Origin of the sequence: Corynebacterium sp. TAE3-ERU12, from assembly GCF_019209905.1 — a bacterium.
GTDB lineage: Bacteria > Actinomycetota > Actinomycetes > Mycobacteriales > Mycobacteriaceae > Corynebacterium.
The window spans coordinates 112,449-227,791 of sequence record NZ_JAHUTM010000002.1; the positions used below are offsets into that span (position 1 = coordinate 112,449).

Below are 115,343 nucleotides of genomic sequence, written 5' to 3' on the forward strand. Positions count from 1 at the left end.
GGGAGCTATCCGAATTGAGCCAACCGGGAAGCGCGACGCGGCCGGTACCGAGGTGGAGTCGCGGGCAAGGCTCGTTCTGAAGGTACGCTTCAATTTGTCGATGTTCATCTTCGTAGTTTTCCATTACGGGCGTCTCCGGTGCACGCTGTTCCATCTATTTTTATGCTTTCTATAGTAGAGCTACCCCGCCCGGTGTTAGATCAAATCACGGGATGGCGCATTACTAAAAAGTGGTGTTTTCGTGGTCTTGACTCGTTTATAGTGATGCTTTGTTCTTTTGGGCGACTACCTCGGCGTTCGCTTCTTAAATGCCGCTGAACCTTCATCCATTTCATCATAGACTCAGACAAAGTTGCCTCAACATAAACGTAGACAACGTTGTCTCGGTTTTAGGCGGAGTGACTATGGCAAAGAATAACACTAACCCAGCAAGGCGAACCTTTCGAGAGTCCGCCCTGTGAGAATACGTGGAAGCGCGTCAACAGGCGGAATTAAACCCGCCATCCGCGACATGCCGAATTCTGAGGGCGCTTAGCAGACCGATCTGCGCTTTATCGAGTGGTTCTTAGGGCTGACTCGGTCGTGGTTAGCACTCCTCAATAACCCTTGGCAAGCAGTGTCGGGATTTCATCCTTCTCGGTAGTTGACCCACAGCATTGAGATGGACTTGATGCAGGTCATCCGAACTCAGCTCATCCGCTGTGTGGCGGATAGTCTTGAGAAGCGCCGGATGGCCGGAGGCCTGGTCGGCTTTTTCGGTGTCGAGTGTTTTGATGATTTCTCTCGCTGGCTGAGCTCCGCCGAGAGAAGCGATCACTGTTTCGAAAACCGGGAGCAATTATGCGGGTAGATGCGCCGTGCGAAAGCCGTTCCGGTCCTCTAAGCCCCGGCGCGGCCAGCAGACTCCGTAGCGCTGTCGTACAGGTCAGACCGAGCAACCTATACCCCTATTACTCATACCGGGGACACCCTTGAGCTTCAAGGGTGCGACCTCAGCCCTCGTATATGCTCTAGCCGCGCGCTTCACGGAAGGTCGCAAAGTTAGGCTTAACCGGGTTTCACATTACAACCTCATTTACATCAGGACTTTCTCGCGGAACACATTGACCGTCCCTATTTCAACAGGCCGAACTCTAAAACGAAAATAAATACGAGCAGGTTGTCCGAAACTGCAGTTCACCGCGAAAGCGGTCTAGGGACGGCGCCGACGTCATTGGCAGTGGCGGTATCTAGGCCGCAACCGGCAACCAACCCTCGTCGAAAGATCTCATCCGAGACAAGCGACAAGCAATTAAGCGCCGCACCGAAGAACGCGAAGTTACCCGTGAACTGGGTCGGAAGATTAAGGGCATGAAGGCCTAGGTGGCCCTTGCCGTCGGCAAGCACCCGGTGTCACGCTGTTTCTCCTATCGGGTTGCGAGCACAATTCCCGCCCGATGGGATACGGGGCCGATTTTTGGTTTCGACTTCGTTCATTACGCCAGGGGAAGCGTGCCGGTGCAGGCTACTGACCACCGTAAGCGTCGTAGCAAACCTATAAGCGCCGAGAATACTCAGCGCGACTACGCCCTCGCTGCCTAAGCGAGCCGCGTGTCTGTCAGACCGGAATGGCCCCCGTTCCGGACCCTGGCATCGACTAGGGGGCTTGCTGGCCTGGTGAGCCGTAACACCAGGTCGGGACTTTCCTTTACGGCTGGGCCCGTCATTCCGGACATGTTCGCCTGATCCGGAGGGTCGAGCAGAGACTCCGCGCGAACTGCGCACGGAGAAGCCCTGGCAAGGTGGCGAAGGACCCGGGTTCAATTCCCGGCGGCTCCACCACACGGCAAACCCCTACCTGTTATTGCAGGTAGGGGTTTTGCTGTGCAGGTCCAGTCCAAGCCGTAGCGCCCGTTCGGCTGGCGCTAGTGATTAGGGTGCAACGAGTGCTGCGCCTCAGACGGGAGCCGCAAGCTAGGGCGCCTTGAGATTGAGACGCCCTACTCTAAGTCTTTACCTTCGTGAATATAAAAGGATTCCTGTTGCGAAGCATTGACACATTCGTTAGTTTTAGAATGCGCTCAACAGCGTAAACCTCATGTACCTTCTACGCACTGCGGTCTTGCTGGATATCGGCGTAGTGGCGTTCATCGTGGGGGACCTGGTGTTCGACACAGTTCCGAAATGTCAGAGGAATACTTTCGCAAGGCTGTGGCGTACGTACCTCAGGATATCCAACTGAATAACCGGCAGCTTGCGGAAAACATTGACTTCACCGGTGCTGCCCCTGATCCGGAGCTGGTGTGGACCGCCGCTCAGATCTCCGGCGCGATCGAGTCCATGCCGCTGGGGTATCACACGGAGATTCAGGAGATGGGCGCGAATCTCTCCGGTGGTCAGCGCCAGCGCATTGCATTCTCCCGAGCGATCGCGAGGGGACCAAAAGATAATTGTCCTCGATGAAGCAACCTCCGCTTTGGACAACGTGACAGAAAGGGACGTGGCACTATGCCTCGCGGAGCTGAACTCGGCGCAGATAGTGATCGCACACTGGACGTCCACGATCTGCTCAGCGGACAGAATCCTAGTCCTCAGGGATGGCCACCTTGTTCAGGAGGGCACATTCAGCGAATTGATGAGCAAGCACGGAGGAGCTCAATGCGACTCGTCAAGAGGTGCAGGGATGACAGAGAGAAAGCGTTGCGCGAGCCGCCGAACCCCCACAAACCAACAATTACAGTAAATAACACACAAGATTTAGAGAAAACGACCGAAAATGATTGAAGTAAACAACGTAGAAAAAACCCTCGGTAGGGAGAAGATTCTGCAGGGAGTTTCCTTTAGTGCTCCTGCAGGAAAGATCACCGGCTTCCTGGGACCCAACGGATCAGGCAAGACCACCACATTCAAGGTCATGCTCAACCTCATGAGGCCGGATAACGCTGACGCAGCAGTCACATATGCCGGTGAAAAGCTCAGCCACTTCCCCCTTCCCCTTACCCATGTGGGGGCATCAATGGACATCAACGCCATGGATAAGTACCGCAAGGGAATCGATCACCTTCGTTCTCTCGCGCCGCTTGCCCAATGCTCTGAGGCTCGGGTCCATAAACTCATGGAAGAGGTTGGCCTAGCGGACGCGAAGAATAAACGTGCCGGGTCATACTCTATGGGGATGAAGCAGCGCCTTGCACTAGCCGCTGCGCTGCTGGGTGACCCAGATTTCCTCGTTCTCGACGAGCCCGCCAATGGGTTAGATCCCGAGGGCATCGCGTGGATTCGTAATTACCTGCGCACCCTTGCTGACCAAGGCAAGACCGTCGTGATCTCCTCGCACCTGCTCAACGAGGCACAGAAGTTCATCGACTATGTGGTGATCATTAAACAGGGGCGAATCGATTACGAAGGAGACATCGCGCAGTTGCATGCACTCTGCGAACAGCGCACCGGAAGAAAAGTGACTGACTTGGAAGAAGCTTACCGGGTCGTCACGACTCAGGAGGAGAACTAAATATGTTGGGACCGCAACTTATATCCGAGTGGAAGAAGGCCACGACCAGCATCGCATGGTGGGCCGTAGGTGCTCTCATTGTCGCGGCCAACGTCTTAATCACGGGCTTCTTTACCTTTGTGGGGCTTCACATAAAGCGCTCACCCATCGATGTGGGCGCCCCAGATTCCGTGAGTATGCTCCTCACGGTTGGCGTAGCGTTTTCCTTAATGTTGCCGCTCATTTTGGGCATGCTAATCGTCAATCTCGAGTTTTCTAACAACACCGTCATATATTCCTTCCTGGGGAATCCACGCCGCAGTGGTCTTTACCTCACCAAGCTCGTGACCTGCGCGGTGTCGACCATGTTGTTCTCAGTCGTGTTTGCCCTGTTGTCTTTGGCGGTTGTTGCAGGGTTGCTGTCCACCTCTGCGGATTCTGCAGCCGTCTTCACAGGGCAAACGTGGGGGACTCTGCTGAGCATCGTGGTGGTCAGCGCCCTTATAGGCGTCATTGGAGGTGCCTTGGGTGCCTTGGTGACCAAACCATTGCTGGCTATTGTTCTCATTATTTTGTTGAGCCAGGTTATTGAGCCAATTATTCGGGTTGCCGCCCCAGCCGAGGTGCAGGCGTATCTTCCTACTTCCTTAGTCGACGCTAGCCTGGGTGGCGGTTTCCTGGGGCAGATGTTCAACAGTGAGCAGCTGTCTCAGCCACTGGCGTTAGGCATTATTGCCGCGGTGGCTGTGATTCTCAGTGTTCTCGGTGGTGTGAAGTACACACGTCAAGAGGTGTAGGCCCGGTGCGGAAGAATAAGGTGCTGCTCGACACCACCATTGCGTTTCTGCCGGAGCTGTAGAACGAGACGAAGAAACAGGCCGTCAGGGAGCTTATTGAGAAGTTTGCGAGATCGATTCACACTGCAACGATCCCTAATTCGGGACTAAGCGCGACTTCACCGCAAATGGCCTCGATAAGCCGTGGCTGACCGTACCCCAGATCTACCTATGTGCGACCTAGGGCGCCCGCACAGCCCGAATTGTTGGTTACTCGGTGAGTGACCGGCTGCATTGTCGACGCTCTGTAGCAGCACGAAATGATCGGGGCCATAGGCCAAGCCGGTGGTGCCGAGAATAACTCAGGATCGATATCCTCACCTCGATCTAACGGGTCTACCAACTACGCCACCGACAGGCCCGCCTGGCATGGGGGACTCCCATTGAGTGTGAGGCAAGCAGGAAACCGGCCGAGAGTCTCGCATCCTGACACCCCAACCGTCACCTAAGCGCGCAGCACTCCCCAATGATGTTCTCTGTAAGGCAGCATCGAAAATGATTTACAAACAACACTTGAGGTTGACGACTAGCCTCAATATCCTTGGCTAGGGGTATAGGGGCCGATCTGATCACTTCTCACTTAAATTGACACTTTATTGAAAGCGGTTTTAGGATAGCTAAGTTTGCGTCGATCGTCTTTTATTTTATAATTTCTAATCTGCTTTCGTTGCTCTGCTTCTTTATTTCTACTCAGTCCTCTAAAGGTGGGTTTAAGTGTTTAAAGTGGCATCAAATGCCGGGTATTATGACGCCGAACACCCTTGTCGACCGTGAGTCGTGGATTGTCGCTCACAAGGCAACTGCTACAGGCTTTATGCTTCTCGCGGTGTTCTTTACCCTGGTAGGCGTAGCTGCTATAGCTGCTCTATTCTATCTGTCGGAATATTCCAGGGTAGTGTTCGGTGGTGGATTTTTAGTGGCGATGCTGTTGTTTGGCGTTCTTATTATTATTGGAGATCGTGCGGCAGCAAATTTCCAAAAGCGACGCTAATGTTATCTCGCTTAATTTGTTGTGTTAATAACGAGCCTTATTTGGCAATTTAGCTCACAGTTTGGCCGTCCTTAGCGTCTTTTGGGCTAAGGCTGTATCTGCGTGTATTTAGCAGGTAGTGGAAACGTTTCGTCGTTCAGAGCTTGATGGGTGATCGACTATTTTCACTTTTCGGGACACTTCCTACTACAGCAGCTCTCAAGTGTCCTCTTCCTAGTCAACCGTCGTCGAAACGGTCCTTAGGCTTGGCAATCAACGGGAAAAACTTTGAACTGTACCTGCTCTTTTAAGTGGGTGCTTGCCCCGAGCAGTATGAACACGGGCGGCGCGCCGGTGTTCTGCAGCACGATACCTACCACGCCGACGCCGATGAGGGCCGTCAGAAGATTATTGACGGTGGCGCTCTGCCGGGCAAACACCACCAGCCTGGCACGCAACCAAGACCGGAAGAAGAACAAGACGGAGATAGGCGCGTGCACTGGGAAGCTCCTGTCAACGCCAACTATGACGTAGACGAATGGGCGAAAAGGCAGATCCCTGCCACCGCGAGCGCTCCCCAGAGGAATGCGAGGTCGGGGACGTAATTTTAGCTAAGGATGTGACTCACAGATGTCGACTTCCGTGCCTATTCTTCGCCCTTGTTAATCTTAGGAGTCAGCACGTAGCCCACGAACGCTGCCGAAAGAGCAACTATCACAGTCACCACTACACCCTGCTGCGAATCAAATCCCTCGAACATCAGCCCGGCGATTACCAGAACAATCATGAAAGTGAGCCAAGCTGCGTAGTAACGAGTCACGGTATTCCTTTCGAAGATCAGGAAAATGTTCGAAGTCGAAGGTACAGCGGGATTGAGTGTTTAAACACTCCTCGCCAGCAAATAGGCTTAGGCCGAGTGAGACTGCGCAAAGGCGACCACGTCCGGAAAGAAAAAGTGGTCCACTTTTCACTAACCGATTCAAAGCCCCAAGATCCCTCCGAGTCTTGGAGTCCCAGCACTGCCACCATCTGACGTAACGCGATCGCACCTGTCAGACCTGGTACCCATCACTCAATCTGCTGATGCCGGCGACACCATCAGTTTTAAAACCGCAGAGTCGATTCTCGTACACGCTCTAGTTGTGCGCTTCCGACAGTTCCGGCTGGGTCGGGTTGGTGGTCTCGCCAGAATCGACGCAACCCACGTTGCAGCCATTCCGGAAACGAAACTGCGGGTTTGTTGCTAAACCACATCGGTTTCCTCGTCGTTCCGCTACCGCACCGGTACACCCGGGCCGAGGTCAATACCGGCGAGGTACCAGACCACGAAGAACGCGAACCAACCCACAATCATCGCCAGCGAGTACGGAATAGTCAGCGAGATCAGGGTGCCCACACCAGAATTCTTGCGGTAGCGCTGCAAGAACGTCAGTGCCAGCGCGAAGTACGGCGACATTGGCGTGATGATATTGGTCGGGGAGTCACCGATACGGAACAGCATCTGGGTGACCTCAGGGGCAATATCGACGTACATCAGCATCGGCACCACCACCGGGGCCATCAGCGCCCACTGGGCCGAACCCGACGTGATGAACAGGTTCAACAGCGCGACCAGCAACACCAGTGCCGCGAAGAGCAGCAGCGGCGGCAGGTCAGCGCGAGTGAGCAGCTCCGCGCCGCGAATGGCGGTCCACCGGCCCAGGTTCGACCAGTCGAAGTAGGCGGTGAACTGGGAGACCGCGAAGAACAGCACCATCATGGTGGTCAACGTGCCCATGCCCTTTTCCATGAAGGCCGGGATATCGCCGGAGTTCTCAATCGTGCCGACGCGGATGCCGTAGGCAATACCGGTGGCAGCGAAAAGCAGAGCAATCGGGACCACAATGTCGGTCAGCAGCGGGGAGTTGAGAATGCCGTCGCCCTCGCCACGAAGCGGGGAGCCCGGGATGAACAGCAGCGCCGCCCAAATAGCAGTAACCACCAAAGCCGCGATGGAACCGGCGATGAGGCCGGAGCGTTCCTTGTCGGTGATCTCCAGCTTCGGTGTCGAATCCTCGTCCTCTTCGGCTTCTTCATCGTCGTTATTGCCACCAGAGGTAAACGAGGCTGCCTCATAGTCAATCTCGTCATCATTCATGGTGCGGGCAGCGTAGCTCTCGACGAAGAACTCAGTAACCGCAGTAATAATCAGTGCCAGCACAATTGCCGAAGCCATCGAGAAGAAGTAGTTCGACAACGGGCTGACCACATACTCCGGGTCGACGAACTGGGCCGCCGAGGTCGAAATGCCGGCGAGCAGCACGTCAGTGATATTCAGCACCAGCGAGGAGTTAAAGCCTGCCGACGAAGCCGCAAACGCCACCATCGCACCCACAATGGGGTTACGCCCAACAGCGCGGAAAGCCGCCGCACCAATCGGAATCAAGATGACGTACACAGCGTCGGAAGCAATAGAACCAGTGACACCGGTCAAGGCAATAACGAAGGTCAGCAACCAACCATGGGAGACCTTGCCGATAGCCGCGCGCATCGCAGTGCCGATAAAACCGGAGTACTCGGCGACCGCCACACCCAGCATGCAGACAATAATCAAGCCCACCGGTGCGAAGGACATGAAATTCGACACCGCATCGGTGACCATGCGGGTGAGGAACTCCGCCGTCAGCAGGCTTTGGACCTGGACTTCCTCACCGGTGCCGGGGTCCGTGGCACTCATCCCCGCCATGGAACCCAGCCAGGACGAGAGGATGACTACGCCAGCGAGGATGACAAATAGCCAGAATGGGTTGGGCAGTTTATTACCGATCCGCTCCAGAGCCGAGAGAAAGCCATTTGGGCGTTCGGTGGTAGTGGTTTCAGTCATGCTGGGCCCCTTTGGGCTGGTTAGGCGGAATGATCCGCGGCTCGGGCGGCGGCCTTCAGGCCTGCCTCGGGAGTGTTGACCAGGGCGAGGCGCACTTCGCCGCGTGCGCGGCCACCGTTATCGTCGGTGAACTCGATCTCGGTGCGCAGCTTGAGGATGCCGCGCTCCAGGCGGGTGGCGTCGAGCTCGACGACGCGGAATTCGGCCTGGAAACCGCGGGCGTTGATCGGGCGGGAGTAGCGCGAGTCGGCCTGCTGGATGAGCACGGCGGGCAGCTGGCGCTCCCAGTACTCGTCGATGGTCCAACCCTCGAAAATCGGGTTGTCACCAGCATCAACAGTTGCCGCCAGGGAGAGGTACATCAGCTGGTTGTAGCAGATGATGAATTCGACGGCGTTGAAGTGGCCGGTGTCGTCGATATAGCAGGATTCGGGGATTTCGAAGGTGCCGCGGCTGATAATGCCGGCCGGGCCCGCTTCGTCCGAAACGCCCTTAACCTCAGTGTCGGCGCTGGTCTGGACTTCTGCAGAACGCAGGTAGATACAGTCCTTGGCCCGGTAGGGGTCCATGCACTTGTGGAACAGGGCATCAGAATCGGTTAGCACAAAACCACCTCTTTACGTAGTGCTCGACAGTGGATGACATGTGACGCACAGTGACGTGCGTGCGTGGTTAACCTAGTTTATGGGCTAAGCCAGGAGAAGGTGCCCACTCGCGAAATATTGCAAAAGCCCGCCCCGAAACACTCCGGGAGCGGGCTTTTTACAGCGATGCTGGCTTATTTCAACACCGACGCGACCATGTGGCCAATGGCGACAGAACCATTAATCGTCGGATGCAGCTTCATATTGTGCTTCGACGTGGTGTCAAACCAACCCGAGACATAGCGCTCACTAGGCTTCGCGCATGTCGAATGCGGCCCGGTGGCGTCGTAGAGGTTAATGAACCACGCATCAGCCTCGCGTGAGGCGGCGATCAGGGTGTTATTCAGCGAGGCCTCAAGCGCGTCCAAACCCGGGGCAATGATCTCATGATTATTTTCCGGGTCCGTATTAATCAGGCACACCTTGTCCTGGTGGGCCACCCGGGGATAGCCAACGATATACACGTGTGCGCCCGGGGCAACAGCACGCACCCGGTCCGCGACGCGCTTGACAGTGGCGCGGAACGCCGAGGCCGGATTCCCCCCATTAGTAGCCGCATCAGCCCACGCGAAAGCATCCAAACCGCCGTACATCAACAGCACCTTGTCGGTCTTCGGGCCGACATCGCCACGCGAAATCGCGGTCTCGACGAAAGTCAGCAGCTGCGCCGCCGGAATACGGCCGGTGCCGTTACAGGAATAATCGGCCAAATTAGCCTCGCCCACACCCGAAACACGGGCGGCGACATGCGGCCAACTATTCGGGTCCTGGCCACAGCCGGACATCTGGCCCGCCACCCTAGAGCGCGAGGCAGCCTCCGGGTCATAACCACGGGCATAAGAGATAGGGGAGACCGTCGGATTAGCGGCGTACGAATCACCAAACACCACCATCTCCTTGCCCTCACCGCCAGCAGGAATACCGGGAAGTGCAGGTTGGGCGCCAGCAACAGGAGCTGCAGCAACCAACGCCAAGGCAGCAGTGGCGGCAGCAATAGCCCGGCGGGCTACCGAACGTGCCGGCAAAGAAGAAGGCATGAAGAGTCTCCGATCAGGATTTCGACAGTGAAATAGTAGTTCTTGCCAGCAATATCGTCTGCCGCACGCCCCCAAGGTGGGGGAATCAGTCCAGCTCGCCGTCAAAAGTAGCGCGCAGCGCAGCAATCACACCGTCGGCCACACCAGCCCCGTCATGCAGCGTGATGTCATCCTCAGCGAAAAGACCGCCCTCGGCGAGCTCAGCGTCGGCAGGCCGCGGCTGGATCAGCGTCAGCTCCGGGCCCTCGTCAATAACTGCGGAAATCAAGCGGGCGCGGCGGGCCACACCGTCGGCAACGCTGGCCTGAACCTCCTCCAGCGTCATATTCGACACAGTGTCATCATCCTCGGGATCGACGATGAGAACCTCCTGCACCAACACCGCGCCGACGACACCACGCGGCCACGAAGTGCGGGCAATAAAATCCGCCAACTCGGGGCTACCGCCCTCAACTCCCTCCGGTAGCGGCTCCTGCGTCACCAACGCCAGCGGCGAATCATCAAGCGCAGCATCCAGCGCCTGCGCCACCAAATCCGCAGGCACCAAGGCGATGAGCTGCGGCGGGTTGCCCCAACCGTCGGCATGCGCAAGCTCCACAGCCTCCAGTGCGGCGCGGTTAAGCGCCTGCGGGAGCCGCCACGTTTCCGAATCCATGAGGACCTCTCTCTGCCGGTTGCTGGGGCAAGTTCCGCAGCCACAGTGCAACTTCTTTACAGTGGAATTCAACCCAACACCCATCACGCGGGTGTGTGCCGAACAATAGCCGAGGAGAACGCTTCGTTGTCCACCCCCTTCACACAAAGCCCGGGGTCTAAGCGCTCACGTGCGCTGTCGATCACCGCAGCCGTAGTGGCCTTCCTTTTCTTCTTCGTCCCCTTCCTGGTGTCGCTCTATGTCGACTTCCAGTGGTTCGGTGAAGTTGGCCAACGCGGCGTCTTCACCACCGTCTGGCTGACCCGCATCGCGCTCTTCCTTATCGTCGGGCTGATTTTCGGTGGCATCGTTGCCGCAGCACTCAGAATGGCCTGGCGCGCCCGGCCACCAGAAGACCCCAGTGTGGACCCGGCCAGCCCCGTCGCCGCCTACCGACGGCTCGCTGAGAATATGTCCCGCAGCGCACTTATCGGGCTGCCCATTATTTTCGGCATCTTCGCTGGCGCAGTAGCCCAGGCCTCCTGGCGTGAAGTCCAGATGTTCCTCAACGCCAAGGACTTCGGCGCCACCGACCCCCAGTTCGGCAAAGACTACGGCTTCTACGCCTTTGAGCTGCCCTTCTGGTCCTTCGTGGTTGGGACTTTGCTGCTCGCAGTCATGCTGGCATTCATGCTGTGCCTATTCAGCCACTACTTGCTCGGCGGCATCCGCGCAGGCAATCCCGTCACCGGCGAGAAAATGCGCATCACCTCGGCCGCCCGCGCCCAGCTGGCGACCTGGGCCGGCATGTTCATGGTGCTCAAGGCCATCAGCTACTGGCTGGACCGCTACGAACTGCTGAACAACCGGCAGGCAACCTTCACCGGTGCGTCCTACACCGATATCAACGCCCTCCTGCCCGCGAAAATTGTGCTGCTGGTGATCTCCATCCTGGTCGCCGCCGCCTTCTTCGCCGCCATCTTCCTGCGCAACCTCGCCATCCCCGCGATGGCCACGGTGCTGATGTTGGTGTCCGCAGGTGTTATCGGCGTGGCCTGGCCGCTGGCGGTCGAGCAGTTCTCCGTCGACCCGAACCGTGCGGCCAAGGAACGCGACTACATCGAGCGAAATATCCAAGCCACCCGCTACTTCTACGGGCTTACCGACGAAAACGTCACCATTGACCGCAATTGGGGCGGCAAGGCCGAGAAGGCCGATGACCCGGAGGCGGCGGCTGAGGGGGCCGAGTCCATCGCTGAAGACTCCGGCACCCTGTCCAATATCCGCATCCTCGACCCTGAGGTGCTGCCGCCGACGTTCACCCAGCAAAAGCAGCTGAAGAACTTCTACGGCTTCCCCGACATCCTTGCCATGGACCGCTATGAGGTCGACGGCGAAATGCAGGACTTCGTCGTCGCCGCCCGCGAGCTCAACCCGCAGACCCTGCAGGGCAACCAGAACAACTGGATTAACCGGCACACCGTGTACACCCACGGCAACGGTTTCGTCGCCGCGCCGGCCAATAAGGTCGACGAGGTCGCCGCTGAGGCCGGTTCCTCGCGTGGTGGCTACCCCATCTACACCGTGGCGGACCTCTTCGAATCCGAAGACCCCAACGGCATGAACCTGGACCTGAAGCAGCCGCGCATCTACTACGGGCCGCTGATTGCTGATTCCGACGCTGACTACGCCATCGTCGGCGGCAATGGTTCCGGCAACGATGTTGAGTACGACGCCGACGGCCGGAACTTCACCTATGACGGTGTCGGCGGCGTCGGCATCGGCAATGTCTTCAACCGCGCCGTCTACGCCACCAACTACCAGGAACTCAACATCCTGCTCACCGACCGCATCGGCGACGACTCGAAGATCATTTTCGAGCGCGACCCCCGCGACCGCGTGCAGAAAGTAGCCCCGTGGCTGACCACCGACACCCGCACCTACCCGGCCGTGATTGATGGCCGCATTAAGTGGATTGTCGACGGCTACACCACCCTGGCTGATATGCCGTACTCGCAGCGCATGAGCCTGCAGGAAACCACTGCGGACTCGCTGAACCCCGACGGCACCCCGCGCCCGCTGCCGAATAATGACGTCAGTTATATCCGCAACTCGGTCAAGGCCGTGGTGGATGCCTACGACGGCACCGTGGACCTCTACGAATTCGACCAGAACGACCCGGTGCTGCAGGCCTGGATGGGGATCTTCCCCGGCGTGGTGCACCCCAACGAGCAGATCACTGACGAGCTGCGCCAGCACCTGCGCTACCCCGAGGACCTGTTCAAGGTGCAGCGCGAACTGATGGCGAAGTACCACGTCTCTAACCCGGCGACGTTCTTCACCTCGGACTCGTTCTGGTCGGTGCCCAATGACCCCACCGCCCCAGAGGAGCAGGGCCTGTCCCAGCCGCCGTACTACGTCGTGGCTGCTGATCCGGAAACCGGCCAGCCCAGCTTCCAGCTGATTTCGGCCTACCGTGGCCTGGACCGTGAGTTCCTTGCCGCGCATATGACGGTGTCTTCTGACCCCGACGATTACGGCAAGATCACTATCCGAGCATTGCCGACGGACACCCAGACCTTGGGCCCGAAGCAGGCGCAGGACACCATGATGTCTGCCGACGAAGTCGCCCAGGACCGCACGCTGCTGGAAGGCGCCAATGTGGTGACCAACGGCAACCTGCTCACCCTGCCTGTCGGCGATGGCGAGATCCTCTACGTCGAGCCGATTTATACCCAGCGCAAGGGGCAGGAAACCGCCTTCCCGAAGCTGCTGCGCGTGCTGGTGTCCTACCGCGGTGAGGTCGGCTATGGCGCCACCGTGGCCGAAGCCCTCGACCAGGTCGGTATCGACCCGGCGGCGGCCACCCGAGTTGCCGGCGACCCCGTCGATGAAGGCGATAAGCCCGACGACGAGAGCGATGAAGACACGAGCAAGCCTGCGGATGCTGATGACGCAGATAAGCCCTCCGGCAAGGTTGACGCTGCTGCACGCGATGCCGCGGTAGAGCGCATCAATGCCGCGTTGGACAAGCTCTCCAAGGCCCAGCGTGATGGCGATTTCGGTGCCCAGGGCCAGGCGTTGGCGGAACTGGACCAGGCTGTGCGTGATTACCAGAAGGCAAACGGACAATAAGGCGGCTGACCTGGCGATTGGTGTTTATGGCGGGGTGACTGTTAAGGTTGCACACGTTGGTCGAGAGGCCAACACCCGCTGTGAATATCACAGTCGACGCGGGGTGGAGCAGCTCGGTAGCTCGCTGGGCTCATAACCCAGAGGTCACAGGTTCGAATCCTGTCCCCGCTACCACGTTCGATTGAACCCCCTGGACTTCGGTCCGGGGGGTTTCGTCATGTCTGGGGGAGGGGCTGTGACCTCGTCGGTGGCAGATCCGTACCGATTGCGCAGATCCGTGCGAAATTCCGTACGGATCTGCGCAATTGGTACGGATCTGTGGTGGTGGGGGGGCGGAAGCGGCGCGGCGGGCTACGCCAAGCCGAAATCAGCGCAGTATTGCTGTGCCGCGTCGACGAGCACGGTGACCGCAGCGTCGATATAGTCGGCCAGCTGCTCATCGGTGATGCCAGCACCGGTCGGCACGCTGAGATCAAAGGCCATGAACACATCGCCGTCATCGACGCGGTCGGGGTGGGCAACTCCGAGCACAACATCCCGGTTGTACTCGTTGGCCCACTCGAGCAGGTCGTCATAACGCTCAGCTGGCAGGCAATTCGCCAACGGCAGGACTGAGGCTTCGAAGAAGTCTGGGTCGCCGTCGCTGATATCGACATCAATATTGTCCACGTACACCGTCCAGCTGTCCTCGCGCACTCGCTCGGGCTTACCTAGGTCGGCGGCGATAATCGCATCGTGGACGCGGTCGGTGTGTGCGTCGAGTTCTGGTGTCGGCAGGGCGATGTCTTCGGAGGCTTCGATGGGCTTATTTAGCTTTGTCGGTAAGTGCTGGCGGGTGATGCCGCCGTCGGCACGCGGGGTGAATGCGGGGAACTGGTCGATGATGTCCAGGGCAATGTCGTGTAGTTCGGGCAGTCCGACGCCGAAGAATTGCAGCAGTTGAGCGTCGGTGGCGCCGGCCTGGGTGGGCAAGGCCATGGTCAGGTGGCAGCGGCCGTCCTCGTGGACAGCAAGTTTTGCCCAGTCATTGGTGGTGTGGACTTCTTCAGCGAAGCGGGCGAGGGCGGCGTGGTCGTCGGCAAGCGCGGTGCCGTGCAGCTCGCCGACGGCGTAGGTGTGTGGGCCTTCGGTGACGATGAGGAAGGCCAGTTCGCGGAATCCCAGCCACAGGGCGTCGCCAGGGGTGTCGTACCAGGTGTAGCCCAGGTCATCGAGGGCGTCGGCGATGCGTTCTAGGGTCACCGGGGTGGGGGTCATGTCAGTCTCCTCGTGAGTGGGCGGCCAGGGAACCAGCGTATCGCGTCTGGTTGGATTGCCTACGCGACATCGGAAATGGGGAAATCCCAGGAAATGAGGTGAATTTCGTTTATAACGAAATCGTTACCGAATAATATTGAGAAACGTGGACGTCATTATTCGGGGCGTTTGTGGGGGCTTGAAATTCGGCGAAAGGCCAGCGTAGGGCGATGTTTGCCGCGTTTTAAGCTTCTTAAGCATTTATTAGAAAGGTGTCGGCAATGGGGAGTTTGGTGAATGGTTTTCAATTCGTTGCCGTTCCTTAACGGTAAACGGCGCAAACCTGGGCTACTGTGGCAAACAAGCCATTAGGTGAACGAGATTGCCCCGGCAAACAGTCGAGCAACTCACACCACCTATGGATGTAGTACCACCCAACAAATAGGAGTTAACACATGGGTAAGAAGAACATTCGGGACCTTTTCAACGCCACCGCCTACGACAAGGACGGCGACAAGCTGGGCGACGTCAAGGAGGTCTTCGTTGACGAGCAGACCGGTCAGCCGACCTTCGTCGAGGTCAGCCACGGCCTGTTCGGCATGAGCAGCTCCCTGGTCCCGATGCGCGGCCACCACTTCGAAGGTGAAGAGCTCAAGCTCGCCTTCGGCAAGGACCGCATCAAGGACGCTCCCGAGATGGATGCCGATAAGGCACTGTCCCCGGACGAAGAGCGCACCGTTTACGCCCACTACGGCGTTGACTCCCTCGACAATGTCGAGAATTACGACGCCGGCCGCACCGAGGCCCGCGAAGAGCACGCACCGGCCGCCGGCCACGTTGACGGCGCCAATAGCAATGACGACACCCTGATCCGCTCCGAGGAGCGCCTCAATGTCTCTACCGACCGCGTTGCTTCGGAGACCGCCCGTCTGCGCAAGTACGTCGTCACCGAGACCGAGCAGGTCGAGGTTCCGGTGTCCCACGAAGAGGTCCGCCTCGAGCGCGAGCCCATCTCCGCTGAGGAAGCCGCCAAGATCAAGGATTCCCACATCGGTGAGGAAGAGGTCGAGCTGACCCTCCACGAAGAGCGCGTCAACGTCGACAAGGAGACCGTCCCGGTGGAGAAGGTCAAGATGTCCAAGGAGCAGGTCGATGGCACCCGCACCGTCGAGGGCGAGGTCCGCAAGGAACGCTTCGAGACCAATGCTGACGAGACTCGTCGCTAAGTCCCGCTGAGACCCTCAGATAGTTAAACCCCCAAGGCTTCGGCCTCGGGGGTTTTTCCGTGTCCGCGGCAGAAAAACCGTTAGTATTTCCCGGTGGCTAACCACCAAACCGACCGTTGGGTACCGGAGCTCACCTCCGTCCGCGCCTTCGCAGCATGGGCTATCTGTATTACCCACGCTGCCTTCTGGACTGGCGGCTATACCGACGATCTGGCAGGCCGTATCGCTGCTCGTTTCGAAATCGGGGTCACCGTTTTCTTCGTGCTCTCGGGGTTTTTGCTGTTTAGGCCGTGGGTTGCTGCGCTTTCCGACGGGCCGCGCCCGAACCTGCGTCGCTACGCCCGGCATCGGATAACCCGCATCCTGCCGGGGTACTGGATTACCGTGCTGGTGGTCTACGCCCTGGACATCTGGCCGCGCGGGGGAGCGGAGCATATTGCCGCTGAGAAAGCCTCCGCCGATGTGCCCGGCACCGGCCTGGAGGGCCTGCTGCGCACCATGACGTTCTGGCAGTCGGCCGAGTTCGGCTGGTTCCACCCGGGCCTGAGCCAGATGTGGTCGCTGGTGGTGGAGGTCGGTTTCTACCTGGTGTTGCCGCTGGTGGGGATGGCCGTGTGGTGGTTGTGCCGGGGGCAGTGGCGGCCGGTGCGGGCGGCCCTTATTGTGGTCGCCTTCGGGCTGGTCTCGCCGCTGTGGCTGTGGGCGGTGCACGCTTGCGACAGTCTGGAAATGATTGCTCTGCTGTGGCCGCCTGGGTATTTCGACTGGTTCGCCGCGGGCATGCTGATGGCTATTGGTAGCCGCTGCGGTTGGCAGGTGCCTGCCTGGGTTGGTTGGCCTATTGCCGCGGTGTTCGCTGCTTTGGCGGTGACCCCCATTGCGGGGCCGGCAACGCTGGTGCCCGCCGATCTTTCCACGGTGCTCGCCAAGAATGTGGTGTACCTGCTGCTGGGCGTGGCGATTATGGCGCCGGTAATGCTCGGAGGCATCAGTTGGCTGCGGCACCCGGTGCTGGTGTGGTTGGGCGAGAACTCCTATGAGTTCTTCCTGGTCCACCTCATCGTCATGGAATACGTCATGCCGCTGCTGGGCTATCCGCTATTTACCGGTTCGATGTGGCTGGTGTTGGTGGTCACCACAGCGGTAGCGGTCCCCGTGGCGTGGGGTTTGCGGGTGCTTACCGACGCTATAACCGGCCGGAACTAAGCACGCATCCGGGCGCGTTGTGCGATCTGGCGCAGCGCTTCCCGGTCAATTTCGCCGGACTGGACGGCCCGCTGCAATTTGTGCACCACAACTGGGCAATTCGAGCAGCGGACACGTTTCTGGCAGCACCGCGATTTCGGGGTGATGGTGGCCATTTTCAGGCCGGCCAGCGGGGATTTCGGCTCGGCGTCAAGCAGATCCAGCGCAGAGCCGTATCGCTCTAGTCGTCTGGTGCGTTTCTGCTTAGCCATACCGAGCAGCATAGCGCACCCATACTTAATCTTCTGAGGATATGGTCAATTTTGCTAGGGCGCGCTCATGAAGCAGCCCGTTGGTGGCGATAGCGTCCCCGCCATGCGGGCCCGCCGCGCCGGATAGGGAAGTGAACTGGCCGCCAGCCTCAGTCACCAGAATCGACAGTGGCGCCAGGTCCCACAGGCTGACCTCCGGTTCTGCGGCAATATCGACGGCGCCCTCGGCCACCAGGCAGTAGGAGAAAAAATCACCGAAGCCGCGCAGCCGCCATGCCTGGTCGGTCAGTTCAATTAACTGTTCGCGCAGGCCACGGTCATGCCAGCCGGATAGCGAAGAAATAGAGATCGAGCAGTCACTGATCTCGGAGACCTTCGATACCCGCAGTCGGCGCGTTTCGCCCGCGAAGCAACGCCAAGCGCCGGCGCCCGCAGCAGCCCACCAGCGCCGCGCCAGGGCAGGGGCGCTGACTACGCCGACGACTGGTTCGCCGTCGACAAGCAGTGCGATAAGAGTGGCCCACACCGGCACCCCGCGCACGAAATTCTTGGTGCCGTCGATGGGATCGATCACCCACTGGCGCCCAGAAAGCGTGGTATCGCCGCCGAATTCCTCGCCGAGGACCTCATCGTCGGGACGCTGTTGGGCCAGGGCAGCGCGCAATAGACGTTCAGTATCTAGGTCCGCGTCGGAGACTGGGGTGAGGTCCGGTTTGCTGGAGACGTCGAGGTCCGCGGCCTCAAACCGGGACATGGTGAGCCCATCGGCGTACTCGGCTAATTGCTGGGCAAGGGCGAGGTCATCGGCGTAGTCGCTCATGGACGGTAGTCTAACCGGCATGTTCCACGCCCTGGCTTATGCGCTGATCGACTCCATCAACGTGTTGTTGATCGGGGTCCTGGTTGCGCTTGGCATCACCGTGCCGGCAGGGCGCTACCGTCGCGTCGCGCCGCTGCTGGTTATTGGCGACTGGTTGGGTGTGCTCGTCCCGGCACTATTGGTGCTGCTCGTTTTCGACGGCAATGAGGAAACGGTGCGCCACGTGGTGGAATCGCCCATTTTCGGCTGGTTGCTGCTGATAACTGGTGTCGCCACCGCGATTCTTACCGTCCGTGGTGGGGATTCCAGCGGCATTGTGCAGAAAATTCTCGGCCCCCTGCAGCACCCCTCGCCGCTGACTGTGGTGATCGGGTTCGGGCTGGGGGCCATCCAGTCGCTGACTTCAGTGCCGTTTTTCGCCGGTCTTGCGGTGTTGTCGGCGGAGGGTCTGCCCGCATTCCAGCGCTATGCCGGGCTGCCGCTGTATGCCATGGTGGCGCTGTCCATCCCGACGCTGTGCGGGCTGGGGATCGCGGTTGTGCGGCACCGGCCGGCGTCATTGCCAGGGCGTATTTTCGCCGCTGCCCGCCGTAACCAGGTGGTCGTTGGTAGGGCAGCGGGTTACCTGGTTGCGGTGCTGCTGGTTGTTATCGGCGCGTTCCGGATTTGGGGTTAGCCCAGTATCTCGGCGATTTCGTCGACCACATTGGCGGGCCCGGCCACCCGCCACGCACCTGCGAGTGTGCCGGAACCGCCAACTCCGGCGACCAGCGCGGCCCCGGGTAACCAATCCCACGGGGCGACGCTGCGTTGGAACCAGGCGCCTACGCGGCCTTCGGCGACTCCGGCGAGATCCATGGAGGCGGAGCCGAGGACGCGCCAGGTGGCGAATTTGCCCACCGCGGTCAGCCACGGCCCGACTGCGCGGTCGCCTTCGCGGGCGAAATGGGTGCCGTGTAGGTAGGTGCCCACACTGAGTTCGGCTGGGTCTGCCGGTGCGAGTTCGGGCAGGGCGGTGCCAGCTTTGGTCGTCGGCAAGCCGGGCCCGCCGACGTAGGTGGTGTCGGAGGCGACATGGTGTACCGCGCCGAGAATGAGCCGGTCTGGGTCGCGGGGGTCGCCTTCTACCAGGGCAATTGCCGAGCACCAGTAGTCGGAGCCGGAGGTGAAGTTATAGGTGCCGTCAACGGGGTCGATAACCCAGGTGCGGCCGCTGGTGCCGTCGGCAGCTGAGCCTTCTTCGCCGAGGATGCCGTCGTCGGGACGCAATTTCGCCAGCGTATCGACGGTGAGTTTTTCGGCGGCGCGGTCCGCGGCGGTGACCACATCGGAGATTGAGGTCTTGAATTCAGTTTCGAGGCCATCGGCGCGCATCCGTGCGGCTAGCTGTGCGGCCTGGGTGACCGTGTGGGCGGCAAGCTGGGCGTCTGTGAGGCTCATAGCCCCCATTGTGCCCACCACTGCCGTCGTCTGCTTGGTGGCGCCACTAGAGTGGGCCGCGTGAATCCTGATGCTGCCGCAGAACTCAAGGAACTCGACGTCACGCTGACCACTATCGAGAAGGTGGTGGACCCAGCGGAGCTTGGCGATCGCATCCGTGAGCTTGAAGCGCAGGCTTCGGACCCTAGTTTGTGGGATGACCCGGATCATGCCCAGCAGGTCACCAGTGAGCTTTCCGCGAAGCAGGCGAAGCTGAAGAAGGTCCAGGCGCTGCGCCAACGCTTGGAGGATCTGCCGGTGATGTATGAGCTTGCCGACGATGAATCCGACGCTGATGCGCATCAGCTTGCCGACGCTGAACTGGCCGAGCTGCGCCACGCCATCCAGGCGCTGGAAGTAACCACGATGCTGTCCGGCGAGTATGACCAGCGTGAGGCGGTTATCAATATCCGCTCCGGTGCCGGTGGCGTGGACGCGGCTGATTTCGCCGAGATGTTGATGCGGATGTACCTGCGGTGGGCGGAAAAGTCCGGCTATAAGGTCGATGTGTATGACACTTCCTATGCCGAGGAGGCGGGGCTGAAGTCGGCGACTTTTGTGGTGCACGGTGAGTACACCTACGGCACGTTGAGTGTGGAGCAGGGCACGCATCGACTGGTGCGGTTGTCGCCTTTTGATAATCAGGGCCGGCGGCAGACTTCTTTTGCCGAGGTTGAGGTGCTGCCGGTGGTGGAGCAGACCGACTCCATTGATGTGCCTGATGCGGATCTGAAGGTGGATGTGTATCGCTCCTCCGGTCCTGGTGGGCAGTCGGTGAATACCACGGACTCGGCGGTGCGGTTGACGCATATTCCCACTGGCATCGTGGTGACCTGCCAGAACGAGAAGTCGCAGCATCAGAACAAGGCGTCGGCACTGAGAGTCTTGCAGGCGAAGTTGCTGGAGTTGAAGCGCCAAGAAGAGCGCGCGGAGATGGACGCGCTGGGTGCTGGTGGTAATGCCTCGTGGGGTAATCAGATGCGTTCTTATGTGTTGCACCCGTATCAGATGGTGAAGGACCTGCGGACGAATTACGAGGTCAATAATCCCGATGCGGTGCTGGGCGGGGATATTGATGGCTTTTTGGAGGCCGGTATTCGCTGGCGTATGGACGAGCAGCAGCAGGCATAGCGCAGCCGTCTGTGAATTTTGGGGCGCGTGTGACTATTGTTGCGTCTTGTGATCACTTTTGACCGCGTGACCAAGACCTACGGAACCTCCACTCGCCCCGCCCTCGACGACTTGAGCGTCGATATCGGCAAGGGCGAATTCGTCTTTGTCATCGGCCCATCCGGCTCTGGCAAATCCACCTTCCTGCGCATGATGGTGCGTGAGGAACGCGCCGACTCCGGCACCGTGACCGTCGCCGGCGAAAACCTCACCACCATGAAATCGCGCAACGTCCCCAAACTGCGCCGCCGGATCGGCTACGTCTTCCAGGACTTCCGCCTGCTGCCGAAGAAAAACGTCTACGACAACGTCGCCTTCGCGCTGCAGGTCATCGGCAAAAGCAAGTCGGAGATCAACAAACTTGTGCCGGAAACCCTGGAAATGGTGGGCCTGGACGCCAAGGCCACCCGCATGCCACATGAGCTATCCGGCGGTGAGCAGCAGCGCGTCGCCATCGCCCGCGCCTTTGTAAACCGCCCGCTGGTACTGCTTGCCGACGAGCCCACCGGCAACCTGGACCCGGATATTTCCGGCGACATCATGCTGCTGTTGGACCGGATTAACCGCACCGGCACCACCGTCATCATGTCCACCCACGACAATGAAGCCGTCGACTCCATGCGCCGCCGCGTTCTCGAGCTGTCCCTGGGCAAGCTCGTGCGCGACGACTCCACTGGTGTCTACGGCATCGGCCGCTAGGAGACCACCATGAAGACCCGCTTCGTTCTCGGCGAGGCCTTCGCGGGCCTACGCGCGAATGTCACCATGACTGTGGCGATGATCATCACCACGGCCATCTCCCTGGCACTGCTGTGCTCTGGTGTGCTGGTCACCGATATGACCGCACGCACCAAACAGATGTACTTCGACCGCGTTGAGGTCATGATTGAGCTCGACGAGAAGACCTCCACCGAGGACGACAACTGCTCCTCGAAGAAGTGCGAGGAAGTGCTCTCCACCCTGGAAGGCACCGACGGGGTGAACTCGGTGACCTTCCGCAACCGCGCGCAGAACTACCAGCATTTTGTGGACCTTTTCGAGGTCACTGACCCGGCACTGGTGGACAACACCACCCCGGAATCGCTGCCTGCCGTGATCCTGGTGCGTCTGGAAGACCCCACTGATCTCAGCCCCATTGCGCCGGTACGCGACCTCAAGCAGGTCACGCACGTCACCGACCAGGCCGATGATGTCAACGCCGCCGCCGAAAACCTCGACTCCATCCGCAATGCCACCTTCGTCATCGCCGGTATTCAGGCCGTCGCGGCGGTGCTGCTGATTGCCAATATGGTGCAGATCGCGGCGTATTCGCGGCGCAAGGAAGTCGGCATCATGCTCATGGTGGGTGCCTCCCGGCTATTCACCCAGGCCCCGTTCGTCCTCGAGGCGGTGTTGGCGACCTTCATTGGCGGCCTGCTGGCCCTGGGCGGGCTTTTCCTCGGCAAGCAGACAGTTCTGGACCCGGCCCTGGATGAGATTTACCGCTCCCAGCTCATCGCCCCGATTGAGGCGGCAGATATTTGGTTGGTGGCCCCGATTGTGATCGGTATCGGCATGGTGTTCTCCGCGTTGACCGCGCACATCACATTGCGCCTCTACACGCGCCGGTAAATGCTGTTCGGTTCGTCTGTAGAATCGGGGACTATGAGCACAGACGAGCCGATCCGGCCGCCCAAGCTGGATAAGAAGGCATACGAAAAAGAACTCAAGCGTCTCCAGGCTGAGCTCGTAGAAATGCAGCAGTGGGTCGTCGAGACCGGCGCCCGAATTGTGATCATCATGGAGGGTCGCGACGCTGCCGGCAAGGGTTCTGCGATTAAGCGGATCACCCAGTACCTCAACCCGCGCACCTGCCGGATTGAGGCGCTGCCTGCCCCGAACTCCCGAGAACAGGGCCAGTGGTACTTCCAGCGCTATGTTGAGCGCCTGCCCACCGCCGGCGAGATCGTCATCTTCGACCGGTCCTGGTACAACCGCGCCGGTGTGGAACGCGTCATGGGCTTCTGTACTTCGCAGGAGTACCGCCGTTTCTTGCACCAGGCCCCGATTTTTGAGCGGCTGCTGGTCGAAGACGGCATTATGCTGCGCAAGTACTGGTTCAGTGTCTCCGACGAGGAGCAGGTGCGTCGCTTTGAGTCTCGCCGCGAGGACCCGCTGCGCCGTTGGAAGCTCTCCCCGATGGATCTGGAGTCCATTACCCGCTGGGAGGATTACTCGCGGGCTAAGGATGAGATGTTCATCCATACCGATATCCCGTCGGCGCCGTGGTTCACGGTGGAATCTGAGGACAAGAAGCGCTCCCGCATCAACGTCATCAACCACCTGCTGTCCACCATCCCTTATGAGCACATTGAGCGCGAGCTGCCGGAGATCCCGGAGCGGCCTGAGTCCGAGCAGCAGTATGAGCGCCCGCCGCGCACCGAATTCCGGTACGTCCCGGATGTTGCGGAGTCCTTGGAGAAAAAGAAGGACAAGGGTAAGGACAAGCCCAAAAAGAAGTCCAAGAAAAAGAAGTAGTTCTCTTCCGGCCACCCGGGTCTTATGTCAGACTCGGGGGCATGAGTGACACGCTAATTTCCCATGTCAATGGGCTGTCTGGGCGCCTGCGGTTGAATCGTCCGCAGGCGCTGAACTCGTTGCACACTGAGATGGTGCACGCCATCGCCGACGCCGTGGAAACCTGGCGTTGCGATGACAACGTCTCCCAGGTCATTATCGACTCCGGCCACCCAAAGGCTTTCTGTGCTGGCGGGGACGTGCGTGCCATCCGTGAGCTTCAGCTTGCCGACGATTACGCCGCCGCGGATCGCTTTTTCGCCGATGAGTACCGGATGAACGCGGCCATCGCGGAGTTCCCCAAGCCCTATATCGCCATTATTGACGGCATTGCCATGGGTGGTGGCCTGGGCATCAGCCTGCATGGTTCGCACCGGGTCGTCACCGAGCGCGCCAGCGCCGCCATGCCTGAGATGGCGATCGGTTTCATCCCCGATGTGGGCATCACCTACACCACCCAGCGCTTGGTGACCGCCGAGGCAGCCCCCGCCCCGGAGATCGCCCGCTTCGTCGGCCTGACCGGCTACCGGCTCAGCGCCGCCGATATGCTGTGGGCCGGCTGGGCCACCCATTTTGTGCCGTCGGCGAAGCTCGCTGATTTCGGTGAGCGTGCCGACGTGGATGGCATCGACGCAGCTATAGAAGCCTTTGCCGCCGACCCGGCGGAGGCGGGCGAGTCCGAACTGGCCCGGCTGTGGCCGCATATCCGGGACGTGTTCAACCGCGATACGTGGGCGGAGATCGACGCCACTCTCGATGATCGGCACACCCACCCCAGCATTGTGCGCCAGTGCAATGAACTGCTGCGCTCTGCGGCGCCGACCTCGCTGGTCGCCGCGGCGGAACTGTACCGGGCCAATGCTGAAGATATTGACCTGCGCGAAGCCCTCGCCAATGAGGAACGCCTAGGCCACCTGGTACGTCGGCACCCGAATTTTGCTGAGGGGGTGCGTGCGGTGCTGGTGGATAAGACCCGGAATCCGCATTTCGACCCGCACACCACCGATTCGGTAGATCCGCAGCCCTATCGTGAGGTGCTGTCGGGGTAGCAGTGTCGCCCGGAGCTGGCCGCGAAATCATCGGCGATGATGGCGGCCAGCTCCCGGTACGCCATAGCGGTGGCTGGTTTCATGGCGGTGAGGTCGACTTCTGCGCCGCGGGCGATATGCGGGTCGAAGGGAATGACCTGCACTGCGCGGCAGCGGCGGCCGAAGAGTTCGATGAGTTCAGCGTCGGCAGCCCCCGAACCGGTGAGCCGGTTGACCACCACAACTGTTGAGCTGACCAAATGGGAGTAGCCGTGCGCGGAGAGCCAGTCCAAAGTGGCCCATGCGGAGCGGGCGCCGTCTAGGGCCGGGGTAGTCACCAGAACCAGGCAATTCGCGTGCGCTAGGACTGCGGACATGGCTGAATGCACCAGCCCGGTGCCGCAGTCGGTGAGCAGCAGGTTGTAGTGGTGCTGCAGGATATCCAGCGCCCGGGTGTAGTCCGCGGCCGAAAACGCCTCGCTGATCGACGGGTCGCGCTCGCTGCCAAGCACCTCCAGGCGGGAGGGCATCTGGGCAGTAAAAGCACGCACCTCCGGGTACCGCTGTGTCGACGGGCAGCGCAGCAGGTCGCGTACTGTTGCCGGGTTTGGTTCGGGCACCCGGTCGGCCAGTGTGCCGAGATCCGGGTTCGCGTCAATGGCGATAACCCGGTCGCCGCGCAGGGAAGCGAATGTCGCCCCTAACCCCAAGGTGGTGCTGGTTTTTCCCACACCGCCCTTCAAGCTCAGCAGTGCGATCCGGTAGTCGCCGTGCAGCGGCGCGCGGACCCGTTCGATGAGTTCGCGGCGGTGCCGCTGGGCGGCGGATTCGCCCATATTGACCGTGCCCCCGGTTGCCCGGTGCAGTGCCGCGCGCCAGCCGGTGTGTGGCCGGCGGCGGGGCTGCATCCGCAGCGCAATATCGTCGACGGTCAGTGGCGCGGTCGGCGCGCCAACAGTATCCCCCACGAGAAGCCCCCCTCAGATGGTGTTGAGGGCCAGGGTAGCGCCGCTAGACCAATACCACCATCGCAACAATCCACACCAGCACGGTGAAGACCATCTCGAGCTTGCCGACAACCTTCGGCTGCCATGGGCGATCCCGCTTCGTATTCTCATGCGGCATCCACCAGGCCTTCGCCAGAACAGCGGCGGCCACTACCGGCACACCCCAATTCATCAGGCCCATACCGGCGGCCACCACAGCGGCCAGCACCGCTGCGGCGTGGAAGGCAATGGAGAACAGCAACCAGTTCTTATTGCCGCGCTCGCGGATCAGGGTTTTCACGTACGGCACGGTGCTGAGGAAGTACACGCCAATAATGGCGGTGACGGTCCATACCTCGGTGTTTAGGGGGTAATCGGCGGCCCATAGGGTGACCGGGAACATTAGGACCGCGGCGATGACCGTCGACCAGCCAGAGGCAAGCGACCGTGGACGACGTCGGTATGTTTCATAGACCGCGATAGCCACCAATGGGGCATAGGGAAGCGCCCAGATGAGCAGCTGCCACTTCATAAGCAGTGTGGCAATACCGAAAAAGGCCGTCGCGGTGCCGTAGACCAGGACCGGTGTGCGGTTGATCTCCCGGAAGCGAGAACGCATCCAGATGCTGGCGGCGAAGAACGCGAAATAACCGAACCACCAGGTCAAAAGCAGCGGCACCTGTACCCACGCCTGGGCGAAGAACAGTGCCGTGATGGGCGGCAGGGTGACCATAGCCCAAGCGCCGTGTTGGTCCGGCACCCAACCTTTTGAGCGCCGCTTTTTACGTGTGGCCTGCTTATTGTGGCTGGGCATAGTCTGAGCCTAAACCGGTTGCGCGGGATGAACAAGGCCATCTGGCGCACGGTGTTAGCCTGAGCAGGCCACTATCGCCCCCTGCAAACCGGAAAGCACCCGTGGACAGCCTCACTGCACTGCTCGACGCACAACTCCTTATTTTCGGCGCCCCCATTTTGTGGCGCGAGATCATCGGTAATCTTTTCGGGCTTGCCTGCGCCTATGGCGGGATGAAGCGGGTGGTGTGGGCCTGGCCGGTCGGCATTATCGGCAATGTGTTGCTGTTTACCGTATTCCTCGGTGGTGTCTTCCACACTCCGCAGAATTTGGATCTGTACGGCCAGGCTGCGCGCCAGGTGATGTTCATTATCGTCAGTGTGTACGGCTGGTGGCGGTGGGCCCGCACTCGCCGAATCGGGCTGCGCGAATCCCACCACACCGACCCGGCGCGCTCTGTGGTGGCCGCGGTCCAGCCGCACTGGGCCACCACCGGCGAGCGGGTGCTGATGCTGGTGTTGGCTGTCGTGGGCACTGTGGTGTGTGCCTGGATTTTCACTGCCCTCGGGTCGTGGGGCCCATGGGCGGATGCGTGGATCTTCACCGGGTCCATGCTGGCAACCTGGGGTATGGCCCGCGGCTGGACCGAATTCTGGTTGATCTGGATTGCCGTGGATATCGTCGGGGTGCCGCTGCTGCTCATGGCCGGGTACTACCCGTCGGCGGTGCTGTATATGTTCTACGCGGCGTTTGTGCTGTGGGGTTTTGTTACCTGGGTGCGTTCGACCGCCCCGGAGCAGCCGACTACACCCACTCCCGCAGCACCCTAAGCACCCCGGCCTCGGTATTGGCCGGGGCTTGGTAATTCGCGGCGGCGATAATATCGGGGTGCGCATTGGCCATTGCGTAGGAGTATTGGCCACATCCCATCATCGGCAGGTCATTGAGGTAATCGCCGAATACAGCAGTGCGCTGCGGGGAGACGCCGAGGCTACGTTGAATCGCGCGGACACCGGTGCCTTTATCGCGCCCCGGCATCATCAAGTCCACCCAGTGCTTGCCCGATAGTGCGACGCTGAGGTGCTTACCGACGTCCTGAAGCAGGGGATAGGCACCCGTTTCGGCGTCATCGGGATCAAAAATTGCGAGCTTGACGACGTCGCCTGCCACGGCAGTGACATCATCGACTACCTCATGGGCGCGGTAATACTTGCTGATTTCCGCCATGACCTCGTCGGTAGTGGGCTCAAGATAGGCGCAATCGGCGTGGCACCGTACTGCCACATAGCCGGCCTTGGTGGCGGCTTTGAGTACCGCTGTTACCGCCGTGGGGTCGAGTGCTGCACTGTCGATGAGCTCGCCGTGATGGCGCACCACACTGCCGTTTTCGGCGATGAAGGTGCGCACCTGGGGAAACGGGGCGAACATGTGCTGCAATGTGGTGCACTGTCGGCCGCTGGCTGGGATCAGCAGCATCCCGGCGGTGTCCATATCTGCGAGGAGTTCCGCGAACCCGGCCGGCAAGCTACCCGCGTCGTCAAGCAAGGTGCCATCCATATCGACGACGGCAATATCGACCTTGGGCACGGGTTAGTCCTCCGGCAGCGGCGGCTGCTTGCGCAGGTCACGGGCCTCTGCGCGGCGGACCTCATTGTTGGATGATTTCGAGCTGCGATCCAGCAGGTCCGGCAGGCGCTCCAGGGCGTCACGGCCCATATCCACCGCGCGGTTCATCGCCGAAGAAGCAAGGCGTTCCATGAGCCGGCTCGGCGGGCGCTCGGTGGGGGCATTATTCTGCCGTCGCTGCTCCTTAGCTAACTCGGCGGCGCTGTGGGCCTCGGCGTCGGAAAGCCGCGCTGATGCCGCAGCCGCCATATCCCACTGTTCTTCTAGATGCTCAGCCAGATGCAGCAGCGCATCAATGCGGCGCTCAACATCGCGCATCCGCTCGCGGTAGCCGGCCTGAATGGAGAACCGGCGCAGCAGCCTGCGGGCACGCACTGACTCTTCCCGCCAGCCCGCGATGGGACCAGAGGAAATCGACGAATCGAGAATGAAGCGCATACGCCACGGGTCCACATGCTCAGAGGCAAGGTTGGCCCGCACCCGTTCCTCCCGGTCCAGAATCTCCTGGACCAAGGTCCGGGCGCGATGCTCTGCTTGGGCGGCGCGATTTGTCCGGGAATTATCGGGTTGGAAGATCACAGCGCCTATTCTACGGGCCGCTGTCGCTTTGGTTTAGTCCCCGCCGTTGCTCCACGGTTTTGCGTTTGGTTACGTCCACCGCATCGCTGAGGGCGGCGACGAGTGCAGAGACGGTCAGCGGCTGGAAGGTGCCGGCGATCCGGAGCATCGCTTCGCGATCTAAGTCGCCGCTGCGGTACCGGGGCCAGATGTGGCTGCGGAAGATGTCGGTGAGCCCTTCGGCGATCTGGGTGACGTGGCTGTCGATAAGTTTTCGGGCCGCTAGTGCTGCAGCTGGTGGTAGACCGGCATCGATAAGGGCCATGCCGCCCTCGAGGTTGCTGGTGTGTACCCGCCAACCACCGTCGGCGGCGGGTTCAATGATGCGGAGTCGCTCAAGGAGTGCCCGGTCGGTGGAATCCAGGCTGCGGCCAGCGCGTTCGTCAAGGGTTGCCGCGTCGAGGGTTTCGGCTGAGTCGACTGTCCAGGGCGCTAGCAGTGCCCCGTGGAGTGCGATGGCTTCTTCTGAGGCGTCACCGGGTAGCAGCTGCATATAGTCGCCGATTGCTTGCAGGCTCAGTCCGGTGGACTGCAGGGTGCGGATGAGTTCTAGGCGGGCGAGATGCCCGGGGCCGTAGACGGCGACTCGGCCCAGGCGGCGGGGAGCGGGAAGTAATCCGCGGGTGGTGTAGAAGCGGATGGTGCGTGCGGTGCAGCCGGAGCGTGCCTCCAGTTCCGCTAATCCCATGCTCTCGTCTGTGTCGTCCCTCATACCAGGATCATTGCATAGCCCCGAGGTGGGTGGGGGAGGGGATGAGTTCCTTGGGGGTAATAGGAAAATCCCCACAATAAGCTGACAGTGACAGTGCTACTGTCGCTATTATTAGTTTAGTGCTTCACACAAAATCACTACAGCTGTAGAGCACACACCCGTACTACAACCGGAAAGGGACTGGTATGAGTACACCCGATGCCCCACTTCAAGGGGTTCGCATCATCACCCTGGCGCCGAATCTTCCTGGGCCCGTAGCAGCCGCACGACTGGCCGCACTCGGCGCCGAGGTCACCAAAATAGAACCACCCGCCGGAGACCTCCTGGCCCTAGCCGCGCCCGACTACTACGCCGAACTCAGCAAAAACCAGCAAGTCCGCAGCCTCGACTTAAAAAACGAAGCCGACCGAGACACACTGCACGAGTTGCTTGCCGACGCTGACCTGCTGCTGACGTCCTCCCGACCCGGGGCCCTGCAAAAAATGGGCCTGGACTTCGACAGCCTCAGCACACAGCACCCGCGCCTGGCCCAGGTAGCCATCGTCGGTGAACTCGCCAACCCCGAACATCCCGGCCATGACCTGACCTACCAAGCAGCTGCCGGCACCCTGCAACCGCCTGCGATGCCGCCGGTGCCCTGGGCGGATATGGCCGGGGCGGAACGCGCAGTAGCCGAGGCGCTCTTAGCCCTGCATATCGTTTCTCAGACCAACCAGGGCGTATTGCGGACAGTGGGGCTTGGCGACGTCGTCGCTGACCTGGCAGCCCCGCTGCGGTACGGGCTCACCGGCCCCGGCACACCACTGGGCGGGGCGCTGCCACAGTACGCAATCCATCCCGCCGCCGAAGGGCACGTCGCCGTTGCGGCCCTGGAACCGCACTTCTTCAGTCGCCTCATCGCAGAACTAGGCCTTAGCACCACCGATGCCGGGGCCCTGGCGGCCGGTAATGGCGAGGCGCTGACCAAGGCACTTAGCCAGCGCACCGCCGCCGAGTGGCACACCTGGGCCCAAGCACGCGACCTGCCCATCACCGAGATCAAGACGCCCACCTAGAGCGTCAACGAACACCCACCACACAATTTTCAAGGAGTACCCCATGTTTCAACGCACCGAATACACCTCACCCTGGCGCACCGAAGACGTCCAACAGCTAGGCGACCTAGCCAGAGACATCTTCCTCAAAGAAGCCGTCCCCAACCACGAAAAATGGGATAAGCAGAAGCACGTTGACCGCGAATTCTGGAATACCTGCGGCTCCGTCGGCATGCTGCTGCCCTCCATTCCGGAAGAATACGGTGGCGGCGGCGGTACCTTCGCCCACGAAGCCGTAGTCCAGGAAGAACAAGCCAAGGTCGATAATGACTCCTTCGGCTTTTCGGTGCACTCCGGAATCGTGGCGCACTACATCCTCGCCTACGGCAACGAAGAGCAGAAAAAGCGGTGGCTACCCAAAATGGCCACCGGTGAACTCGTCGGCGCTATTGCCATGACCGAACCGGGCACCGGCTCAGACCTGCAGGCAATCCGCACCTCCGCGCGACTCGACGGCGATGAATACGTGGTCAACGGGGCAAAAACCTTCATCACCAACGGTGGCCAGTGTGACCTCATTGTCATCGTGTGCCGTACCAATGACCAACCCGGCGGCGCCGGCCTGAGCCTGCTTGTCGCCGAAGTCACCGACCTGCCCGGGTTCAACCGCGGCCGGGTCCTCGACAAGATCGGCATGCCCGGCCAGGACACCGCAGAACTGTTCTTCGAGGATATGCGGGTGCCCAAGGAAAACCTGCTCGGCGACACCGAAGGCATGGCCTTCATGCAGCTCATGGCACAGCTGCCGCAGGAACGGTTGATTATCGCCGTTGCCGCCGTGGCCGGGATGGAACGCGCCGTAGAACTGACCGTGAAATACACCAAGGAACGCACCGCTTTTGGCCGGGAATTGCTGAAATTCCAGAACACCCGGTTCGAATTGGCTGAGTGCACCACCGAGACCTACGCACTTCGCACCTTCGTCGACCACTGCGTCGCCCTACATATTGAGGGCCGACTCGACCCGGCCACCGCCTCCATGGCGAAATACCTGGCCACCGACAAACTATGCGAAGTCGTCGACCGCTGTCTGCAGCTCTTCGGCGGCTACGGGTACATGAAGGAGTACCCCATCGCCCGGTCCTACGCCACCGCACGAGTCCAGCGCATCTACGGCGGCACCAACGAAATCATGAAGGAGCTCATCGCCCGCTCCCTCTAGAGTCAGCTACCGGTAGTGCGAGTCGAGCAATTCCCGGAAATTATTCAGGATCACTCGCCTGCGTAACTTCAACGTCGGTGTGACCTCACCGCGCTCTACCGACAGCTCCCGGCCCAGAATCGTGAAGCGGTGCACCTGCTCCCAGTGCGCCAATGTGGAATTCAACTGCTCCACATAGCCCGAAATGAGTGAGCGCACCTCTTCGCGACGGGCAAGCTCGGGCAGGTCTAGCCCACCGAGCCCGTGCGTGGTGGCCCAGCTGCGAATCGCTTCCTCATCCAGTGCGACGAGGGCAGAAACAAATTTGCGGCCCGGGCCGTCAACCACCAACTGGGTGCTGTACGGGCACAACGCCCCAAAAGCGGCTTCAATCTTGGCGGGCGCCACATACTTACCCACCGACGTTTTAAATAATTCCTTCTTGCGGTCAGTGATCCGTAAGAACCCCCGCTCATCAAAAGCACCAATATCGCCGGTGCGCAACCAGCCATCCTCGGTAAAAGCCGCAGCGGTGGCCTCGGGCAGTCCGTGATACCCATCCATCACCCCGCCGCCGCGGACAAGCACCTCCCCATCGGCAGCGCACCGCATCTCGGTACCAGGCATCGGCCACCCCACCGTCCCCGAACGCCACGCACCAATGCGATTAGCAGTCACCGCGCCACCACATTCGCTCAGGCCATAGCCCTCGTACACAGGCAGCCCCACAATTGCGAACCACTCCGCCACCTCCGCCGATAGTGGCGCAGCACCGCACATGATGGTGCGCAGGCGACCCCCGAAACGCTGCCGGATTTTAGCGAAGACCAGCCGATCGGCCGCCGCCATCCGCAACCGGAGCAGCGGTGAAACTTTCTCGCCGTTGACCACGCGCCGCCAATACTGGCCACCAGTGGCTATCGCGCGGCGGTACAACAAAGCCTTCACCCCACCAGCCTCAGCCATTGCCGAGTCGACCCCCACCCGGATTTTCTCCAATAGGCGCGGCACCGCAGCGATAAAGTGCGGCCGGGCCACCGGCAGGTTCTCGAGAAGATGCGTCGGGTCCCCATCAATAGTGGTGTCAGTACCGTTATGCAGACAGGCGCCGATGAGCGCCTTGCCGAAAGCATGAGACATCGGCAGCCACAAATATTTCGCATCACCGGGATTAACGAAGCCCATAGTGTCGGTCACAGCGCCCTGGTAGGCGGCAGCCCGATGAGATAATCGCACCCCCTTAGGCAACCCCGTTGTGCCCGACGTGTACAGCAAAGTGCAGAGGTGCTCGGGGCGTATCTGATCCCCACGAGACGTCACCGCAGCGGGGTTATCAGCAAAAAGCTGCTCGCCGTGCGCAATCACCTCAGCGAAGCTGCGCACCCGAGCGGGACTCAGTGCCGCCGCCTCGGTGTCCGGGGCCTCAAACACGATGATTTCGCGCAGGTGGGGCAGCTCCGCGGCATGTTCCGCCAAAGTAGCGAGATGCTCATTGGTCTCGGCAAAAACAACGTCGGCACCCGAATCGGTGAGGATATGCACTAATTCCGAGTCGATCACAGTGGGGTAGAGCGGCGTTGTTGCTGCCCCGGCGAGCATGATGCCAGCGTCGGCAAGCATCCACGGATAGCCAGTGCCGGAAAGGATCGCCACCCGATCGCCGAGGCCCACCCCGGCTTCGAGCAGGGCGGCAGCTACGGCATGGGCCTCCGCGCCGAACTCACCCCAAGTGCGCGTCGCCCACTGGGCCTGCTCCCCGGGACTCTCGGCCCGAAAACGAATGCCAATCCGATCCGGCGTCTCGGCTATCCGGTGCCGAATCTGTGTGACCACCGTGAGCGTGGGATCAGAGATTGGGGCTAGGTTGACTGGCTCGTCCTCGGGCCGCTGGATCCGGTTAGGTTCGGGTCGAGTGCACAGCATCTCGTTGCTTCTTTCCGCAGGTTAGGGAGTTAGACCTTAACTACGGTAGCGTAGGTTAGCTGTTGTTTGGGAAGAAAAAGCTGCCAACTTACTGATAATGCGCATCAAGCAAGTGGCCGAAATTCTCCAAAACAGTCCGCCGACGCAACTTCAACGTCGGGGTCAGCTCACCAGCTTCGATCGAAAACTCCCGGTCGATAATGGTGAACCGGCCCACCCGCTCCCACGGAGACAGCGTCTCATTGACTTCGTTCACATAACCGCCAATGAGCTCGCGCACCTCATCAGAGGCAGCGAAATGAGCCATCGTGTCGCCAGAAACACCATTTTTCGCAGCCCACTCACGAATGGCCGCCTCGTCGAGCGTGATGAGCGCAGACACAAATTTCTCACCATTGCCTCCAACAATGGTCTGGGCAATATAAGGGCAGGTTGCGCCCAGGGAGGCCTCAATTCTGCCCGGAGCCACATATTTACCCGTAGACGTCTTAAACAACTGCTTCTTCCGGTCCGTGACCCGAACAAAACCGCGCTCGTCGATCTCGCCAATATCGCCGGTATGCAGCCACCCATCGCTATCAATGGTCTCCGCAGTAGCCTCGGGAAGCCCGTGATACCCATCCATCACATGCGGGCCGCGCAACAAAATCTCGCCATCCCCAGCAATCGACACCTCAGTACCCGGGAAAGGCCACCCGACAGAACCCGCCCGCCAGGCACCCTTCCGATTCACCGTCGCCGCAGCGCCGCACTCCGTCATCCCCCAGCCCTCCAAAACCAGGACCCCAATTGCGGCAAACCAGAGCGAAATCTTTTCCCCCAAAGGCGCCGCACCGCTCAACACGACGCGGAGCTGACCACCAAGACGGTCTCGGATCTTGGTGAACACCAACCGGTCAGCCACAGCGTGGGCGATCCGCAACCGCACAGGCGGCGTAGTGCCAGCAATCCTGTGCTCCAGGCGCTGATAACCCACACCGATTGCCCAGCGGTACAACTTCGCCTTCACCCCGCCGGCGGACTCCATCGCCGAACTCACCCCGGCATAAACCTTCTCCAAGGCCCGCGGCACGCTCGCCAGCAACTCTGGTTTGAACTTAGCCAGATTCTCGACCAAGTGGTCAGGGTTGCCATCAATGATTGTCTCGCTGCCGAATTCAATAGAGGACGCGAGCAATACCTGCCCGAAAGCGTGACTCAGCGGCAACCACAAATAGTGCACCGCGCCCTCGTCGATAAGCCCCAAAGCCTTCGTGGATGAGCCCTCAAAGGCCATTGCCCGATGGGAAAGACGCACCCCCTTCGGCGGGCCGGTGGTGCCAGAGGTGTACATCAGGCTGCGCAGATCTTTCTCAGTAATATCCGCTGTCCGACGCTGCACCACATCCGGCTGCGACTTGAGAACCTTCTTGCCGAGTTCGATGAGCTCATCGAGAGTACGCACCCGCCAATGCGTGTTCTGGTGCTGTTCGCCAATAACGCTATCGAGCACAATGACGTCGGAAATAGCAGGCAACTCAGCGGCAATAGCGCTGATTCGAGCCAACTGCTGGGCATCCTCAACGAAAATCACCCGAGAACCAGCATTATTGACGATATGCCGAATCTCTTCGGGGATAGAAGTGGGGTAGAGCGGGGATGTCGCCGCGGCCGCGTGAATGATCCCCGCGTCGGCAAGCACCCATTCATAGCGGGTGCCTGAAAGCAACGACACCCGATCCCCGCGCTGTATCCCGAGGTCAATCAACGCCGCAGCAACCGGGCTGAGCTCATCGGCGAAATCAGCCCACGTGCGGCTACTCCACCCACCGCCGCCATCGGGGAAGCGGAAGGCAACCCAGTCCGGGGTCATCGCCACCCGCTTGGCGACTTGCCCAGTCACAGTGCGCGGAGCGCTTTCCAGAGCGGCCAAATCCAGCGGCTCGTCGTCGGGAGTCCGGTACTTATTCGGGACGGGATAAACGGCGGTCATGGGTCATCAGCTCCTTGGCGGACGGCCACAACGCAAACGCCGTGGCGGCCCTGGTTAAGTCGTGATGCACATCATAACCGAGTTACTTTCCATGAGGAATCAGTTTTAGCGACAAATAAAGACTGTGGTTGAGGAACCCCAGCTCAGTCAGCCACAAGAGTCTCCAGCGTGAACTCCGGGTGCTCCTTCTCAATGAAGGACAACTTCCACTTATCGCCGAATAAAGCAATCAACGCGCCATCGGTACGAGTAAAAATCTCCACCCCACGCTGCCGGGCCAAACCCTGCGCAGACTCTTCATCCGTACGACGCGCCACCGAATACGGAATCGGCTCAGTGACCGTCTCCACGTTGTACTCATTAGCCATCCGAGCCTGCATAACCTCAAACTGCATAGGGCCCACCGCAGCCATCACCGGGGCAGCATCACCACGAAGATCATTGCGCAAAATCTGCACCACACCCTCAGCGGCAAGCTGATCAATCGCCTTACGGAACTGCTTGTACTTGCCCAGGCTCTTCGCCCGCAAAATACGGAAATGCTCCGGGGCGAACTGCGGCATCGGCTTGAACTGCACCTTGCGACCAGCATAAATCGTATCGCCAGGAGCCAGGGAACCAGCATTGACCAAACCGACGATATCGCCGGGGAAAGCGGTCTCCACCGTATTACGGGTACGACCAAACACCGTCAGCGCATACTTAGTGGAAAAACTACGCCCCGACTGGGCATGAGTGACCTGCATACCGCGGTCAAACTCGCCAGACACAACCCGCATAAACGCCAACTTGTCGCGGTGATGCGCATCCATACCGGCCTGGACTTTGAAAACCACGCCAGCAAAAGCGTCGGTAGGCTCCCGCACCTCATCAATAGCGCTGGACGAAGCGGCAATAGCCTTCGGGTCAGACTCCCGGCCAGCCGGCGGGGGAGCCAACTCACACAACGTATCCAGAATCTGATGCACACCCCAGTTCAACATCGCGGAGGCGAAAATCACCGGAGAAGTATCACCAGCCAGGTACATCTCCTGGTCATGATCGGCCGAATCAGCCGAAAGTAACTCCGACTCCTCCGCAGCGGTCGCCCAGGTCTCGCCCTGCTCGGCCTCAGCTTCCTCAGGGGATAGGTGAGTTTCCGCAGCAATCGTGGAGCCACCGGCAGTGCGCTCAAAACGAATGAACTCCTCCGCAACCCCGTCCTCGCCACGGCGCAAAAGACCACGGAAATCACCAGCCTCGCCGACCGGCCAGTACAACGGGGTGGGCTGCAAACCAATCTCGGACACAATCTCGTCCATCAGCTCCAACGGAGCCTTACCAGGGCGATCCCACTTATTAATCACCGTGATAATCGGGATGCCATTGGTTTTACAGACCCGGAAAAGCTTCAATGTCTGCGGCTCCAGGCCCTTCGCGCCATCAACCAGCATCACAGCCGCATCAACAGCGGTGAGCACACGATAGGTGTCCTCAGAAAAATCAGCGTGGCCAGGCGTATCCACAAGATTGATCACAAAAGGCTCGCCCTGGTGCCCCTGCGGCTGATAATCAAACTGCAAGGCCGACGAGGCGATCGAAATGCCGCGATCCTTTTCCATCTCCATCCAGTCAGAGACAGTCGCCTTGCGCCCGGCCTTGCCATGCACCGCACCTGCCTCGGAGATCACATGCGCATGCAAAGCCAACGCCTCCGTCAGCGTGGACTTACCAGCATCAGGATGGGCAATAACAGCAAAAGTACGGCGGCGCGAAGCCTCGGCGGCGAGCGTGGTCATGGCAGACAACCTTACCGGTAGCCCGATTACCGAACCTAGGCGCCGTGCACCTGGTTCTGGGCAGCCGCCAAACCATGACTGACCAATAATTCGGCGGCATCAGCTGCATCACCGATAGTGAACTCAAGGTCCTTGCGCTCGGCGGCAGAAAAATCACGCAACACAAAATCAGCGGGATTCATCCGCCCCGGCGGGCGGCCAATACCTACCCGGACACGCAGATAATCCTTCGTGCCCAGCGACGATGAAGTCGACCGCAGGCCATTATGGCCACCCTCGCCGCCGCCCTGCTTGAGCCGAATCACGCCAGGATCTAAATCGAGCTCATCGTGGATGACAATGACGTCGGCAGGCGCAATTTTGAAGAACTTCGCCAACGCCGCAATCGGCCCACCAGAAAGATTCATGAAGGTGCGCGGCTTAGCCAAAATGAGCTGACGCTCCGAGCCATCAGGCATCCGGTGCCGCGTCTGCACAATCTCGGCATTAGAACGCTTATGCACGCTAAAAGTCGACGGCATCGGCATGGTGCGCCCAGCGAGCTCATCAAGAACTAGGTGGCCAATATTGTGCCTATTCAATGCGTACGCCGGCCCCGGGTTACCGAGGCCGGCGATCAGCACTGGAGTATTCGATGCGGTCATTACTTCATGATCGCATATTCGAACAGCAAGGGGGACTTACTCCTCGTCAGCACCCTCGGTGTCGGCGGACTCTTCCTCAGTCTCCTCATCCGGCAGCTCATCTTCGCCCATACCCTCGATATCGGCGTCAACATCACCGGCCGGGTCCTCCTCCGGCTCAACGATATTGAAGACCAGCAGGTCATCATCGTCGGCAAGCTCAATGCCTTCCGGCATGGTGATATCGCCGGACATGACCTGGGTACCGACCTCGAGGCCCTCGATATTGACCTCGATCTCTTCCGGAATGGACAGCACCGGAGCCAGCACCAGCAGCGAATCGGCATCCTGCATGACCAGGGAACCAACCTCGGCCTCGCCGACGGACACGATCGGGACCTCAACCTCGACCTTCTCGCCGCGCTTAATGGCCAGCATGTCGACGTGGTCGAACTCGAAGGTCAGCGGGTTCTGGTCCACAGCCTTAATCATGGACAGCTGCTTCTCACCATCAATGGTGAACTCCACAATGGCGTTAATGCCGTAATTACGGATGATGGAGTTGAACTCCAGCTGGTCCATCGCGATGTGCAGCGGGGACTCCAGCTCGCCGCCGTAAATGACGGCCGGAATCTTGCTTGCACGACGCAGCCGGCGGGCAGCGCCCTTACCGAACTCAGTGCGCGATTCTGCATCCAGCTTGGTGATATTGGGCTTCTTAGCCATGGTGACTCCTGTGTGTTGATCGGAAAACCCGGGAGTCGATCACTTCAGCGCACGCAACAAAGAAAGCTGGTGCGCGTCGCGTCGATAACGGGGCCGAAAAAACCGGCCTCCCTCGCCGAGACATAACGAATGGGAGTCTAACCCACCAATGCCTCGGGACGGAAACCGGTTTATCAGTGTCTAGGCCTGGCCCTCGAACAGGGTAGTCACCGAGCCGTTTTCGAAAATCTCCTTGATGGTCTTCGCCAACAACGGAGCGATCGGCAGCACCGTCAAGTTATCCCAACCCTCCGTGGTCTGCGGCAACGTATCGGTGGTGATGACCTCACGGGCACCACAACCCGACAAGCGCTCAGCAGCCGGATCGGAGAACACACCGTGAGTAGTGGCGATGATGACATCATTCGCACCAGCCTCACGCAACACCCGCACCGCGCCAGCAATAGTGCCGCCGGTGTCGATCATGTCGTCGATAAGCACACACGTGCGGCCCTCGACATCACCGACCACACGATTGGCAACGATCTCATTGGCCGTATCGACAGAACGAGTCTTGTGGATGAAAGCCATCTCAGCGTCGTCAAGCGCATTAGCCCACTTCTCAGCGGACTTCACGCGACCAGCGTCGGGGGAGACCACAACCAGGTTCTCCAGGCAGTAGTTCTTGCGCACATAGTCGGTGAGGATCGGCATGGCGTGCATATGATCCACCGGGCCATCGAAAAAGCCCTGAATCTGGTCGGTGTGCAGGTCGACGGAGACAATCCGGTCCGCGCCGGCGGTCTTGAGCAGATCCGCGACTAGGCGGGCCGAAATCGGCTCGCGGCCACGGTGCTTCTTATCCTGACGGGCGTAGGGGAAAAACGGCAGGATAGCGGTGATGCGCTTAGCCGAACCACGCTTGAGCGCATCAATCATGATCAGCTGCTCCATCAACCACTTATTCAGCGGCATCGGGTGCGACTGCAACACAAACGCATCGCAACCACGCACCGACTCCTCGAAGCGAACGAAAATCTCGCCATTCGCGAAGTCACGGGACACAGTCGGAGTCGGCTGGATGCCGAGCTCCTCGGCCACAGCATTACCCAACTCCGGGTGCGCCCGCCCGGAGAAAAGCATGAGATTTTTCTGATTGGGAATCCACTCGCCGGTCATGAGCTTGGATTAGCCTTCCTGGTCGGTGTCGGGCTGCCCCTCCGCTAACGCGGAATCAGCGGCGTCTGCCGCTGGGGTTCCCGGCCGCTTCTGCTGCACCCACCCCTCGATATTGCGCTGCTTGCCGCCACTAACGGCCAACGCTCCCGGGGGTACGTCTTCGCGAATAACTGTACCCGCCCCCGAATACGCGCCATCACCGACCGTCACCGGAGCGATAAACATCGTGTCCGAACCGGTGCGCACATGATTACCAATCGTGGTGTGATGCTTATTGACGCCGTCATAATTAACGAAAACGCTGCTCGCCCCGATATTGGACTGCTCGCCGACGGTGGCATCACCGATATACGTCAGATGCGGCACCTTCGAGCCAGCACCAATCTGCGCATTCTTCGCCTCCACGAAACCACCAAGCTTCGCGCCCTCAGCCAAAACAGTCTTCGGGCGGATATACGTGAACGGCCCCACATCCGCGTTCTTGCCGATCTCACAATCAATGGCATGGGTGCGCACCACCGAAGCGCCCTCGCCGACGGTCACACCATCCAACGTGGTGTCCGGGCCGATGGTGGCACCGTCGGCAATGCGAGTAGCGCCATAAAGCTGAGTACCCGGCAGGATCGTGACATCCTGACCAATCTCGACATCCATGCCCAGCCACGTCGTCGCCGGATCAACAATGGTTGCCCCACCACGCATGGCCGCCTCGCACAGACGGTGGTTGAGCTCGGCACCAATGCGGGCCAGCTGTACTCGATCGTTGGCGCCAGCAATAAGCCACTCATCGTCCAGACGATGGCCGCGCACACTGCGTTCCAGACTGCGGGCGATGCCAATAACGTCGGTTAAGTACAGCTCGCCCTGGGCATTATCGGTATCGAGCATGGTCAACGCCTTGCGCAGCGTATCGGCATCGAAAGCGTAGACACCCGAATTGATTTCGGTGATGGTGCGCTGGGAATCAGTAGCGTCCTTCTCCTCCACAATGCCGGTGACCTCACCGTCGGCAGTGCGCAAAATACGGCCATAACCATGCGGATCATCAACCGAGGCAGTCAACACAGTCACCGCGGCCTTCGGGGAACGCTCATGCTCAGTGAGCAGATCGCGGAGAACCTGCTCATTGAGCATCGGCACATCAGAGGTAGTGACAATTACCGTGCCGTGGAACTGCCCCGGCTCATCAAGACGCTCAAAAGCGCACTGCACAGCATGACCGGTGCCGTTCTGCTCCTGCTGATGCGCAATACCAACGCCACGCTCGCGCGGATTGGCATCCAACCAACGCGCAACCCCGTCGACGACGAGCTCCTTCTGGTGACCAACCACGGCAATAATATCGTCAGCGCCAGCGCCGTGAGCTGCGAAAAGGGCATGATCTAGCATGCTGCGCCCAGCAACCTTGTGCAGCACCTTGGGGGTCTGTGAGCGCATCCGGGTGCCCTGGCCCGCAGCCAGAATGACAACCGCAGTAGCGGACTCGGTACTCATAAATATCTCCTTGTGGTGGCTAATTGCTTAGTCACGGGGTTTCTGCATAAGACGTTACCCATAAGTACCCAGCACGCCCCATTAGAACGCACACAACCCCGATAACGAGCTACAACAGCACGGGATCGGGGTGGGGAGTGCATCGGCTAGGAGTCGAACTTGCCACATGCTCGTGCCTTTTCTTATTTTCTTCGGACAGGGGGCTTTGAGAGAGCGCGTCGACTACAGGGCGGGGGAGTAAGAGGGCGGAAGCTTTCTTTTCCGGCGCCCGGGGTCGACGCCCTAATTTTCCGCAGGAAAGATAAACCCGCCATAGGGTTATCGCTGAAACGCTTTTGGCTCGGGTGAATGAAAGCTGCGGGGCTACTTCCATCAAAAACACAGGGACCCAACGCTGAAGCGTCGAGTCCCTGGAGTTGCTGCCCGGGGTATTCTTGCGGACGCTCAACCCTGGCGCACACCCGGGATAGTACCGGCTGCTGCAGAAGCATAAAAGCACATGCGTACGTTGTCGTGTCTACCTGGCCTGATGCATCGTGTACCGGTCAGCTTGGGGTGACTAAAACTGATGACGTAGTCGATGTTGCGGGAGGTGACGTGGACCAGTGGCGCTAGATTTGCCTCAGGCGACCCAGATTGCTCAGGACTTGCTTCCTCCAGGCCATGCGCTTAAAGACCTAGTGCTACACGGTGAAGGCCGATTCGTTTTTTATGATGCCGACTTCGATAGCGCCGAGGACGAGTGGGGCATACCTCTAAATATTGGGGGCTCGTCTGTGTTCGTTATTTGGGAACATGATGGGTCAACCATGTGTGGGAGCGCCGCACCGACGTTCATTCCGCGCACGTACGTGGAGTTGGACTTGTGTGGGCGCGTCGTACGCGCGGAAGGGGAACATCTTTAGAGGGGTAGAAGATGCTGGTCCTCATCTGTGAGTCTTCGATTCTTGTGCCTCATGTTTGGCTCGGAACCGCGCAGAAACCGGCGCAAATAGGCGTAAAGCTCGGCGCCCCGAAAACATGAAATACCCCTCACCACCAGATAAACGTGCTGCTGGTGAGGGGTTTTCAAAAAAGCTCTCCCGCCAGGACTCGAACCTGGAATACCTGAACCAAAATCAGGAGTGTTGCCATTACACCACGGGAGAAAGTGTTGGCGTGACAGCCACGTAGTGATGTTAGCCGATAAGGTATCGGTCATGAGCATCACCAGGCGCCGCATGAGCACACCCGAGCGTCGCCAGCAGTTATTAGCCGTTGGACGCGCAACTTTCGCCCAATTGGGCTTCGACGGGGCATCGATGGAAGAACTCGCTGCCCGCGCCGGAGTTTCTAAACCCGTTGTCTATGAGCACTTCGGGTCCAAAGAGGTTTTCTATAACGCCGTCGTAGCCGAAGAAATGCAGCGACTTGAAGGCGTTATCGCCGAGGTCATCTCCCTCGGCCGGGCCCGCGTCCGCATTGAACGCGCAGTGCTGGCCCTACTGACCTACGTCGAAGAAAATCCCGACGGTTTCTCTATTGTCGTACGCGACCCGGCCTCCACCGAAGGTTTCAAAACCCTGCTTGGTAACGCCACCGGCCGCGTGGCACACATTCTTGGCCAGGCCTTTACCCGCGCCAACCTGGACGAATCCACCGCTGTGCTTTACGCCCAGGCGATGGTTGGCATGGTGTCGCAGACCGCGCAGTGGTGGCTTGATGAACGCGGCACCGAGGACGCCCCGGATAAGGAAACTGTCGCCGCGCACGTGGTTAACCTGTGCTGGAATGGGCTGGCCGGGATGGAAGTCAACCCCCAGCTGCAAAGCCATGCCCTCGAAATAGAGCCGGAGGAAGGGGTTCGCCTGGGTGCAGGTCCCGACGCCGATCCTGCGGGACGTACACTGCCCTCGTGACAGACACCGCCGCAGCCCCAGCCCCGCTCGCAGGCGTCGCCCGCCTGGCCGCCACTGATACCCAGCTCCGTGGGGTGATCAAGCACCTCGGCGACCCGGAACTTCACCTCACCGGGCCCGATGAGGTCCGCCCCTTCCTCGTCGCAGCGCTATCCCAGCACACCCCTGTGCTGGCTATTACTGCTACCGGGCGGGAAGCCGAAGACCTCACCGCCACTCTCACCGGCATGATCGGTGACCGTGTGGCAATGTTCCCCTCATGGGAAACGTTGCCGCATGAGCGTCTCTCACCAGCCGTTGACACGGTGGCTACCCGGCGCAAAGTTCTGCACCGGGTCCGGGCCGGCAAGGTCACCGTTGTTGTTGCCGCGGTGCGGTCTCTGGTGCAGCCGATTCTCAACGATCACGCCGATCCGTTGCACTTGGCGGAGGGGGAGGACATCCCGAAGCTTGCCGAGAAATTGGAAGCAGCGGGGTACACGCATGCAGATATGGTTGGCCGGCGCGGCCAGTTCGCGGTGCGCGGCGGCATTATCGATGTTTTCCCGGCCACCGAGGACAATCCGGTGCGCGTGGAACTTTGGGGCGATGAGGTCACCGAGATCCGGCCTTTCAGTATCGGTGACCAGCGCACTATCGACGATCTTGTGGTCAGTGCCGTTGATGTTTATCCGGTGCGTGCTTTGCTTATCGACGCTGGCGTGCGCGAGCGTGCGGAGAAACTCGCTGCGCAGCGCAGTGGTGATATTCAGGAAATGCTCACCCGTATTGGTGAAGGCCAGTGGGTGGAAGGCATGGAAGCGCTGATCCCGCTGCTGACCGATAAGAATCTGCACAGCCTGCCTGAGCTTATGCCCGAGGGCACGCATACTTTGCTGTTCGGCCCGGAGCGGATTCGGTCTCGCGCCGCTGACCTCATTGCTACTGGTGAAGAGTTCATGGCTGCGGCGTGGGAGACTGCCGCATTGGGTGGTTCCGCGCCGGTTCATGGTGAAGGCCTGGAGGCTACTGCTTATCGCGGTATTGATGAGGTGCGCTGTGAACCCTGGTGGTCTATCGCCCCACCAGGCATGATCGGTGAAGGCGCGGTTGATGACACTCTGCCGTTGAATTTCGAACCGGGCCCGCGGCCGCGCGGTGATCTCGACGCCATTGGCCAGATGATGGCGCAATTGCGCACTCAGCTTGCCGACGGTGACCGCGTTGCCTATATCGCCGCCACTCCAGCCGGGGTGAAACGCCAGGCCGAACGTTTTCGCGAAGCGGGCCTGGCCTGCCGGATCGCTCAGGGGCCAGAACGCCCCGAGCCTGGTCGGATCACCGTCTACCAGGGTGTCAATCATGGTGGTTTGGTTTTCCCGCGCACCGAAAAAGCGCCGCTAACCGTCATTGTGGAGACCGATATCACCGGCAACCGGGTGTCCGATATCGGCAAGGGCCGCCGCGCCCCCAATAAACGGCGCAACCGGGTGGACCCGCTGGCCCTTACCGCCGGTGATTACGTCGTGCACGATACCCACGGCATTGGCCGGTTTGTGAAACTTACCGAGCGCACCGTCGGCACTGGCGAAGAAAAAGCCCGCCGCGAATACGTGGTGCTCGAATACGCCGCCAGCCGACGCGGTGGCCCACCGGACCAGCTTTTTGTGCCCATGGACAGCCTCGATCTGTTGTCCCGCTATGTCGGCGGCGAAACTCCGTCGTTGTCGAAAATGGGTGGTTCGGACTGGCGCTCCACTAAACGCAAGGCCCGCGGTGCGGTGCGTGAGATCGCCCATGAGTTGGTGCAGCTCTACGCAAAGCGCCAGGCCGCCCAGGGACATGCGTTTGCCCCGGATTCTCCCTGGCAGCGCGAGATGGAGGAGAATTTCCCCTTCGCTGAGACCGAGGACCAGCTGACCGCTATTGATGAGGTCAAGCACGACATGGAGCAGGCCACGCCCATGGACCGGGTGCTTATCGGCGATGTCGGCTACGGCAAGACAGAGGTGGCGTTACGTGCTGCCTTTAAGGCCGTGCAGGATGGCCGGCAGGTTGCGGTGCTGGTGCCCACTACGTTGCTCGCCCAGCAGCATATGGCCACTTTCGCCGAGCGGATGGATGGGTTCCCGGTCACTATTCGGTGCCTGTCGCGCTTCACTAGCGCTAAGGAGGCCAAGGAAATCCTGCACGGTATGCGGGAAGGCACGGTCGATATTGTCGTCGGCACGCACCGGCTGTTGCAGACCGGTGTGAGCTGGAAAAACCTTGGCCTGGTGATTGTGGACGAGGAACAGCGCTTCGGTGTGGAACATAAGGAACACATCACCGCGATGCGTAATCAGGTCGATGTGCTGACGATGTCCGCAACCCCGATTCCGCGCACCCTCGAAATGTCTATGGCCGGCATTCGCGAGATGAGCCAGATCCTCACCCCGCCGGAGGACCGGCACCCGGTGCTTACCTACGTCGGCGCCTATTCGGATAAAACTGTGGCAGCGGCGATTCGGCGTGAGCTGCTGCGCGATGGTCAGGTGTTCTACCTGCATAACCGGGTGCGCACTATCGATAAGGCCGCGGACAAGATCCGTCAACTGGTGCCTGAGGCGCGTGTTGTGGTCGCCCACGGTCAGATGGGGGAGGACCAGCTCGAGCGCACGGTGGAGGGCTTCTGGAACCGCGAATACGACGTGCTGGTGTGTACCACCATCGTCGAAACCGGCCTGGATATCGCTAATGCGAACACCCTCATCGTGGAGGATTCGCACACTATGGGGCTGTCCCAGCTGCACCAGTTGCGTGGTCGTGTTGGTCGCTCGCGGGAACGCGCCTACGCCTACTTCCTGTACCCGGCTGACCACACCTTGTCTGAGGCGTCCTATGGCCGTTTGTCGACTATCGCGGCGAATAATGAGCTTGGTGCCGGTATGGCGGTGGCGATGAAGGACCTGGAGATGCGTGGTGCGGGCAATGTGCTTGGTGCTGAGCAGTCTGGTCATATCGCCGGTGTGGGCTTTGATATGTATGTCCGTCTCGTCGGTGAGGCAGTGCAGGCGCTGAAATCTGCCGCGGATGGCAAACCTGTCGATGGCAGTGCGGAGGAAAGCACTGAGGTGCGTGTTGACCTGCCGGTGGATGCCAATATTCCGCCCGAGTACGTTTCCTCCGAGCGGCTCCGGCTGGAGGGCTACCGCAAATTCGCCGAAGCTCGGCAGCTTGACGACGTTGACGCGGTCCTTGACGAACTCAGTGACCGTTATGGCGCGCCGCCGGTGGAGGTTGCTCGTTTGGCGGCGATGTCGCGGCTGCGGATTATCTGCCGCGAGTTCGGGGTGCGGGATATGTCTTTGATGGGCAAGCACGTCAAGATTTCGCCGATGCAGTTGGCGGATTCGAAACAGGTGCGCCTGCAGCGGCTGTACCCGGGGGCGACGTACCGCGCGGCCTCTGGCACGGTGACGATTCCGGTGCCCACTGAGGGCCGTGGCCTACGGGCTGCGCCGGTGCGCGATGTGGCTTTGGTGCAGAAGATGGCGGACTTCCTTACCCAAATGGCGGGGATTCCTATGATGGATATCGCTGGTGGCAACTCCCCAGATACCGCTTCGCGTGGCACAGTCTAGGGATAAGACGGCTGTATAAAGCCCGGCGAAAGGAACGACCAATGGCGATTATCGAACTGGATCCGCGCTATCCCAACGCCATCCCGATCCCGGCGTTCGACCTGATTGGCGGTGATATCTGCTACACCGACGAGGTACCAATCTCGGTGCGCTGGGCTATCGCTGACCAGGGCGGGCATTCGGTGTCGGAGGCAGAGGTGCTGGTCACCACGGACCAGTCCGATTACCGCGTGCAGGAACGCCTGCGCCGAGGTGAGAAGCTTTATGCTGTCGGCACTAATCACTTGGTGGAGCCGCAGCCCCCGGTGGAGCAGAAGTTGCCGCAGGTCATTGCGGCGGTGGAGCTCATGCACCAGGCCCGGGCCCGCGGGGAGTGGGAGGCTTCCCAGACTCATCGCAGTTTGCTGCCGTACCTTGTCGAGGAAACCTACGAGTTCGTCGACGCGGTCAATGAGGACGGCGATATCAAGGCTGAGCTTGCCGACGTGTTGCTCCAGGTGTTGTTCCACGCCGAAATCGGTGATGGCTTCGATATTGATGATGTGGCCGAGAGCTTCGTCAGCAAATTGCAGAAGCGGATGCCGTACTTGTTCGACGGTAGTGAAGGCCAGGTCAGCGTCGAGGAGCAGAAGGAGGCGTGGGAAGCCGGGCGTAGTGGCGATAGGTCCGAGCCGGCGCAGCACTTGCCGGCGCTGGCGTTGGCTGCGGAGACGATCCGTAGGGCCCGTGCCGCCGGGATTGCTGATTCTGAGTTGCCGGAAGACCTGGTGCGCCCGAATCCGGAGCAGGAAGATGCTGAAGAACGCACCCGTGCCGCCGCGCGGGAAGTCATCGCGCGCTTATGTGCGGATGAGCAACAGTAGTATCTGCGTTCGTGCCTTCTAAAACCTCCTCTAATCGGTCGAACTCCGGCTGCGGGTGCCTTGCTGTCACCATGATCGCGGTGCTGAGCATTATCGGTGTGGTCGGTGCGATGACCATGTTCACTGGCCCGGTGACGATGCCTTTTACCAAGGAACCGATTCCGGCCGATGTGCCCCCGGCGGCGGCTGAACCGGCCCCGGCGGTGGCGACCAGTATCCCGGAGGGGCGCCCGGCGAATCAGTTGGCGCAGTGGGCGCAGCCGATTTCAGATAAGACCCGGATCTCGGTGCAGGCGGTACAGGCATATGGCCTTGCCGAGCGGATGGCTGCCGAGGAGTTCCCGGAGTGCCACTTGCACTGGAACACCCTGGCCGGGCTGGGCTATGTGGAAACCCGCCACGGTACGTATGGCGGGGACTGGCTGAACCGATCCAAGCTCGATGCCGAGGGTAAAGCCACCCCGGCGATTATTGGTGTGCCCCTGGACGGCAGCCCGGGCTTTGCTGAGATCCGCGATACCGACGATGGTGTGCTGGATCAGGACAAGCAGTGGGATCGTGCGGTGGGGCCGATGCAGTTCATTCCGGAATCGTGGCGGACCTACGGAGTGGACGCGTCTGGTGACGGTATTGCCGACCCGAACCAGATTGATGACGCCGCCGCCTCAGCTGCGCGTTTGCTGTGCGCCAATGGCCGTGACCTTGATACTGAACAGGGCTGGGCTGAGGCGATTCGTGCCTACAATTATTCGGGCGATTACCTGGTTGATGTGCGAGATGCGGCGGCGAATTACGCATTGGGGCAGCCAGCGTAGGCACGGCGGCATAGTTACCAAAAACGTGCCACAATTGAGGGCACGTTGGCCGGAAAAGCTCTGGCTGGAAAGGTGACTAATGGCTGCTTCGATTGAACTTATCCAAGCACTGGAGATCCTCGATTCCCGCGGTAACCCGACCGTTGAGGTTGAGGTCATTTTGGATGATGGTGCCCGCGGCATCGCGATGGTGCCCTCGGGTGCGTCCACTGGCGAGCACGAGGCCTACGAAAAGCGCGACGGTGGCGACCGTTACCTCGGCAAGGGCGTCGAGCAGGCCGTCGACAACGTCAACGACACCCTGCATGACCTGCTCGTCGGCGTGCCCGCCCATGAGCAGCGCATGGTCGACAAGATCATGCTCGAAGAGGACGGTTCCGAGAATAAGAAGAACCTCGGCGCCAACGCCATCCTGGGTGTGTCCATGGCTGTCGCCAAGGCTGCCGCGGTCTCCTCTGACCTGGACCTGTTCCAGTACGTCGGTGGCCCCAACGCCCACGTCCTTCCGGTGCCGATGATGAATATCCTCAACGGTGGCGCCCACGCTGACTCCGGCGTCGACGTCCAGGAGTTCATGATCGCCCCGATCGGTGCGCCTTCGTTCAAGGAAGCCGTGCGCATGGGCGCAGAGGTCTACCACAGCCTGAAGTCCGTCATTAAGTCCAAGGGCCTGTCCACTGGCCTCGGCGATGAGGGCGGCTTCGCCCCGTCGGTTGACTCCACCCGCGCCGCACTTGACCTCATCAATGAGGCCATTGAGAAGGCTGGCTACAAGCCGGGCGAGGATGTCGCCCTGGCTCTCGACGTTGCTTCCTCCGAGTTCTACGAGGACGGCAAGTACAACTTCGAAGGCGGCACCCACACCGCCGAGGAGATGGCCCAGGTCTACAAGCAGCTCATCGAGGAATACCCGATTGTCTCCATCGAGGACCCGCTTGATGAGAATGACTGGGATGGCTGGGTGTCCCTGACCAAGGAAATCGGCGACAAGGTGCAGATCGTCGGCGATGACTTCTTTGTCACCAACCCTGAGCGTCTTGCCACCGGCATCGATAAGGGTGCTGCTAACGCCCTGCTGGTCAAGGTCAACCAGATCGGTACCCTGTCCGAGACCTTCGAGGCTGTGGCCCTGGCCCATAACGCCAGCTACCGCTCGATGATGTCCCACCGCTCCGGTGAGACCGAGGACACCACCATCGCTGACCTGGCTGTTGGCCTCAACTGTGGCCAGATCAAGACCGGTGCCCCGGCCCGCTCCGAGCGTGTTGCGAAGTACAACCGCCTGCTGCGTATCGAGGCTCTGCTGGGCGATTCGGCCATCTACGCCGGCCGCTCCGCTTTCCCGCGCTTCGCCAAGTAAGGCTGACTGCGGGGTAGACTGACCCGCATGACACAGCGCGCACGTAGCCCACGAGGCTCTGCCCGCGAAGGGCTGAACGGAATGTCCCCGCTGCAAATCATCGGCGGGGGCATTCTCGTGCTCGTTTTGGCCGGTACTCTCATTATTCCGTTGCGTGCCTACGCCGAACAGCGCAGCCAACTCGCCGAGACCCGGGCGAGCATCGCCCGCTTGGAACGTCGGTCCAGCGAGCTGGAAAATGAACTGTCCCGGTACTCCGATGAGGCCTATATCCGGGAACAAGCCCGGGTCCGGTTGGGTCTCATAGAACCCGGTGAGACCCCCTTCAGGCTTATTGACCCGGATATGACCGGCCATGCCAGCCACAATCCCGGGGATGCTGCCGCCCCCGAACCAGATCCTTGGTACAAGGAACTGTGGCATTCCATTGCAGTGCCGCCACCAGCGAAAACTGAGGATGATGGGGCAAAGGCTCGCGAAGAATCTACTTCCCCGGATCGGGTTCCACGCATCCTGCCTGAACCCGCACCTGCTGAGTAAACCGGCGCCCGGTAGTCTTCCCCAGGTACCGATGCCGCAACCGCCTGGAGGAATTCTGTGTCCGTCGCCGAGTCTGACTTGGAGGCCATTGCCAACCAGCTTGGCCGCCCCCCGCGTGGCGTACTGGAGGTCTCCTACCGTTGCCCAGATGGGGTTCCTGCGGTTGTGAAGACCGCGCCGAAGCTTCCCGACGGCACCCCCTTTCCGACGCTGTACTACCTCACGGACCCGCGCCTGACCTCTGAGGCCTCGCGGCTAGAGGTCGCCGGCGTCATGCGCACTATGACCGAACGGTTGCGTACCGACGAGGATCTGCGTGCCGATTACACCCGTGCCCACGAGCACTACCTGGCTGAGCGAAATGCGATTGAGGACCTCGGCACGGACTTTTCCGGTGGCGGTATGCCGGACCGGGTTAAGTGCATCCATGTGCTCATTGCCTACGCGCTGGCGGAGGGGCCGGGCCATTTCCGTCTCGGTGATGAGGCTGTGGCTTTGGCGTGTGAGGGAACTGGGCTGCGCGGCACCGCCCTGCCCGAGGACTGGCCGACCTGCGAAGAGTTAGGGATTAGCCGCAATGAGGCCGGGGGAGAGGATCAGTAAATGACGCGTTTTGCAGCTATCGACTGTGGCACGAATTCCATCCGCTTGCTGATTAGCGATGTCCGCGATGTCGGCGGTGTTCTTGAGTTCACTGAACTGCACCGGGTGATGGAGATCGTGCGGCTTGGTCAGCGGGTCGACGAAACCGGTGAGATCACTTCTGAGGCTCTACAGCGCGTTGAGCAGGCCCTGCATGGCTTTACTGACCTGATGGACCGTGAGGGCGTTACTCAGGTGCGTATGGTCGCAACGTCGGCAGCCCGAGACGCTAAGAACCGGGATGAATTCTTTGCCCTGACTGAGCGGGCCCTCAAACCGTGGGGCGCGCAGGCAGAAGTCATCACCGGCGCGGAAGAGGCGCGACTGTCCTTCCGCGGTGCTGTCGATGATCTGGACCCGGCGACCGGCCCATTCGCGGTGATCGATATTGGTGGTGGCTCCACCGAGGTCATCGTTGGCGATTCCGACGGCACGATCCTGGGCTCCACCTCGGAGCCGATGGGCAGCGTGCGCCTCACCGAGCGTTTCCTGCAGGATTCGCCGCCTACCGACGACCAACTCGCAGCGGCACGCGAATACGTGGCCGACTTAGCTGAGCGGATTATCGCCGAGGTGCCCGTCAATAAGGCACAGACTGTGGTGGGCTGTGCTGGGACTTTCACCACACTTTCCGCGGTCGCCCAGGGCTTGGAGACTTACGACCCGGCCCAGATTCATCTCTCGCGGTTGCGGTGCGATGCGTTGCGCAGCCTTAACGAGTCATTGCTACGGCAGAGTTCGGAAATACTGGCCGCCGACCCCGTCATGCATCCGGGACGCGCCGACGTGTTTGCTGGCGGTCTTGTTGTCGTTGATGCCATTATGGATATTTGTGAAGGGGCTGATGAAGTTGTCATCAGCGAGAAGGATATCCTTGATGGAATAATTGCCGGGCTGGTCGATTCGGCCAGCTAGGTGAGAAGGCCCCCGTAGCCCAATTGGCAGAGGCAGCGGACTTAAAATCCGCCCAGTGTCGGTTCGAGCCCGACCGGGGGTACAGAAAACCCCGCCCTGGTTGATTACAACCGGGGCGGGGTTTAGTGGCTTGTCTCCACTAGGGTGCAGGGACGCGTATATCTGGTGTAATAGTCGGGAAAAGGTCATCCCTTGTTCTGTTTGTGGCCCGGAAGGAACATTATGGAACCGTTCAAGAGCTACGCAGTGTACGCGACATTCGGCGTGCTTATTGCTTTTATCGGAGCACCACTATGGGTGCTTCTGATACCGATTGCGGGAATGATCTCCGCGACCCTGCGTGCAGCACGATGAAATACCGCATCACGGACGAAAATGGTGTCGAGCATTGGACAGCAGCTCAATGCGCAGAACACCTTGGCATCACGGTTTCCACATGGACCTCCTACTCATCCAGAGGCACCAACCCCGATAAATCCGGCCAGCTGGATAGTCGTACGCCGCTATGGTGCGCTGATGAGGTACGTGAATGGGGAGCGCAACGGCGTCCATATGGTCATATGAGGCGCTCTTAGTCGCGGCGGACCGACAATACGGTCGGCGAGACCGCACCGCCGCTGGTGACGAAGTAAACGAAGAAAAGGAAAAACCCCGCCCTGGTTGAGTACAACTGGGGCGGGGTTTTTATTGCTGCTAGGGCAGCAGGCGGAGCTTCTTGCCTAAGGTCAGGGCCGTGGTCATGGTCTTGGCGTAAGTCTGACGGGACAGGAACGGCATTGCCAGCGGGAACAAGCGCTGCACAGTCACGGTCTGGGACTCGCAGTACTTCAGCAGGCCCTCCACGCCCTGTCGGCGGCCGACGCCGGAATCCTTCCAACCACCCATCGGGGCGTCGATAGAAGCAAAGGTGGCGCTGAAGCCGTCGTTGACGTTAACGGAGCCGGCATGCAGCTGGCTACCCAGCTCCTGCCCACGCTTCGGAGAAGTCCACAGCGAAGCATTGAGACCGTAGTGGGAATCATTGGCGCGGCGGATGCCCTCGTGCACGTCATCGACACGATGGAGCACTACGACGGGTCCGAAGACCTCTTCGCAGCTGATGTCGGCGGAGGGGTCAACGTCGGTAAGCACAGTCGGCTCATAGAACAGTGGGCCGAGATCCGGGCGGGCGCGACCACCGCAGAGAACAGTGGCGCCCTCCTCGCGGGCATTGTCGACGAACTCCTTGACAGTGTCGAACTGATCGCGCGACTGCAGGCAACCCATGTCGACTTCCCACTCATAACCGGCCCCCAAGGTCATAGCGCGGACCCGGTCGGTGAAAGCGGCGACGAAGTCATCCCACACAGCGTTGGCGATGTACATGCGCTCGATGGAAACGCACAGGTGGCCGGAGTTGGTGAAGCAGGCCACGCGGGCGCCGTCGGCAGCAGCCTGAATATTGGCATCCTCAGCAACAACCAGGGCATTCTTGCCGCCGAGCTCAGCGGAGAAACCAATGAGGCGTTCACCGGCCTGGGCGGCCAGGGCCTTACCGGTAGCAGAGGAACCGGTGAACATCAGGTAGTCGGCGTGCTGGAGGATTTCCTGGCCAACGGTGCGGCCCGGGCCGGGAACAACCTGGAACAGATCGCGGGGCAGGCCGGCGCGGAAGAGCAGCTCCACAGCAATCAGGGCCGTGAATGGGGTGCTCGAATCAGGCTTGAGCACGATGCCATTACCCGCGGCCAGGGCGGCGATAGCGTCGGAAACCGCAAGGGTAAGCGGGTAATTCCACGGTGCAATAACGCCGATAACGCCACGGGGGTGGTAGTGCACCTTAGTCTGGCTGATCACCGGCAGGGCGCCGTGCCGCGACTTGGTGCGCATCATCTTCTCGGCTTGGTTGCCGTAGTAGCGAGCGGTGATCGCGGTGTGGATCAGCTCTTCATAAGCGCTGGAGCGGGACTTACCAGTCTCGGCCTGCACAATGTCGATGACCTGAGACTGATGTGTGATCAGCAGGTCGTGGAAGCGGTGCAGCACCTCGCGGCGAGCCTCCGGGGATACCTTCTTCCAGGACTCTTGGGCCTTGCGGGCCTTGGCGAAAGCGGTCTTAACATCGTCCTCGGTGCCGACCGGGATTTCCGCGATCGGCTCTTCGGTGAACGGGCACGTGATGGTGGTGGTGCTGGAGAGGTCCGCCACGGTGACGTGCTCAATAAGTCGCTCTGCAACTCCGCCGTCGAGAGGGTTGGGCACATCCGCAGGGGTAGTGGTGTTGGTCGTTGTGGTCGTCGCTGCAGTCATGTTGCAGATAGTACGGCATCACAGCCCCAAAAGGCTTATGTTTTGTAACCAATATCTGCGGGGGTTAGGTAGCCGAAAAACCTAGCCGGCGATTGTGATCGGGGTCCGCCGGGCGGTGCGCGGGGTAGCGGTAGTCATCGTCGTAATCCGAATCATCGTGATAACGCTGCTCGGGGTCGTACTCCGGCTCTTCGTTGAGATCGACATCAGGCTTTTCTTCAGCCAAGCGGGAATCCAGCGAGTCGTGCGGGTCAGCACCGCGCCAACGGTCAGGGGCGTCCATCACGTAATTCTCGCCATCGGAAGTGATGATGTCGCCGTCGAGACCCTCAGAACCATCCAGGGTGGTTTCGTCGAAATCGCCAGTGGTATCCGGGTCGTAGTCGCCACCCATCGCTGCCTTCTTTCCTCGTACGTTATCGCCAATATCGTACCGCGTCCGATGGCTTTCAACGGCGGTTTTCCCGTTTCTGGGAACAAGGTCAATGACTTAGTCGTTGAAATAAGTACAGCCCCATAAAGGCAGCCGCTGCAAGCGGATGAACTACCAACGATAAGAAGAGGACCACGTGCGCCAATCCAGCAATCCCGCGTTCAACTCGCTGACCCAGACCGTGTCTAGGGAGCAGTCTGCGGGCAACCAGTTCGGCGACCCGTACGGCCAGAACCAGAAGGTTGCCCCTGCCCAGCAGTCCCGCGCCATGACCGTCGACGATGTGGTTTCCAAAACCGGCATCACTCTCGGCGTGATCATCGCCCTGGCTGCAGTCAACTTCGCCCTCGGCACCGTCAACCCGGGCCTGGCCATGATTCTTACCGTCGTCGGCGCCATCGGCGGCCTCATCGCCGTTCTGGTATCCACCTTCGGCAAGAAGTTCGGCTCCGCCGGCGCCACCCTGACCTACGCCGCATTCGAAGGCCTCTTCGTCGGTGGCTTGACCTACATGTTCGCCGGCGCACAGGGCTACTACAGCATGATCGCCCAGGCCGTCATCGCCACCCTTGGCGTCTTCATCGGCATGCTGTTCGTGTACAAGACCGGTGCTATCCGCGTCACCCCGGGCTTCACTCGGTTCATGACCGCCGCCCTGTTCGGCGTCCTGGCGCTGGCCGTCGGCAATATGCTGCTGGCCCTGTTCACCGGCAATAACCCGCTGCGTGATGGTGGCACGATTTCCATCATCTTCTCCATCGTCTGCATTGGTATCGCTGCGCTGAGCTTCCTGCTCGACTTCGACCAGGCCGATAAGCTGGTCCGCTCCGGCGCTCCGGCCAACTACGCCTGGGGCGTTGCCCTTGGTCTGGCCGTCACCCTGGTCTGGCTCTACATCGAAATCCTGCGCCTGCTGAGCTACTTCCGCGACTAAGCGAAGCCCCGCTAGTAACAACAGCTAGCCACAACAAAGGCCCTGCCTCCCAAAACGGGAAGCAGGGCCTTTGGTTATGCGCGAGGTAATTAGTCCTCGTGGTTCGGGTCGTACGGCTCAGCCTTGACCAAAGTGACCTCGACCTCATCGCCGGTCGGGGCCTTATACGTGCGGGTCTCGCCCTCCTTGGCGCCAATCAACGCCTGGCCCAGCGGGGAATCAGTGGAGTAGGTCTCCAGGTCCGGCTTGGACGAATCCGCGCCGCGAGTACCAATCAGGAAGGTCTCCTGGTCTTCTTCATCACCGTCGTAGTAGACGTGCACAACGGTGCCGACCAGGGCCACACCGGACTCCTGCGGGGTCTCGCCAACAATGGCGCGCTGCAGCAGGTCCTCGAGGTAGCGGATACGCGCCTCTTCCTGACCCTGCTGCTCGCGGGCTGCGTCGTAGCCCGCGTTCTCCTTGAGGTCGCCTTCTTCGCGACGCTCATTGATTTCCGCAGCGATAACCGGTCGATTCTCGTACAAAGCATCGAGCTCGGCCTTGAGCTTGTCGTAGGACTCCTGGGTGAGCCAGGGGTTATTCGATTCGGCCATGGGGCCCTCCTGAGTTACTTCGGCGAGTGACGGTCAGCCAATAACGGCATGCCAACCGCCCCGGACCATCAGCTGGTCCAGGCCGGGGGTTTAGTGAATGCGAAAAAACGGCCCAGACGGGCCGCTAACAAAGGGAGGATAGCACTGCTGCTAGCGCAGGCAAATAAGGCGCGCGGCGAAAAACTACTGCTGCAACAGTGCGGGCATATCCGTCGAACAGCCGTAGACGTCACCAGCAACGGCCTGCTCGCGGGTGCGCACCGGCACATCCAGACGCACCGTGGGTTCATTAGAACCAGGCACGATGACATCACGGCGGCCAACTTCGGCCATATCGTAATTCAGCGCATAAATTATGCAGTACGCGTCCTGTTCCGGCTGCTCCCGAGTCACATCAAGGGTGAAGATGAATACATCCTCTTCATGGCCTTCTGCGCGGGCCCAACCAGCGGGAGTGGCGGTGACGTCGGGAGTGGAAACCCGATCCATCTGGACCAGGATGTAGGCAACGCAAGCCACCACCATCGCCACAATGCCGATGATGATGAGTTTGCCGCTGGGCACCCGGCGCGTATCGCCATAGCGCTCAGACGGTATCGCTCGCTTCGAAGCAGTGCCGTCAGCCATGGCACATAGTTTATCGGAAAGCCCCGCCGCATTTGCCGCCAGACCAAGGCCCGTAGACTAAACAACGTCTTCGACAAGGAGTTGGCATGGCAAAGCGCTTGATGGCGGTGCACGCGCACCCCGACGATGAGGCCTCGAAAGGCGCCGCCACGATGGCCCGCTACGCCCGGGAGGGCGTTGAGGTCATGGTGGTGACCTGTACCGGCGGTGAACGAGGTTCCATCCTGAACCCGGCAATGGATCTGCCCGAGGTCCGCGACAATATGCACGAAGTACGTGTCGGTGAGATGGCTGAATCCGCGCGCATCCTGGGCGTGCAGCATAAGTGGCTCGGATTTGTTGACTCCGGGCTGCCGCAGGGCATGCCCACCCCGGTGCTGCCCGACGGGTGCTTCGCCCGCGAGCGCATCGATACTGCTGTGCGGCCCCTTGTGAAGGCCATCCGTGAGTTCCGCCCGCATGTGCTGATCACCTACGACGAGAATGGTGGGTATCCGCACCCGGACCACATCATGACCCACATCATTTCGATGCGGGCGTGGAATGAGGCCGCCGCCGGCGCCCCGGAGCTTGGTGCCCCCTGGCAGATCCAGAAGATGTACTACACCCACGGTTTCATTCGGAAACGTCTGGAACTGCTCGACGCCGATTACAAAGAGCGTGGTGAAGAAAGCCCCCTGGCCCCGGCGTTGGCTCGCTGGCGTGGCGGTGGAGATTTGATGCGCCGGGTCACCACCCAGGTGCCGTGCTCAGAGTATTTCCACCTGCGTGACGAGGCACTTATTGCCCACGCCACCCAGATTGACCCCAAGGGCCCATTCTTTGCGGTGCCCCTGGACGTGCAGCGTCGGGTGTGGCCAACTGAGGAATTCGAGTTGGCGCGCACTCGAGTGCGTACTAAATTGCCGGAAAACGACCTCTTCGCCGGCGTGATCCCCGACGCGGAGTGGACCGCCGAGGTGTCCTCGGCAGCGGAAGGTAAGTGAGCATAATGTTCGAAATCGTCGACTTCATCGCGCAGAACCCCGTCGGCCCGCGCGGCGCGGATTTCGGTAAGGCCTCGCCGATCGGGTTATTCATCCTCGTGCTGTTGCTCGTGGTGGTTCTCGCTGCTGGCTGGGATATGGCCCGTCGGCTCAAGCGACTGCGTGCCCGCCGCGCTTTCGCAGAAAAGCACGATATGGACCCCTTCGATATCGACGCCATCGATAAGGCAATGGCCGACGAGGCCCGGGTCTCGCTTGCTAATCCGCGTGCTGCACAGGCCCCCGACACTGATTCGGGATCTGGTTCGCGGCCAGCTCCGCAGGAGTAGTTTTCGCCGGGCCGAAGGCCCTCCGGTGCTAACCTCTATGGTGTGACTCACCGACAGCCAGCCTTGCTCCGGGAGCAGCTTTTGGGCCGATTCCTCTACGGCGCATACGAGCGGCGCCTGGTGCGTGCCCTGCAGGACAAACCGCAGCCCCACCACGTCGCTGTGATGGCCGACGGCAATCGCCGCTGGGCCCGCGAGGCTGGTTTTACTGATGTCAGCCACGGCCACCGCGTCGGTGCGCACCGGATCGGCGAACTCGTCGGTTGGTGCGCCGAGCGCGATATTGAGCTAGTCACCATTTACTTGCTGTCCACGGAGAACCTCACCCGGGAATCCGAGGAACTAGACCTGCTTTTCGACATCATTGGTGATGTCGCTGATGAATTGAGCAGGTTGCCGTTCCGCCCCCGCCTGCGCATGATGGGGCATCTCGAATTATTGCCCGAGTCGATGTCGCAGCGGTTGCGTGCCGACGAGGCAGCCACCGCAGATAATGACGGCATCCAGGTCAATATCGCGGTGGGCTACGGCGGTCGCCAGGAGATTGTCGACGCCGTGCAGCGCATTGTTGTGGAGAACGCAGCAGCTGGGGTTGCCGCCGACGAAATGGCCGAGCGGATCACGGCGGAGGCCATTAACGACCACCTCTACACCTCCGGCCAGCCGGACCCGGACCTGGTCATCCGCACCTCAGGGGAGCAGCGGCTCAGTGGTTTCCTGCTGTGGCAGTCGGCCTATTCGGAGATCTGGTTCACCGACACCTACTGGCCGGCGTTTCGGAGGGTTGATTTCCTACGCGCGCTGCGTGATTTCTCCAAGCGTTCACGCCGCTTCGGTAAGTAGCGGCGCGCTACATTTTGCGCATCCGCACCCGGCTGACGGTGTGGTCGGAGCTTTTCGTTAGCACCAGTGAAGCGCGCACCCTCGTCGGCAAGATATTTTCCACCAGGTTCGGCAGGTTCACGGTCTGCCAGATGCGTCGGGCCTGTGCGGTGGCTTCCTCGTCGTCAAGCTCGGCGAAATGCGCGAAATGCGCGTTGGGGGTTCTAAAGACGGTATCGCGCAGCCGCAGGAACCGTTCCACGTACCAGCGTTCGATGTCCTTTTTGTGCGCGTCGACGTAGACAGAGAAATCAAAGAGGTCGGAGACCATCAGCATTGGGCCGGTCTGCAGCACATTGAGGCCCTCGAGAATGAGAATATCGGGCCGGTCGACAATGATGTGCTCATCGGGCACCCGGTCGTAGCGGGTGTGCGAATACACCGGGGCAGAGACATTGCGGGCACCGGATTTCACAGCGGTGACAAAACGCATCAACGCTTTTTGGTCATAGGACTCGGGGTAGCCCTTGCGCTGCATAATGCCGCGGGCGTGCAGTTCGGCCGAAGGTAAGAGGAACCCGTCGGTAGTGACCAGTTCGACGTGCGGATTAGTGTCCCAGCGTTCCAGCAGCACCTGCAGGAGGCGGGCGGTGGTGGACTTGCCGACGGCCACGGACCCGGCCACGCCAATGATGAATGGGGCAGAGTGGCGGTCCTCTTCGCCGAGGAAGGTGGCGGTGGTTTTGTTCAACGCCCGGTGTGCCTGCACTCGTAGGTGGATGAGGCGGGAGAGGGGGAGGTAGACCTCGGCGACCTCGTGGAGGTCAATATTTTCGCCAATGCCGCGCAGCCGTTCGAGTTCGTCCTCGGTCAACACCTGGGGCATGGACTCGCGAAGCTCACGCCATTGCGAGCGTTTGAACTCCAGGTAAGGGCTGGGCGCCTGTGGGCGATGCATGTTCTCTATTGTGCACCCATTGGTGATCGTTGCCACATAGGGCCTCCGAAAGCCGCGCCGGTCAGGCGGCGGACTACGATGGACGCCACTGATGACTCGCCCCCTTAGAAAGGTGTGTGCCCGGCTATGGCCGATGACCTTCGTTCGCTTCCCCTCGCAGAACTCGACCCGGATGTTGCCCAGGCAATGGCCGGTGAGCTGGCCCGCCAGCGTGACACTCTGGAAATGATCGCTAGCGAGAACTTTGTTCCGCGCGCAGTGCTGCAGGCCCAGGGTTCAGTGCTGACCAATAAGTACGCCGAGGGCTACCCCGGCCGCCGCTACTACGGTGGTTGCGAGAACGTCGACGTCATCGAGGACATTGCCCGCGACCGCGCCAAGTCCCTTTTCGGCGCCGAATTCGCCAATGTGCAGCCCCATGCCGGTGCCCAGGCGAATGCTGCTGTGCTGCACGCCCTGATCAACGCCGGCGATAAGATCATGGGCCTTAACCTGGCCCACGGTGGTCACCTCACTCACGGCATGAAGCTCAACTTCTCCGGCAAGCTTTACGACGTTGTCGCCTACGGCGTCGATGAGCAGACCATGCGTATCGATATGGACAAGGTCCGCGAGCAGGCCGTCGCCGAGCAGCCCGACGTTATTATCGCCGGTTGGTCGGCCTACCCGCGCCATATCGACTTTGATGCTTTCCGTTCCATCGCCGATGAGGTCGGCGCGAAGCTGTGGACCGATATGGCCCACTTTGCGGGTCTGGTCGCCGCTGGTCTGCATCCCTCCCCGGTGCCGGCTTCCGATGTGGTGTCCACCACCGTGCACAAGACTTTGGGTGGCCCCCGCTCCGGCATGATTTTGGCTAAGCAGGACTACGCCAAGAAGCTGAATTCTGCGGTCTTCCCGGGCCAGCAGGGCGGCCCGCTGATGCACGCTGTTGCCGCTAAGGCCGTTGCGTTGAAGATTGCTGCAAGTCAGGAGTTCAAGGAGCGCCAGGAGCGCACGCTTGAGGGCGCCCGAATCCTTGCTGAGCGTCTGACCGCCGATGATGCCAAGGCCGCTGGTGTGGATGTGCTCACCGGTGGCACCGATGTGCACCTGGTGCTTGCTGATCTGCGTAACTCGCAGATGAACGGCCAGGAGGCCGAGGACTTGCTGCATGAGGTTGGCATTACCGTCAACCGCAATGCTGTGCCCTTCGACCCGCGCCCGCCGATGGTGACCTCCGGCCTGCGTATTGGTACCCCGGCGTTGGCCACTCGCGGTTTCGATACCGCCGCTTTCACCGAGGTCGCCGATATCATCGGCACCGCCCTGGCCCAGGGCAAGAATGCGGACACTGAGGCGCTGCGGGGGCGTGTGTCCAAGCTGGCTGCGGACTACCCGCTCTATGACGGTCTTGAGGACTGGCGCCTGGTCTAAGCCATGTCGTGTGTGCATTCGTCTTTCGATAATGGTCTGCTGACCATCACTCTGGACCGCCCCGAGGGGCATAATTCGCTTAATCAGGCTGCCCGGTTGGAGCTTGCTCAGGCTTTTTCCGACGCTGCGGCTGCCTGCGATACCGATGATGATGCGGCTCGTGTGCGGGCTGTGCTGTTCACGGGTGGGGCGAAGGTGTTCTGTGTCGGGCAGGACTTGAAGGAGCACCTGGGGGACCTGAAGTCCGGTTCCGGTATGAGCAAGGTCGACGATGAGTACAACCCGATGGTTGCTGCGTTGTTGTCGATCCCGGTGCCGGTTGTGGCCGCTGTGAATGGTGCGGCTGCTGGCGCGGGGTGGTCGCTGGCACTGAACTGTGATTTCCGGGTGGCCGCGGAGTCAGCGTCGTTTAAGGCCGCGTTCCCGTCGATTGGTTTGGCCAACGACTGCGGTATGTCCCGGCTGCTTCCGGATCATGTCGGCCGGGCTAAGGCGCTGGAGTTGTTGTTTGCCGATAAGCCCATCGGTGCCCGACAGGCTCTGGAATTGGGTCTTGTGACCGAGGTTGTCGATGGTGATGACGCCACTGCGGCAGCAACAGAATGTGCCCGCAGGCTTGCCGACGGCCCTACTTGCTCCTACCGGGAGATCAAGGCCCTGGTTCGCGATGCGGAGGCGATTAATGCCATTGCCCGCTTGGAGTCTGGTGCCCAGACCCGGCTGGCGGCCACCGCGGATCACCAGGAGGCGCTGCAGGCCTTTATGGAAAAGCGTGCCCCAACGTTCATCGGCCGCTAGCTAAGGACCGAACAAAACGCCCCCACCGGGATATCCCGGTGGGGGCGTTGTTGTGTTGTGGCGTGTGCCGGTTTAGGCGTAGCCGCCCTTGGCGATACGACGGGAAATGATTTCCTTCATGATCTCGTTGGTGCCGCCGTAGATGGTCTGCACCTTGGTATCGAGGTAGTGGGTGGAAATCGGGTACTCCATCATGAAGCCGTAGCCACCGAACATCTGCAGGCAGCGGGTGACGATGTCCTGCTGCTCCTCAGTGGTCCAGAACTTGGCCATGGAGGCGCCGACCTCGTCGAGCTTGCCGGCGTTGTGGGCCATCACGGCACTGTCCACGAAGGCCTGCAGGGCGGTGACGCGGGTGGCGATATCGGCCAGGTAGTGGCCGTGGACCTGGTGCTGCGCAATCGGGCGACCGAAGGTTTCGCGCTCGAGGGCGTAGTTGTAGGCCAGGGTCCAGGCGCGGCGGGAGGTAGCAACCGAGCCGACGGCCAGGGTCAGGCGCTCGTGGGCGAGGTTGGTACGCAGGTAGCCGAAGGCGGCGCCCTCTTCGCCCAGCAGGTGGTCAGCCGGGACGCGGACGTTGTCGAAGTGCAGCTCGGCGGTGTCCTGGGCCTTCAGGCCGGCCTTCTTCAGCGGGCCGGTCTTGGTGTAGCCCTCCAGGTCGGAGTCGACGACGAACATGGAGACGCCAGCGCGGCCCTTGGACGGGTCGGTGACGGCGGCAACCAGGGCGAAGTCGGACAGGATACCGTTCGAGATGAAGGTCTTAGAGCCGTTGAGGACGTAGTGGTCGCCGTCCTTCTTCGCGAAGGTACGCATACCGGCCAGGTCGGAGCCGGCACCCGGCTCGGTCATGGCCAGGCAGCCGATGAGTTCGCCGGCGTTCATCTTGGTGAGGTAGTTCTGCTTGAGTTCCTCAGAGCCGAACTTAGCCAGGTACGGGGCAACGAGGTCGTTGAGGGTGCCGAAGGAAACGACGATGGAGCCGCAGTCAGAGTTGGCCAGCTCCTCGTTGAGGATCTGGTTGTAGCGGAAGTCCATCTCGCCGCCGCCGCCGTACTCCTCAGGCGTGGACATGCCGATCAGACCCAGCTGGCCGGCCTTCTTGAAGACCTCGCGGTCGGGCATCGACTGCTCATGCCACTTATCGACGTTCGGAGTGACCTCGGTCTCGACGAAACGGCGCACCGTGTCGCGGAACATCTCGTGCTCTTCTTCGAAGTGAGTGCGGGGCAGGAAGTCCTTCATCCTGTTCTCCTTATGAGTGTAGGCGGGGCGATGATGTAAATATCACCATCCGTGTCAGTAACCATTATGCCCCGCAGATGTGGATACGCGAAGAAATTGGTCGGATTAGGGGAGGAGGATCGCACCGACATTTCGGGGGGTAATTGTGAGTACCCCACACTAATCCAGATAAGTTAAGGCAATGCTAACCAAAAAATCATGCATACCCTGCATAGATGTATATGGATCGAGCCAATAACTGGGCGGTGGCGGCCGGCTGGGCCGGGGGTAATTTACGTCATATTGGCATTGCGATATTGACTAGTGCCCTGCTCATGGCGCTAAAGTACTGGGCAGTGGTTCTAACTGCCACGCTGTCACGGCAACCTCCAATTGCACACGCGAAAGAGGCGGTGTCCCGGTTTTACCGGGGCACCGCCTCAATCGTTGCGCGGAAAACCTAGCCGCGAGACCAATGTGCGGCTAGTAGGGGGTTGACCAGATGGGCCTTTTCCACCGTCACGAGATGCTTAGCGGGGCTGATTGTGGCCATCTCTGAGCCGGTGATGATCTCGTGCAGCGAACGCACCACATCAATCGCAGTCGACGTATCTTGCTCACCGGCAATTACCAAGGTGCGCCGGGCGACACGGTGATCCAACCCGGCCAGTGCAATCCGGGAATCAAACCCGGCGATGGCATGACAGCACCCGGCGTATCCAGTATCCGAGGTCTCGCGGATACCGTCGGCAAAGCGGCCCGGCAAAGCCGGATCGGTATTGAAGCAATGCTCGGTGAACCAATTGCCCACCACAGTATCGGCGAGCTCTGCGGTCGACTGAGCAGTCACCAGATCCGCCTTAGCCAACCACGCATCGGACTCACCGAACTTCGGGGCAGTAGAAATCAGGGTCAGGGACGCAATAATGTCCGGGCGAGATAACGCAATGGTCTGAGCGACCGCACCGCCGAGCGACAAGCCGGTCAGGTGTACCGCAGTCACGCCCAGGTGGTCCATGAGGGCGAGTACATCGTCGGCAAGCCCCTGCATTGTGTAAGGCCCCTCAGGCGCCTCAGATTCACCATGCCCGCGCAGGTCAACCGCAATAATGTGGAAAGAGTCAGATAGGGCAGCAAGTTGTGGTTGCCACATCGCCCGAGACGCCCCCAGTGAGCCCAGCAAAACGACGACGGGAGCATCAGTGGGGCCTTGTTCGGTGTAGGCGAGCATGGAGCAGTCCTCTCGTGAAATGCGGTTCGTTACCGGAATGATGCGGTGCTGGCCTTGCGATCTGGACCTAAGCGTGTGCACCCTGGAGGTTACACATCACTTACCCAGATTTATTCGGAGGAACCTATGCGTTCTACCATTTCCCGCTCTGTCGCCGCTGCTGTCCTCGGTACCGGCCTCGTTTTCGGTGCTGCTGCTTGCTCCACTGATGACGCCGAGGACGCTGTCGTCGACGCCACCAACGCCGTCGAGGACGCCGCTGGTGACGCCAAGGACGCCGCCGATAAGGCCGGCGACAAGATCGAAGAGGGCGCCGAGAAGGCCAAGGACGCCGTCGACGGCGAGATTGACGGCAAGGAAGTTTCCCGCGAGATCCAGGCCGCCTACGAAGAGTTCGGCGGCGCCGACGAGCTGGGCACCCTGGAAGAGGTCACCGAAGAAAACGGCGCAACCGTCGCCATCTTCTCTGACAACGCCCGCATCTACGAGACCGAAGAGCACGGTGCCATCCTGGTCCAGGGCAAGATCCTGGACACCTGGATGGAAAACGGTGGCCCTGAGGGCGAACTGGGCATGCCGATCGAGGATGAGGAAGAGATCGACAACGGCTGGATCTCCTACTTCGAGGGCGGCTCCATCAAGTGGACCTCCGAGGACGGCCAGAACTACACCCCGACCATCGAGATGGGCGACACCCCGGACGCTTAATTCGACGGGTAGGGGCCTGATGGGTCACACTGAGTCTCATGTCGGATAAAAAGCGCGAATTTTCGATTCGCCCCATGCGGGAAGAGGATTACCCGCAAGTCCAGGCCATCTACGAGATCGGCCTGGATACCGGGCATGCCTCCTGGGAGCACGAAGCCCCCGAGTGGGACGTTTTTGCACGCCTCAAGCGCCTCGATCTGTGCTTCGTTGCCACCCTCGATGACAACCCAGACAAGATCGTGGCCTGGGCTTCGGCCTCGCAGGTGTCCAAACGAGACATCCTGCGTGGTGTGATCGAAGACTCCATCTACGTTCACCCTGATGGCCAAGGCATGGGACTGGCGGGCGCACTGCTTTCCAAAGTCATGGACGAGGCCACCGAGCTAGGTTGCTGGTCCATCCACTCGTGGGTGTTCCCAGAAAACGTCGGCTCGCTCAAGGTGCACCAGAAGTACGGATTCCGCGAAGTCGGTGTCTACCACCACATGGCCAAGATGACCTACGGGCCTAAGGCCGGCGAGTGGCGCGACATCATCATCCTGGAAAAGCTTCTGGAAAAGCCAGAAGAACGCGCTGAAAAGCGTGCTCTCCAGGAAGCCGAAGAAGCCGGTGATCCCACCCGACCCATTCTGGACCGGTTGGACTCCGCAGAACGTCAGGTAGGGGCCTAACCCCCAAGCTACGAAAAACTCCCCGCAATCACTCACGGTTGCGGGGAGTTTTGGTTATTCAGGGCACGGGATTACTCGATGGTCTCTTTCAGGTGTTCCTCACGCACTGCAATCAACAGCGCAGTGGCAAGCAGCATCAACGGCACCAAAGCGGCCAGCACCGGAGTCAGAGCGTCGTTATAGCTACTGGTGACTACATCAAGTAGTGGTGTCGGCAGCTGCTCGAGAATATCCGGGCGCAGGTGTGCAGCGCTGTCCGCACTGGCCAGCGCAGTGCCCGCCGGCAAGCGCTGCGCCATCAGGTCACGCAGATTGTGAATGAATAGCGTGCCCACAATGGCAGAGCCCACTGCGCCGCCAATCTGGCGGAAGAAATTATTCGCGGCCGTCGCCGTGCCGACGATGGACACCGAGAACGAATTCTGCACGATAAGCACCAACACCTGCATTGCCATGCCCAGACCAGTGCCCATGAGGAATAGATAGATCCCAATGACCGGCAGGGTAGTGGTGGTAGTCATGCCCGACATGAGCAACAGGGCACCGGCCATCAGTGCCATGCCGACCACCGGGTACCACTTGTAGTGCCCGGTTTTGGTGACGATCGCGCCAATAATCACCGAGGTGCTCAGCATGCCGAGCATCATCGGGGTCATCATCAACCCTGCGGCCGTCGGACTCATCTGGTGCACCATCTGGAAGTACGTCGGCAAGTACGCCATCGTGCCGAACATGCCTATACCCAGGGACAGCCCCGCCGCAGTGGTCAGTACAAAATTGCGGTTAGTAAACAGATACATCGGCACCAGCGGATTCGGCGAGCGACGCTCAGCCAGAATGAACAGCGCCCAGGACACCACAGAGATCGCAATCAACGTCAGGATCAGCGGGTCGGTCCATGCGTACTGGGTGCCGCCCCAGGTCGTCGTGAGAATCAAGGAGGAAGCGCCAGAGATAAGCAGCACCGCCCCGAGCCAATCAAAAGCTTCGGTAGCAGTGCGGCGCGGAAGCCGCAGGTAGCGGGTGGCCGTCGCTAAGGCAATAAAGCCCAGCGGGACGTTAATCCACAAACCCCAGCGCCAACCCGGCCCGTCGGTAACCCAGCCGCCCAGAACCGGGCCCAGCACCGAACTGAAGCCAAAGACCGCACCGATGAGGCCCATATACTTACCGCGCTCCCGGGCCGGGATCACCTCCGCCAGGATCGCCTGGGAGGAAACCATCATTGTGCCGCCGGCGAAGCCCTGCACTGCGCGGGCAATAATCAGCAACAGCATCGAGTCGGTCAGCGCACCGATGATGGAACCAATAATGAACAGCGTGATACCGCCGAGGAAGAAAAACTTGCGGCCCAGCATGTCGCCGAGCTTGCCGACGATCGGCAACGCCACCGTCTGGGCGAGCAAGAATGCCGTGATCACCCACGACATATGATCCACGCCACCGAGCTCACCGACGATGGTCGGCAAGGCTGTGGAAAAGATCATCTGGCCCAATGAGCTCATCAACATTGCTGTCATCAGCGACAGCAGAACCAAAGAACGGTGTCGGGCGTTAGCGCGAACAGCGTCGTCGGTGGTTACCAATTCAGCTCCTGAGTAAAACGAGAAAACGTGGCTGCTGCAGTAAGCAACGGGTGGGAATCGCCAGAGAGGCTGGTCAGCGAGCGGCTCGTCGCCATCCATAGCGTCTCGCGGATAAAGGCAACCGAGATGGCTGCTTCCTCCTCCACAGCGATATCGGGAAGGCGGCGAGTATCCGGCGCATTGGTGAATAACGTCGTTAGCGCCTGCTGCATACGGGCCAAAGAATCTGACTGATTAGCGATGACGAGGCCCAAAAGCCTCGAATCGGACCTGACCACCTCGCGGCGCAACCGGTGCAACTCACGATGGCGCTGCATCGGGTCGGCGAGATCATCATCCTCGGGGTCTGGGTTCGTCAGAACGGCCTCAATAGTGAGCAATAGATGTCGAACCGGGTCGCTGGGGCGAGCAGCGATGAACGCTTCGGCGTCAGCGTCGGAAAAGCTGGTGATGCCGGGACGCAGGACTACCTCGTCCTTTGTATCGAAGTAGTTGAAGAAGGTGCGCCGGGAGATATTCGCGGCGGCACAGACATCATCGAGGGTGACCGCGTCGAAGCCATGTTCTGCCATGAGGTTCAACGCGGCGTCCTCGATCGTGCGTCTGGTGCGGCGTCGGTTGAGTTCTCGGCGGCCACAACCCCCAATAGATTCCTGCATAGAGTGCAAAGTTACACCCAGTGCAGATTTTTAGCCAGTCGGAGTCGTCTACCAGAAATCAGCGCAATAGCTCATGGCGCAGCGCTGCGGTGAGCTTTGGAAAACGGAATACATGGCCCAGCTCTTCTAGCTTCGACCCCACAGCACGCTGGTTAGCCAGAGCCAGCTCTTCTGCGCCCTGCCACCCCAGCATGGCCGCCGGGCCCGCCTTCGGTACCGGGATTACCGCCGGGCGGTGCAAAACCCTCGCTAGCGTCTTCGTGTACGCCTTATTTGTCATCCCGTTCGGGGCGACCGCGTTGACCGGGCCGGAAACGTTCGGATCGAGTAGCGCACGGTGGTAGATGTCCAATAAGTCATCCACAGCAATCCACGGGAACCATTGCTGACCATCGCCCAACGGGCCGCCTAGCCCGGTGAATGTCACCCCAGCCAACAGTGGCAATAAGCCACCCCCACCAGACTGCACCAGTCCAGTACGCACCGTCGTCACCCGGGCCCCAGCATCACGAGCAGGCTGCCAGGCAGCCTCCCACTCAGAAACAATCTCGGACAACACCCCATCTCCTGAGCCGGCAGATTCGTCGAGCACCTCAGTGCCACGGTCCTTGCCGTAGAACCCAACCGCAGAGGCAGACACCACAGTCTTTGGGCCACGACCGGCGGCAATGAGCTCAGCCAGCTTCCGCGTCGGGCCCACCCGAGACTCACGCACTGCCTTAAGGTGCGCGTCGGTAAAACGACCAGCAATCGGAGCGCCCGCCAGGTGGACCAAGGCATCAACCCCGTCGAGAAGATCCTCAGCCGGGTCGTTGGTATCCCACTTGCGCTGACCAGGGCCAGCCTCGCCGCGCACCAACTCAATGACGGTATGCCCGGTCGTGGTCAACAGTGCGCACAGGGCAGTACCAATCGTGCCGGAAGCACCAGAGACCGCAATGGTCAGCTTCGGCAACGCGGCTATCGGGTTGCCGGCAACGTCGGAAAGCCCCAGATAAGAAGCCAAGCGGTGGGCGGCGGCGAAATCGTCGGCAAGCACCCGGTGGCGATAAGCGAAAACACTGCGCAGCGCCACAGCTGGCACACGAGTAGACACATCATCAGTAACCAGGCACTGGGCGCTGCCATCAGCGCCAGTAGCATCGGCGAAACCATGCAGATGGCGCCAGCGTAGAGCAGAGCGGAAAGGCTCACTGACCGCATCATCGACGAACTGGGTGCCCGGGATGTACGCACCCGGATCGTGCTGAGCGCGCCACTGCAGACCACCCGGCATATCGAATACCGTCATGCCATCAGCCAGATTCGAGGCCTCCTGAACCACCGTCATCGGCATCAGACCCGGGGTGAGGCGGCGCACCGCACCCGGACGATTGAACCAGTCAACAACCTGCTGGCGGGGGTGGGGGAGAAGTTGCACAGTGGACAAGGACATAACAGCTCCAAGGGGTAGAAAAACGCCGGCGCCGAACCTGTAGCAGGTCCGGCGCCAGTTAACAGACGGGGATGCGCTTAGTTGCGATCAGTGTTGGCCATAGCCAGAACGTCGAGGCGCTTATCCAGCTCTTCCTCAGTGAGGTTCTCGCCATCGACAAAGCCGAGGTCAATAACCGTCTGACGGATGGTCTTCTTCTCCTTCAGCGCGGTCTTGGCGACCTTCGCCGCATTCTCATAACCAATAGCCGAGTTCAGCGGGGTCACGATGGACGGGGAAGACTCGGCCAAGGTGCGCATGCGCTCAACATTCGGCTCAATGCCATCAACCAACTTCTCCGCGAACACGCGGGAAGTATTGGCCAGCAGCTTCGCGGACTCCAGAACATTGCGGGCCATCACCGGGATGAACACGTTGAGCTCGAAAGCACCATTGGCGCCAGCGAACGCAGTAGCAGCGTCATTACCGATGACCTGCGCGGCGACCTGAGTAGCGGTCTCACACAGCACCGGGTTGACCTTGCCCGGCATGATCGACGAACCCGGCTGCAGGTCCGGCAGGTGAATCTCACCCAGGCCGGTCAGCGGGCCCGAACCCATCCACCGGATGTCATTGGCGATCTTATTCAGCGACACAGCGATGCTGCGCATAGCGCCAGAGAACTCAACCAGGCCATCGCGGTTGGCCTGAGCCTCGAAGTGGTTCTGGGCCTCGGAGAGCTGGTCAACACCGGTGAGCTTCTGCAGCTCCTCGGTAACCAAGCCGCCGAAATCCGCCGGGGTGTTCAGGCCCGTGCCCACAGCAGTACCGCCGATAGGCAGTTCGCCCAAACGCGGCAGGCAGGCCTCAACGCGCTCAATACCGGCCTCAATCTGGCGGGCGTAGCCACCAAACTCCTGGCCCAGGGTCACCGGCACCGCATCCATCAAGTGGGTACGGCCGGACTTCACAACACCCTTGAACTCCTCGGCCTTCTGCGCCAGGGAGGCGTGCAGCACCTTCAGGCCCGGAATGAGGTCAGTCACAGCAGCCTCGGTCGCCGCGACATGGGTAGCGGTGGGGAAGGTGTCGTTGGAGGACTGGCCCATATTGACGTGGTCATTCGGGTGCACCTCGACGCCATTATTCTTGGCGATAGAGGCGATGACCTCATTGGTGTTCATATTCGACGAGGTGCCAGAACCGGTCTGGAAAACGTCGATCGGGAACTCAGCATCATGCTTGCCGTCGGCGATTTCCTTCGCGGCAGCGATGATGGCGTCGGCCTGCTCGGCCGGCAGCAGCCCCTTATCCTTATTGACCTGCGCACAAGCTGCCTTCAGCAGGCCCATGGCGCGGATCTGGGCGGACTCGAGGGGGCGGTCAGAAATGGGGAAGTTGTCCACCGCACGCTGAGTCTGGGCGCGCCAGAGTGCGTCAGCGGGGACCTTCACCTCACCCATAGTGTCGTGCTCAATGCGGTACTGCTGCTCGGTCATCCGTTTCCTCTCAACAAAGGGATCATTCGTGGTCAAGTATGGCGAAAAATTACGGGGAGGGCCGGGGCTGGGCCCCGGCCCGGGGCTGATTTAGGAATCCATCGGCTCGCCGTAGTCCACCGAAGCGAACTGGCGCAGCTTGGCCAGGGAGTGGAATGCCTCAATGGAACGAATCGTGCCCGAACGCGACCGCATCACCAGCGAACGAGTCCAGGCACCCCTGCCTCGGTAGGCGACACCACGCAGCATGTCACCGTTGGTCACACCGGTGGCCACGAAGTAGCAGTTATCCGAACGCACCAGGTCATCGGTAGTCAGCACCGAATCCAGGTCGAGGCCGGCTTCCATAGCCTTCTTGATCTCGTCCTCATCGCGCGGGTGCAGCTTGCCCTGAATCTCGCCGCCCATGCACTTCATAGCGCAGGCGGTAATAACCCCCTCAGGAGTGCCGCCAACGCCCATCATGATGTCAATGGAGTTGGTGTCCTGGGCAGCAGCAACCGCACCGGCGACGTCGCCATCGCCAATCAGACGCACCTTGGCGCCGACCTCGCGGATCTCGCGGATGATCTCCGCGTGCCGCGGGCGGTCCAGGATCACGATGGTGACGTCTTCGGGCTTAATGCCCTTGGCCTTAGCGACGGACTTAATATTGCGCTCGACGGGGGCCTCAATATCGATAGCCCCACGCGCGGTCGGGCCCACGGCGATCTTGTCCATGTAGAACACGGCCGACGGGTCGTACATAGAACCACGCTCGGCGGCGGCCAGCACGGAAATAGCGTTCGGGCGGCCTTCGGCCATCAAGGTGGTGCCGTCAATGGGGTCGACGGCGATATCAACCTCGGGGCCTTCGCCGGTGCCGACCTCTTCACCGTTGAACAGCATGGGGGCTTCGTCCTTCTCGCCCTCGCCGATAACGACGACGCCCTTCATCTGGACGGTGTTAATGAGCTGGCGCATGGCGTCGACGGCAGCACCGTCGCCTTCATTCTTCTGGCCACGGCCAACCCATCGACCCGCTGCCAGGGCGGCGGATTCGGTGACTCGGATGAGTTCCATGGCGAGGTTGCGATCGGGAGCCTGCGGCTGCTTGGCATTCATATAAAACGGCCTCCAACGGTATTCGAGGAACGGGGCAGATAGCCCTCGTCTGCTACGGCCTGGGAGTCCAGGGCGCCATCGAAAACAGTTGCCGCGCTCGGGGGTAACCGGGGGATGACGATGAACTACACGGGCACATCTCCAGTGTCCCACTTTTTTGGTTCCTTGGGGGTGGAGTCCCTCACATATATGGGGTCGCTCGGCATAAAATTCCTGGCCTGGCATACTGGCCAGCGTGAGTTCGGAGAAGCCCAGGATCCTGCAAGATAGCCGCGACATGGTGTTAAGCCTGGCGGTGATGGCTGTGCTGATGGTCGTTTTCGTCGGCACCACCGGTCTGTGCAGCTACCACCCCGGCCGGCCAGAAAACGGCCCGGTTCAGGAAGTCGACGCCGACGCTTTCGTTCAGATGGAGGCCTCGCGGGTGCCCTATCCCGTCGTGCTTCCCGACGTTCCCGAAGGGTGGGTACCCAACTCCGCCCGCGCCTCGGTTGTTGCCGAACACCAAGCAACCATTATTGGGTTCGTCACCACCGAAGGTGACTACATCCAGCTGCTCCAAACCGACGCACCTATCGACGGTTTGCCGTCGGGAACCGACGCCCGCATTGCCTCAGGCACAGTCAATGCCGGTGGTGCTGAGTGGACCATCAGCGAAGGCGTGGACGACAATGTGCGGCGCACCTGGACAACCGATGCCGGCAAGGTGCGCTACGAAATCCAGGGCTCAGCCAACGATGATGAATACCGCACCTTGGCCGAGGCCACCCTGGGTGCTGATCCGGTGGCGAAACCGAACCAGTAGCGCAGCGTCAGTCCGCCCGAATCGGGCTGGCGTTATCGCCATCAGCTTTAGCGATGGTGGCTTCGATGCGCTCCTTCGCCCCGGCGAGCTGTTCCTCACAGCGCCGCGCCAGGGCCTCTCCGCGTTCCCATAGTTCCAGGGAAGCATCGAGGTCTAGCTGGCCTTGCTCAAGCAGCTTTACCGTCTCGATGAGTTCATCGCGGGCTGCCTCGTAACTCAGCTGTTCGACGGGTTTTTGTTCCTCGTTGGAACCAGTGCCGCTGCCGAAAACAATATCGCTCATGAAAAATCCTTCCCCGGTGTGTTTAGTCTGCCGGCCGCACGGACATGCCAGCAGCGGTAATCGAACCATCAGTGACGCGGATGCGTAATTGCGAACCCGGTGGGGCCTGGTCAATGGAGGTCACAACCTGGTCGCCGGATTTATCCCGGGGTTGGACCTGCACCACCGCATACCCGCGCGCCAAGGTATTGGCTGGGCCAAGAGCTTTGACAGTGCTGCGCAGCCGGCTGGTGGTGGCGCTTTCTCGCTCCACCAAGCTCGTAATAGCCCGGCGCAGATTCGCCCAGTCAATGCCCAACTGATCACTGCGTTGCTGCACCGGCAGAAGCGGGTTCAGCAGCACCGGGCGATTGCGGAGCTGTTCGACCATATGGGCTTCCTTATCCACCCAGCGGCGCAGCGCATCATTGGCCCGGGTGCGGCATTCGGCAACCCGACGGCGTTCCTCAATGACATCTGGCACCACCCGCTTGGCGGCATCTGTGGGGGTCGAAGCACGCAGGTCGGCGACATTATCGAGGATAGGAGTGTCCCGATCATGACCAATTGCGGACACCACCGGGGTCTTTGCCCGGCTGACCGCACGGATCAGGGTTTCTTCGGAAAACGGCAACAAATCTTCAGTGGAGCTGCCGCCACCACGGGCGATGATGATGACGTCGACAAGCTCCTCATTATCGAGCTCACTAAGCGCGGCGACGACCTGCGGCACCGTTTTCGGGCCTTGCACAGCGGTATTGATGACGTGAATATCAACCTCGGGCCAACGGTCGCGGGCAACCGAGATGACATCGCGCTCCGCATCGGAACCACGGCCAGTAATCAGCCCGATCCGCCGCGGCAAAAACGGCAGCCGCCGCTTCAGACGCGGGTCGAAAAGCCCTTCCGCATCGAGTGCCTTCCGCAGCTGCTCCAGGCGCATTAACAACTGGCCCTCGCCCAGTGGGCGAATCTCCAAGGCACGCAACTGGAATTCGCCTTTGCCGCGGAAAAACTGCGGCTGGGCATTAATCAGCACATGGGATTTTTCGCCAATATGGGCACGCTTGACCACCGAGGCCGGACAGATGACCTTGCAGGAGGTTTCCGACACGTCGGCGTCGTGCAGCGTGATGTAGGCAAACTTCCAGTTCGGCCGCATCGACAGGCTACCGATCTGGCCTTCGACCCAGATGGTGCCCAGCCGCTCAATCCAGTTGCCGACAAGATCATTAACGACGCGCAGCGAGACCGGATTATCCGGTGAATTATTGAGCTTTCCCGCCATGATTTAACCGCGCTGGACGGCGTTGGCCAGCAGGGTGCAGTAGGCGGGACGATTCTGGTTCGCCTTTTCGTAGGTGAGCAGGCCGGCGGCGCGTTCCTGGCTCAGCTCGGGCAGGAGATCCTCGAGGTCATCGGTGTCCAGCTCGTCGTACTGCACCTCGGCGGCGATGTCATCAGGGGAGGCCTCGAACACCGCCTGGGCGCCATCGTCGGCGGAAGTCGCAGTGAACTCTTCTAAGGCCACCTCGCCCTTAGCCATCACCTGGGACAAGTCCTGTTGGACACGCAGGGCACGGGAGAGCACCCCAGTGGTGGTATTCGACACGGCCGTCTCGCCGGCCTCAGTGAGGCGCTGGGGGATGCGGCGAACCCGGTAGGGGAAACGGAACGCCTCCTCAACCGCGGTCACGGCAAGGCCTGCGGCAAGGCGTGCGGGTGCGGGAGCGGGCATAACGACGACCTCCTGGCCGGTGGCGGATTGGGCTTGCCGACGATTGTAAGTGCCAGCCGGACATAACGGCAGACCGAGTCTGCCTGCCGATGTTTATTCCGGGCGGTGCCGACGCCGTGGGCCAGGCTGCCGGCCACGCGGCTGCTGCTGTCGGTGCCGCTGCGGCGGGACAGCGCGCCGCGGATCGCGAACCTGACGAGGATCATTGGGCCGACGGGGCACCCGGCGCGGGTCTACAGGCTCCCGACGGACGCGTTCCCGACGCGGGGCTGGCTGCGCCGCACGCGGGCCGCGCACCGGCTGTGAACCACGTGGCGGTGGTGGCGGCTGAGCGGCGCGACGACGCTCCCGGGTTACCCGACGGCGTGGGGCCTTATCCTCACGCGGCGGGCGGGGCGGTCCTTGCTGGGGGCGCTGTGGCGCGGCTGGCTTGGGTTTGCGCGGCGCCTTCTTTGCCTGAGCGTGGGCTTGGGCCTGGGCGCGGCGGGCGCGGCGCTGCTTCTCGGCGGCCTCAATGATCTCGGCGGCCGGGCGGCGTTTTTGGTGCGGGCCAACGTCGCCGGCGGCTTGGCCGTCGGAGATGCGCCGGCGCGCGCGGGACTCATCGTAGGTGGTGCGGCTGGCGCGGCGGGCCATCCGCATCCGGCGTCGCTCTTCGCGTTCGATAGTGGTGTTGTACTGCCTAATGCGTACATAACGCCACATGGCGATGATGATGGCGATAATGACCATGGCCATCAGCCACGGGAAAAACTGCACCACCGGGTATGCCGAGGTCACCAACCTGGTGCGGTAGTCCACACTGCCTGACGATGGGTCCGCGAAGGACACCGTCAGCCATGCTGTGATCGGCGTGAGAATTGTGAATACCAGCGGGATCTCGGAAACCGCCAGGACCAGCCCGCGTGGGTCGACCAAGGCGGTTCCAGCAATAGCTGCGGTGAAAAATAACGCTGCATAACCCCATCCGACTTGGCCGGAGGGCAGCGAGGCAAGAAGCCCCAGAACTGAGGCCAGCACCAACAGTAGAAGCGGGCCCCACACGGGCAGGCGCCACGGGCCGGATGAGGTTCCGGCGCGCGGCGCACGTGTAGTCGGGGTAGCAGGCACGGGGCAAATGGTACCGGGCCGGAGGGCTTTGTTACGGCATCATTACGGCCCCGGGTGTCGCGACCGGCCTGAACTACTCCTTATGGCGGAATGGCAGGCGCATAACGTCGGACAGCGAGTGCCGCGACTTCGAGTCCTGCTCAGCTTCGGTCGGCTCTTCCGCAGGGGAGGTGACGTCCTCAGCAGCTGCTTCGGTGCGGTCGTCGGCATTGCTGTTGTCCTCGGGGCGACGGCCTGAGAGACGATCCCGCATTGCCCGGCCCACAGCTTCGGCCTGCATGCCGGAAATTGACCCGGCCTCGGTCGCGAACTCGATATCGCGGGCGGTTTTATCGCCAGTGCGCAGGTCAGTGATATCACCCAGGTAGCGGAACCAGACGGCAATCATGGCTGCGACCGGCACGGCCAGGAAGGCACCAACGATGCCGAACAGGCCACCGCCGACGGTGATGGACAGCAGCACGATGGCCGCATGCAGCTCCATGGCCTTCGACTGCAGCATCGGGGAGAGGATATTGCCCTCGATCTGCTGCACCGCGATGATCAGCGCCAGGGTCGCGATAGCGGTGGTGGGGCCGTTGGCCACCAGGGCGACAACAACAGCCACGAAACCGGCGGTGAAGGCACCGACGATCGGGATGAAGCCGGCGAAGAAGGTCAGCACCGCCAACACCAGTGCCAGTGGCACGTTCATGATCCACAGGCCAAGACCGATGAAAATACCGTCGATAAGCGACACCAGGGCCTGGGCGCGGATAAAGCCGGATAGGGTATTCCAGGAGCGGGTGAGGACCTCAGTGAGGTGCCAGCCAAGGCGACGGCCGGTGATTTTGCGAACCCATGGCAGGAAGCGGTCGCCGTCCTTGATGAAGAAGAAGGTCAGCACCAGCGTGACGACGAGGGTTACTGCCACAGAGCTGACCGCAGACAGGCCCTGGAAGACCGTGCCAGCAATGGTGCCGGAGCGTTCCTGCAGCCAGGCGGTGGCCTTATCCATGACCTCAGAGACCTGCTGATTGTCCACGTTGAACGGGGGCTTCATCAGGATCTGCTGCAGGTGCTCCACACCCTGGTTGAACTGGCGCACCAGGGAGGGCAGCTGAGACTGCACAACCGGCGTCATCAGGGCCAAGACACCACCGACGAGCAGGATGGAGCCCACCAGCGCGATAACGGCTGCTAGTGCATTGGGTACATAACGCACCCGGCGCAGGGTGCGGCTGACCGGCCACAGGACGGTGGAGAGCATTAGTGCGAGCAGTACCGGCAGCACACCGGCCCATACCTTCGACAGGGCCATCCAGGCCACGGTCAGGGCTGCGGCCACGATGAGGAAACGCAGGCACCAGGCGGCGAACCAGCGCGCGCCTTCGCCGATCACATCAGCACGGTCGATGGTTTCCTTATCGGATTCATCGAGCAGTTCGCTGAGGGCTTTGCTGTCGGAGGGCACGTCCTGGTCAGTTGCCTCGCGCACGTGCTCATCCTCGGGGACGGTGAGGGTGTCCTCGGCCCGGAGGGGGCGAGAACCCATCAGGTGGTCAACAAAATCGCGCTTCTCGCGGTCGTTGTCGGAGCCACCAACGGTGTCCGGCTTATCGTCAGTCATGCGGATATTATGCACGAGGCCGCCCGTACTCCTAATTCCAGATGGGGAAGGAGTACGGGCGGCCTTTTGTGCTGGTGCCCTTATGGGTTAGTGGCGTTCAATGCTTGCCAGGGCTTCGTTGGACAAACTGGGGTCAGCGCCCAGCTCGCCCGAGCTCTCATCAGGGTGGCGGATGAGGTGGATGATGGACAACGCCAAGCCACCCCAAATGATGAGGATGAACAGTGACATCATCACGATTGCGATTCCGGTCATGTCAGTTCTCCTTGGTGGTGACGGACGGATCCGAAGCAGCGAGCTTCGGGGCCTTGGGCTGTAGTCGGTGGGCGGGGCGCACACCGAAATCAGAGCCGGGAGGGCCATCGAGGTAGTGGTCGCCGCGCCACGGCAGCACGGTCATCACCAGCGAACCGACGATGATGATGCCAATGACGCCCCAACCGAAGATAAGCAGCTGGGCGTTGGAGTAGCCCTCGTAGGGCTCCTGGATGCGGGCAATGACCTCCTGCAGCAGGGTGTAGCCCAGCACAATCGGGGTGATATTGGCGACGCAGATCCGCCACCAGGTACCGACCTTGAAGCTGGACACGGCGTTGATGTGCATACCGAACTCGTCGGTACGGCGCAGGATCCAGTCCAGCACGATGATGCTGATGAGGGCGACGCCGACGATACCGATCTGGTTGGTCCAGCGGTCCATGATGTCCAGCGAGACGATGCCGGTGGTGGTCGGGAAGAGCACCATGGCCAGCAGGGTCATCACGAAGCCAAGAATCAGGACGGTCTGGGTGCGGGCCAGGTCAAACTTGTCCTGGACAGCGGAGACAACAACCTCGAACAGGGACATCAGGGAGGTGAAGCCGGCCACCGTCAAGGAGACGAAGAACAGCACACCGAAGATGGAACCGAGCACGCCGGGCATCTGGGAAATTACCGTCGGGAAGGCGATGAAGGCCAGGCCGATACCGCCGGAAACAACCTCGTCGACGGGCACATTGGCCTGGGTGGCCATGAAGCCCAAGGTGGCGAAGACGCCGATGCCGGCGAGGACCTCGAAGGAGGAGTTCGCGAAGGCGGTAACCAGGCCGGTGCCAGTGAGGTTGGAACGCGGCTTCAGGTAGGAGGCGTAGGTCAGCATGATGCCGAAGGCCACAGACAGGGAGAAGAAGATCTGCCCGTAGGCGGCGATCCAGACCTGGGAATCAGACAGTGCGGCCCAGTTCGGGGTGAAGAATTCGTTCAGGCCGACAGCTGCGCCGTCGAGGAACAGCGCGAAGATCACCACGGCCAAAAACAGGACCACCAGCAGCGGGATGAAGATCTTGGAGACCATGCCGATGCCCTTATCGACACCGAGGGCAAGCACACCAATGACCAAGAGCCACACCACAAGCAGGGTGATGGCGATCGGGGGAACGAAGTCCAGCGAGGTGATGCTGGAGGTGTTGACCTGCAGGAAGTCCTCGAAGAAGTGGGCGTTTGCGTCATCGCCCCAGGTCTTATTGATGGACTTCCAGGAGTAGATAGCAGCCCAGGCAATAATCACCGAGTAGTAGACGGTGATGAAGAAGGCGATGCCGACCTGGAGCCAACCAACCGGCTCGGACCAGGCCTTAATGCGGCGGAAGACCTTCGGGGCCGAACCGCGGAAGCGGTGACCCAGCGCGTAGTCCAGGAATAGCAGCGGGATACCTGCGGTAAGCAGTGCAACCAGGTACGGGATCAGGAAGGCGCCGCCACCGGATTCGTAGGCGACGTAGGGGAATCGCCAGATATTTCCCAACCCGACGGCGGAGCCCACGGCCGCGAAAATGAAGGCCGCGCGGGAGGAAAACACCTCCCGGTTTTGGTTCTTGCCGGTAGTCCCAGCAGTAGTTTCGGTCATAGAATTATCCGATCTAGGTTCGGTGAATAGGTTGGTGCAGACATTGTTATCTGTGAACCAGTTGAGGGGATGTTAGCAATGGGGTTTGCGCAAGTGGAAGAATTTCCCCTGGTTCGGGGCAATCCAGGGCCGATTTTTAACATGCCAGTCACATTTGGAGGCCCTTGCCGCCGCCCCAGCCGCGCCCCGTAGGATGTGTCCCGTGAGCCTTACACTTGGAATCGTCGGATTGCCCAACGTCGGCAAGTCAACCCTGTTCAACGCGCTAACCCGCAATGACGTGCTGGCGGCGAACTACCCCTTCGCCACCATCGAACCCAATGTGGGCGTCGTCGAGCTGCCGGACCCGCGCCTGGCGAAGCTGGCCGAAATTTTTGGTTCCCAGCGCATTTTGCCCGCCACCGTGTCCTTCGTGGACATCGCGGGCATCGTCAAGGGCGCCAGTGAGGGGGAGGGGCTTGGCAATAAGTTCCTCGCCAATATCCGCGAGGCCGACGCCATCTGTCAGGTTGTGCGCGTCTTCGCCGATGATGATGTGGTGCATGTCGACGGCCAGGTCGACCCAGCCAGCGATATCGGCGTGATTGAAACCGAGCTCATCCTGGCCGATATTCAGACCATCGAAAAGGCCCTGCCGCGCCTGGAGAAGGAAGCCAAGAAGGACAAGTCGCTGGCCAAGCAGGTCGAGGCCGTCAAACAGGCCTATGACGTGCTGCAGGAAGGCCGCACCCTCTTCGCCGCGCAGGGTGATGTCGATATGCACGCCGTGCGTGAGCTGCACCTGCTTACCGCCAAGCCGTTCCTCTACGTCTTCAATGCCGACGAGGATGTGCTTGCCGACGAGGATAAGCGCGCCGAACTCGCCTCCGCTGTCGAGCCGGCCGACTGCGTTTTCCTCGACGCTAAGGCAGAAGCTGACCTGCTTGAGCTGGATGAAGAATCCCGCAATGAGCTGCTCGCCGAGATCGGCCAGGATGAGCCGGGCCTGCACTACCTGGCCCGCGCTGGTTTCCGCACCCTCGGCCTGCAGACCTACCTGACTGCTGGCCCGAAGGAAGCCCGCGCCTGGACCATCCCGAAGGGTGCAACCGCACCGCAGGCTGCCGGCGTGATTCACACCGACTTCGAGCGTGGCTTCATCAAGGCCGAGATCGTGTCCTTCAATGATCTTGTCGAAGCCGGTTCCATGGTGGAAGCGAAGTCACGCGGCAAGGTCCGCCAAGAAGGCAAGGAATACGTCATGCACGACGGCGACGTGGTGGAGTTTAAGTTCAACGTGTAACCTCTGTCGACCGGGACAGGCCGCGAGCAGAACTCGTTGATTAATGACGAGACTGGCGGAGCTCCCGTTCGACGGCTTCCTGAATCAGTGGCGGGTTGGCAAGAGGGTCATCGATGCGTAACCTTCCCATCGATGGCAGACCGGCTAGGAACCTATGTTTCTTGGTGGTCATGAAGGACATGCCATGGCGACGCGCGATCTTGCAGGTGCTTTCGGAGGCGCGAGAGCCACTCCACTACTCCGAGATCGCGCAGCTGATCCTGGACAACGGCCTCCGGCAGCAGGTTGGTGCGACCCCGGCTGCCACGGTGTCAGCGACGATCTCGCTGTACATGCACGACGAAGTTATTCGCGTGGACCGAGGCTATTACAGTTTGGCAACCTCGAACGACAAGATAGGGGAGGCCGAGCCGGGTGGACACTCGGACACCGCTAAGGTGTCCCGAAAACTGTGCCTGGGCTGGTAGACGAAGATAACGGCTTCCTGAACGCGTTCGGGATGTTCTGGCGGCGGGACGAGGTTGACTGGGAACGGCGTGGAGAGACCCTCTTCGGGGCACAGCTGAAGGCTGCAGAGTCGATCAACTTCTCAAAACAAGTCGGCGTCTACATTCTCTACTCAGGTGACCGGGTGATCTACGTAGGCCGCGTCACTGAGCCACGCCTCGGCCCTCGTCTGTGGGAGCACACGCGGGATCGCCTGACTGGTCGGTGGGATCGTTTTTCTTGGTTCGGTGTCCGTGCCGTGGCCGAAGATGGGACCCTCGGTTCGGTCCCCAAAGGGGACTTCGCCACCGACATGCTTGTCGCCACCATGGAGGCGCTGCTGATCGAGGGGCTGGAGCCACCACAGAACCGGCGGCGTGGCGATGGCTTCAACGCCACCGAGTTCATCCAAACCACGGACCAGCAGGTGAAGAACCGTCGAGCGAAAGAGTACGTCTTGCAGCGCCTGAGTTAGTGGGAAAGATTAGCCCCCCTTCGATTGCTGCTCGCCCGCGGGATGTGCACCCGCCGACTGACAGGGAGATGCAATCCGCTATGTCAGCCTCGGCTAGTTGGGGTATCAGACCAAATCTCTCCGAGAGCGTCAGACCCACGTGGCACAATGGAGGCATGACGAGACTGGACTCGGCGTGGGCGATCAGGGAGATCGACGCGTTCTTGCAAGTTACAGCACAGGTAGTCCCCGACACGGGTCCAGGCATCGTCTACTTCGGAACCGTTATGAACGGATCGCGGACCGAGGCAGCGGCACGTGCCCACGTCGTGGAAAAGATCCTTGACAGGGCGCTCCCCGGCTGGAGTAAAGGACACCCAGTCGAAGACAAGGAGTACAACTGGCTCCGGGGCCAAGCCTCCCGAGCCAAGGCAGCGCTTGAACGGCAGTCTGAGCTCGCTGAGAAGCTCGGAGAAAACGCGCCAGATATGGACGCGGCAAATCTGCATCGGTGGGCGTGGGAGAACGGCAAGAGCTACTGGAACCACGGGCACTACCATCAAGCCGTGATGCAGGCGGCTATCCGCGTCAATGCAGAGACCCAGGCGAAATTGAGCCGGTCGGACGTGTCTGAGACAGCATTGTTCAACGAGGCGTTCTCACTCAGCAATCCGAAGCGTGGTGCGCCGCGCCTCCGGCTTATGGAAGACGATGGCAGCAAGACGTTTCAAAACCTGCATCGGGGCGCCCGCGCCTTTGCAGAGGGCCTGTACGCTGCTATCCGCAATCCTGGGATGCATGTTCCACACGACGGTGGCGAGGAGCAAGTCGCATTGGAGCAGCTCGCGGCATTCAGCCTTCTGGCCCGGTGGGTTGATCAGGCTACCGTCATGGAGGCGTGACAACCTCGGTTGACGGGATGGCAGTCCGCTTGGAGCGAAGGTCGCTATGAGCATGCGTGCCCGTGATGGTGGTGCCGAGTGCACAATCGCCAAGGCCATCGAGGGCTGATCGCTGTTGTCGCGTGCTAGATTAACGCCAACGATTGAGCTGAGTCCTAAATGAACCTTGTACATGTTAATTAGCAACGAGAATTGGGGATTTTCGCTTCAGGTTTTAGTCCCCATCGTGCTTATAGTGCGTCGCGCTAGTCCAAGCAGAATTTACTTCTCTCGGTGTCGGTTATGACGATCCACCCGGCCTCGATTCCCAATGCTTCGACCGGCTGAAATACGGTTGCCCCTGCGGACTTGGTTCGTCGGCTCGGGCTGACAGGGCTGCAATGCGCTCGTCGCTGCGGATTCCGGGGCGCGGAGGTCTAGATGCAGTCGATTCTTGGTCATCTTGTCCTCGGGACTTGCTGGAATCACAGACGGGGTCCCTTGCTATCACTGTTGGAACAAGCGGAGCGCGAATTCCACTCGGACTCGGGGATGTCCCATACAGTGAGGGCTTCGGGCCGCGACGCGAACGGTGCAGGCGAGGGAACGAGCTCATAGCCCAGGGCCTGGCACCATAAGTTGGCAAGACCAGAGGAATCGGAGCAGTCGAAGATGAACTGAACCGTTAGAGCCGTGTCATCGTAATCGGGGTGGTATCCCTAGGCCCGGTCATGGTGCTCATGATGGCCTTTCCTTACTGAATACAGTGCATTCAGATACTGGTATGAGGGTGAGGTGCCTGCCAGGCCGGCGCACGGCCCCGCCGAAAGGGTCTGGGGCTACCTCGGTTGCAATCGGCTACGGAGCGTAGTCGAAAGCAAAGACGACGTGTCGCGTCCCAGGTTCAAAGTTTTCTTCATCCGATATAATTTAACCCAATTAAGCGCTAATCGGACGTTATGGGAAATCGACCTGGATCGAGGAAATCACTGTGATCAGAAAGATTGAGCTGTCAGGGCTTCCATGCTTTGGTACGGATATAGAGCTCTCCGACCTCACTACGGTTAACTATATTTTCGGCCCTAACGGCTCCGGTAAGACAACTATCAGTCGGAGCCTAGAGAAATACAGCCCAGCTAGTAACTCCAATGTTTTTTGGGAAAAGCAACCGGAGACTATTCGGGTCTATAATCGCGACTACATCACAAACACCTTTGCAAGCGCTAGTGGTGAAGAACCTGGCGTTTTTTTGTTGGGTGAGAACAGCCGAGAGATCGCTGAGCGCATCGGCACCCTAGAAAAAGAGCGGGATAAGATTGCCGAGAGGCTTGAGAGGCGGCAGAAGAGCCGCAGCAGGTACAAGGAGCAACTCGAGGCTAGTCGTTCTATGCTTGCTGAGAAGGTGTGGAAGCGGCGTACAGACATTCCTCAAACGCTCAGAGACCGAATGCCAGGAATCAAAGCCAGTAAGCAGAAGTGTTTGCAAAAGGTCCTCGAGGCTGCAAAGGCTCATCCAGAACGCGGAAAAGACGATTTCGCAAGCCTCGCAGCCAAGGCGACAATCGCGTTTGATGACTCGCTCACCAAATCTGAGCTGATTCCGTCGCCTCCAGATCTCACATGGGATGAGAAAGCGCTCCAGACGGTCCTTATAACACCTATCGTAGGTGGTGCGGATTCACCACTTGCCGATTTGATTGACGAACTTTCCAATTCCGACTGGGTTCGACAAGGATTGGAGTATTTCCAGCATGAGCAGAACCCCAATGGCGTTTGTCCATTCTGTCAACAAGAACCACCGGAATCCTTGGCGGAAAACCTAGCGACAATATTTGACGACACATACCAGAAAAAACGCGACGTAGTGAACCAATTTCAAACGGATTTGGAAGAAGCGCAGGAGGCCCTAAAAACCTTCGAGTCGACTAACGCCGAACGGCTCGAATCGCTCTGTTCCTCAACAGAAGTTACCCAAGCCTTTCACTTATTGAGAGTTGCTATGGATGATACTCAGAAGTCTATCCAGAAAAAGGTACTTAAACCATCTGAGCAAATTGAAGCTACTGCTATCGCTAGTTTCTACACTCGGTTAAAAGACCTCGTGACTGTTGCGAACGAGCGAATCGAGTCGATGAATGCCATTGTCCTTGATCGGCGCCAGCAGCAACAAAAGATTATCAATGCCTCCTGGCAGGAGTTCGCTAGGGGGCATCTGAACGACCTCCTTGAAAGCTTCCAGGGGGAAAGTGAAAGACTTGGAAAATCTATAGCCGGTGTTGAACAATCAATCGCGGATCAGCAGAAGCGATTCGATGATGTTGTAAGCGAGTTGCGCGAGCTTACGAAGAAGACCACTTCAAGCGCTAAAGCAGTACAAGATATCAATGACTTGCTGTCATTGAGTCAGTTTCATAGTTTTAGACTTGATTCGGCTTCGGCTAACTCTGAAGGCTACCGGATCATTCGTGATAATGGACGTCCTGCCGACGTGGAAACCCTGAGTGAAGGTGAGAGAACGTTCATTACGTTTCTATACTTCTATCACACTTTGTTTGCTGTGCAGAAGGAAGGGGAAACGGATCACATAGTTGCGGTCGTAGACGACCCAATCTCCAGTCTCGACGGTGACATCATGTTTGTGGTTTCGGCTTTAATGAGAAGGCTGATTAAACAGATCAGAGATGACGAAAGTCGGCGATTACGCCAACTAATCATGCTGACGCACAGTACCCGATTCCACAATGAAGTTTGTTATCAGCATCAAGACGAAGTATCCCCCGCAATCAAATTCTATCGCATTCGAAAGTTCTCCCCGGGATTTAATCGAATCGAAGATTGTGGGCTAAAGAACCCGATTCGAACGGCGTACCAAGAACTTTGGGATGAGGTTGCTGTCGCTGAGTCTCGTCCCGAAGAAAGTATGCCTTGGCTCCCCAACGTGCTTCGACGAATTCTAGAGACTTACTTCACGACTCTTGGAGGTAAAAGGAACCTCTATGAGTTGGGAGATGAACTTCCGATTCATGAGAGGGCAGTGCACGATGCGTTGATAGCATGGTCGCACAGCGGCTCGCACACCATTATGGACTCAGAAATTTACTCTCAACCAGTCGCAGATAATGATCGGTGGCTGAAGGCTTTTGCCCGTATATTCGAGAAATTCGCTGGTGGTGCCCACTTAGGACATTATGAGATGATGATTGCTCAAGCGCGAACGTACCTCGGACAGGGGCCGTCAGAGGTATCGACGGTTTCTCCCTGATGATCAGTTCTCCCGGCATGTATTCTTTATGTGGGGCGGCGCTGGGTGACGATTAGGCGCTGCTCTGTACCGTGAGCTTCTATGGGGTTTCGACTGTGTGAAAGGGGCGGTTTGGAACCTATTTGCGCAGCGATGTACTTTTGTCCCGTCAGCCAGACGCGCTGCGCAAAAACAAGACTGCTGGCGAGACCCCAGAAGCATCAGGGAACAGCGCCATCGCCGAGCAGCGTGGTCGTATCCTTTGGATCCAGCGTTACCGCGACGTCGTGGTGATCGAGGACCGCGGCCTCAAGCACATCCGCGAAGCAGCGAAGGCATGAATCGCGTTGCTTGAGGCTGCAAGGTCGGGCCGGGGCGCTGGTCCCGATTCCTGGATTCCGATGACTCGGTCACTGCATTTTGCGAGGTACCCCTCGAATTGCAGCGGCAGGTCTCCGACAGGCTCGTCGCTGTGACTCTGCACGCACAGCCATGAGGAAGGGCTTCGATAGTGGGAGCGTGACAGTCGAGTGGCGTTAGGCGCTGGTGTCGAAGGTGTCGGTCGATTCTAAATGGCCAGCGGTGAACGCGAATGGATCGAGATCTACGTCGGCAGGTAGAAGCACGCCGCTGACCACACGGAGGCCCGCTCGACCGACGGCCAGCTGGTCGCTGACAGGATGGCAGTCCGCTATGAGCGAAGAGTGTTGGGAGCACGCGTTTCCGTTACGCTGGTGCCGAGTGCACAACCGCCAAGGCCGTCCAGGGCTGATCGCTGTTGTCGCGTGTGAGTTAAAGGCTAACGATCGGGCTGACGCTCAATTGAACTTTGCAGACGTTAATTAGCGACGAGACTTGGTGGAGTTCAAGTTCAACGTGTAGGGGCAAGAAGTGAAGACAGTCGATCTGTTCAAGGTGCGTGCCACGCTGTGGGCTGCTGCCGACGAATTGCGTGCCAACTCCAAACTCACCCCCGGCCAGTACCGCGACCCGGTGCTGGGGCTGGTGTTCCTCGCGTATGCCGAGAACCGGTTCGAAGCCGTCCGGGACGAGGTCGAGGCCAACGCCACCGCCCGCAATCCAGCGACGATCGCGGACTACAAGGCGAAGTCAGTTCTGTACGTGCCCGAGCAGTCTCGGCTCTCCAGCCTGGTCGGCCTGCCCGAAGGCGAGGACATCGGCAAGGCCACTAATGAAGCCATCAAGGCCATCGAGGACGCCAACCCCGAACTCAAAGACGTCCTGCCACGCGGCTACCAAAAGCTGGAACGCTCGACCCTGATCGAGCTGCTGCGGCTTTTCGCTCCGCTTCCCACCCAACTTGAAGGTGACGCATTCGGCTTCATCTACGAAGACTTCCTGTCCAACTTCGCGGCCCAAGAAGGCAAGGGCGGCGGAGAGTACTTCACGCCGTACTCCATCGTCCGCCTCATCGTCGAGATCCTGCAGCCGTTCCAGGGGCGCGTCTTCGACCCCGCGTGTGGTTCGGGCGGCATGTTCGTGCAGTGCGCGAAGTTCGTTGAACGCCACCATGAGTCGGCCAGCCGCAAGCTCTCGGTCTTCGGCACGGAAAAGACTGAGGACACCGTTCCGCTTGCCAAGATGAACCTCGCCCTTCACGGACTTTCTGGCGATATCCGTCAGGCCAACAGCTACTACGAGGACCCACATAGTGCTGTCGGTGTTTTCGACTACGTGATGGCCAACCCGCCGTTCAACGTCGACAAGATCAAAAAGGAACAGCTGGCTGGCGACAAGCGGTTCCCGTTCGGACTGCCAAGGGCTGACAACGGCAACTTCTTGTGGATCCAGCAGTTCTACGCGGCCCTCTCACCCAAGGGTCGCGCTGGCTTCGTCATGGCTAACTCGGCTGGTGACGCAGGCTACTCGGAGATGGAGATCCGCAAACAGCTCATCGAGTCCGGGACCGTCGATGTGATGGTGGCGATCAGCTCCAACTTCTTCTACACCGTCACCTTGCCAGTGACGCTGTGGTTCCTCGACAAGGCCAAGGTCGGTACGCCTCGTGAGGACACCGTGTTGTTCCTCGACGCCCGAAATATCTTCCGCCAGATCGATCGCGCCCACCGTGACTTCACACCTGAGCAGATCGAATTCCTCGCCAATATTGTGCGGCTCTACCGCGGCGAGGAGGTTGACACCACCGACGGTAGCGAGGACCTGCTGAAGGAGAACTTCCCCGACGGCAAGTACGTCGATGTCGGCGGCCTGTGCAAGGTCGCCACTCGTGCCGAAATCGAAGCGCAAGGCTGGAGCCTCAACCCCGGCCGCTACGTCGGCACCGCCGCAGTCGAAGAAAGCGACGTCGACTTTGCGGGTGACCTCGCGGCGCTGTACGAAGAGTTCACGAAGCTAAGCGATGAGGCTGACGTGCTCCGCTCAAAGGTAGACGCTGCTGTTCGAGGGATTCTCGGTACATGAACGTCGGAGACTTAGTCGACCAGGGATTCGCTGAGATCAAGACCGGGCCCTTTGGCACGCAATTGCGAGCGTCGGATTACGTCGCGACCGGACGCCCCGTACTTAATGTTAAAAATGTTGGCTTCGGCGATGTCCGACCGTGGGGCTTCGAGTATGTCGACGAGGTAACTGCGAGCCGTCTTTCATCGCATATTCTGAAGCCCAATGACATCGTGTTCGGGCGCAAGGGGGCCGTTGAGCGGCATGCGTTCATCACAGACAAATATGACGGAGCGATGCAGGGGAGTGACTGTATACGACTTCGGATTGCTGACGACTCGCCCATTCCTGCCCGTTTCATCACGTTCGCGCTGCGGACGAAACAGCATCAAGCTTGGATTCAAGCATTCTGTTCGCACGGCGCGACTATGGCTTCACTGAATCAGGAGATCGTCCGCCGGATCCCACTACCGAAGCTCGATCCCCCTCAAATCGATCTAGCTGTCGCAGTCCTGCAGAACTTCGATAGCTTCCTTGAGAACAACCGTCGGCGGATTCAGGTACTTGAGAAGATGGCCAGGGCCATCTACCGCGAGTGGTTCGTGAAGTTCCGCTACCCTGGCCATGAAGATGTGCCCATGGTCGATTCGGCTCTCGGCCCGATTCCCGAGGGGTGGGACCTTAGTACCTGCGGTGATGAACTCCGCTTTATTGGCGGCGGGACCCCTTCGAAAAAGGACCCCTCTTACTGGGACGGAGGTTCCGTAGCGTGGTATACGCCTTCAGACTTGACAAAGACCAGGTGGCGCTATGCATCCGCACCGGAGTTAAGAATCACACAGTCAGGTGTTGCAAAGAGCTCAGCCCGGCTCTTTCCCGCGGGATCAGTCATGATGACGAGCCGGGCAACTTTGGGAGTCCTGGCGGTCGCGACAACTGAAGCTACGACCAATCAAGGATTCATCGTGATCCTTCCCGATAGCCGGTGGACGTCTGGGTTCATCTACGAATGGCTGGCCTCCAACGCAGTCGAACTAGCCGCTCTGGGAACCGGGGCAACGTTCAAGGAGATTACAAAGGGCTCATTCAAGAAGTTCCCGTTTATTGTTCCTGCGCAGGATGTGCTGGATACATATAAGGCTACGGCCGAGCCACTCGAAGCTCAGATACACAACCTAGAGAACCAAACACGACAGTTGACTCGACTCCGTGACCTCCTCCTCCCGAAGCTGGTGACGGGGGAGATTGATGTGTCCACGCTCGACCTCGACTCGCTGACTTCTATAGGCTCATTAGGTGAGGCAATGGAGGTGTGATGGTGTCGCGGGGACCGGAGTACGACCACGTCGAAAAGCCCAGTATCGATCTTCTTGAGAAGCTGGGTTGGACTCCGGTGGACGCCTTCCGGGAAACCCTCGGGCCAGCCGGCAGCCTCGGCCGTGATTCCCAGCGTGACGTGGTGCTTACCCACAGGTTGAAGCCCGCGATGCGCAAACTTACCCCCGAACACGTGCCCGATACCTCCATCGACGAGGCAATCGAGGTATTAACCAAGGACCGCTCGGCTATGGACCGAGTCAGAGCCAACCGCGAAGTCCACGGCCTGTTGCGTGACGGGTACCGGGCCGAGTGGACTGACGAGCACGGCAAGAAGCAGACAGAGTTGCTGCACTTCATCGACTTCAGTCTGCCGTTGAGCAACGACTTGCTGGCGGTGCAACAAATGTGGGTCAAAGGAAACCTGTATAGCCGACGGCTGGACCTGGCGTTATTCGTCAACGGGATCCCGCTGGTGCTCATGGAGTTCAAGGAGCCAAACGAGTCAGTCAAATCCGCCTATGACAACAACCTGACTGATTACCGGGATACCATCCCGCAGCTGTTCATCCCGAACTGCTTCGTGCTGCTGTCCAATGGCAGCCACGCCAAGGTTGGCTCAACGTATTCGCCGTATGAGTTCTTCAACGACTGGAAGGTCATCGACGCGCAGGGCACACGTGGAGCGATCGCTTTAGAAACCGCGCTGCGCGGCACCTGTGACCCAGCGGTACTGCTCGACCTTGTGGAGAACTTCGTCGTCTACATGGAGCGCCCAGGTGGGCTGATCAAGATCATGGCGCGTTCGCACCAGTACCTGGGGGTCAACGCGGCAATCGACAACCTCCACCGAGCACGTGCCGAGAAGGACAAACGGCTCGGGGTGTTTTGGCACACCCAGGGTTCGGGCAAGTCTTTATCGATGCTGTGGTTCACCCAGAAGGTGCTGCGTCGCGTGCCCGGCAAGTGGACATTCGTGATGGTCACCGACCGCAAGGAACTTGACACCCAGTTGCACGGCGAGTTCGCTGACGCTGGCGCAGTCTCCCCCGAGGCCAGAGTGCACGCGGAGTCGGTTGCCCACCTCCGGGAACTATTGGCCGCCGATCATCGGTATGTGTTCACCCTGATCCAGAAGTTCCAACCGTCCAAGGGGATGGGGGAGCACCAGATGCCGGTGCTCTCGGATCGTTCCGACGTCATCGTCATCACCGACGAGGCCCACCGCAGCCAGTACGACACTTTGGCCCTCAATATGCGCACGGCCCTGCCGAACGCCTCGATGATGGGCTTCACCGGCACCCCGCTGATCGAAGGGGAGGACCAGGCCACTCGTGAACAGTTCGGTGACTACGTCAGTGTCTACAACTTCCGCGACGCCATTGAGGACGGGGCCACGGTTCCGCTGTACTACGAAAACCGCATCCCTGAACTGGAACTGATTAACAAGAACTTCTCCGAAGAACTCGAAGATCTTCTCGAAGAGGCCGAACTCGACGATGATGCGGAAGGACAATTAGCCCGCGCCTTCGGCACGCAATACACGCTCCTGACACGTCCTGAACGGCTCAAAAAGATTGCCAAAGACCTGGTGGCCCACTTCGTCGGCCGTGGTTTTTCCGGAAAAGCGATGTACGTCGGACTGGATAAAGCAACCGCTGTGCGCATGTACGACCTGGTCCAGGAGGCCTGGGCGGAACATCTGGCCGAACTTAAAGCCGAGCATGACAAGCTCCCGGAGTTGGAACGCCCCTGGCTGGCATCACGCATCGAGCTGATGGAGACCACCGATATGGCGGTTGTTGTCTCGCAGAGCCAGAACGAACTGAAGATGCTTGACGACCTCGGACTCGACATCCGCCCGCACCGGGAGCGGATGAACCGCGAAGACCTCGCCGAGAAGTTCAAAGATCCCGCTGACCCGCTGCGCCTGGTGTTCGTGTGCGCGATGTGGATGACCGGGTTCGATGCGCCCAGTGTCTCAACGATCTACCTCGACCGGCCTATGCGTAACCACACGCTGATGCAGACGATCGCTCGCGCTAATCGTGTGTTCCCAGAAAAGGACAATGGGCTGATTGTCGATTACGTCGGTGTCTTCCGGAACCTCGAGAAGGCCCTGGCGATCTATGGTGCTGCCGGTGTGAACGAGTCGCCGATCGAGATCATCGACGCACTTTCCGGCGAACTGAACGCATCGGTGAAGGACATGTTCGACTTCTGCTCCGCTGTGGGAGTGGACCTTGCTGCGGTGCGCGATACCAAAGGGTTTGACCACATCGCCAAGCGTGACGCCGCCATTGAAGCCCTACTGGTCGATGAAGATACCCGAACCGAATTTCAGCAGCGCGCCCGGCAGGTACGCAAACTTTTCAAAGCCCTCCTGCCGGACCCCGCAGCCGCCGCCCAACAACGCAGCGTTGCGGCGATCAGAGTTCTTGCTGAACGCATCGCAGAGGTCACGCGACCACCAGAGGCAGACCTGGGGGACGTCACAGACGCAGTTGATGCGCTGCTCGACCGGTCCGTAGGGGCTGAGGAATACGTCATCCGGGCCGCAGCTGAAGGCACCAAGCCAGATCCGCTTATTGACTTGTCGCGGATTGACTTCGAGGGCTTGGCGGACAAGCTCGCCGGCCGGAAACGAGCGGAAACAGACCGGCTGGCCCAACTGCTCCGGCAACAGGCTATTGGTGCGGCGACTCGGAACCCGACGCGCTACGAGCTGGTGGAGCGCATCGAGAAGCTGATTGCTGACTACAACGCCGGCAGCGTGAATATCGATGAGTACCTTCGTCGTCTCATTGAGCTTTCGAAGACACTGACGGACGAGGAGGAACGCTCGGCCCGAGAGGGAATGACCGAGGGGGAGCTGGCGATCTTCGACCTTTTGACCCAACCCGACCCGGTGCTCACCGACGAGCAGCGTGACGCGGTCAAAGCCAGCTCAAAGAAACTGCTAGAACACCTGCAGAACAAACTCGTGCAGGACTGGCGTCGCAAAGTTGATGTGATGAACGACGTCGACAGCACGATCCGACGAGTCTTGGACCGGGAGCTACCCGAGAAGCCCTACACCACAGAGATTTTCACCTCCAAGGTGCAACTGGTCTTGGATCATATCCTCACCGCTTATGGCGACGACGGCGGCAGCGCCTACAGCCGAAGTTTCGACGGTGCAGGGTCGTCACCACCTGCGAAATATGCGGGTCCGCTTGATGTGGACAAGATTGCTGAGGACGTCGTCGCCCGAATCCACGAGGACCCGACCTTCGCGGCCGATGTTGCTCAACAGTTGGGCGCTGCCGACTCAGCGAAGTGAGTCACGCAACAGTCTTGAGGCGCGCTGACCAGACGAGCGCAGTTGAGTTTGTGTAGGCCTCATCGGTGCAACGGGTAGCCCTGTGAGCTGCGACGCAGTCTCAATCGCGCTAGTGTTTGCTGTGTGGAAAATAATGATGCGGAACTAGTGCCTGCGGATCACGCGGACAATAGGTCAGGCACTCAGCTCAGCACGGCAGCGGTGAGCGAAATCGTTTCTTCCGGGCTGGATAAGGCTCTGCTGGCTCAGCAGCCGCTAGCAATGAAAACCGTGGCCAGGCTACGCCGCGTACACCCAGATAAGTCTCCTGAAGACCTCATCAAGTACATCAATAAAACGTATCTGTCGACGGTGACGGCATCAGGGACAGGTAGCGGTATGGCTGCAGTCGTCCCGAACGGGGCTGTGCAAGTACCAGCGGCCATCTTGGATCTGATGGGCTTCCTGGAAGCCTCCGTGTTTTACGTGTTGGCCATCTCCGAAATCTACGGTCTGGACACCGAGGATTTTGAGCGTCGGCGATTTTTGGTTCTTGCCGCGCTATTAGGCAACTCCGGCACCCAGGCAGTGACCCAAGCACTTGGCGAGCGAACAGTGCCGTATTGGAGCAAACAAATCATCAGCCGTATTCCAGGTGAGGCGCTGAAGCGAGCTAATAAAGTCCTAGGACCCCGCTTCATAACTAGGTACGGAACTCGGCAGGGTGTTCTTGTTCTTGGGAAACAGCTGCCGCTAGCCATTGGGGCAGTAGTCGGTGCAAGCGGTAACGCCGCTTTTGGCACGCTCGTGATTCGATCCACGAAGAAGCTGCTGTCGCCGCCTCCAGCAGACTGGTCGCATCTCGATGGCTAGATATAGTTGCGGTACCGATAACACAAGGGGGACGCAGTAATGGAACTCGCACCAATTGCCCAGTGGACGCTCTTACAAGAAATCCCGATTCCCGGTGATATCGGGCCAATTCTGGTGCAGGGGGAGCAGCCCTGGGTTGCCTTCAAAACCTTCCGGGACAGCGCGATTTTCACCAATAAGCGCCTGATTATGCGCGATGCCCAGGGGCTGTCGGGCAAGAAGGTCGAGATGTACTCGCTGCCGTACTCGTCGATCAATATGTGGTCCTCAGAAAACGCCGGCACCCTCGACTTCAACGCAGAGATCGAACTGTGGACCAGGGCTGGCTGGATCAAGATCAAGGTCGGCAAGGACGCCGATATCCGCCGGATTGACCACCTCATCTCACATGCCGTGCTGACCACCGGGCAGGGCTAAGCCCCAACACTGAGGGCGCACAAAAACCCACGCGCGGCCCCGAGACTGGGAAAGCCGTGCGTGGGTTTTGGCGTTAGTTAATGCGCTGCTCGTGGCCCTGCCAGGCCTCTTCGCGAAGCTCCGCCTTGCGGACCTTGCCCGTCGAGGTACGCGGCAGTTCATCCACGATCACGATGTCACGCGGCACCTTATAGCCAGCAATATGCGCGCGGCAGTGCGCGATGATGGCGTTGGCAATGTCTTCGTTGTGCTGCTCGCTGCTGTCGCCAGCAGCCTCCGGTCGCAGCACCACCACGGCACGCGGGCGCTCACCCCACTTCTCGTCGGGCACGCCAATAACAGCACAGTCAGACACATCCGGGTAGCTGACCACGGCCTGCTCGACCTCAATGGTGGAAATATTCTCGCCACCAGAGACCACCACATCCTTAGCGCGGTCCAGCAGCTGGACATAGCCGTCGGGATGCATCACACCCAGGTCACCGGTGTGGAAATACCCACCACGGAACGCCTGCCGGGTGGCCTCAGGATCACGGTAGTAGCCGGCCATCACACCATTGCCGCACACAACAATCTCACCCATCGAGGTGCCATCATGCGGCACGTCGACAAGCTCAGCATTATCAGTCTCGGTGGGCTCGACCACCCGCACCTGCTCATTGGTCACCAACGAAACACCCTGGCGGGCCTTGAGCACAGCGCGGCGGCGGACCGTCATCTCGGACCAGTCCGGCTGCGGCTCGCACACGGTGTAGGGGCCATACGTTTCGGTCAACCCGTAGACATGAGTGATCTCAACACCAAGGTTCTCGCAGCGAGTAATGATGGTCGGGCTCGGCGGGGCGCCAGCGGTAACGATGCGCAGATTATCCACGCGGCGCTTTTCCTCACTATCAACCAGGGCAGTAAGCACCGCAGGAGCGCCGCACAGGTGCGTGACCCCCTCAGTGTTAATCAGCTGCCACATGACATCGCCGCGTACCGCACGCAAAGCGACCTGGGTGCCACTGACCGCCATCACCGCCCAGCCAGTACACCAGCCCGAGCAGTGGAACATCGGCAACGTCCACAGGTACACCGACTCATACACAAACTGCTGGGCGTGCACCTCACCCAGCGCATTCAAATACGCCCCACGGTGGGTGTAGACCACGCCCTTCGGCTTCCCGGTGGTGCCGGAGGTGTAGTTAATCGCAATCGGCAGGTCCTCATCAGAGATCCGCCACGGCAGGTCCGGGCTGTCCCGGTGCGGATCACTGAACTGGGCCACAGTCTGGTGGTCTCCGGATACTGCACCATCACCATCCGGGATTTCCAGGAATTTCGTGGTCTCCGGCAACTCGGAGCAATTGGCCGCAATGAGATCCTTGGTGGCCACGATGGTACTGATCTCGGAATGGTCGACGATATAGGCGACTTCCTTCGCAGCCAGGCGAATATTGATAGCGACAATGACACCGCCGGCCAGCGGAATCGCGAACTGGGCGAGTAGCGCCTCATAACTGTTGGGGGCCAGCACGCCGACGCGGTCACCAGCGCACAGGCCGTCGGCCTGCAGTGCTTTAGCTAAAGCCTGGGCATCGCTGGCGAATTCTGCGAAGGTGACCCGGCGGGGGCCATCCACACAAGCGGTCTGATCCGGGTGGATTGCGGCGCTGCGTTCCAAAAACCGCAACGGCGTCAGCGCTACCCGCAGCGGATTGGGGTAGGGCTGTGCACACGAGGGCTCCTGCGCCGGAGAAATACTTTCATTTTGGGTTGCAACAGTGGTGGGCATGAGGGCCAGGTTAATAGCTTCACCCCGGGCCGTGGTTAGTAACGGTTAACAAAAATTATCCGGGTGTACCCACCCCACAACTTACTGGGGGAACAGCGCAGTCTGATGCTGCTGCAACGGCTGACGCAACTCCATAATCGAGAACACCCCACCGAAGAAGAACAACACCGAACCCACCAGGAACACCGGGTTCACCACCCAATCCCCAGACATCTGCACCGGCCCCTGCTCCAAAAAACCGAAAGCACTGCCGATCAAATAACACCAACTACCCACCAGGTTGACCAACGCTGCAGTAGTGCCGATATCTTTAGCCGGCTTAGCCTCCCGGTAGTAAATGCCCGACGCCACCACAAAACCAACCGAACCAAGCGTCGACGGAGCCCAAATCCACACGTCAGTCGCCTGCCACCCCAAAGAGCCCCACAGCGGCACTGTCATCGCCAACTGGAACAACACCAGCGCACAAAAACCCTGGATAATACTGGCCCGGCCAGCAGCGGTATGCCACAGGTTGCGGTGCGGGACGAACGGGCGGATACGTCGGGAAGCCTGGTAGGCCTCAATAATGGACAGGATCGCGCCGACACCAAATAAACACGCACCAATAAAATCAGTCCAGGTCGCCAAGGCGTCGGAAGAAGCAAAATCAGCGCAGGTGCCGATAATGAAAAACACCGCGCCGACGCCGAAGAACACCGCAATCCACCACGACACAGAATGCGGAGCCGCGTGATCCGGGCTGCGCTGCTTACGGTGCCAACGGGCATTCCACGCCGCTTCTTCCGCCGCAATATGCGTCGGCAAGCCAAAAAGGGCAGTGGTGTGAGTCGCGGTAGTCATAAGTCCTAAGAACTGGAATCGGGGCGCAGGAAACTGACGACGTCACCGCGTTCATACACCCGAACCGGCGGCGTTTTGGTAAAACACGTGTCGAATCGGGCGCGCTGAACCTGGTGCACAACGGTGTCGTCCCCGCGCAGTTCTACCACCCAATCGGTATCAGCAACAGACATCTCATCGCCCACCTCGCGGCCCAGATACGCCGACACCTCGCTAGGCGCAACGCCCGCACACACCGTCGCAAAGGAATCCCCAGCCGGATACACCTCGCTGAGGACAATATCGGTAGCCTCCGGATGCTCGACGACGAACCGGTCCAGCGGGTCGCCGACGAAAATATCCTCCGGCTCATGCCGCGTCAGCCACAACCCGGCCGCAAACACAGCCACCACCACACAAAACACGGCGACCAGGGTGGTTGAGCGCATCAGCTACCTCCTAGGCCTTCGACTCCGGGTGGGTTTGGGTGTACGCCTCCCACGCGAAATCAGCCAACTCACGGCCAGCGCCCTCATACAAGTAGGCCACCGCATCAGCACCCCGGTCGAGCAACTCAAAAGTGGTGTGGCGCTCATGGGCGGCAGCAGCCACCGTCACCGGCACATCATTTTTCCGCATCAAATCCAGCACTGTGATATTCGCATCATGTTCAGGCATAGCCAACACAATCAGCCGCGGCTGCTGCTCAACCGCATGCATCCGCCGCCACAATTCCGGGTCCGTCCCATCACCGTGAATCACACGCATACCGCGGTGGCTCAGCTCTGCACAGCGCGACTCATTGAACTCCACCCCGGCCACAGTCAGGTCATAGTCATCAGCAAGCCGACGGTAGACACCAATGCCCACCCGGCCCATGCCGAGCACCAACGCATCCACATCAGAAACCGGCACCGGGCGCTCATTAGGTGCCAAGCGATGTTCAGCCACCGGCGGCAGGATCTCAGCGATCCAGTTCACCAGGTCCTCCCGGCGCACACCCACCAAGGCGGACACCACGAAGCTGGCAGCCACAGTCACACCCATAACCGGAATCCAGGTCTGCGGCAGCGTGTCATTCGCCACCGCCACCGTGGCCACAATCAGGCCGAACTCCGAATAATTCGCCATCGTCAAAGCCGTAATCGCCGACGTACGATTCGACATTCCCCACATGTGCAGCATCAGGCAGAACACAGCGGCCTTCAGCGGCAAAAGCAGCAGCAGTACCGCCACCACCGCCCACCCAGCCGCATCGGGGAAACCAGACAGGCCAATCTGGATGAAGAAAGCCACCAGCAGCAGTTCTTTCACACTGACCAAAGCATCGAAAAGACGTTGCGCAATGGGGTGCCCAGAAATCATCACACCAGCGATCAGGGCGCCGAAATCCCCAGCCAGGCCGGCCGCGCTGAATAACGTATAACCAGCGATTGCCGCAGCCACACCGCCCAACACCATCAGCTCAGTACGCCGCACCCGGTCCGGCATCCGCGCCAGCAACGGCCGCAATAAAGGCAGGAAAAATAGCGCCAGCGCCCACGGCTGCGGCGCCTCATCACCAGAAAGTGCAAGGTAGGCGACGGCAACAATATCCTGCAGCACCAAGATGGAAATAGCGATTGCACCGACGGTCGACCGCACCCGGCCAGTCGACTCCAACTGGTTCATCACAAACACCGTCGACGAAAAAGACGTCGCCAAGCCAATGAGTAACCACACTCGCCAACCAGTGCCCGCAAACAGTGCCAACGGCAGCATGCTCACCCCGGCCAACACAACAGCAATCACCACGGTGTTCACCACCGCCTGACCCACAGCCGTGCCAATCGCGCGCAACTCCAATAACGCGCGCGGGTTCAAGTGCAAACCAATCGTGAATAGCAGCACCGTCACACCAAGGTCAGCACCCAGATGAAGCCCAGGTACCTCCTCAATTCCCACCGCACTAAGGGCGAAACCTGCCGTCAAAAACCCCACTAGGGGAGGCAAACGCACAGCAGCGGCAATAAGCCCACCCAAAATCGCAAACAGCAAAACGGTGATATACACGCTGCTCAACTGGGTTCCTCCCTGCCGGCCTAGCTACCCGGCCACTCGCCTGACATTTACCTCAAACGCTACCGGCTACGCTTGCGCCCATGCGTTTTTTGCACGATGCTCCGGCTCCTTATGAGCTCACCTACGACGACGTGTTCATGGTGCCATCCCGCTCCACCGTGGGATCGCGGATGTCAGTCGACCTGACCACCACCGACGGTACCGGCACGACCATCCCGCTCGTCGTCGCCAATATGACCGCCGTCGCCGGCCGCCGCATGGCCGAAACCATCGCCCGCCGCGGCGGTATCGCAGTGCTGCCACAGGACGTGCCCGCCGATATTGCGGCAGAAACCATCGCAGATATTAAGGCCTCGCACACCGTTTTCGACACCCCCATCACCGTCAAGCCGCACCACACCGCCGGCTATGCCCGCCACCTCATCCCCAAACGGGCCCACGGTGCCGCAGTGGTCATCGACGACGGCCGCCCGGTGGGCCTCGTTACCGTCAAAGACCTCATCGGGGTGGATAATTTCGCCCAGGTCGGCACCCTGATGAGCACCTCGCTGCTGACCCTGCCGGACACCATCGCACCCCGAGACGCATTCCTCCAGCTCAACGACGCCGGCCGCAAGCTGGCCCCAGTTGTCGGCGCCGGCGGGGAACTGCGCGGCATCCTGACCCGCGCTGGTGCCCTGCGTGCCTCCATCTACACACCCGCCCTCGACGATCACGGCCGCCTGCGGGTCGCAGCTGCCATCGGCATCAACGGCGATGTCGCAGCCCGCGCCACAACCCTGCTCGACGCCGGTGCCGACGTGCTGGTCATAGACACAGCCCACGGGCACCAAGACCACATGCTCAGCGCCCTGCGCACCGTGCGCGCACTCAACCCGCACGTGCCCATCGTCGCCGGCAACGTCGTCACCGCCGAAGGAGTGCGCGACCTGGTTGAAGCAGGCGCGGACATCATCAAAGTCGGCGTCGGCCCAGGCGCGATGTGCACCACCCGCATGCAAACCGGTGTGGGCCGACCCCAGTTCTCCGCGGTCCTCGAATGCGCCGCCACAGCGCGCGAACTCGGCGCCCACGTATGGGCCGATGGTGGCGTGCGACACCCCCGCGATGTCGCCCTGGCGCTGGCTGCCGGTGCCTCGAATGTGATGGTCGGTTCCTGGTTCGCAGGAACCCACGAATCCCCAGGCGACCTCATGTACGACGCCGAAGGCAACCCGTATAAGGAGTCCTACGGCATGGCCTCACACCGGGCCGTGGCGCACCGCAATGCGGGCACCGAGGCTTTCGAAAAGGCGCGCCGGGCGTTATTTGAAGAAGGAATCTCCACCGGCAAAATCCGCCTCCAACCCGACCACGGTGGGGTAGAAGACCTGGTTGACTCCATTATTTCCGGTGTACGATCGGCGTTCACCTACGCAGGTGCGGACTCCATTGCCCAGTTCCATGACCGCGCTGTGGTGGGCGTGCAGTCCGCCGCCGGTTTCGCTGAAGGCGCCCCGCGACCTGGAGCCCGCTAACCCACGAGACAACCCACGACGAAGAAGGACACACATATGGCGAAAATGACCCCGACCAGCAAAACCCCGCGCACTATCGTCGGCCTGGCCCCGGCTGCACTCATCATCGCCACCCTGGTGGTGGGATTATCGACTGCAAGCGATGCCTGGACTGGCTTCATGCTGGTACTGCTCATGGTCGCCGGCGCAGTCGCTGCGGTGTACTCGTCGATTCACCTCGACGACATTCTCTACAAAGTGCTGACCTCCCTAGGCGGCGTGCTCGTCACAGTCGGGGCGTTTTCGTGGATTGACCTACCGCCGACCGCTATCAATATCTTCGGCCTCACCCTCATCCTGGGTGCAGCAGCCACCGGTGGCGCCCTGATCTTCGCCGAGAAGCGCTAGGGATACTCGGTTAGAACGAAGCCTCGGTGAAAATGAACATCCCCGAGATGAGAAAAGCCACCCCGGCCATGCCCAACAGCACGTTGAGCATGAACGTCGGGTTGGATTCTCGGGGCACATACACCGCGCCGGGCTCGCCGTCGGCACTCGGCGGGTCGACGGCAATATCAATCTGATCGCCGACATGCCCCAAGGCAAAAGCGGTGTAGAGCGTGTCAGTCCAGCTGCGGGTGCTGCCATCGCGGTCAGTGAAAGTAATCACCATCGCGCGCAGATCATCACCGGGCCGGCCCACCGCGCCGGTGACGGTGCCGGTGGTGTGAAAACGATGCGCATCGGCGCGCCGACGCAGCACAAACCACAGCCCCGCGGCGATAATCGCACTCAGGCCAATGGCCATACATACCGCGCCTTCGAGCACTGTGCGCACCTCCCTGGTCAGCCGGGTAGTTCGTGCCCAGAATACCCCCGCCCAGCGATCCCGCTGCGCAGGGCGCTGCAGTGCATTACAAACAACGGTGGCGCGCAACACACAGCAGCGCACAGGGGAGGGCCATAATGACCACACCACACCACACCATGAACCAGTCACCGTGGGGCCGCAGTGGTGCCGCGGGACAACGGCTGCTTACCGACGCTGACCCCTGCCCCTGCGATACCAACAAAAAATACGGGCAGTGTTGCGGCCCATTCCACCGCGAAGAGCAGCGCCCGCCGACCCCACTGGACCTCATGCGCGCCCGGTACAGCGCCTATGTGGCCCATGAAGCTGATTTCATATGGCGCACCTGGCACCCGCAGCGCCGCCCCGAACTGGTGACCTTCGACCCGCACGTGCGCTGGCAGGGACTAGAAATCCTCGACGTCGTCGGCGGCCACGACGGCGAACGGGAAGGGATAGTCGAATTCCGCGCCCACTACACCGACCAGGTCGGCCCGGCGATGTTGTGGGAACGCTCCACATTCATGATGCGCGGCAAACGCTGGATGTACGTCGACGGGGAATTTCTACCGCACCCGCCGGCCGCCTAGTGCTGCTTCTTGCCAGGCAGCGGCAGGAAGTGGAATACGCCAACAATAATGGCGCCGACCACCAGGCCCACCAGCATGGAACTGGCGGTATCAATGAGCCAACTGATGGCGGCAACGTCGGAAAGCCCAGCTAAGTGATGCAGGATGTCATGCGGGGTGTGCCAACCGAGAGTGTGCACCCCGGCGATCAGAATATGCCCGCCGACCCACAGCATCGCCAGCACACCGATCACAGAAATAGCGGTGAGCAGTTTCGGCATGCCCTTGACCATAAAAACACCGGTTTTGCGTACCGCCGCAGAGTCGGACTGGCCAAGCCGCAGCCCAATATCATCAATCTTGACCAACAGCCCCACCGCGCCATAGACCAGCGCCGTGATCGCAACAGCCACGATGAGCAAGATGATTGTCCGCTGCAATAAAGGCTCATTCGTCACCTCATTGAGGGAGATCACCATAATCTCCGCAGACAGGATGAGGTCAGTTGTGATCGCCGCCTTGACCAGCTTGTCTTCGGAATTGCCGCCGCTTTGCGCCACCGGTTCGTCATGAGTGTTACCGGTGAGCTTCTCCAGGATCTTCTCCGCACCCTCATAACAGAGGTAGCAGCCGCCCAGCATCAAAATCGGGGTCAGCAGCCACGGCGCGAAAGAGCTCAACAGCAACGCCAGCGGCAGAATAATGACGATCTTGTTGAACAGGGAGCCTTTGGTGATGCGCCAGATGATCGGCAACTCCCGTTTTGGGGACACCCCCGCCACATAGCGGGGCGTCACGGCGGCATCGTCAACGACCACACCAGCGGCTTTCGTGCTTACCCGGGCGGCTGCGGCACTGACATCATCGACTGATGCGGCGGCACTGCGCGCAATCAGGGCAACGTCGTCAAGCAGGGCGGCCAGGCCGGCGCTCATCGCATGGTCCAAACGCTAAGGGTGCTCATGGCGACCTATCTTATGGCCATCCCGGGCCGGAGGTCGCCTCCGCGCTGCTAATCTGCGGGCATGAGCGAGCCGCAGCAGTCCATCACCCCGGTCACCGATGGCGATATTCTGCCCAACCTGCACCCCGAGGCCTATACCGACGCCCCAGCCTCCCCAGATCCTGCCGAGCACGCAGCGCAGCAGGAACAGGAGCGTGAACCCCGCCCGGTCATGGCGCTGGTCGTCGTGGATGCCCAGAATGATTTCTCCGAAGGCGGCTCGCTGGCTGTGCGTGGTGCTATTGCTGCCTACCGGCGCCTTGGGGTCTACGTTGCCGGCCGGGCCAATAAATACCCGGTGCTGGTGACCACTCGCGATAACCACATCGACCCGGGCGCACATTTCTCAGATCAGCCCGATTTTGTGGACTCCTGGCCGGTGCATTGTGTCGCCGACACCGACGGCGCGGAGCTGCACCCTGAGGTGCAGCGCTCCCTGGACTTATTTGAGAAGGTCAACCCGCATGCGGTGCGTATTGACGTGACCAAAGGTGAGTACAGCGCCGCCTACTCGGGGTTTGAGGGGCGCACCGGCACTGGGCGGTTGCTTGCCGACGCGCTGCGTGACGCCGGCGTCGAAGAGCTTCATGTCTGTGGTGTGGCCACTGATTTCTGTGTGCGCGCCACGGTGCTCGATGGGCTTCGGGAAGGCTTCGACGTCTCCGTCATCACGGACCTGGTTGCCGCGGTGAGTACTGAGGGCGGGGCCAAGGCGCTCGATGAGATGGCCGCCGCTGGCGCGGTATTGGTGTAGCGGAGACGTGTCTGGTTCTTCGCGGCGCTTGCCGACGGTGGCGGGGCCGCTTGGCGTGGGCGTAGCGGCGGTATGCGGGTGTCTTCTGGTGGCCGCAGCCAATCCGCAACAGCCCGGCGGCCCGATCCCGGTATGCCCCTCGAAGGCACTATTGGGTGTGAATTGCCCGATCTGTGGTTGCTCCCGGATGGTGCAGGCCCTCGTGCAGGGGGACTTCGTGGCGGCCGCGCAGTTCAATGCCCTCGGGGTGGCGGCGGTGGTGTTTCTTATCTGGGCGTGGCTGGTGTGGGGTGCGGCCAGTGTGGGGGTGGTTGCCCCGCGCTATCTGCGACCACCGCGGCTGGGGCCGTGGGTGGTGTGGGTGCTGATTGGGTGGACTGTGATTCGGCTAATTCCCTTGGCGCCGGTATCCGCATTGCAGGTTTAAAAGCCCATTACAGAGGCTTTTTTCAAGGGTAGGGAACCATTCTTTGCCCAGGTGATGATGTGCTAACCTTTCCGGGTAAATCTACCGGCCGACCCGGAAAGGGATAATGCTCACCCGTACTGCAACTCGTCGTCGCCTCACTGCCGCGGTCTTCACTGTCCTGACTGTGGTCGGAGCGAGCAGCATCACCGCCTGCTCCATGCCTGAGCGGGACGCCGCACCGGAAACCACCACGTTGGCGGCAGAAGGCCATGTCTCAGCGGATCTGCCCCCACAGGACCCGGAGGTGCTCCTGAAAGACCCGCAGCCGCAGCTGCCGACAACAGTCACCGACGAGCGCGGTAAGGAAGTCACTGTCACCTCCGTGGATCGCATTATCACCCTCGACCGGGCCGGGTCGCTGTCCCGCGTGGTGTGGACACTCGGGTTGGGTGACCGACTCGTCGGACGCGATATCTCCTCCGACTTCCCCGGTGTGGCAGATCTTCCCGAACTCACCCCGGGCGGGCACGCGATCAACCCTGAGGCAGTACTGGAGCTGAATCCGGACCTCATCATCACCGACGGCACCGTCGGCCCCGTGCCAGCTATCCGCTCGCTTATCGACGCTGGCATCCCGGTGGTGCACGTCCGCGATGACCAAACCCCCTCCACCGTCGGCACGCTTATCGACGATGTCGCCGCAGCCCTTGGCCTCAGCGAACAAGCAGAGCCGGTGCGCGACCAGATCACTGCCGATATTGAGCAGGCCGCCAATAATGCCCAAGAGCGCTCCGACGGGCGACGTATGCTGCTGCTGTACGTGCGCGGCACCAACACCGCAATGATTGCTGGTGAATCAACCGGCGCTGGTGAGCTCATCGAAATGCTCGGCGGTGTGGATGCCGCTGAGGATGCGGGTATCTCCGAGGGGTACTCGCCGATGACCCCCGAGGCGCTGGCCGCCGCCCGCCCCGACACTGTGATTGTGATGACGCGCGGGCTTGATTCGGTCGGTGGTGTCGACGGGCTGGTGGATATCCCCGGTATGGCCCAGACTCCCGCCGGCGCCAATAAGTCGGTCCTGGATGTGCCCGACACGATGTTGTTGTCCTTCGGCCCGCAGACCGCACTGGTCATCACCGCGATGGCCGATGCGCTCTACGGCCCTGCCCCTGAGGGAGCATGAGCGGCGTCACCGCACACCACACTGCCCGCAATGTGGTGGTGCTCAGCGTACTGAGCATCGCGTTAGTAGCAGCGGCGGTGTTCTCAGCACTGGCTGGGCAGTTCAATATCAGCATGGGGGGAGTGTTTTCCGCCCTTATGCGCGGCATTGGCCTGGCCGAAGCTAGTGACGGCACAGAAACCGCCGACGCGGTGCTGTGGTTCGTGCGCTTCCCCCGGATCTGTATGGCAGCCCTGGTTGGTGCTGGCCTTGCTGTTGCCGGTGTGGCCCTGCAGGCGATTTTTGGTAATCCACTGGCAGAGCCGGGTCTTATCGGTGTGTCCTCCGGCGCTGCCGTTGGTGCTTCGGCAGCTGTTGTCATTGCCCCAACGCTGTCGGTGACTGCCGCTGCTGGGGGAGTGCAGTGGCTGACCGCGCTGGGGGCTTTTGTCGGCGGTGTGGTGGCAACACTGGTGGTCGCCGCCGTGGCTCGAGGCAAAGGCGGAGGGCAGTCCGACGCTGCGACGATCATTTTGGTCGGCGTGGCGGTCAATGCGATCGGTGGCGGTGTGGTGTCGCTGTTGACATTTATCGCCGACCCATCGGCCCGCGACCAGATCGTGTTCTGGCAGTTGGGTACTTTCGCCGGCGCCAGCTGGACTGCGGTCGGCATTATCGCCGTTGCGACGCTTATCGCCGGAGCGATCCTGAATATGCTCGCCGCGAAGCTTGACCTGCTGTCGTTGGGGGAGTTGCCCGCACGGCACCTGGGTGTTGATGTCGATGGCATTCGTCGGCTCATCATTGTGGTCTCTGCACTGTTGGTGGCCGCAGGTGTGGCGTTTTCCGGGATTATTGCCTTCGTGGGCCTGGTTGTTCCGCATGCGCTGCGGTTCATCATCGGCCCCGGGCATAAGTTGCTGATTCCCGCCTCCATGTTGGGCGGGGCGCTGACCACCACGGTGGCCGATGTTGTGGCACGCACCCTGATTCCCAACGCAGACCTGCCCTTGGGCATGATTACCGCCCTGGTGGGTGGCCCGATGTTCTTCTGGCTGCTGGACCGGGGCCGTAGGACGGTGACGGCATGATGAGTGGAATCGACGTCACAATTACCGGGGGTTCAGTCACCCGCGGTGGCACGCAGATTCTTGATGGGGTCACCCTTACTGCGCGCGCGGGTGAAGTGTTAGCACTGGTCGGGCCGAATGGGGCCGGCAAATCCACCCTGCTGGGTGCTTTGTCGGGGGATATTCCCGCCGAGGGTGAGATCACTATTGGGCAGCGCCGCGTTAGTGATATTTCCCTCTCGGAATTGGCGCGGGTGCGCTCGGTGCTTACCCAACGCTTGGCGGTGGACTTCCCATTCACCGCTGGTGAGGTCATCGCGATGGGGCGGGCGCCGCACGGGTGCAGCGACCCTGAGCTCGAGCGCCGTGTTGTTGCCGATTGTGGGGTGTCCCAGTTCCTGGACCGGCCCATTTCGCGGCTATCCGGCGGTGAGCAGGCCCGGGTGCATATGGCGCGGGTGCTGGTGCAAGATACCCCGGTGCTCATGCTTGATGAACCGACTGCTGCTTTGGATTTTCGGCATGCCGAGGAAATTTTAAGCGTTGCCCGCGACCGCGCTCGGGCAGGCAGCACAGTCATTGTGGTGTTGCATGATCTTTCCGCTGCCGCTGCTTGGGCAGATCGGGTGGCGGTACTGGAATCCGGGCGCCTTATCGCTGTTGGTTGCCCTATTGAAACCCTCACTGAGCAGCGTGTCTCATCGGTCTATGGCAGGGCGGTGGAAGTGCTGATCGACTCAGCGGGTAATCCCGTTATTCAACCGAAAAGGAGGCGGTACCATGACTGCACCGGCCACTGAGCCTTTGTCCGCGACGCTGCGCCGGGCTACCAGCGCTGTTCACGATGATGCCGAGAATTCGGCTTTTATGACGGCACTGTTGGAAGGCACTCAGCCTAAGGAAGCCTATATCGACTACCTCGGGCAGCTGCTGTGCGTGTATCGCGCCTTGGAGGGCGCCGGGGAACGTTTGGCCGGCACTCCGGTAGCCGCCGCGCTTATCGACGAACGCCTGCTGCGCGTGGGGTTCCTCGCTGCGGATTTGACGTACCTCTACGGCACCCGGGCATGGCGCTCAGAGCTTCATCCCACCGACGCCACCCTGGCGTATGCCGAAGAGCTCGATCGGGTGGGCCGCGATGGTGACCAGGCGGCGTTCGCGGCGCATCATTATGTGCGCTACCTCGGCGATTTGGCGGGTGGCCAGGCTATTAGCCGGCTGGTATCGCGCACCTATGGTTTCACCGGCGACGGTACTCGCTGCCTGCAGTTCCCGGGTATCGACAAGATTAAGCCGTACCGCGACCAGTACCGGGAGCGCCTGGATGGGCTGGAGATCCTTCAGGACAACCGTGATTATGTGGTGGAGATGGCCAAGAAGTCTTTCGATTTCAACTCCGCAATTTTCCGGGGGTTACATGCCCGGTACCCGCGCCCGTAGCGGGTTTTCCGCTAGGCCGTAGGGAACCGGCCAGGGCATATCGTGTGCAAGGGCAGCTGCGCTTTGTTCGGTGTGCGCTGGCTTTTTCTTCGGGTGGGCGTGAGCGGGCCGGGTGCGCCCTTGTTATGGTCAGTTTTGCAGCCTTGACTGATATCCACCCCGGAGGGCGTGAATCTTATGGCATCTGCTGACTCAACAACATCTGATACTTCCGACGAAGAGCCATCTTCAGTACGCAAGCGGGCTCATTCGCCACAGTTTGGTCAACTGAAAACTGACCCACTGATTTTCACCGTTTCTATCGGTTTCATCTTTTTGTTCTCTGCGGTCACGATCGTTTTCGGTGATACCGCCAAAGATGTGTATGGCGTCGCATCGAACTGGGTGACCACCAACCTTGGCTGGTTATTTATCGGGGGCGTGTCCGCTGCGGCGGTGTTCCTGATTGTGCTGTGTCTGTCTCGTTTCGGGCGTCTGCGCCTCGGCGATGACGACGAGCGCCCCGACTATCCACTCCTGGTCTGGTTCGCCATGCTTTTTGCTGGCGGTATCGGCTCGGTGCTGATGTTCTGGGGTATCGCGGAGCCGCTCAATCACGCGGTTGTGTCCCCCTACGGCTACGAGTCGATGAGCGACGAGGCTCAGGACCTGGCTATGGCTTTCACCGTGTACCACCTCGGTATGCACATGTGGGTCATCTTCGCGCTGCCTGGCCTGGCACTTGGCTATTTCATTTACAAGCGCCACCTGCCGCCGCGGGTGAGTTCCATCTTCGCGCCACTTTTGGGTCGTCATATTTACCGCTGGCCGGGCAAACTCATTGATGCGGTGGCCATCATCGGCACTGTTTTCGGTATTGCCGTTTCGGTCGGTATGGGTACCTTGCAGGTCAATTCGGGTGCGCACCGAGTCATGGGGCTGCCGGAGAACTCAGTTGTTCAGCTGTTGCTGATCGCTGGTGTCATTATCGTGGCCTCCATTTCGGTGGCCCGCGGCCTGGATAAGGGCATTAAGGTCTTGTCCAATATCAATATTGTGCTGGCCGTGCTGCTGATGCTGTTCGTGCTCACCTTCGGCCCCACCTTGACGCTTTTGCGTCAGATCGTGGAGACCACCGGCACGTATCTCGGTGAGCTGCCGGAGCTGATGTTCTGGACTGACTCGCACAACGTCAATCCGGACTGGTCCCAGGGTTCGTGGACGGTGTTCTACTGGGCCTGGACTATTTGCTGGTCGCCGTTTATCGGCATTTTTGTGGCCCGCATTTCGCGCGGCCGCACTGTGCGTGAGTTCATCGGTGGCGTGCTGGGCTTGCCGACGTTATTTGTGGTCATCTGGTTCTCCATTTTTGGCCGTGCTGGTTTCGACTTGGAGATGTCCAACCCCGGCATTTTGTCTGAGCCGGTTGTCGAAGGTGGTGACCCTTCGCCGTCGCTGTTCATTTTGTTGGAGCAGTACCCGATTGCCACTGCGATGAGTGTGCTGGCTCTTGTGGTCATTCTGATTTTCTTCATCACCTCGATTGATTCCGCGGCGATGGTGATGGACATGATGTCCACTGGTGCTGAGAACAAGTCACCGACGGTCTACCGCATCCTGTGGGGTGTGATGATCGGCGCTGTGGCGGGCACGCTGCTGGTGCTCAATGGTGTGACGGGCATTTTGGCTATCCAGAATGTGGTGATCATCATTGGTGTGCCATTCTTCTTGCTGCACTTGGTGATGATGTACTCACTGGTCAAGGGCATGTCTGATGACCACCAGGCGATCCCGGCCCCGGTGACTCGCCATTGGGGTGAGACCGATACCGCCGAGAAATTGGAGCGCCACGAGGCTGCCCCGGCGCCTGGTTATGACGAATCTGGCCAGCCGCTGCCGCAGATCGATTATGACTATGACTCCCAGGGGCGGTTGGTTCTGCATAACGACGTGGTGGTCGACGGCGATTTCGATGTGGTGTCTGCGGAGTCATCTGATGATTCCACGCAGCATAGTTAGCCGCGGTGGGGATAAGCGTCGTAGTCTCAACTCATGACTTCCCGCGTTTGTGAAGGTTCCCGTCGTCGGCGCTACTGGTGTGCCGCAGCATTGGTGCTGCCCACGGCCCTGCTTATGGGCTGTGGGTATGACCCTGCCACCGCCACTGATGGTGGTGCGGACCAGTCCTCTGCTGCGCGCGCCACTGATGTTCAGGAAGCGCCGGCGGCTGCGCAGTACACCGCGCATCTGCTTGCTGATGCCGAGCAGCTCATTGTTATTTCCAATGCGGTGCAGGCCAGCCAGCCGGACCCGGAAACTGCACAGTTGGCGGGCACTGTTTCTGCCTTGGCTGGGCGTGAGTTGGGCCTGTTGGTGAACTACCGTGAGGGCGGCGAGCCTACTTTTCGGGCCAGTGATATCGCCGATTCGGACGATATTGCCCAGAAATTCCGTGCGCTGCTTGCCGACGAATTGCCCCGCATGCGTGCGTCCTGGGAGGAATTAACGCAAGCCCCGCAGCAGGAGATCGCCGAAGAGGCGAACCGCAGTGTGCAGGATATTGACGCCATCTTGGCTCAGCTGGGGCAGGAGTAGCTGAAGTTTTGCGCCGGCGTGGCCGCGCGGTGGCATATGGTTCGGTACGATCTTTGGCGAACGTTCGGCGATGCCTCGCCGGAGTCAATCAAGATCGGGAGTGTACGAATTATGGCTAATGAGATCACCCGCGTCGGCGTCGTTGGTGCCGGCCAGATGGGTTCCGGCATTATCGAGGTCTGTGCCCGCGCAGGCAGCGACGTGTTGGTGTGGGAAGCCAAGGAAGAATTCCTCGAGGGTGGCAAGAAGCGTATCGCTAAGTCCCTGGACCGTTTGGTCGCCAAGGGCAAGCTCGAGCAGGAGCAGCGCGATGAGATTATCGGCCGTATTTCCTACACCACTGACCTGGCTGATTTCGCCGACCGTGAGCTGACTATCGAAGCTATCGTCGAAAACCCAGAGGTCAAGGCCAGCGTTTTCCAGCAGCTGGATGAGGCCATCACTGATGACAACGCCATTTTGGCGACCAATACTTCCTCGCTTCCGGTGCAGTCCATTGCTGCGGCTACTAAGCACCCGGAGCGTGTGATGGGCCTGCACTTCTTCAACCCGGTGCCGGTGCTGCCGTTGGTGGAGCATGTGGTGACCTTGTCCACCGGTGAGGTTCAGGCTGAGCGCGCGTATGCCTACGCCAAGGAAGCACTCGGCAAGACGGTGATTCGCGCTAAGGACCGTTCCGGTTTCATCGTCAACGCTTTGCTGGTGCCCTATATTCTGGGCGCCATCCGCATGCTGCAGGACGGTGTGGCTTCTAAGGAAGATATTGATGCCGGCATGGTTAATGGCTGCGCGCACCCGATGGGCCCGTTGACCCTGGCTGACATGGTTGGTCTGGATACTGTGAAGTTCATTGCGGACGCGATGTACGACGAGTACGCCGAGCCCACCTATGCTGCCCCGCCGCTGCTGAAGCGCATGGTTGAGGCGGGTCGCTTTGGCCGTAAGTCTGGCCAGGGCTTCTACGATTACTCCTAGGCGCTAGTCGCCGAATAGAACCCGGTAAACAATTCCGAATTGTTTACCGGGTTCATTCTGTGTTCACCCGCTGGCCACCTGGTATCCGGCTGGTTCTAACAGCCTGGTCACAGGCTTGAATTAGTCTCGCCGCAGAATCGGTGCGGGTGGTAAGCGCCCGCACCGGCATAACCATGAAATCCGGCGGATTGTTCGTGTCTGTCGGGACAGCCCGAAGGAGCTTTGCACACCCGTGTCTATCTCGCGCCACGCCCTGCGTCGGATTGGAATTGCCGTTACTGCCGCTGTAGTTCTGCCGGCTATTGCCACTCCAGCCACTGCGGCCCCTGTTGATGATCTCTTCGACTTCCTGTCTGTTCCCGGCACCTCGGAGAACACCCGCCCCGCCCCGGAAGCCCCGGAGCCGGAGTCGTATAAGCCCACTGATATCGCCCGCCCGTACCCCTCTGATGTGCACGGCGATGACATCTTCTACTTCGATGTGGTCAGCCCCTTCGAGGACCTGCGCGAGAATCACCCCGAGATCATGGAGCAGAACCTCGATATCGTCGTAGCTATCAATAATGCGGCGAAAAATGATCGCGATATGCAGCTTCGTGCGCTTGCCGACGATCACGACGATCCCTTGCTGACCCTTGCCGATGCTTTTGGTGAGGATCTCGGCGCTGATTTCGTGGCGGCATTGGAAGCCGGCCGCCTACCCAAGACTGAGGCCCTTTTGTCGGGCAACCTGGCCCGGGCCGGCGGACTGGTGTCGTCGACCTTCGCTGAGAAGTACTACTACGGCTACGACCGCCCGTTCGTGGTCGCCCCGGATCGGATTGAGCGCTACTACCGCAATGCCGAAGGCGATGACGACCCGTACTCGACTACCCCGTCCTACCCTTCGGGGCACACCAATAAGGCCACCTGGACTGTCACCGTGCTGTCCATGATGATGCCCGAGTTCGGCCCGCAGCTGCAGGCCCGCGGCGCCGAGGCCGGCTACAACCGGCAGGTGATGGGCGTGCACTACCCGCTGGATGTGATGGGTGGGCGCATGATGGGCACCGCCGCTGCTGCGGATCGGTGGAATGACCCGGAGTTCCGGGTGCTTATCGACGAGGCCTCCCACGAGATCCGTGCCGAGCTGGAATACCAGTGCGGCGACTACCTTGATGTGTGCATCGCCAATGACACCCCCTACCTGTCGGATGCGGAAGCGGTACGCAGCTACACCGACCGCATGACCTACGGTTTCCCCCAGATCGGCCAGCCCGGTGTCCCGGTGACTGTCCCCGCTGGCTATGAGGGGCTGCTAGAAACCCGTTTCCCGGAGCTCACCGACGCCCAGCGTGTTGAGGTGCTTGCCCGTACCGCCATTGATTCCGGCTACCCGCTGGACCGCACCGACGGCAAGGCCTCGCATATGCGCATCAACCTGGCCCGCGCCCTGGCCGCCGAGGTCACTGTGAATGCTGATGGTTCGCTGAGCATCGTCGGCTAAGCCACGCAGCAAAAAACTCCCGGGGATGAGCGGTCATCCCCGGGAGTTTTGCTGTGCTCGTCTTTAGATATCAGAGCTGCCGTAGCGCTCATCCAGTGAGTGCGGGCCGTTGAAGAGCTTGCCTGGGTTCAGGATGCCCTTCGGGTCCAGTTCCTTCTTCACCGCATTGAGCACCTTGGCGAACAGCTCCGTGTTCTCCAGGTAGGCCTGCGGGGCGTGGTCCTGGCCGACTCCGTGGTGGTGGGTGATGGTGCCATCGAATTCGACGATGGCCGCACCGGCAGCGCCCTTAATATCCATCCACTGCTGCATGATCTGGCCGGGCTCCTCGCGGAAGAAGTACGTGAAGTACAACGAGCAGCCGGTCTCGTACATATGCGAGATATGGCAGAACACGTAGGTCGGGGTGCCATGCTCATTGGCGGCCGCGCGCATGCTCTCCATGATCTTGGTGCGCAGCTGAGAAGCGTGCTCCCAGGTGGTGCAGGTTTCCAGGGTGTCCACACCCACCCGGCGGGTCATCATGACATCACGCAGGTAGGGGGAGGTGAAGCGGTGCTTGACCCACAGCTGGCCCGGAATGGAACCCAGGCGCACGCACTTCTGCTTCAAAAGGCGGGCGGCCAGCAGCTCACGGGCAGCCATGGCCTCTGCGCGGTTTTCCTGGCCGAAGCCGAACAGGATCATGCAGGGAGTGTCGATACCGCGCACCGAGAGGTACTTCTTCAGCATCGGGCCGGTCTTGCCGCCCATCTGCTCAATACCGAAACGCGTCTCCGGCTCATCGGAGAGGCGAGCCAAGTGCGGGATATGGCCGTCCTGCTCGAGCTTGCGGAAGATCTCCAGGCCCTCGTCGAAGTTATTGACGAAGTAGGTATCGAAAATCATCTCGTCGGGACGGTGGTGCAGCTGCAGCGTCACCTGGGTGATGATGCCAAGCGTGCCCTCCGAGCCCAGGAATAGTTCACGCGGGTTCGGGCCAGCCGCAGAGGAGGGGATATCCCGGAACTCCATGGTGCCGGCCGGAGTGACCACACGCATACCAATAACGTTGCGGTCAATACGGCCATAGCCGGAGGACTCCTGGCCAGCCGAGCGGCACGCCACCCAACCACCGACAGTGGAGAACTCAAAGGACTGCGGGAAGTGGCCCACAGTCAGGCCCTTAGGCTCGAGTTCGGCCTCCAAATCGGGGCCGAAAACACCGGTCTGCACGGTGACGGTATTAGCGACCTCGTCGATTTCCAGGATGTTGTTGAAAGCCACCATGGACAGAGCAATGGCCTTGCCGTAGCCGCCGTCGATAGCCTCCACGCCACCAACAACAGAGGTGCCGCCACCAAACGGGGTCACCGCGATACCGCGCTCAGTACAAATCTCGAGCACAGCCTGCAGCTGCTCTTCATCAGTGGGCATCACAATCGCATCGGGGGCGATATCAATAACGCCCTGACGCAGGCGGGCCAAGTCCGGGTAGGAGCGGCCCAGTGAGTACTTCACGCGGGTGTCGTGATCCACCGACACCGAGATATCACCATTGGGGCCGCGCAGGGCGTCGAGGTCAGCGTCGGCAAGCCGGGATTCCGGGATGGTGACCTCGGAAATATCCTTCGGCGGGTGGTGGGCCTCGACCATGCCGATCTCGTCGATAAGCAGCTGCTCTGCCTCTTCGGTAATCGGCTTATCAAAACCGTCGGTGCCCCAACCCCACCAACGCATGCGGTGCGGAGCAGAATTCTTCTCGGACATTGTGATCCTTTCCAAGTGTTATGGGGCGAACCTAGGCCGAAGCGAGCTGCAATGCCTCTTCAGCAGCAGCGACGCACTTGGCGCGGTCCTCATCAATCAAGCCAATACGGGTACGGCGGTCCAAAATATCCGCCACAGTCATCGCGCCCTCATGGGTAACAGCCCACGCGAACTCGGCGCGGGTGACATCGATACCCTCAGCCACACGCTCCAACGGGCGATCCAGGGCGCAGCTGCGCACCACCTCAGCGGCCTCGCCGCCGAAACGACGCAGCAACCAGTCCGGGGCCTCGGCGGGAACCTCAGCGCCCGGGGTCGCACCCACAAGCTTCAGCTCACGGGTCCAGCACGGCGCGGCCTGTTCCCCCATGCGCTCCAGGGCCTTATCGACGGCCTGCTCAGCCATCAGCCGGTACTCAGTGAGCTTGCCGCCAACAATGCTGATAAGGCCGGTCTTATTGGCCAAAATGGTGTGCTCGCGGGACAGGTCCGCGGTGCTGCCATCACTGGAGTCAATAAGCGGACGCAAACCAGCGAAAGCGCCACGCACATCAGCGCGGGTGACCTTGCGGTCCAGGCCACGGTTGATGACATCGAGCAGGAATTGGATTTCCTCCTCGGTCGGCTCGGGCTCATCCGGGATCGGGCCCGGGGCGTCCTCGTCGGTAAGCCCCAGGTAGACCCGGCCCAGCGGGGCGGGCAGCAGGAAGCAGAAACGGTTGGTGTGACCGGGCACCGGGATGGTCAGCGAGCCGGTGGGGTTACCGAAAGTCTCGGCATCGAAGACCAGGTGGGTGCCGCGCGACGGGCGGACCCGAATGCCCTCGTCAATCTGGCCAGCCCACACGCCGGTGGCATTAATCACCGCGCGGGCATGCAGGGTGACCGAATCCTTATCTCCGAACTCATCGGTGATGGTGACCTGGTCGCCGGTGGCG

General features: G+C 60.4%; 109 protein-coding genes, 3 tRNA genes, 1 other RNA gene and 1 pseudogene (2 of these 114 cut by a window edge). 62 read left to right on the forward strand and 52 right to left on the reverse strand.

Annotated features, from left to right (window positions below; all coding sequences use genetic code 11):
* Nucleotides 1–154: the start of a methyltransferase domain-containing protein gene (locus tag KRX51_RS10360; protein ID WP_218362413.1), read on the reverse strand. The gene continues 539 nt to the left of window position 1, outside the view; the window shows 154 of its 693 coding nt (coding positions 1–154); it begins with the start codon at nucleotides 152–154; its stop codon lies off the left edge, out of view.
* A gap of 489 nt (nucleotides 155–643) precedes the next feature.
* Here KRX51_RS10360 and KRX51_RS06930 point away from each other — a divergent pair, with 489 nt between their 5' ends.
* The 7 genes and pseudogenes from KRX51_RS06930 to KRX51_RS06960 all read left to right on the forward strand — a co-directional run bounded on the left by KRX51_RS06930 (nucleotide 644) and on the right by KRX51_RS06960 (nucleotide 5,296).
* Nucleotides 644–850 (forward strand): hypothetical protein, encoded by a 207-nt coding sequence (locus KRX51_RS06930; RefSeq protein WP_218362414.1) that lies wholly within the window; start codon nucleotides 644–646, stop codon nucleotides 848–850.
* A 425-nt stretch (nucleotides 851–1,275) separates the two neighbouring features.
* Nucleotides 1,276–1,362 (forward strand): annotated as a pseudogene (locus tag KRX51_RS06935) (SsrA-binding protein); the annotation flags it as partial.
* 83 nt (nucleotides 1,363–1,445) lie between these two features.
* Nucleotides 1,446–1,821, forward strand: a transfer-messenger RNA (tmRNA) gene (gene ssrA / locus KRX51_RS06940).
* A gap of 342 nt (nucleotides 1,822–2,163) precedes the next feature.
* Entirely contained in the window at nucleotides 2,164–2,442 is a 279-nt protein-coding gene (locus KRX51_RS06945; protein ID WP_218362415.1) for an ATP-binding cassette domain-containing protein, read from the forward strand.
* A gap of 313 nt (nucleotides 2,443–2,755) precedes the next feature.
* On the forward strand, nucleotides 2,756–3,490 hold the full coding sequence (locus KRX51_RS06950) for an ABC transporter ATP-binding protein (protein ID WP_218362416.1): 735 nt from the start codon (nucleotides 2,756–2,758) through the stop codon (nucleotides 3,488–3,490).
* Nucleotides 3,491–3,492: 2 nt separating this feature from the next.
* Nucleotides 3,493–4,266, forward strand: a complete 774-nt coding sequence (locus tag KRX51_RS06955) for a hypothetical protein (protein ID WP_218362417.1) — start codon at nucleotides 3,493–3,495, stop codon at nucleotides 4,264–4,266.
* Between the two features lie 772 nt (nucleotides 4,267–5,038).
* Complete coding sequence (locus KRX51_RS06960; protein WP_218362418.1) at nucleotides 5,039–5,296, forward strand: hypothetical protein; 258 nt, start codon at nucleotides 5,039–5,041, stop codon at nucleotides 5,294–5,296.
* Between the two features lie 239 nt (nucleotides 5,297–5,535).
* Here the strand turns inward: KRX51_RS06960 and KRX51_RS06965 are convergent, their stop codons facing one another.
* The 6 genes from KRX51_RS06965 to KRX51_RS06990 all read right to left on the reverse strand — a co-directional run bounded on the left by KRX51_RS06965 (nucleotide 5,536) and on the right by KRX51_RS06990 (nucleotide 10,474).
* Complete coding sequence (locus KRX51_RS06965) at nucleotides 5,536–5,775, reverse strand: hypothetical protein (RefSeq protein WP_218362419.1); 240 nt, start codon at nucleotides 5,773–5,775, stop codon at nucleotides 5,536–5,538.
* A 146-nt stretch (nucleotides 5,776–5,921) separates the two neighbouring features.
* A complete protein-coding gene (locus tag KRX51_RS06970) occupies nucleotides 5,922–6,095 on the reverse strand; it encodes a hypothetical protein (protein WP_218362420.1) in 174 nt (57 codons plus the stop codon).
* Nucleotides 6,096–6,548: 453 nt separating this feature from the next.
* Nucleotides 6,549–8,138 (reverse strand): AbgT family transporter, encoded by a 1,590-nt coding sequence (locus tag KRX51_RS06975; protein WP_218362421.1) that lies wholly within the window; start codon nucleotides 8,136–8,138, stop codon nucleotides 6,549–6,551.
* A gap of 20 nt (nucleotides 8,139–8,158) precedes the next feature.
* Nucleotides 8,159–8,743, reverse strand: coding sequence for an FcoT family thioesterase (locus KRX51_RS06980; RefSeq protein ID WP_218362422.1), 585 nt, complete (start codon nucleotides 8,741–8,743; stop codon nucleotides 8,159–8,161).
* Nucleotides 8,744–8,916: 173 nt separating this feature from the next.
* Entirely contained in the window at nucleotides 8,917–9,819 is a 903-nt protein-coding gene (locus KRX51_RS06985) for a GDSL-type esterase/lipase family protein (protein ID WP_218362423.1), read from the reverse strand.
* An 85-nt stretch (nucleotides 9,820–9,904) separates the two neighbouring features.
* Nucleotides 9,905–10,474, reverse strand: a complete 570-nt coding sequence (locus KRX51_RS06990) for a PPA1309 family protein (RefSeq protein WP_218362424.1) — start codon at nucleotides 10,472–10,474, stop codon at nucleotides 9,905–9,907.
* Between the two features lie 126 nt (nucleotides 10,475–10,600).
* On the opposite strand from KRX51_RS06990, the gene KRX51_RS06995 reads away from it, so the two are divergent.
* Together KRX51_RS06995 and KRX51_RS07000 are read left to right on the forward strand one after the other, a co-directional pair.
* Complete coding sequence (locus KRX51_RS06995; RefSeq protein ID WP_255549531.1) at nucleotides 10,601–13,588, forward strand: UPF0182 family protein; 2,988 nt, start codon at nucleotides 10,601–10,603, stop codon at nucleotides 13,586–13,588.
* A 97-nt stretch (nucleotides 13,589–13,685) separates the two neighbouring features.
* Nucleotides 13,686–13,762 (forward strand) — tRNA-Met (locus KRX51_RS07000).
* 177 nt (nucleotides 13,763–13,939) lie between these two features.
* Here the strand turns inward: KRX51_RS07000 and KRX51_RS07005 are convergent.
* Nucleotides 13,940–14,845 carry a YbjN domain-containing protein gene (locus KRX51_RS07005; RefSeq protein ID WP_218362426.1) on the reverse strand — a complete coding sequence of 302 codons (906 nt, stop codon included), beginning with the start codon at nucleotides 14,843–14,845 and terminating at the stop codon, nucleotides 13,940–13,942.
* Nucleotides 14,846–15,279: 434 nt separating this feature from the next.
* Between KRX51_RS07005 and KRX51_RS07010 the strand changes: the two genes are divergently transcribed.
* Nucleotides 15,280–16,050 carry a PRC and DUF2382 domain-containing protein gene (locus tag KRX51_RS07010; protein ID WP_218362427.1) on the forward strand — a complete coding sequence of 257 codons (771 nt, stop codon included), beginning with the start codon at nucleotides 15,280–15,282 and terminating at the stop codon, nucleotides 16,048–16,050.
* Between the two features lie 93 nt (nucleotides 16,051–16,143).
* Nucleotides 16,144–17,256: an acyltransferase gene (locus tag KRX51_RS07015; protein ID WP_218362428.1), complete on the forward strand. Its 1,113-nt coding sequence runs from the start codon at nucleotides 16,144–16,146 to the stop codon at nucleotides 17,254–17,256.
* Here the strand turns inward: KRX51_RS07015 and KRX51_RS07020 are convergent.
* Nucleotides 17,253–17,507 carry a hypothetical protein gene (locus KRX51_RS07020; RefSeq protein WP_218362429.1) on the reverse strand — a complete coding sequence of 85 codons (255 nt, stop codon included), beginning with the start codon at nucleotides 17,505–17,507 and terminating at the stop codon, nucleotides 17,253–17,255. The two genes, KRX51_RS07015 and KRX51_RS07020, sit on opposite strands and share 4 nt — an antisense overlap.
* Before the next feature lie 25 nt (nucleotides 17,508–17,532).
* Nucleotides 17,533–18,327, reverse strand: a complete 795-nt coding sequence (gene hisN, locus KRX51_RS07025; RefSeq protein WP_218362430.1) for a histidinol-phosphatase — start codon at nucleotides 18,325–18,327, stop codon at nucleotides 17,533–17,535.
* A 19-nt stretch (nucleotides 18,328–18,346) separates the two neighbouring features.
* Between hisN and KRX51_RS07030 the strand changes: the two genes are divergently transcribed.
* Nucleotides 18,347–19,003, forward strand: coding sequence for a hypothetical protein (locus tag KRX51_RS07030; RefSeq protein WP_218362431.1), 657 nt, complete (start codon nucleotides 18,347–18,349; stop codon nucleotides 19,001–19,003).
* On the opposite strand, the gene KRX51_RS07035 is transcribed toward KRX51_RS07030, so the two are convergent.
* A complete protein-coding gene (locus tag KRX51_RS07035; RefSeq protein WP_255549532.1) occupies nucleotides 19,000–19,767 on the reverse strand; it encodes an inositol monophosphatase in 768 nt (255 codons plus the stop codon). The genes KRX51_RS07030 and KRX51_RS07035 overlap by 4 nt on opposite strands.
* Nucleotides 19,768–19,827: 60 nt before the next feature.
* On the opposite strand from KRX51_RS07035, the gene prfB reads away from it, so the two are divergent.
* From prfB to KRX51_RS07060, 5 genes are read left to right on the forward strand one after another with little or no spacing between them, the layout of a single operon-like run.
* Complete coding sequence (gene prfB, locus KRX51_RS07040) at nucleotides 19,828–20,937, forward strand: peptide chain release factor 2 (protein WP_218362433.1); 1,110 nt, start codon at nucleotides 19,828–19,830, stop codon at nucleotides 20,935–20,937.
* 48 nt (nucleotides 20,938–20,985) lie between these two features.
* Nucleotides 20,986–21,675, forward strand: a complete 690-nt coding sequence (gene ftsE, locus KRX51_RS07045; protein WP_218362434.1) for a cell division ATP-binding protein FtsE — start codon at nucleotides 20,986–20,988, stop codon at nucleotides 21,673–21,675.
* Between the two features lie 9 nt (nucleotides 21,676–21,684).
* Nucleotides 21,685–22,587: a permease-like cell division protein FtsX gene (gene ftsX, locus KRX51_RS07050; RefSeq protein ID WP_218362435.1), complete on the forward strand. Its 903-nt coding sequence runs from the start codon at nucleotides 21,685–21,687 to the stop codon at nucleotides 22,585–22,587.
* Between the two features lie 33 nt (nucleotides 22,588–22,620).
* On the forward strand, nucleotides 22,621–23,493 hold the full coding sequence (gene ppk2, locus KRX51_RS07055) for a polyphosphate kinase 2 (protein WP_218362436.1): 873 nt from the start codon (nucleotides 22,621–22,623) through the stop codon (nucleotides 23,491–23,493).
* A 41-nt stretch (nucleotides 23,494–23,534) separates the two neighbouring features.
* The gene (locus tag KRX51_RS07060; RefSeq protein WP_218362437.1) at nucleotides 23,535–24,581 is read left to right on the forward strand and encodes a 3-hydroxyisobutyryl-CoA hydrolase; all 1,047 of its coding nucleotides are present in this window, start codon (nucleotides 23,535–23,537) and stop codon (nucleotides 24,579–24,581) included.
* Here the strand turns inward: KRX51_RS07060 and KRX51_RS07065 are convergent.
* Entirely contained in the window at nucleotides 24,557–25,528 is a 972-nt protein-coding gene (locus KRX51_RS07065; protein WP_370625062.1) for a MinD/ParA family protein, read from the reverse strand. The genes KRX51_RS07060 and KRX51_RS07065 overlap by 25 nt on opposite strands.
* A gap of 43 nt (nucleotides 25,529–25,571) precedes the next feature.
* The gene (locus KRX51_RS07070) at nucleotides 25,572–26,360 is read right to left on the reverse strand and encodes a YwiC-like family protein (RefSeq protein WP_218362438.1); all 789 of its coding nucleotides are present in this window, start codon (nucleotides 26,358–26,360) and stop codon (nucleotides 25,572–25,574) included.
* Between the two features lie 101 nt (nucleotides 26,361–26,461).
* Between KRX51_RS07070 and pnuC the strand changes: the two genes are divergently transcribed.
* Nucleotides 26,462–27,169: a nicotinamide riboside transporter PnuC gene (gene pnuC, locus KRX51_RS07075; RefSeq protein ID WP_218362439.1), complete on the forward strand. Its 708-nt coding sequence runs from the start codon at nucleotides 26,462–26,464 to the stop codon at nucleotides 27,167–27,169.
* Here the strand turns inward: pnuC and KRX51_RS07080 are convergent.
* The 3 genes from KRX51_RS07080 to KRX51_RS07090 are packed head-to-tail and all read right to left on the reverse strand — an operon-like array spanning nucleotide 27,144 to nucleotide 29,295.
* On the reverse strand, nucleotides 27,144–27,926 hold the full coding sequence (locus KRX51_RS07080) for an HAD-IIB family hydrolase (RefSeq protein ID WP_218362440.1): 783 nt from the start codon (nucleotides 27,924–27,926) through the stop codon (nucleotides 27,144–27,146). The two genes, pnuC and KRX51_RS07080, sit on opposite strands and share 26 nt — an antisense overlap.
* Nucleotides 27,927–27,929: 3 nt before the next feature.
* Nucleotides 27,930–28,544, reverse strand: coding sequence for a hypothetical protein (locus tag KRX51_RS07085; protein WP_218362441.1), 615 nt, complete (start codon nucleotides 28,542–28,544; stop codon nucleotides 27,930–27,932).
* Between the two features lie 10 nt (nucleotides 28,545–28,554).
* Nucleotides 28,555–29,295, reverse strand: a complete 741-nt coding sequence (locus KRX51_RS07090) for a MerR family transcriptional regulator (RefSeq protein WP_218362442.1) — start codon at nucleotides 29,293–29,295, stop codon at nucleotides 28,555–28,557.
* Between the two features lie 185 nt (nucleotides 29,296–29,480).
* On the opposite strand from KRX51_RS07090, the gene KRX51_RS07095 reads away from it, so the two are divergent.
* Nucleotides 29,481–30,350: a CoA transferase gene (locus KRX51_RS07095; RefSeq protein ID WP_218362443.1), complete on the forward strand. Its 870-nt coding sequence runs from the start codon at nucleotides 29,481–29,483 to the stop codon at nucleotides 30,348–30,350.
* A 43-nt stretch (nucleotides 30,351–30,393) separates the two neighbouring features.
* Nucleotides 30,394–31,551: an acyl-CoA dehydrogenase family protein gene (locus KRX51_RS07100; protein ID WP_218362444.1), complete on the forward strand. Its 1,158-nt coding sequence runs from the start codon at nucleotides 30,394–30,396 to the stop codon at nucleotides 31,549–31,551.
* Between the two features lie 6 nt (nucleotides 31,552–31,557).
* Here the strand turns inward: KRX51_RS07100 and KRX51_RS07105 are convergent, their stop codons facing one another.
* From KRX51_RS07105 to KRX51_RS07140, 8 genes are all read right to left on the reverse strand, one after another.
* Nucleotides 31,558–33,363, reverse strand: coding sequence for a long-chain fatty acid--CoA ligase (locus KRX51_RS07105; RefSeq protein WP_218362445.1), 1,806 nt, complete (start codon nucleotides 33,361–33,363; stop codon nucleotides 31,558–31,560).
* Nucleotides 33,364–33,541: 178 nt separating this feature from the next.
* Nucleotides 33,542–35,425 carry a long-chain fatty acid--CoA ligase gene (locus KRX51_RS07110; protein WP_218362446.1) on the reverse strand — a complete coding sequence of 628 codons (1,884 nt, stop codon included), beginning with the start codon at nucleotides 35,423–35,425 and terminating at the stop codon, nucleotides 33,542–33,544.
* A 143-nt stretch (nucleotides 35,426–35,568) separates the two neighbouring features.
* Entirely contained in the window at nucleotides 35,569–37,203 is a 1,635-nt protein-coding gene (locus KRX51_RS07115; protein WP_218362447.1) for a peptide chain release factor 3, read from the reverse strand.
* Nucleotides 37,204–37,238: 35 nt separating this feature from the next.
* Nucleotides 37,239–37,847, reverse strand: a complete 609-nt coding sequence (gene pth / locus KRX51_RS07120) for an aminoacyl-tRNA hydrolase (RefSeq protein WP_218362448.1) — start codon at nucleotides 37,845–37,847, stop codon at nucleotides 37,239–37,241.
* Nucleotides 37,848–37,883: 36 nt separating this feature from the next.
* Nucleotides 37,884–38,552, reverse strand: a complete 669-nt coding sequence (locus KRX51_RS07125; protein WP_218362449.1) for a 50S ribosomal protein L25/general stress protein Ctc — start codon at nucleotides 38,550–38,552, stop codon at nucleotides 37,884–37,886.
* A gap of 180 nt (nucleotides 38,553–38,732) precedes the next feature.
* The gene (locus KRX51_RS07130; RefSeq protein ID WP_218362450.1) at nucleotides 38,733–39,710 is read right to left on the reverse strand and encodes a ribose-phosphate diphosphokinase; all 978 of its coding nucleotides are present in this window, start codon (nucleotides 39,708–39,710) and stop codon (nucleotides 38,733–38,735) included.
* A gap of 9 nt (nucleotides 39,711–39,719) precedes the next feature.
* On the reverse strand, nucleotides 39,720–41,204 hold the full coding sequence (glmU, locus tag KRX51_RS07135; RefSeq protein ID WP_218362451.1) for a bifunctional UDP-N-acetylglucosamine diphosphorylase/glucosamine-1-phosphate N-acetyltransferase GlmU: 1,485 nt from the start codon (nucleotides 41,202–41,204) through the stop codon (nucleotides 39,720–39,722).
* Between the two features lie 1,077 nt (nucleotides 41,205–42,281).
* Nucleotides 42,282–42,352: transfer RNA gene (locus KRX51_RS07140), tRNA-Gln, on the reverse strand.
* Nucleotides 42,353–42,409: 57 nt separating this feature from the next.
* On the opposite strand from KRX51_RS07140, the gene KRX51_RS07145 reads away from it, so the two are divergent.
* From KRX51_RS07145 to KRX51_RS07185, 9 genes are all read left to right on the forward strand, one after another.
* Nucleotides 42,410–43,102: a TetR/AcrR family transcriptional regulator gene (locus KRX51_RS07145; RefSeq protein ID WP_218362595.1), complete on the forward strand. Its 693-nt coding sequence runs from the start codon at nucleotides 42,410–42,412 to the stop codon at nucleotides 43,100–43,102.
* A complete protein-coding gene (gene mfd, locus KRX51_RS07150) occupies nucleotides 43,099–46,704 on the forward strand; it encodes a transcription-repair coupling factor (RefSeq protein ID WP_218362452.1) in 3,606 nt (1,201 codons plus the stop codon). Before KRX51_RS07145 ends, mfd begins: the two co-directional genes overlap by 4 nt.
* A gap of 41 nt (nucleotides 46,705–46,745) precedes the next feature.
* A complete protein-coding gene (locus KRX51_RS07155) occupies nucleotides 46,746–47,567 on the forward strand; it encodes a MazG nucleotide pyrophosphohydrolase domain-containing protein (protein ID WP_218362453.1) in 822 nt (273 codons plus the stop codon).
* 71 nt (nucleotides 47,568–47,638) lie between these two features.
* Nucleotides 47,639–48,382: a lytic murein transglycosylase gene (locus KRX51_RS07160; protein WP_218362596.1), complete on the forward strand. Its 744-nt coding sequence runs from the start codon at nucleotides 47,639–47,641 to the stop codon at nucleotides 48,380–48,382.
* Between the two features lie 79 nt (nucleotides 48,383–48,461).
* Nucleotides 48,462–49,742 (forward strand): phosphopyruvate hydratase, encoded by a 1,281-nt coding sequence (gene eno, locus KRX51_RS07165; RefSeq protein ID WP_218362454.1) that lies wholly within the window; start codon nucleotides 48,462–48,464, stop codon nucleotides 49,740–49,742.
* Nucleotides 49,743–49,769: 27 nt separating this feature from the next.
* Complete coding sequence (locus tag KRX51_RS07170) at nucleotides 49,770–50,282, forward strand: septum formation initiator family protein (protein WP_218362455.1); 513 nt, start codon at nucleotides 49,770–49,772, stop codon at nucleotides 50,280–50,282.
* A gap of 57 nt (nucleotides 50,283–50,339) precedes the next feature.
* The gene (locus KRX51_RS07175) at nucleotides 50,340–50,885 is read left to right on the forward strand and encodes a DUF501 domain-containing protein (RefSeq protein ID WP_218362456.1); all 546 of its coding nucleotides are present in this window, start codon (nucleotides 50,340–50,342) and stop codon (nucleotides 50,883–50,885) included.
* Nucleotides 50,886–51,839 (forward strand): Ppx/GppA phosphatase family protein, encoded by a 954-nt coding sequence (locus KRX51_RS07180; RefSeq protein WP_218362457.1) that lies wholly within the window; start codon nucleotides 50,886–50,888, stop codon nucleotides 51,837–51,839.
* Nucleotides 51,840–51,847: 8 nt separating this feature from the next.
* A tRNA-Leu gene (locus KRX51_RS07185) sits at nucleotides 51,848–51,921 on the forward strand.
* Nucleotides 51,922–52,532: 611 nt separating this feature from the next.
* On the opposite strand, the gene KRX51_RS07190 is transcribed toward KRX51_RS07185, so the two are convergent.
* Both KRX51_RS07190 and KRX51_RS07195 read right to left on the reverse strand, forming a co-directional pair.
* Nucleotides 52,533–54,128: a succinic semialdehyde dehydrogenase gene (locus KRX51_RS07190; RefSeq protein ID WP_218362458.1), complete on the reverse strand. Its 1,596-nt coding sequence runs from the start codon at nucleotides 54,126–54,128 to the stop codon at nucleotides 52,533–52,535.
* 64 nt (nucleotides 54,129–54,192) lie between these two features.
* Entirely contained in the window at nucleotides 54,193–54,522 is a 330-nt protein-coding gene (locus KRX51_RS07195; protein ID WP_218362459.1) for a hypothetical protein, read from the reverse strand.
* 175 nt (nucleotides 54,523–54,697) lie between these two features.
* On the opposite strand from KRX51_RS07195, the gene KRX51_RS07200 reads away from it, so the two are divergent.
* Nucleotides 54,698–55,495: a Bax inhibitor-1/YccA family protein gene (locus KRX51_RS07200; RefSeq protein WP_218362460.1), complete on the forward strand. Its 798-nt coding sequence runs from the start codon at nucleotides 54,698–54,700 to the stop codon at nucleotides 55,493–55,495.
* Between the two features lie 89 nt (nucleotides 55,496–55,584).
* On the opposite strand, the gene greA is transcribed toward KRX51_RS07200, so the two are convergent.
* Nucleotides 55,585–56,091, reverse strand: coding sequence for a transcription elongation factor GreA (gene greA / locus KRX51_RS07205; protein ID WP_218362461.1), 507 nt, complete (start codon nucleotides 56,089–56,091; stop codon nucleotides 55,585–55,587).
* Nucleotides 56,092–56,274: 183 nt separating this feature from the next.
* A complete protein-coding gene (locus KRX51_RS07210) occupies nucleotides 56,275–56,718 on the reverse strand; it encodes a DUF4307 domain-containing protein (RefSeq protein ID WP_218362462.1) in 444 nt (147 codons plus the stop codon).
* Nucleotides 56,719–56,804: 86 nt separating this feature from the next.
* On the opposite strand from KRX51_RS07210, the gene mca reads away from it, so the two are divergent.
* The 3 genes from mca to KRX51_RS07225 are packed head-to-tail and all read left to right on the forward strand — an operon-like array spanning nucleotide 56,805 to nucleotide 58,876.
* On the forward strand, nucleotides 56,805–57,704 hold the full coding sequence (gene mca / locus KRX51_RS07215; RefSeq protein ID WP_218362463.1) for a mycothiol conjugate amidase Mca: 900 nt from the start codon (nucleotides 56,805–56,807) through the stop codon (nucleotides 57,702–57,704).
* Between the two features lie 5 nt (nucleotides 57,705–57,709).
* Nucleotides 57,710–58,033 (forward strand): hypothetical protein, encoded by a 324-nt coding sequence (locus KRX51_RS07220; protein ID WP_255549535.1) that lies wholly within the window; start codon nucleotides 57,710–57,712, stop codon nucleotides 58,031–58,033.
* Nucleotides 58,034–58,075: 42 nt separating this feature from the next.
* Nucleotides 58,076–58,876, forward strand: coding sequence for an isoprenyl transferase (locus KRX51_RS07225; protein WP_370625063.1), 801 nt, complete (start codon nucleotides 58,076–58,078; stop codon nucleotides 58,874–58,876).
* Nucleotides 58,877–58,883: 7 nt separating this feature from the next.
* On the opposite strand, the gene coaA is transcribed toward KRX51_RS07225, so the two are convergent.
* Nucleotides 58,884–59,813, reverse strand: a complete 930-nt coding sequence (gene coaA / locus KRX51_RS07230) for a type I pantothenate kinase (RefSeq protein WP_218362464.1) — start codon at nucleotides 59,811–59,813, stop codon at nucleotides 58,884–58,886.
* Nucleotides 59,814–59,939: 126 nt separating this feature from the next.
* Between coaA and glyA the strand changes: the two genes are divergently transcribed.
* Both glyA and KRX51_RS07240 read left to right on the forward strand, forming a co-directional pair.
* Nucleotides 59,940–61,229: a serine hydroxymethyltransferase gene (gene glyA, locus KRX51_RS07235; RefSeq protein WP_218362465.1), complete on the forward strand. Its 1,290-nt coding sequence runs from the start codon at nucleotides 59,940–59,942 to the stop codon at nucleotides 61,227–61,229.
* A gap of 3 nt (nucleotides 61,230–61,232) precedes the next feature.
* On the forward strand, nucleotides 61,233–62,027 hold the full coding sequence (locus KRX51_RS07240) for an enoyl-CoA hydratase-related protein (RefSeq protein ID WP_218362466.1): 795 nt from the start codon (nucleotides 61,233–61,235) through the stop codon (nucleotides 62,025–62,027).
* A 72-nt stretch (nucleotides 62,028–62,099) separates the two neighbouring features.
* Here KRX51_RS07240 and KRX51_RS07245 read toward each other — a convergent pair whose 3' ends face one another.
* Both KRX51_RS07245 and KRX51_RS07250 read right to left on the reverse strand, forming a co-directional pair.
* Nucleotides 62,100–63,272, reverse strand: coding sequence for an acyl-CoA dehydrogenase family protein (locus KRX51_RS07245; protein ID WP_218362467.1), 1,173 nt, complete (start codon nucleotides 63,270–63,272; stop codon nucleotides 62,100–62,102).
* Between the two features lie 439 nt (nucleotides 63,273–63,711).
* Nucleotides 63,712–64,482: an alpha/beta fold hydrolase gene (locus tag KRX51_RS07250; RefSeq protein WP_218362468.1), complete on the reverse strand. Its 771-nt coding sequence runs from the start codon at nucleotides 64,480–64,482 to the stop codon at nucleotides 63,712–63,714.
* A 126-nt stretch (nucleotides 64,483–64,608) separates the two neighbouring features.
* Here KRX51_RS07250 and KRX51_RS07255 point away from each other — a divergent pair, with 126 nt between their 5' ends.
* Both KRX51_RS07255 and KRX51_RS07260 read left to right on the forward strand, forming a co-directional pair.
* Entirely contained in the window at nucleotides 64,609–65,190 is a 582-nt protein-coding gene (locus KRX51_RS07255) for an LGFP repeat-containing protein (RefSeq protein ID WP_218362469.1), read from the forward strand.
* Nucleotides 65,191–65,228: 38 nt separating this feature from the next.
* The gene (locus tag KRX51_RS07260) at nucleotides 65,229–65,861 is read left to right on the forward strand and encodes a GNAT family N-acetyltransferase (protein WP_218362470.1); all 633 of its coding nucleotides are present in this window, start codon (nucleotides 65,229–65,231) and stop codon (nucleotides 65,859–65,861) included.
* A 71-nt stretch (nucleotides 65,862–65,932) separates the two neighbouring features.
* Here the strand turns inward: KRX51_RS07260 and KRX51_RS07265 are convergent, their stop codons facing one another.
* The 5 genes from KRX51_RS07265 to glpX all read right to left on the reverse strand — a co-directional run bounded on the left by KRX51_RS07265 (nucleotide 65,933) and on the right by glpX (nucleotide 72,123).
* On the reverse strand, nucleotides 65,933–67,546 hold the full coding sequence (locus KRX51_RS07265) for an MDR family MFS transporter (RefSeq protein WP_218362471.1): 1,614 nt from the start codon (nucleotides 67,544–67,546) through the stop codon (nucleotides 65,933–65,935).
* Entirely contained in the window at nucleotides 67,441–68,106 is a 666-nt protein-coding gene (locus tag KRX51_RS07270) for a TetR family transcriptional regulator (protein ID WP_218362472.1), read from the reverse strand. Before KRX51_RS07270 ends, KRX51_RS07265 begins: the two co-directional genes overlap by 106 nt.
* Before the next feature lie 58 nt (nucleotides 68,107–68,164).
* Nucleotides 68,165–69,541 (reverse strand): TIGR01777 family oxidoreductase, encoded by a 1,377-nt coding sequence (locus KRX51_RS07275; protein ID WP_218362473.1) that lies wholly within the window; start codon nucleotides 69,539–69,541, stop codon nucleotides 68,165–68,167.
* 77 nt (nucleotides 69,542–69,618) lie between these two features.
* Nucleotides 69,619–71,019 carry a class II fumarate hydratase gene (locus KRX51_RS07280; RefSeq protein ID WP_218362474.1) on the reverse strand — a complete coding sequence of 467 codons (1,401 nt, stop codon included), beginning with the start codon at nucleotides 71,017–71,019 and terminating at the stop codon, nucleotides 69,619–69,621.
* A 90-nt stretch (nucleotides 71,020–71,109) separates the two neighbouring features.
* Entirely contained in the window at nucleotides 71,110–72,123 is a 1,014-nt protein-coding gene (gene glpX, locus KRX51_RS07285) for a class II fructose-bisphosphatase (RefSeq protein WP_218362475.1), read from the reverse strand.
* 235 nt (nucleotides 72,124–72,358) lie between these two features.
* On the opposite strand from glpX, the gene KRX51_RS07290 reads away from it, so the two are divergent.
* Complete coding sequence (locus KRX51_RS07290) at nucleotides 72,359–72,928, forward strand: DUF4245 domain-containing protein (RefSeq protein WP_218362476.1); 570 nt, start codon at nucleotides 72,359–72,361, stop codon at nucleotides 72,926–72,928.
* A gap of 7 nt (nucleotides 72,929–72,935) precedes the next feature.
* Here KRX51_RS07290 and KRX51_RS07295 read toward each other — a convergent pair whose 3' ends face one another.
* The 7 genes from KRX51_RS07295 to KRX51_RS07325 form a co-directional block, all read right to left on the reverse strand.
* Complete coding sequence (locus tag KRX51_RS07295) at nucleotides 72,936–73,211, reverse strand: exodeoxyribonuclease VII small subunit (RefSeq protein ID WP_218362477.1); 276 nt, start codon at nucleotides 73,209–73,211, stop codon at nucleotides 72,936–72,938.
* 22 nt (nucleotides 73,212–73,233) lie between these two features.
* Nucleotides 73,234–74,478 carry an exodeoxyribonuclease VII large subunit gene (gene xseA / locus KRX51_RS07300; protein WP_218362478.1) on the reverse strand — a complete coding sequence of 415 codons (1,245 nt, stop codon included), beginning with the start codon at nucleotides 74,476–74,478 and terminating at the stop codon, nucleotides 73,234–73,236.
* Nucleotides 74,479–74,481: 3 nt separating this feature from the next.
* Nucleotides 74,482–74,928 carry a hypothetical protein gene (locus KRX51_RS07305; RefSeq protein WP_218362479.1) on the reverse strand — a complete coding sequence of 149 codons (447 nt, stop codon included), beginning with the start codon at nucleotides 74,926–74,928 and terminating at the stop codon, nucleotides 74,482–74,484.
* A gap of 93 nt (nucleotides 74,929–75,021) precedes the next feature.
* A complete protein-coding gene (locus KRX51_RS07310) occupies nucleotides 75,022–76,038 on the reverse strand; it encodes a DUF6542 domain-containing protein (protein WP_218362480.1) in 1,017 nt (338 codons plus the stop codon).
* Nucleotides 76,039–76,111: 73 nt separating this feature from the next.
* Nucleotides 76,112–77,647, reverse strand: a complete 1,536-nt coding sequence (locus KRX51_RS07315) for an AI-2E family transporter (RefSeq protein ID WP_218362481.1) — start codon at nucleotides 77,645–77,647, stop codon at nucleotides 76,112–76,114.
* 87 nt (nucleotides 77,648–77,734) lie between these two features.
* Nucleotides 77,735–77,902, reverse strand: a complete 168-nt coding sequence (metS, locus tag KRX51_RS07320) for a methionine/alanine import NSS transporter subunit MetS (protein ID WP_218362482.1) — start codon at nucleotides 77,900–77,902, stop codon at nucleotides 77,735–77,737.
* A 1-nt stretch (nucleotide 77,903) separates the two neighbouring features.
* Nucleotides 77,904–79,532, reverse strand: coding sequence for a sodium-dependent transporter (locus KRX51_RS07325; RefSeq protein WP_218362483.1), 1,629 nt, complete (start codon nucleotides 79,530–79,532; stop codon nucleotides 77,904–77,906).
* Between the two features lie 202 nt (nucleotides 79,533–79,734).
* Between KRX51_RS07325 and ychF the strand changes: the two genes are divergently transcribed.
* The gene (gene ychF, locus KRX51_RS07330) at nucleotides 79,735–80,814 is read left to right on the forward strand and encodes a redox-regulated ATPase YchF (RefSeq protein ID WP_218362484.1); all 1,080 of its coding nucleotides are present in this window, start codon (nucleotides 79,735–79,737) and stop codon (nucleotides 80,812–80,814) included.
* A gap of 40 nt (nucleotides 80,815–80,854) precedes the next feature.
* On the opposite strand, the gene KRX51_RS10215 is transcribed toward ychF, so the two are convergent.
* The gene (locus KRX51_RS10215; RefSeq protein ID WP_255549537.1) at nucleotides 80,855–80,986 is read right to left on the reverse strand and encodes a hypothetical protein; all 132 of its coding nucleotides are present in this window, start codon (nucleotides 80,984–80,986) and stop codon (nucleotides 80,855–80,857) included.
* Between the two features lie 7 nt (nucleotides 80,987–80,993).
* On the opposite strand from KRX51_RS10215, the gene KRX51_RS07335 reads away from it, so the two are divergent.
* The 10 genes from KRX51_RS07335 (at nucleotide 80,994) to KRX51_RS07380 (ending at nucleotide 94,205) form a co-directional block, all read left to right on the forward strand.
* Nucleotides 80,994–81,281: a winged helix-turn-helix domain-containing protein gene (locus KRX51_RS07335; RefSeq protein WP_218362485.1), complete on the forward strand. Its 288-nt coding sequence runs from the start codon at nucleotides 80,994–80,996 to the stop codon at nucleotides 81,279–81,281.
* Entirely contained in the window at nucleotides 81,266–81,775 is a 510-nt protein-coding gene (locus KRX51_RS07340; protein WP_218362486.1) for a GIY-YIG nuclease family protein, read from the forward strand. The genes KRX51_RS07335 and KRX51_RS07340 overlap by 16 nt, the downstream gene beginning before the upstream one ends.
* 155 nt (nucleotides 81,776–81,930) lie before the next feature.
* Nucleotides 81,931–82,656, forward strand: coding sequence for a TIGR02391 family protein (locus tag KRX51_RS07345; RefSeq protein WP_218362487.1), 726 nt, complete (start codon nucleotides 81,931–81,933; stop codon nucleotides 82,654–82,656).
* A gap of 970 nt (nucleotides 82,657–83,626) precedes the next feature.
* Nucleotides 83,627–85,897, forward strand: coding sequence for an AAA family ATPase (locus KRX51_RS07350; protein WP_218362488.1), 2,271 nt, complete (start codon nucleotides 83,627–83,629; stop codon nucleotides 85,895–85,897).
* Between the two features lie 122 nt (nucleotides 85,898–86,019).
* The gene (locus KRX51_RS07355) at nucleotides 86,020–86,217 is read left to right on the forward strand and encodes a hypothetical protein (RefSeq protein WP_218362489.1); all 198 of its coding nucleotides are present in this window, start codon (nucleotides 86,020–86,022) and stop codon (nucleotides 86,215–86,217) included.
* Between the two features lie 550 nt (nucleotides 86,218–86,767).
* A complete protein-coding gene (locus KRX51_RS07360; RefSeq protein ID WP_370625064.1) occupies nucleotides 86,768–88,318 on the forward strand; it encodes an N-6 DNA methylase in 1,551 nt (516 codons plus the stop codon).
* Entirely contained in the window at nucleotides 88,315–89,613 is a 1,299-nt protein-coding gene (locus tag KRX51_RS07365) for a restriction endonuclease subunit S (protein ID WP_218362490.1), read from the forward strand. Before KRX51_RS07360 ends, KRX51_RS07365 begins: the two co-directional genes overlap by 4 nt.
* A complete protein-coding gene (locus KRX51_RS07370; protein WP_218362491.1) occupies nucleotides 89,613–92,936 on the forward strand; it encodes a type I restriction endonuclease subunit R in 3,324 nt (1,107 codons plus the stop codon). The genes KRX51_RS07365 and KRX51_RS07370 overlap by 1 nt, the downstream gene beginning before the upstream one ends.
* A 123-nt stretch (nucleotides 92,937–93,059) precedes the next feature.
* Complete coding sequence (locus KRX51_RS07375) at nucleotides 93,060–93,788, forward strand: hypothetical protein (RefSeq protein WP_218362492.1); 729 nt, start codon at nucleotides 93,060–93,062, stop codon at nucleotides 93,786–93,788.
* Between the two features lie 39 nt (nucleotides 93,789–93,827).
* Nucleotides 93,828–94,205, forward strand: a complete 378-nt coding sequence (locus KRX51_RS07380) for a PH domain-containing protein (RefSeq protein ID WP_218362493.1) — start codon at nucleotides 93,828–93,830, stop codon at nucleotides 94,203–94,205.
* Nucleotides 94,206–94,278: 73 nt separating this feature from the next.
* Here KRX51_RS07380 and KRX51_RS07385 read toward each other — a convergent pair whose 3' ends face one another.
* The 4 genes from KRX51_RS07385 to KRX51_RS07400 form a co-directional block, all read right to left on the reverse strand.
* Complete coding sequence (locus tag KRX51_RS07385) at nucleotides 94,279–95,982, reverse strand: AMP-binding protein (RefSeq protein WP_218362494.1); 1,704 nt, start codon at nucleotides 95,980–95,982, stop codon at nucleotides 94,279–94,281.
* 81 nt (nucleotides 95,983–96,063) lie between these two features.
* Nucleotides 96,064–96,825 carry a hypothetical protein gene (locus tag KRX51_RS07390; RefSeq protein ID WP_218362495.1) on the reverse strand — a complete coding sequence of 254 codons (762 nt, stop codon included), beginning with the start codon at nucleotides 96,823–96,825 and terminating at the stop codon, nucleotides 96,064–96,066.
* Nucleotides 96,826–96,830: 5 nt separating this feature from the next.
* On the reverse strand, nucleotides 96,831–97,253 hold the full coding sequence (locus tag KRX51_RS07395) for a hypothetical protein (RefSeq protein ID WP_218362496.1): 423 nt from the start codon (nucleotides 97,251–97,253) through the stop codon (nucleotides 96,831–96,833).
* A 10-nt stretch (nucleotides 97,254–97,263) separates the two neighbouring features.
* Entirely contained in the window at nucleotides 97,264–98,856 is a 1,593-nt protein-coding gene (locus tag KRX51_RS07400) for a cation:proton antiporter (RefSeq protein WP_370625074.1), read from the reverse strand.
* 89 nt (nucleotides 98,857–98,945) lie between these two features.
* Here KRX51_RS07400 and KRX51_RS07405 point away from each other — a divergent pair, with 89 nt between their 5' ends.
* Both KRX51_RS07405 and KRX51_RS07410 read left to right on the forward strand, forming a co-directional pair.
* Complete coding sequence (locus KRX51_RS07405) at nucleotides 98,946–100,382, forward strand: GuaB1 family IMP dehydrogenase-related protein (RefSeq protein WP_218362498.1); 1,437 nt, start codon at nucleotides 98,946–98,948, stop codon at nucleotides 100,380–100,382.
* Between the two features lie 36 nt (nucleotides 100,383–100,418).
* Nucleotides 100,419–100,769, forward strand: a complete 351-nt coding sequence (locus tag KRX51_RS07410) for a hypothetical protein (protein ID WP_218362499.1) — start codon at nucleotides 100,419–100,421, stop codon at nucleotides 100,767–100,769.
* Between the two features lie 10 nt (nucleotides 100,770–100,779).
* On the opposite strand, the gene KRX51_RS07415 is transcribed toward KRX51_RS07410, so the two are convergent.
* On the reverse strand, nucleotides 100,780–101,199 hold the full coding sequence (locus KRX51_RS07415; RefSeq protein ID WP_218362500.1) for a DUF3592 domain-containing protein: 420 nt from the start codon (nucleotides 101,197–101,199) through the stop codon (nucleotides 100,780–100,782).
* A 128-nt stretch (nucleotides 101,200–101,327) separates the two neighbouring features.
* Here KRX51_RS07415 and KRX51_RS07420 point away from each other — a divergent pair, with 128 nt between their 5' ends.
* Nucleotides 101,328–101,801, forward strand: coding sequence for a YchJ family protein (locus KRX51_RS07420; protein WP_255549538.1), 474 nt, complete (start codon nucleotides 101,328–101,330; stop codon nucleotides 101,799–101,801).
* Here the strand turns inward: KRX51_RS07420 and KRX51_RS07425 are convergent.
* Entirely contained in the window at nucleotides 101,798–102,715 is a 918-nt protein-coding gene (locus KRX51_RS07425; RefSeq protein ID WP_218362501.1) for a DUF808 domain-containing protein, read from the reverse strand. The genes KRX51_RS07420 and KRX51_RS07425 overlap by 4 nt on opposite strands.
* Before the next feature lie 90 nt (nucleotides 102,716–102,805).
* Between KRX51_RS07425 and KRX51_RS07430 the strand changes: the two genes are divergently transcribed.
* The 10 genes from KRX51_RS07430 to KRX51_RS07475 all read left to right on the forward strand — a co-directional run bounded on the left by KRX51_RS07430 (nucleotide 102,806) and on the right by KRX51_RS07475 (nucleotide 112,656).
* A complete protein-coding gene (locus tag KRX51_RS07430; protein ID WP_370625065.1) occupies nucleotides 102,806–103,537 on the forward strand; it encodes an isochorismatase family protein in 732 nt (243 codons plus the stop codon).
* 88 nt (nucleotides 103,538–103,625) lie between these two features.
* The gene (locus KRX51_RS07435; RefSeq protein ID WP_370625066.1) at nucleotides 103,626–103,964 is read left to right on the forward strand and encodes a DUF2752 domain-containing protein; all 339 of its coding nucleotides are present in this window, start codon (nucleotides 103,626–103,628) and stop codon (nucleotides 103,962–103,964) included.
* A gap of 106 nt (nucleotides 103,965–104,070) precedes the next feature.
* Entirely contained in the window at nucleotides 104,071–105,132 is a 1,062-nt protein-coding gene (locus tag KRX51_RS07440) for a hemin ABC transporter substrate-binding protein (protein WP_218362503.1), read from the forward strand.
* Entirely contained in the window at nucleotides 105,129–106,202 is a 1,074-nt protein-coding gene (locus tag KRX51_RS07445) for an iron ABC transporter permease (protein WP_218362504.1), read from the forward strand. Before KRX51_RS07440 ends, KRX51_RS07445 begins: the two co-directional genes overlap by 4 nt.
* Nucleotides 106,199–106,981: a heme ABC transporter ATP-binding protein gene (locus tag KRX51_RS07450; protein WP_218362505.1), complete on the forward strand. Its 783-nt coding sequence runs from the start codon at nucleotides 106,199–106,201 to the stop codon at nucleotides 106,979–106,981. The genes KRX51_RS07445 and KRX51_RS07450 overlap by 4 nt, the downstream gene beginning before the upstream one ends.
* Entirely contained in the window at nucleotides 106,962–107,621 is a 660-nt protein-coding gene (locus KRX51_RS07455) for a heme oxygenase (biliverdin-producing) (RefSeq protein ID WP_218362506.1), read from the forward strand. The genes KRX51_RS07450 and KRX51_RS07455 overlap by 20 nt, the downstream gene beginning before the upstream one ends.
* Before the next feature lie 177 nt (nucleotides 107,622–107,798).
* Nucleotides 107,799–109,619: a BCCT family transporter gene (locus KRX51_RS07460; RefSeq protein WP_218362507.1), complete on the forward strand. Its 1,821-nt coding sequence runs from the start codon at nucleotides 107,799–107,801 to the stop codon at nucleotides 109,617–109,619.
* 33 nt (nucleotides 109,620–109,652) lie between these two features.
* Nucleotides 109,653–110,195, forward strand: coding sequence for a hypothetical protein (locus KRX51_RS07465; protein WP_218362508.1), 543 nt, complete (start codon nucleotides 109,653–109,655; stop codon nucleotides 110,193–110,195).
* Between the two features lie 111 nt (nucleotides 110,196–110,306).
* Nucleotides 110,307–111,170: a 3-hydroxybutyryl-CoA dehydrogenase gene (locus KRX51_RS07470; protein ID WP_218362509.1), complete on the forward strand. Its 864-nt coding sequence runs from the start codon at nucleotides 110,307–110,309 to the stop codon at nucleotides 111,168–111,170.
* Nucleotides 111,171–111,402: 232 nt separating this feature from the next.
* Nucleotides 111,403–112,656: a phosphatase PAP2 family protein gene (locus KRX51_RS07475; RefSeq protein ID WP_218362510.1), complete on the forward strand. Its 1,254-nt coding sequence runs from the start codon at nucleotides 111,403–111,405 to the stop codon at nucleotides 112,654–112,656.
* 63 nt (nucleotides 112,657–112,719) lie between these two features.
* Here KRX51_RS07475 and KRX51_RS07480 read toward each other — a convergent pair whose 3' ends face one another.
* Together KRX51_RS07480 and KRX51_RS07485 are read right to left on the reverse strand one after the other, a co-directional pair.
* On the reverse strand, nucleotides 112,720–114,405 hold the full coding sequence (locus KRX51_RS07480) for an FAD-binding oxidoreductase (protein WP_218362511.1): 1,686 nt from the start codon (nucleotides 114,403–114,405) through the stop codon (nucleotides 112,720–112,722).
* A gap of 31 nt (nucleotides 114,406–114,436) precedes the next feature.
* Nucleotides 114,437–115,343, reverse strand: the 3' portion of a protein-coding gene (locus KRX51_RS07485) for a glycerol-3-phosphate dehydrogenase/oxidase (protein WP_218362512.1). The gene runs 647 nt beyond the window's last position; 907 of the gene's 1,554 nt are visible here — the last part of the coding sequence; the start codon falls outside the window, past its right edge; its stop codon occupies nucleotides 114,437–114,439.

Coding starts and splice junctions, on each gene's coding strand:
- KRX51_RS06990 (WP_218362424.1), bottom strand. CDS start 10,474: ATGGATTCGGAAACGTGGCGGCTCCCGCAGGCGCTTAACCGCGCCGCA.
- KRX51_RS07460 (WP_218362507.1), top strand. CDS start 107,799: ATGGCATCTGCTGACTCAACAACATCTGATACTTCCGACGAAGAGCCA.
- KRX51_RS07305 (WP_218362479.1), bottom strand. CDS start 74,928: ATGCCCGCTCCCGCACCCGCACGCCTTGCCGCAGGCCTTGCCGTGACC.
- KRX51_RS07190 (WP_218362458.1), bottom strand. CDS start 54,128: ATGACTGCAGCGACGACCACAACGACCAACACCACTACCCCTGCGGAT.
- KRX51_RS07260 (WP_218362470.1), top strand. CDS start 65,229: ATGTCGGATAAAAAGCGCGAATTTTCGATTCGCCCCATGCGGGAAGAG.
- KRX51_RS07430 (WP_370625065.1), top strand. CDS start 102,806: ATGAGCGAGCCGCAGCAGTCCATCACCCCGGTCACCGATGGCGATATT.
- KRX51_RS07440 (WP_218362503.1), top strand. CDS start 104,071: ATGCTCACCCGTACTGCAACTCGTCGTCGCCTCACTGCCGCGGTCTTC.
- KRX51_RS06950 (WP_218362416.1), top strand. CDS start 2,756: ATGATTGAAGTAAACAACGTAGAAAAAACCCTCGGTAGGGAGAAGATT.
- KRX51_RS07390 (WP_218362495.1), bottom strand. CDS start 96,825: ATGACTACCGCGACTCACACCACTGCCCTTTTTGGCTTGCCGACGCAT.
- KRX51_RS07070 (WP_218362438.1), bottom strand. CDS start 26,360: ATGCCCAGCCACAATAAGCAGGCCACACGTAAAAAGCGGCGCTCAAAA.
- KRX51_RS07110 (WP_218362446.1), bottom strand. CDS start 35,425: ATGACCGCCGTTTATCCCGTCCCGAATAAGTACCGGACTCCCGACGAC.
- metS (WP_218362482.1), bottom strand. CDS start 77,902: ATGACCGGAATCGCAATCGTGATGATGTCACTGTTCATCCTCATCATT.
- KRX51_RS07220 (WP_255549535.1), top strand. CDS start 57,710: ATGTTCGAAATCGTCGACTTCATCGCGCAGAACCCCGTCGGCCCGCGC.
- KRX51_RS07385 (WP_218362494.1), bottom strand. CDS start 95,982: ATGCCCACCACTGTTGCAACCCAAAATGAAAGTATTTCTCCGGCGCAG.
- KRX51_RS07315 (WP_218362481.1), bottom strand. CDS start 77,647: ATGACTGACGATAAGCCGGACACCGTTGGTGGCTCCGACAACGACCGC.
- ppk2 (WP_218362436.1), top strand. CDS start 22,621: ATGAGCACAGACGAGCCGATCCGGCCGCCCAAGCTGGATAAGAAGGCA.
- KRX51_RS07245 (WP_218362467.1), bottom strand. CDS start 63,272: ATGAAGGACTTCCTGCCCCGCACTCACTTCGAAGAAGAGCACGAGATG.
- KRX51_RS07345 (WP_218362487.1), top strand. CDS start 81,931: ATGACGAGACTGGACTCGGCGTGGGCGATCAGGGAGATCGACGCGTTC.
- mca (WP_218362463.1), top strand. CDS start 56,805: ATGGCAAAGCGCTTGATGGCGGTGCACGCGCACCCCGACGATGAGGCC.
- KRX51_RS07420 (WP_255549538.1), top strand. CDS start 101,328: ATGACCACACCACACCACACCATGAACCAGTCACCGTGGGGCCGCAGT.
- KRX51_RS07270 (WP_218362472.1), bottom strand. CDS start 68,106: ATGCAGGAATCTATTGGGGGTTGTGGCCGCCGAGAACTCAACCGACGC.
- KRX51_RS07295 (WP_218362477.1), bottom strand. CDS start 73,211: ATGAGCGATATTGTTTTCGGCAGCGGCACTGGTTCCAACGAGGAACAA.
- KRX51_RS06945 (WP_218362415.1), top strand. CDS start 2,164: ATGTCAGAGGAATACTTTCGCAAGGCTGTGGCGTACGTACCTCAGGAT.
- KRX51_RS07325 (WP_218362483.1), bottom strand. CDS start 79,532: ATGACCGAAACTACTGCTGGGACTACCGGCAAGAACCAAAACCGGGAG.
- KRX51_RS07180 (WP_218362457.1), top strand. CDS start 50,886: ATGACGCGTTTTGCAGCTATCGACTGTGGCACGAATTCCATCCGCTTG.
- KRX51_RS07410 (WP_218362499.1), top strand. CDS start 100,419: ATGGCGAAAATGACCCCGACCAGCAAAACCCCGCGCACTATCGTCGGC.
- KRX51_RS07100 (WP_218362444.1), top strand. CDS start 30,394: ATGTTTCAACGCACCGAATACACCTCACCCTGGCGCACCGAAGACGTC.
- KRX51_RS07060 (WP_218362437.1), top strand. CDS start 23,535: ATGAGTGACACGCTAATTTCCCATGTCAATGGGCTGTCTGGGCGCCTG.
- KRX51_RS07155 (WP_218362453.1), top strand. CDS start 46,746: ATGGCGATTATCGAACTGGATCCGCGCTATCCCAACGCCATCCCGATC.
- KRX51_RS07380 (WP_218362493.1), top strand. CDS start 93,828: ATGGAACTCGCACCAATTGCCCAGTGGACGCTCTTACAAGAAATCCCG.
- KRX51_RS07035 (WP_255549532.1), bottom strand. CDS start 19,767: ATGAGCCTCACAGACGCCCAGCTTGCCGCCCACACGGTCACCCAGGCC.
- KRX51_RS07005 (WP_218362426.1), bottom strand. CDS start 14,845: ATGACCCCCACCCCGGTGACCCTAGAACGCATCGCCGACGCCCTCGAT.
- KRX51_RS07445 (WP_218362504.1), top strand. CDS start 105,129: ATGAGCGGCGTCACCGCACACCACACTGCCCGCAATGTGGTGGTGCTC.
- KRX51_RS07265 (WP_218362471.1), bottom strand. CDS start 67,546: ATGGATGGCGACGAGCCGCTCGCTGACCAGCCTCTCTGGCGATTCCCA.
- KRX51_RS07210 (WP_218362462.1), bottom strand. CDS start 56,718: ATGGCTGACGGCACTGCTTCGAAGCGAGCGATACCGTCTGAGCGCTAT.
- KRX51_RS07470 (WP_218362509.1), top strand. CDS start 110,307: ATGGCTAATGAGATCACCCGCGTCGGCGTCGTTGGTGCCGGCCAGATG.
- KRX51_RS07240 (WP_218362466.1), top strand. CDS start 61,233: ATGTCGTGTGTGCATTCGTCTTTCGATAATGGTCTGCTGACCATCACT.
- ftsX (WP_218362435.1), top strand. CDS start 21,685: ATGAAGACCCGCTTCGTTCTCGGCGAGGCCTTCGCGGGCCTACGCGCG.
- KRX51_RS07395 (WP_218362496.1), bottom strand. CDS start 97,253: ATGCGCTCAACCACCCTGGTCGCCGTGTTTTGTGTGGTGGTGGCTGTG.
- KRX51_RS07195 (WP_218362459.1), bottom strand. CDS start 54,522: ATGGGTGGCGACTACGACCCGGATACCACTGGCGATTTCGACGAAACC.
- KRX51_RS07275 (WP_218362473.1), bottom strand. CDS start 69,541: ATGTCCTTGTCCACTGTGCAACTTCTCCCCCACCCCCGCCAGCAGGTT.
- greA (WP_218362461.1), bottom strand. CDS start 56,091: ATGGCCGAATCGAATAACCCCTGGCTCACCCAGGAGTCCTACGACAAG.
- hisN (WP_218362430.1), bottom strand. CDS start 18,327: ATGAGCGACTACGCCGATGACCTCGCCCTTGCCCAGCAATTAGCCGAG.
- KRX51_RS07365 (WP_218362490.1), top strand. CDS start 88,315: ATGAACGTCGGAGACTTAGTCGACCAGGGATTCGCTGAGATCAAGACC.
- glmU (WP_218362451.1), bottom strand. CDS start 41,204: ATGAGTACCGAGTCCGCTACTGCGGTTGTCATTCTGGCTGCGGGCCAG.
- KRX51_RS07450 (WP_218362505.1), top strand. CDS start 106,199: ATGATGAGTGGAATCGACGTCACAATTACCGGGGGTTCAGTCACCCGC.
- KRX51_RS07425 (WP_218362501.1), bottom strand. CDS start 102,715: ATGAGCGCCGGCCTGGCCGCCCTGCTTGACGACGTTGCCCTGATTGCG.
- KRX51_RS06975 (WP_218362421.1), bottom strand. CDS start 8,138: ATGACTGAAACCACTACCACCGAACGCCCAAATGGCTTTCTCTCGGCT.
- KRX51_RS07030 (WP_218362431.1), top strand. CDS start 18,347: ATGTTCCACGCCCTGGCTTATGCGCTGATCGACTCCATCAACGTGTTG.
- KRX51_RS07480 (WP_218362511.1), bottom strand. CDS start 114,405: ATGTCCGAGAAGAATTCTGCTCCGCACCGCATGCGTTGGTGGGGTTGG.
- KRX51_RS07335 (WP_218362485.1), top strand. CDS start 80,994: ATGCCATGGCGACGCGCGATCTTGCAGGTGCTTTCGGAGGCGCGAGAG.
- KRX51_RS07280 (WP_218362474.1), bottom strand. CDS start 71,019: ATGACCGAGCAGCAGTACCGCATTGAGCACGACACTATGGGTGAGGTG.
- KRX51_RS06960 (WP_218362418.1), top strand. CDS start 5,039: ATGCCGGGTATTATGACGCCGAACACCCTTGTCGACCGTGAGTCGTGG.
- glpX (WP_218362475.1), bottom strand. CDS start 72,123: ATGAATGCCAAGCAGCCGCAGGCTCCCGATCGCAACCTCGCCATGGAA.
- KRX51_RS07455 (WP_218362506.1), top strand. CDS start 106,962: ATGACTGCACCGGCCACTGAGCCTTTGTCCGCGACGCTGCGCCGGGCT.
- KRX51_RS07010 (WP_218362427.1), top strand. CDS start 15,280: ATGGGTAAGAAGAACATTCGGGACCTTTTCAACGCCACCGCCTACGAC.
- KRX51_RS07250 (WP_218362468.1), bottom strand. CDS start 64,482: ATGCTCGCCTACACCGAACAAGGCCCCACTGATGCTCCCGTCGTCGTT.
- KRX51_RS07095 (WP_218362443.1), top strand. CDS start 29,481: ATGAGTACACCCGATGCCCCACTTCAAGGGGTTCGCATCATCACCCTG.
- xseA (WP_218362478.1), bottom strand. CDS start 74,478: ATGGCGGGAAAGCTCAATAATTCACCGGATAATCCGGTCTCGCTGCGC.
- KRX51_RS10215 (WP_255549537.1), bottom strand. CDS start 80,986: ATGACCACCAAGAAACATAGGTTCCTAGCCGGTCTGCCATCGATGGGA.
- glyA (WP_218362465.1), top strand. CDS start 59,940: ATGGCCGATGACCTTCGTTCGCTTCCCCTCGCAGAACTCGACCCGGAT.
- eno (WP_218362454.1), top strand. CDS start 48,462: ATGGCTGCTTCGATTGAACTTATCCAAGCACTGGAGATCCTCGATTCC.
- KRX51_RS07465 (WP_218362508.1), top strand. CDS start 109,653: ATGACTTCCCGCGTTTGTGAAGGTTCCCGTCGTCGGCGCTACTGGTGT.
- KRX51_RS06955 (WP_218362417.1), top strand. CDS start 3,493: ATGTTGGGACCGCAACTTATATCCGAGTGGAAGAAGGCCACGACCAGC.
- KRX51_RS07020 (WP_218362429.1), bottom strand. CDS start 17,507: ATGGCTAAGCAGAAACGCACCAGACGACTAGAGCGATACGGCTCTGCG.
- coaA (WP_218362464.1), bottom strand. CDS start 59,813: ATGCATCGCCCACAGGCGCCCAGCCCTTACCTGGAGTTCAAACGCTCG.
- KRX51_RS07125 (WP_218362449.1), bottom strand. CDS start 38,552: ATGGCTAAGAAGCCCAATATCACCAAGCTGGATGCAGAATCGCGCACT.
- KRX51_RS07370 (WP_218362491.1), top strand. CDS start 89,613: ATGGTGTCGCGGGGACCGGAGTACGACCACGTCGAAAAGCCCAGTATC.
- KRX51_RS07405 (WP_218362498.1), top strand. CDS start 98,946: ATGCGTTTTTTGCACGATGCTCCGGCTCCTTATGAGCTCACCTACGAC.
- KRX51_RS07115 (WP_218362447.1), bottom strand. CDS start 37,203: ATGACCACGCTCGCCGCCGAGGCTTCGCGCCGCCGTACTTTTGCTGTT.
- KRX51_RS06985 (WP_218362423.1), bottom strand. CDS start 9,819: ATGCCTTCTTCTTTGCCGGCACGTTCGGTAGCCCGCCGGGCTATTGCT.
- KRX51_RS07130 (WP_218362450.1), bottom strand. CDS start 39,710: ATGACCGGCGAGTGGATTCCCAATCAGAAAAATCTCATGCTTTTCTCC.
- KRX51_RS07160 (WP_218362596.1), top strand. CDS start 47,639: ATGATCGCGGTGCTGAGCATTATCGGTGTGGTCGGTGCGATGACCATG.
- KRX51_RS07170 (WP_218362455.1), top strand. CDS start 49,770: ATGACACAGCGCGCACGTAGCCCACGAGGCTCTGCCCGCGAAGGGCTG.
- KRX51_RS07255 (WP_218362469.1), top strand. CDS start 64,609: ATGCGTTCTACCATTTCCCGCTCTGTCGCCGCTGCTGTCCTCGGTACC.
- pth (WP_218362448.1), bottom strand. CDS start 37,847: ATGACCGCATCGAATACTCCAGTGCTGATCGCCGGCCTCGGTAACCCG.
- KRX51_RS07090 (WP_218362442.1), bottom strand. CDS start 29,295: ATGAGGGACGACACAGACGAGAGCATGGGATTAGCGGAACTGGAGGCA.